At 40.7% G+C, this 115,343-nt stretch carries 123 protein-coding genes, 2 pseudogenes and 1 riboswitch (2 of these 126 cut by a window edge); of the genes and pseudogenes, 36 read left to right on the forward strand and 89 right to left on the reverse strand.

The features are described from left to right. Positions 1-253 carry the end of a hypothetical protein gene (locus G6R08_RS06420; RefSeq protein WP_163527221.1) on the forward strand. The gene continues 596 nt to the left of window position 1, outside the view, so only the last 253 of its 849 coding nucleotides appear in the window; its start codon lies beyond the left edge, outside the window; its stop codon occupies positions 251-253. 198 nt (positions 254-451) lie between these two features. Here the strand turns inward: G6R08_RS06420 and G6R08_RS06425 are convergent, their stop codons facing one another. From G6R08_RS06425 to G6R08_RS06440, 4 genes are all read right to left on the reverse strand, one after another. Further along, positions 452-880 carry a RidA family protein gene (locus G6R08_RS06425; RefSeq protein ID WP_163527222.1) on the reverse strand — a complete coding sequence of 143 codons (429 nt, stop codon included), beginning with the start codon at positions 878-880 and terminating at the stop codon, positions 452-454. Positions 881-938: 58 nt separating this feature from the next. Further along, positions 939-1,163: a hypothetical protein gene (locus G6R08_RS06430; protein WP_079529241.1), complete on the reverse strand. Its 225-nt coding sequence runs from the start codon at positions 1,161-1,163 to the stop codon at positions 939-941. 302 nt (positions 1,164-1,465) lie between these two features. Beyond that, the gene (locus G6R08_RS06435) at positions 1,466-1,879 is read right to left on the reverse strand and encodes a hypothetical protein (protein WP_163527223.1); all 414 of its coding nucleotides are present in this window, start codon (positions 1,877-1,879) and stop codon (positions 1,466-1,468) included. Between the two features lie 760 nt (positions 1,880-2,639). Then, positions 2,640-2,912, reverse strand: coding sequence for a hypothetical protein (locus G6R08_RS06440; RefSeq protein WP_163527224.1), 273 nt, complete (start codon positions 2,910-2,912; stop codon positions 2,640-2,642). A 212-nt stretch (positions 2,913-3,124) separates the two neighbouring features. Here G6R08_RS06440 and G6R08_RS06445 point away from each other — a divergent pair, with 212 nt between their 5' ends. Beyond that, positions 3,125-3,337 (forward strand): helix-turn-helix transcriptional regulator, encoded by a 213-nt coding sequence (locus tag G6R08_RS06445; protein ID WP_163527225.1) that lies wholly within the window; start codon positions 3,125-3,127, stop codon positions 3,335-3,337. A gap of 2 nt (positions 3,338-3,339) precedes the next feature. Then, the gene (locus G6R08_RS06450) at positions 3,340-3,741 is read left to right on the forward strand and encodes a hypothetical protein (RefSeq protein ID WP_163527226.1); all 402 of its coding nucleotides are present in this window, start codon (positions 3,340-3,342) and stop codon (positions 3,739-3,741) included. 73 nt (positions 3,742-3,814) lie between these two features. Here G6R08_RS06450 and G6R08_RS06455 read toward each other — a convergent pair whose 3' ends face one another. The 9 genes from G6R08_RS06455 to G6R08_RS06495 form a co-directional block, all read right to left on the reverse strand. Then, complete coding sequence (locus G6R08_RS06455; RefSeq protein WP_163527227.1) at positions 3,815-4,945, reverse strand: MFS transporter; 1,131 nt, start codon at positions 4,943-4,945, stop codon at positions 3,815-3,817. 58 nt (positions 4,946-5,003) lie between these two features. Beyond that, entirely contained in the window at positions 5,004-5,558 is a 555-nt protein-coding gene (locus tag G6R08_RS06460) for a TetR/AcrR family transcriptional regulator (RefSeq protein ID WP_163527228.1), read from the reverse strand. A gap of 259 nt (positions 5,559-5,817) precedes the next feature. Next, positions 5,818-6,669, reverse strand: a complete 852-nt coding sequence (locus tag G6R08_RS06465; RefSeq protein WP_476702769.1) for a GNAT family N-acetyltransferase — start codon at positions 6,667-6,669, stop codon at positions 5,818-5,820. Between the two features lie 49 nt (positions 6,670-6,718). Beyond that, positions 6,719-7,189, reverse strand: coding sequence for a peptide-methionine (S)-S-oxide reductase (locus G6R08_RS06470; protein WP_163527230.1), 471 nt, complete (start codon positions 7,187-7,189; stop codon positions 6,719-6,721). Between the two features lie 265 nt (positions 7,190-7,454). Next, positions 7,455-9,008 (reverse strand): BCCT family transporter, encoded by a 1,554-nt coding sequence (locus G6R08_RS06475; RefSeq protein WP_420810380.1) that lies wholly within the window; start codon positions 9,006-9,008, stop codon positions 7,455-7,457. 297 nt (positions 9,009-9,305) lie between these two features. Further along, positions 9,306-10,643, reverse strand: a complete 1,338-nt coding sequence (locus G6R08_RS06480) for an alpha/beta hydrolase family protein (protein ID WP_240339656.1) — start codon at positions 10,641-10,643, stop codon at positions 9,306-9,308. A gap of 84 nt (positions 10,644-10,727) precedes the next feature. Continuing rightward, the gene (locus G6R08_RS06485) at positions 10,728-11,804 is read right to left on the reverse strand and encodes a DUF4179 domain-containing protein (protein WP_163527231.1); all 1,077 of its coding nucleotides are present in this window, start codon (positions 11,802-11,804) and stop codon (positions 10,728-10,730) included. After that, on the reverse strand, positions 11,801-12,319 hold the full coding sequence (locus tag G6R08_RS06490) for a sigma-70 family RNA polymerase sigma factor (protein WP_163527232.1): 519 nt from the start codon (positions 12,317-12,319) through the stop codon (positions 11,801-11,803). The genes G6R08_RS06485 and G6R08_RS06490 overlap by 4 nt, the downstream gene beginning before the upstream one ends. Positions 12,320-12,728: 409 nt before the next feature. Continuing rightward, the gene (locus G6R08_RS06495) at positions 12,729-12,938 is read right to left on the reverse strand and encodes a hypothetical protein (RefSeq protein WP_163527233.1); all 210 of its coding nucleotides are present in this window, start codon (positions 12,936-12,938) and stop codon (positions 12,729-12,731) included. Positions 12,939-13,212: 274 nt separating this feature from the next. On the opposite strand from G6R08_RS06495, the gene G6R08_RS06500 reads away from it, so the two are divergent. Continuing rightward, positions 13,213-15,030, forward strand: a complete 1,818-nt coding sequence (locus tag G6R08_RS06500) for a cation:proton antiporter (protein WP_163527234.1) — start codon at positions 13,213-13,215, stop codon at positions 15,028-15,030. 57 nt (positions 15,031-15,087) lie between these two features. On the opposite strand, the gene G6R08_RS06505 is transcribed toward G6R08_RS06500, so the two are convergent. The 7 genes from G6R08_RS06505 to G6R08_RS06535 all read right to left on the reverse strand — a co-directional run bounded on the left by G6R08_RS06505 (position 15,088) and on the right by G6R08_RS06535 (position 19,830). Then, on the reverse strand, positions 15,088-15,645 hold the full coding sequence (locus G6R08_RS06505) for a DUF4256 domain-containing protein (protein WP_163527235.1): 558 nt from the start codon (positions 15,643-15,645) through the stop codon (positions 15,088-15,090). Between the two features lie 167 nt (positions 15,646-15,812). Further along, positions 15,813-16,472: a lysozyme inhibitor LprI family protein gene (locus tag G6R08_RS06510; RefSeq protein WP_163527236.1), complete on the reverse strand. Its 660-nt coding sequence runs from the start codon at positions 16,470-16,472 to the stop codon at positions 15,813-15,815. 450 nt (positions 16,473-16,922) lie between these two features. Continuing rightward, positions 16,923-17,117 carry a hypothetical protein gene (locus G6R08_RS06515; RefSeq protein WP_163527237.1) on the reverse strand — a complete coding sequence of 65 codons (195 nt, stop codon included), beginning with the start codon at positions 17,115-17,117 and terminating at the stop codon, positions 16,923-16,925. A 1,261-nt stretch (positions 17,118-18,378) separates the two neighbouring features. Beyond that, positions 18,379-18,891: a hypothetical protein gene (locus G6R08_RS06520; RefSeq protein WP_163527238.1), complete on the reverse strand. Its 513-nt coding sequence runs from the start codon at positions 18,889-18,891 to the stop codon at positions 18,379-18,381. Positions 18,892-18,947: 56 nt separating this feature from the next. Beyond that, the gene (locus tag G6R08_RS06525; protein ID WP_163527239.1) at positions 18,948-19,145 is read right to left on the reverse strand and encodes a hypothetical protein; all 198 of its coding nucleotides are present in this window, start codon (positions 19,143-19,145) and stop codon (positions 18,948-18,950) included. A gap of 114 nt (positions 19,146-19,259) precedes the next feature. Beyond that, entirely contained in the window at positions 19,260-19,469 is a 210-nt protein-coding gene (locus G6R08_RS06530) for a hypothetical protein (RefSeq protein WP_163527240.1), read from the reverse strand. A 175-nt stretch (positions 19,470-19,644) separates the two neighbouring features. Next, positions 19,645-19,830, reverse strand: coding sequence for a PspC domain-containing protein (locus G6R08_RS06535; protein ID WP_163527241.1), 186 nt, complete (start codon positions 19,828-19,830; stop codon positions 19,645-19,647). Between the two features lie 398 nt (positions 19,831-20,228). Here G6R08_RS06535 and istA point away from each other — a divergent pair, with 398 nt between their 5' ends. Beyond that, entirely contained in the window at positions 20,229-21,782 is a 1,554-nt protein-coding gene (gene istA, locus G6R08_RS06540) for an IS21 family transposase (RefSeq protein WP_163527242.1), read from the forward strand. 1 nt (position 21,783) lies between these two features. Further along, positions 21,784-22,551 carry an IS21-like element helper ATPase IstB gene (gene istB, locus G6R08_RS06545; RefSeq protein ID WP_163527243.1) on the forward strand — a complete coding sequence of 256 codons (768 nt, stop codon included), beginning with the start codon at positions 21,784-21,786 and terminating at the stop codon, positions 22,549-22,551. A gap of 41 nt (positions 22,552-22,592) precedes the next feature. Here istB and G6R08_RS06550 read toward each other — a convergent pair whose 3' ends face one another. The 9 genes and pseudogenes from G6R08_RS06550 to G6R08_RS06590 form a co-directional block, all read right to left on the reverse strand. Further along, positions 22,593-24,125 carry a BCCT family transporter gene (locus tag G6R08_RS06550; RefSeq protein ID WP_163527244.1) on the reverse strand — a complete coding sequence of 511 codons (1,533 nt, stop codon included), beginning with the start codon at positions 24,123-24,125 and terminating at the stop codon, positions 22,593-22,595. A 375-nt stretch (positions 24,126-24,500) separates the two neighbouring features. Further along, positions 24,501-24,851 (reverse strand): DUF2200 domain-containing protein, encoded by a 351-nt coding sequence (locus G6R08_RS06555; protein WP_163527245.1) that lies wholly within the window; start codon positions 24,849-24,851, stop codon positions 24,501-24,503. Positions 24,852-24,979: 128 nt separating this feature from the next. Continuing rightward, positions 24,980-25,576, reverse strand: a complete 597-nt coding sequence (locus G6R08_RS06560; RefSeq protein WP_163527246.1) for a class I SAM-dependent methyltransferase — start codon at positions 25,574-25,576, stop codon at positions 24,980-24,982. Positions 25,577-25,652: 76 nt separating this feature from the next. Beyond that, positions 25,653-26,111, reverse strand: a complete 459-nt coding sequence (locus G6R08_RS06565) for a GNAT family N-acetyltransferase (RefSeq protein ID WP_163527247.1) — start codon at positions 26,109-26,111, stop codon at positions 25,653-25,655. A 3-nt stretch (positions 26,112-26,114) separates the two neighbouring features. Further along, on the reverse strand, positions 26,115-26,480 hold the full coding sequence (locus G6R08_RS06570) for a DUF3784 domain-containing protein (RefSeq protein ID WP_205439399.1): 366 nt from the start codon (positions 26,478-26,480) through the stop codon (positions 26,115-26,117). Positions 26,481-26,515: 35 nt separating this feature from the next. Then, complete coding sequence (locus G6R08_RS06575; RefSeq protein ID WP_163527248.1) at positions 26,516-27,493, reverse strand: DUF2268 domain-containing putative Zn-dependent protease; 978 nt, start codon at positions 27,491-27,493, stop codon at positions 26,516-26,518. 524 nt (positions 27,494-28,017) lie between these two features. Next, positions 28,018-28,538 (reverse strand): annotated as a pseudogene (locus tag G6R08_RS06580) (GNAT family N-acetyltransferase). A 192-nt stretch (positions 28,539-28,730) separates the two neighbouring features. After that, a complete protein-coding gene (locus G6R08_RS06585; protein ID WP_163527249.1) occupies positions 28,731-29,186 on the reverse strand; it encodes a GNAT family N-acetyltransferase in 456 nt (151 codons plus the stop codon). A 203-nt stretch (positions 29,187-29,389) separates the two neighbouring features. Then, positions 29,390-30,271 carry a MerR family transcriptional regulator gene (locus G6R08_RS06590; RefSeq protein ID WP_163527250.1) on the reverse strand — a complete coding sequence of 294 codons (882 nt, stop codon included), beginning with the start codon at positions 30,269-30,271 and terminating at the stop codon, positions 29,390-29,392. Positions 30,272-30,543: 272 nt separating this feature from the next. Here G6R08_RS06590 and G6R08_RS06595 point away from each other — a divergent pair, with 272 nt between their 5' ends. From G6R08_RS06595 to G6R08_RS06630, 8 genes are all read left to right on the forward strand, one after another. Next, positions 30,544-31,440: a phytoene/squalene synthase family protein gene (locus G6R08_RS06595; protein WP_240339657.1), complete on the forward strand. Its 897-nt coding sequence runs from the start codon at positions 30,544-30,546 to the stop codon at positions 31,438-31,440. Continuing rightward, positions 31,427-32,923 (forward strand): phytoene desaturase family protein, encoded by a 1,497-nt coding sequence (locus tag G6R08_RS06600; protein WP_205439400.1) that lies wholly within the window; start codon positions 31,427-31,429, stop codon positions 32,921-32,923. Before G6R08_RS06595 ends, G6R08_RS06600 begins: the two co-directional genes overlap by 14 nt. Continuing rightward, entirely contained in the window at positions 32,916-34,313 is a 1,398-nt protein-coding gene (locus G6R08_RS06605; RefSeq protein WP_163527251.1) for an aldehyde dehydrogenase family protein, read from the forward strand. The genes G6R08_RS06600 and G6R08_RS06605 overlap by 8 nt, the downstream gene beginning before the upstream one ends. A 57-nt stretch (positions 34,314-34,370) precedes the next feature. Continuing rightward, positions 34,371-34,844: a glycosyl-4,4'-diaponeurosporenoate acyltransferase CrtO family protein gene (locus G6R08_RS06610; protein WP_163527252.1), complete on the forward strand. Its 474-nt coding sequence runs from the start codon at positions 34,371-34,373 to the stop codon at positions 34,842-34,844. Positions 34,845-34,950: 106 nt separating this feature from the next. Further along, positions 34,951-36,465, forward strand: a complete 1,515-nt coding sequence (locus tag G6R08_RS06615; protein WP_163527253.1) for a phytoene desaturase family protein — start codon at positions 34,951-34,953, stop codon at positions 36,463-36,465. A gap of 68 nt (positions 36,466-36,533) precedes the next feature. Continuing rightward, a complete protein-coding gene (locus tag G6R08_RS06620; RefSeq protein ID WP_163527254.1) occupies positions 36,534-37,658 on the forward strand; it encodes a glycosyltransferase family 2 protein in 1,125 nt (374 codons plus the stop codon). Positions 37,659-37,691: 33 nt separating this feature from the next. Next, positions 37,692-38,345: a hypothetical protein gene (locus G6R08_RS06625; protein ID WP_163527255.1), complete on the forward strand. Its 654-nt coding sequence runs from the start codon at positions 37,692-37,694 to the stop codon at positions 38,343-38,345. Positions 38,346-38,368: 23 nt separating this feature from the next. Next, positions 38,369-38,782 carry a TIGR02328 family protein gene (locus G6R08_RS06630; protein ID WP_163527256.1) on the forward strand — a complete coding sequence of 138 codons (414 nt, stop codon included), beginning with the start codon at positions 38,369-38,371 and terminating at the stop codon, positions 38,780-38,782. 67 nt (positions 38,783-38,849) lie between these two features. On the opposite strand, the gene G6R08_RS06635 is transcribed toward G6R08_RS06630, so the two are convergent. The 6 genes from G6R08_RS06635 to G6R08_RS06660 form a co-directional block, all read right to left on the reverse strand. Continuing rightward, entirely contained in the window at positions 38,850-39,308 is a 459-nt protein-coding gene (locus G6R08_RS06635) for an SRPBCC family protein (RefSeq protein ID WP_163527257.1), read from the reverse strand. A gap of 188 nt (positions 39,309-39,496) precedes the next feature. Then, entirely contained in the window at positions 39,497-39,643 is a 147-nt protein-coding gene (locus G6R08_RS06640) for a hypothetical protein (protein ID WP_163527258.1), read from the reverse strand. Positions 39,644-39,689: 46 nt separating this feature from the next. Beyond that, the gene (gene splB, locus G6R08_RS06645; RefSeq protein WP_163527259.1) at positions 39,690-40,718 is read right to left on the reverse strand and encodes a spore photoproduct lyase; all 1,029 of its coding nucleotides are present in this window, start codon (positions 40,716-40,718) and stop codon (positions 39,690-39,692) included. Then, positions 40,711-40,965, reverse strand: coding sequence for a transcriptional regulator SplA domain-containing protein (locus G6R08_RS06650; protein ID WP_163527260.1), 255 nt, complete (start codon positions 40,963-40,965; stop codon positions 40,711-40,713). Before G6R08_RS06650 ends, splB begins: the two co-directional genes overlap by 8 nt. 102 nt (positions 40,966-41,067) lie before the next feature. Beyond that, entirely contained in the window at positions 41,068-41,340 is a 273-nt protein-coding gene (locus G6R08_RS06655; RefSeq protein ID WP_163527261.1) for a hypothetical protein, read from the reverse strand. Positions 41,341-41,658: 318 nt separating this feature from the next. Then, positions 41,659-42,918, reverse strand: a complete 1,260-nt coding sequence (locus tag G6R08_RS06660) for an MFS transporter (protein ID WP_163527262.1) — start codon at positions 42,916-42,918, stop codon at positions 41,659-41,661. A 414-nt stretch (positions 42,919-43,332) separates the two neighbouring features. On the opposite strand from G6R08_RS06660, the gene G6R08_RS06665 reads away from it, so the two are divergent. Next, on the forward strand, positions 43,333-44,214 hold the full coding sequence (locus tag G6R08_RS06665) for an alpha/beta hydrolase (protein WP_163527263.1): 882 nt from the start codon (positions 43,333-43,335) through the stop codon (positions 44,212-44,214). 374 nt (positions 44,215-44,588) lie between these two features. Here the strand turns inward: G6R08_RS06665 and glpX are convergent, their stop codons facing one another. From glpX to G6R08_RS06695, 6 genes are all read right to left on the reverse strand, one after another. Further along, complete coding sequence (gene glpX, locus G6R08_RS06670) at positions 44,589-45,548, reverse strand: class II fructose-bisphosphatase (protein ID WP_163527264.1); 960 nt, start codon at positions 45,546-45,548, stop codon at positions 44,589-44,591. Positions 45,549-45,571: 23 nt separating this feature from the next. Beyond that, positions 45,572-46,060 carry a ribose 5-phosphate isomerase B gene (gene rpiB, locus G6R08_RS06675; protein WP_163527265.1) on the reverse strand — a complete coding sequence of 163 codons (489 nt, stop codon included), beginning with the start codon at positions 46,058-46,060 and terminating at the stop codon, positions 45,572-45,574. A 219-nt stretch (positions 46,061-46,279) separates the two neighbouring features. Continuing rightward, entirely contained in the window at positions 46,280-46,936 is a 657-nt protein-coding gene (gene dhaL, locus G6R08_RS06680) for a dihydroxyacetone kinase subunit DhaL (protein ID WP_163527266.1), read from the reverse strand. An 18-nt stretch (positions 46,937-46,954) separates the two neighbouring features. After that, positions 46,955-47,959, reverse strand: a complete 1,005-nt coding sequence (locus tag G6R08_RS06685; RefSeq protein ID WP_163527267.1) for a dihydroxyacetone kinase subunit DhaK — start codon at positions 47,957-47,959, stop codon at positions 46,955-46,957. 97 nt (positions 47,960-48,056) lie between these two features. Further along, positions 48,057-49,337 (reverse strand): MFS transporter, encoded by a 1,281-nt coding sequence (locus G6R08_RS06690; protein ID WP_163527268.1) that lies wholly within the window; start codon positions 49,335-49,337, stop codon positions 48,057-48,059. Between the two features lie 29 nt (positions 49,338-49,366). Beyond that, positions 49,367-50,476 carry an MDR/zinc-dependent alcohol dehydrogenase-like family protein gene (locus G6R08_RS06695; RefSeq protein ID WP_163527269.1) on the reverse strand — a complete coding sequence of 370 codons (1,110 nt, stop codon included), beginning with the start codon at positions 50,474-50,476 and terminating at the stop codon, positions 49,367-49,369. A gap of 257 nt (positions 50,477-50,733) precedes the next feature. Between G6R08_RS06695 and G6R08_RS06700 the strand changes: the two genes are divergently transcribed. The 3 genes from G6R08_RS06700 to G6R08_RS06710 all read left to right on the forward strand — a co-directional run bounded on the left by G6R08_RS06700 (position 50,734) and on the right by G6R08_RS06710 (position 53,325). Continuing rightward, entirely contained in the window at positions 50,734-51,522 is a 789-nt protein-coding gene (locus tag G6R08_RS06700; RefSeq protein WP_163527270.1) for a DeoR/GlpR family DNA-binding transcription regulator, read from the forward strand. Positions 51,523-51,891: 369 nt separating this feature from the next. Next, positions 51,892-52,866 (forward strand): NAD(P)H-dependent flavin oxidoreductase, encoded by a 975-nt coding sequence (locus G6R08_RS06705; RefSeq protein WP_163527271.1) that lies wholly within the window; start codon positions 51,892-51,894, stop codon positions 52,864-52,866. Positions 52,867-52,956: 90 nt separating this feature from the next. Beyond that, entirely contained in the window at positions 52,957-53,325 is a 369-nt protein-coding gene (locus tag G6R08_RS06710; protein WP_163527272.1) for an iron chaperone, read from the forward strand. A 407-nt stretch (positions 53,326-53,732) separates the two neighbouring features. Here G6R08_RS06710 and G6R08_RS06715 read toward each other — a convergent pair whose 3' ends face one another. Further along, positions 53,733-53,963, reverse strand: a complete 231-nt coding sequence (locus G6R08_RS06715; RefSeq protein WP_163527273.1) for a hypothetical protein — start codon at positions 53,961-53,963, stop codon at positions 53,733-53,735. A gap of 159 nt (positions 53,964-54,122) precedes the next feature. Further along, on the reverse strand, positions 54,123-54,473 hold the full coding sequence (locus tag G6R08_RS06720) for a VOC family protein (protein WP_163527274.1): 351 nt from the start codon (positions 54,471-54,473) through the stop codon (positions 54,123-54,125). Positions 54,474-54,662: 189 nt separating this feature from the next. Here G6R08_RS06720 and G6R08_RS06725 point away from each other — a divergent pair, with 189 nt between their 5' ends. Then, entirely contained in the window at positions 54,663-56,114 is a 1,452-nt protein-coding gene (locus G6R08_RS06725) for an MFS transporter (protein WP_163527275.1), read from the forward strand. A gap of 161 nt (positions 56,115-56,275) precedes the next feature. On the opposite strand, the gene G6R08_RS06730 is transcribed toward G6R08_RS06725, so the two are convergent. The 30 genes and pseudogenes from G6R08_RS06730 to G6R08_RS06880 form a co-directional block, all read right to left on the reverse strand. Then, a complete protein-coding gene (locus tag G6R08_RS06730; RefSeq protein ID WP_163527276.1) occupies positions 56,276-57,409 on the reverse strand; it encodes an NADH-dependent flavin oxidoreductase in 1,134 nt (377 codons plus the stop codon). A gap of 372 nt (positions 57,410-57,781) precedes the next feature. Continuing rightward, the gene (locus tag G6R08_RS06735) at positions 57,782-58,114 is read right to left on the reverse strand and encodes an ArsR/SmtB family transcription factor (RefSeq protein WP_163527277.1); all 333 of its coding nucleotides are present in this window, start codon (positions 58,112-58,114) and stop codon (positions 57,782-57,784) included. A gap of 84 nt (positions 58,115-58,198) precedes the next feature. Beyond that, positions 58,199-58,348: a hypothetical protein gene (locus G6R08_RS06740; protein WP_205439401.1), complete on the reverse strand. Its 150-nt coding sequence runs from the start codon at positions 58,346-58,348 to the stop codon at positions 58,199-58,201. 286 nt (positions 58,349-58,634) lie between these two features. Further along, positions 58,635-59,051 carry a cytidine deaminase gene (locus G6R08_RS06745; RefSeq protein WP_163527278.1) on the reverse strand — a complete coding sequence of 139 codons (417 nt, stop codon included), beginning with the start codon at positions 59,049-59,051 and terminating at the stop codon, positions 58,635-58,637. A 100-nt stretch (positions 59,052-59,151) separates the two neighbouring features. Continuing rightward, the gene (locus G6R08_RS06750; RefSeq protein ID WP_163527279.1) at positions 59,152-59,994 is read right to left on the reverse strand and encodes a nucleotidyltransferase family protein; all 843 of its coding nucleotides are present in this window, start codon (positions 59,992-59,994) and stop codon (positions 59,152-59,154) included. Between the two features lie 200 nt (positions 59,995-60,194). Continuing rightward, a pseudogene (locus tag G6R08_RS06755) lies at positions 60,195-61,025 on the reverse strand (GNAT family N-acetyltransferase). A gap of 497 nt (positions 61,026-61,522) precedes the next feature. Then, the gene (locus G6R08_RS06760; protein ID WP_163527280.1) at positions 61,523-62,047 is read right to left on the reverse strand and encodes a DinB family protein; all 525 of its coding nucleotides are present in this window, start codon (positions 62,045-62,047) and stop codon (positions 61,523-61,525) included. Positions 62,048-62,437: 390 nt separating this feature from the next. Further along, positions 62,438-63,064, reverse strand: a complete 627-nt coding sequence (locus G6R08_RS06765) for a type 1 glutamine amidotransferase family protein (RefSeq protein ID WP_163527281.1) — start codon at positions 63,062-63,064, stop codon at positions 62,438-62,440. Between the two features lie 458 nt (positions 63,065-63,522). Next, positions 63,523-64,095, reverse strand: a complete 573-nt coding sequence (locus tag G6R08_RS06775) for a DUF2812 domain-containing protein (RefSeq protein WP_163527283.1) — start codon at positions 64,093-64,095, stop codon at positions 63,523-63,525. Further along, positions 64,082-64,399: a PadR family transcriptional regulator gene (locus tag G6R08_RS06780; RefSeq protein WP_163527284.1), complete on the reverse strand. Its 318-nt coding sequence runs from the start codon at positions 64,397-64,399 to the stop codon at positions 64,082-64,084. Before G6R08_RS06780 ends, G6R08_RS06775 begins: the two co-directional genes overlap by 14 nt. 421 nt (positions 64,400-64,820) lie before the next feature. After that, positions 64,821-65,732: a DUF4367 domain-containing protein gene (locus G6R08_RS06785; protein WP_163527285.1), complete on the reverse strand. Its 912-nt coding sequence runs from the start codon at positions 65,730-65,732 to the stop codon at positions 64,821-64,823. A 347-nt stretch (positions 65,733-66,079) separates the two neighbouring features. Further along, positions 66,080-66,259: a hypothetical protein gene (locus G6R08_RS06790; protein ID WP_163527286.1), complete on the reverse strand. Its 180-nt coding sequence runs from the start codon at positions 66,257-66,259 to the stop codon at positions 66,080-66,082. A gap of 120 nt (positions 66,260-66,379) precedes the next feature. After that, the gene (locus G6R08_RS06795) at positions 66,380-66,634 is read right to left on the reverse strand and encodes a hypothetical protein (RefSeq protein WP_163527287.1); all 255 of its coding nucleotides are present in this window, start codon (positions 66,632-66,634) and stop codon (positions 66,380-66,382) included. 102 nt (positions 66,635-66,736) lie between these two features. After that, positions 66,737-68,083, reverse strand: a complete 1,347-nt coding sequence (locus G6R08_RS06800) for a TrkH family potassium uptake protein (protein ID WP_163531165.1) — start codon at positions 68,081-68,083, stop codon at positions 66,737-66,739. A gap of 45 nt (positions 68,084-68,128) precedes the next feature. After that, on the reverse strand, positions 68,129-68,794 hold the full coding sequence (locus tag G6R08_RS06805; protein ID WP_163527288.1) for a potassium channel family protein: 666 nt from the start codon (positions 68,792-68,794) through the stop codon (positions 68,129-68,131). Between the two features lie 126 nt (positions 68,795-68,920). After that, a riboswitch (cyclic di-AMP (ydaO/yuaA leader) is annotated at positions 68,921-69,085 on the reverse strand. A 619-nt stretch (positions 69,086-69,704) separates the two neighbouring features. Then, positions 69,705-70,298 (reverse strand): DUF1062 domain-containing protein, encoded by a 594-nt coding sequence (locus tag G6R08_RS06810; RefSeq protein ID WP_163527289.1) that lies wholly within the window; start codon positions 70,296-70,298, stop codon positions 69,705-69,707. 449 nt (positions 70,299-70,747) lie between these two features. Beyond that, positions 70,748-71,242 (reverse strand): DinB family protein, encoded by a 495-nt coding sequence (locus tag G6R08_RS06815; RefSeq protein ID WP_163527290.1) that lies wholly within the window; start codon positions 71,240-71,242, stop codon positions 70,748-70,750. Positions 71,243-71,550: 308 nt separating this feature from the next. Continuing rightward, a complete protein-coding gene (locus G6R08_RS06820; RefSeq protein ID WP_163527291.1) occupies positions 71,551-72,990 on the reverse strand; it encodes an aldehyde dehydrogenase family protein in 1,440 nt (479 codons plus the stop codon). Between the two features lie 7 nt (positions 72,991-72,997). After that, positions 72,998-74,050: a homoserine dehydrogenase gene (locus G6R08_RS06825; RefSeq protein ID WP_163527292.1), complete on the reverse strand. Its 1,053-nt coding sequence runs from the start codon at positions 74,048-74,050 to the stop codon at positions 72,998-73,000. After that, positions 74,040-75,281, reverse strand: a complete 1,242-nt coding sequence (locus tag G6R08_RS06830; RefSeq protein ID WP_163527293.1) for a M20 metallopeptidase family protein — start codon at positions 75,279-75,281, stop codon at positions 74,040-74,042. Before G6R08_RS06830 ends, G6R08_RS06825 begins: the two co-directional genes overlap by 11 nt. 14 nt (positions 75,282-75,295) lie before the next feature. After that, positions 75,296-76,504, reverse strand: a complete 1,209-nt coding sequence (locus G6R08_RS06835; protein ID WP_163531167.1) for a cystathionine gamma-synthase family protein — start codon at positions 76,502-76,504, stop codon at positions 75,296-75,298. Positions 76,505-76,537: 33 nt separating this feature from the next. Next, positions 76,538-77,734 (reverse strand): M24 family metallopeptidase, encoded by a 1,197-nt coding sequence (locus tag G6R08_RS06840; protein WP_163527294.1) that lies wholly within the window; start codon positions 77,732-77,734, stop codon positions 76,538-76,540. A 191-nt stretch (positions 77,735-77,925) separates the two neighbouring features. Next, a complete protein-coding gene (locus tag G6R08_RS06845; RefSeq protein WP_163531169.1) occupies positions 77,926-78,669 on the reverse strand; it encodes an SDR family oxidoreductase in 744 nt (247 codons plus the stop codon). A 350-nt stretch (positions 78,670-79,019) separates the two neighbouring features. Next, a complete protein-coding gene (locus G6R08_RS06850; RefSeq protein ID WP_163527295.1) occupies positions 79,020-79,466 on the reverse strand; it encodes a hypothetical protein in 447 nt (148 codons plus the stop codon). Positions 79,467-79,659: 193 nt separating this feature from the next. Further along, entirely contained in the window at positions 79,660-79,965 is a 306-nt protein-coding gene (locus tag G6R08_RS06855) for a hypothetical protein (RefSeq protein ID WP_163527296.1), read from the reverse strand. A 577-nt stretch (positions 79,966-80,542) separates the two neighbouring features. After that, positions 80,543-81,850: a replicative DNA helicase gene (gene dnaB / locus G6R08_RS06860; RefSeq protein WP_163527297.1), complete on the reverse strand. Its 1,308-nt coding sequence runs from the start codon at positions 81,848-81,850 to the stop codon at positions 80,543-80,545. Continuing rightward, positions 81,840-82,172, reverse strand: a complete 333-nt coding sequence (locus tag G6R08_RS06865; RefSeq protein WP_163527298.1) for a hypothetical protein — start codon at positions 82,170-82,172, stop codon at positions 81,840-81,842. The genes dnaB and G6R08_RS06865 overlap by 11 nt, the downstream gene beginning before the upstream one ends. Then, positions 82,151-82,837 (reverse strand): DnaD domain-containing protein, encoded by a 687-nt coding sequence (locus G6R08_RS06870; protein WP_163527299.1) that lies wholly within the window; start codon positions 82,835-82,837, stop codon positions 82,151-82,153. Before G6R08_RS06870 ends, G6R08_RS06865 begins: the two co-directional genes overlap by 22 nt. Then, entirely contained in the window at positions 82,838-83,134 is a 297-nt protein-coding gene (locus tag G6R08_RS06875) for a hypothetical protein (protein ID WP_163527300.1), read from the reverse strand. It lies immediately after the preceding gene. A gap of 216 nt (positions 83,135-83,350) precedes the next feature. After that, positions 83,351-83,815, reverse strand: a complete 465-nt coding sequence (locus tag G6R08_RS06880) for an RNA polymerase sigma factor (RefSeq protein WP_163527301.1) — start codon at positions 83,813-83,815, stop codon at positions 83,351-83,353. 197 nt (positions 83,816-84,012) lie between these two features. On the opposite strand from G6R08_RS06880, the gene G6R08_RS06885 reads away from it, so the two are divergent. The 4 genes from G6R08_RS06885 to G6R08_RS06895 all read left to right on the forward strand — a co-directional run bounded on the left by G6R08_RS06885 (position 84,013) and on the right by G6R08_RS06895 (position 87,411). Further along, a complete protein-coding gene (locus G6R08_RS06885) occupies positions 84,013-84,507 on the forward strand; it encodes a sigma-70 family RNA polymerase sigma factor (RefSeq protein ID WP_163527302.1) in 495 nt (164 codons plus the stop codon). A 229-nt stretch (positions 84,508-84,736) separates the two neighbouring features. Next, entirely contained in the window at positions 84,737-85,036 is a 300-nt protein-coding gene (locus G6R08_RS06890) for a hypothetical protein (protein WP_163527303.1), read from the forward strand. Positions 85,037-85,708: 672 nt separating this feature from the next. Continuing rightward, the gene (locus tag G6R08_RS22360) at positions 85,709-85,828 is read left to right on the forward strand and encodes a symporter small accessory protein (protein WP_338035424.1); all 120 of its coding nucleotides are present in this window, start codon (positions 85,709-85,711) and stop codon (positions 85,826-85,828) included. After that, positions 85,825-87,411 carry a sodium:solute symporter family protein gene (locus G6R08_RS06895; protein WP_163527304.1) on the forward strand — a complete coding sequence of 529 codons (1,587 nt, stop codon included), beginning with the start codon at positions 85,825-85,827 and terminating at the stop codon, positions 87,409-87,411. The genes G6R08_RS22360 and G6R08_RS06895 overlap by 4 nt, the downstream gene beginning before the upstream one ends. Before the next feature lie 452 nt (positions 87,412-87,863). On the opposite strand, the gene G6R08_RS06900 is transcribed toward G6R08_RS06895, so the two are convergent. From G6R08_RS06900 to paaA, 11 genes are all read right to left on the reverse strand, one after another. Beyond that, positions 87,864-88,103: a 4Fe-4S dicluster domain-containing protein gene (locus G6R08_RS06900; protein WP_163527305.1), complete on the reverse strand. Its 240-nt coding sequence runs from the start codon at positions 88,101-88,103 to the stop codon at positions 87,864-87,866. 47 nt (positions 88,104-88,150) lie between these two features. Then, positions 88,151-89,350: a thiolase family protein gene (locus G6R08_RS06905; RefSeq protein WP_163527306.1), complete on the reverse strand. Its 1,200-nt coding sequence runs from the start codon at positions 89,348-89,350 to the stop codon at positions 88,151-88,153. A 15-nt stretch (positions 89,351-89,365) separates the two neighbouring features. Beyond that, the gene (locus G6R08_RS06910; RefSeq protein WP_163527307.1) at positions 89,366-90,220 is read right to left on the reverse strand and encodes a 3-hydroxyacyl-CoA dehydrogenase; all 855 of its coding nucleotides are present in this window, start codon (positions 90,218-90,220) and stop codon (positions 89,366-89,368) included. Between the two features lie 21 nt (positions 90,221-90,241). Further along, positions 90,242-91,768, reverse strand: a complete 1,527-nt coding sequence (locus tag G6R08_RS06915; protein WP_163527308.1) for an aldehyde dehydrogenase family protein — start codon at positions 91,766-91,768, stop codon at positions 90,242-90,244. An 18-nt stretch (positions 91,769-91,786) separates the two neighbouring features. Next, on the reverse strand, positions 91,787-92,569 hold the full coding sequence (locus G6R08_RS06920; RefSeq protein ID WP_163527309.1) for an enoyl-CoA hydratase/isomerase family protein: 783 nt from the start codon (positions 92,567-92,569) through the stop codon (positions 91,787-91,789). A 3-nt stretch (positions 92,570-92,572) separates the two neighbouring features. Continuing rightward, positions 92,573-93,346: an enoyl-CoA hydratase-related protein gene (locus G6R08_RS06925; protein ID WP_163527310.1), complete on the reverse strand. Its 774-nt coding sequence runs from the start codon at positions 93,344-93,346 to the stop codon at positions 92,573-92,575. Then, positions 93,339-93,644: an EthD family reductase gene (locus G6R08_RS06930; RefSeq protein WP_163527311.1), complete on the reverse strand. Its 306-nt coding sequence runs from the start codon at positions 93,642-93,644 to the stop codon at positions 93,339-93,341. The genes G6R08_RS06925 and G6R08_RS06930 overlap by 8 nt, the downstream gene beginning before the upstream one ends. Positions 93,645-94,004: 360 nt before the next feature. Then, complete coding sequence (gene paaD / locus G6R08_RS06935) at positions 94,005-94,505, reverse strand: 1,2-phenylacetyl-CoA epoxidase subunit PaaD (RefSeq protein WP_240339658.1); 501 nt, start codon at positions 94,503-94,505, stop codon at positions 94,005-94,007. 23 nt (positions 94,506-94,528) lie between these two features. Continuing rightward, positions 94,529-95,344, reverse strand: a complete 816-nt coding sequence (gene paaC, locus G6R08_RS06940; RefSeq protein ID WP_163527313.1) for a 1,2-phenylacetyl-CoA epoxidase subunit PaaC — start codon at positions 95,342-95,344, stop codon at positions 94,529-94,531. Then, positions 95,341-95,700, reverse strand: coding sequence for a 1,2-phenylacetyl-CoA epoxidase subunit PaaB (gene paaB / locus G6R08_RS06945; RefSeq protein ID WP_163527314.1), 360 nt, complete (start codon positions 95,698-95,700; stop codon positions 95,341-95,343). Before paaB ends, paaC begins: the two co-directional genes overlap by 4 nt. A 23-nt stretch (positions 95,701-95,723) precedes the next feature. Continuing rightward, positions 95,724-96,635, reverse strand: coding sequence for a 1,2-phenylacetyl-CoA epoxidase subunit PaaA (gene paaA / locus G6R08_RS06950; protein ID WP_240339807.1), 912 nt, complete (start codon positions 96,633-96,635; stop codon positions 95,724-95,726). Positions 96,636-96,948: 313 nt separating this feature from the next. On the opposite strand from paaA, the gene paaK reads away from it, so the two are divergent. Together paaK and paaX are read left to right on the forward strand one after the other, a co-directional pair. Beyond that, complete coding sequence (gene paaK, locus G6R08_RS06955; protein ID WP_163527316.1) at positions 96,949-98,283, forward strand: phenylacetate--CoA ligase PaaK; 1,335 nt, start codon at positions 96,949-96,951, stop codon at positions 98,281-98,283. A gap of 259 nt (positions 98,284-98,542) precedes the next feature. Next, complete coding sequence (gene paaX / locus G6R08_RS06960) at positions 98,543-99,394, forward strand: phenylacetic acid degradation operon negative regulatory protein PaaX (RefSeq protein ID WP_163527317.1); 852 nt, start codon at positions 98,543-98,545, stop codon at positions 99,392-99,394. A 504-nt stretch (positions 99,395-99,898) separates the two neighbouring features. On the opposite strand, the gene G6R08_RS06965 is transcribed toward paaX, so the two are convergent. Further along, the gene (locus G6R08_RS06965; protein WP_163527318.1) at positions 99,899-100,429 is read right to left on the reverse strand and encodes a gamma carbonic anhydrase family protein; all 531 of its coding nucleotides are present in this window, start codon (positions 100,427-100,429) and stop codon (positions 99,899-99,901) included. Between the two features lie 68 nt (positions 100,430-100,497). Here G6R08_RS06965 and G6R08_RS06970 point away from each other — a divergent pair, with 68 nt between their 5' ends. From G6R08_RS06970 to G6R08_RS06990, 5 genes are all read left to right on the forward strand, one after another. Next, complete coding sequence (locus G6R08_RS06970) at positions 100,498-101,457, forward strand: NAD(P)H-dependent flavin oxidoreductase (protein ID WP_163527319.1); 960 nt, start codon at positions 100,498-100,500, stop codon at positions 101,455-101,457. Positions 101,458-101,906: 449 nt separating this feature from the next. Continuing rightward, on the forward strand, positions 101,907-102,914 hold the full coding sequence (locus tag G6R08_RS06975; RefSeq protein WP_163527320.1) for an NAD(P)/FAD-dependent oxidoreductase: 1,008 nt from the start codon (positions 101,907-101,909) through the stop codon (positions 102,912-102,914). 45 nt (positions 102,915-102,959) lie between these two features. Beyond that, the gene (locus G6R08_RS06980; protein ID WP_163527321.1) at positions 102,960-103,736 is read left to right on the forward strand and encodes an enoyl-CoA hydratase-related protein; all 777 of its coding nucleotides are present in this window, start codon (positions 102,960-102,962) and stop codon (positions 103,734-103,736) included. Positions 103,737-103,760: 24 nt separating this feature from the next. Further along, positions 103,761-104,153, forward strand: coding sequence for a thioesterase family protein (locus tag G6R08_RS06985; RefSeq protein ID WP_163527322.1), 393 nt, complete (start codon positions 103,761-103,763; stop codon positions 104,151-104,153). 25 nt (positions 104,154-104,178) lie between these two features. Then, on the forward strand, positions 104,179-104,628 hold the full coding sequence (locus tag G6R08_RS06990) for a PaaI family thioesterase (RefSeq protein WP_240339659.1): 450 nt from the start codon (positions 104,179-104,181) through the stop codon (positions 104,626-104,628). A 228-nt stretch (positions 104,629-104,856) separates the two neighbouring features. On the opposite strand, the gene G6R08_RS06995 is transcribed toward G6R08_RS06990, so the two are convergent. Beyond that, positions 104,857-104,925: a 2-hydroxycarboxylate transporter family protein gene (locus tag G6R08_RS06995; protein WP_275897951.1), complete on the reverse strand. Its 69-nt coding sequence runs from the start codon at positions 104,923-104,925 to the stop codon at positions 104,857-104,859. Positions 104,926-105,072: 147 nt separating this feature from the next. Here G6R08_RS06995 and G6R08_RS07000 point away from each other — a divergent pair, with 147 nt between their 5' ends. The 6 genes from G6R08_RS07000 to rbsB are packed head-to-tail and all read left to right on the forward strand — an operon-like array spanning position 105,073 to position 110,813. Next, on the forward strand, positions 105,073-106,068 hold the full coding sequence (locus G6R08_RS07000; protein WP_163527323.1) for a LacI family DNA-binding transcriptional regulator: 996 nt from the start codon (positions 105,073-105,075) through the stop codon (positions 106,066-106,068). Then, a complete protein-coding gene (gene rbsK, locus G6R08_RS07005; protein ID WP_163527324.1) occupies positions 106,065-106,961 on the forward strand; it encodes a ribokinase in 897 nt (298 codons plus the stop codon). Before G6R08_RS07000 ends, rbsK begins: the two co-directional genes overlap by 4 nt. Next, complete coding sequence (rbsD, locus tag G6R08_RS07010) at positions 106,958-107,347, forward strand: D-ribose pyranase (RefSeq protein WP_163527325.1); 390 nt, start codon at positions 106,958-106,960, stop codon at positions 107,345-107,347. Before rbsK ends, rbsD begins: the two co-directional genes overlap by 4 nt. A gap of 20 nt (positions 107,348-107,367) precedes the next feature. Next, positions 107,368-108,867 (forward strand): sugar ABC transporter ATP-binding protein, encoded by a 1,500-nt coding sequence (locus tag G6R08_RS07015; protein WP_163531173.1) that lies wholly within the window; start codon positions 107,368-107,370, stop codon positions 108,865-108,867. A 2-nt stretch (positions 108,868-108,869) separates the two neighbouring features. Beyond that, entirely contained in the window at positions 108,870-109,805 is a 936-nt protein-coding gene (locus G6R08_RS07020; RefSeq protein ID WP_163527326.1) for an ABC transporter permease subunit, read from the forward strand. Positions 109,806-109,865: 60 nt separating this feature from the next. Further along, positions 109,866-110,813, forward strand: a complete 948-nt coding sequence (gene rbsB / locus G6R08_RS07025; protein WP_163527327.1) for a ribose ABC transporter substrate-binding protein RbsB — start codon at positions 109,866-109,868, stop codon at positions 110,811-110,813. A 318-nt stretch (positions 110,814-111,131) separates the two neighbouring features. On the opposite strand, the gene G6R08_RS07030 is transcribed toward rbsB, so the two are convergent. The 3 genes from G6R08_RS07030 to dcuS form a co-directional block, all read right to left on the reverse strand. After that, positions 111,132-112,793 carry an SLC13 family permease gene (locus G6R08_RS07030; RefSeq protein ID WP_163527328.1) on the reverse strand — a complete coding sequence of 554 codons (1,662 nt, stop codon included), beginning with the start codon at positions 112,791-112,793 and terminating at the stop codon, positions 111,132-111,134. A 254-nt stretch (positions 112,794-113,047) separates the two neighbouring features. Then, the gene (locus G6R08_RS07035) at positions 113,048-113,761 is read right to left on the reverse strand and encodes a response regulator (protein ID WP_163527329.1); all 714 of its coding nucleotides are present in this window, start codon (positions 113,759-113,761) and stop codon (positions 113,048-113,050) included. A 2-nt stretch (positions 113,762-113,763) separates the two neighbouring features. After that, positions 113,764-115,343, reverse strand: partial view of a DcuS/MalK family sensor histidine kinase gene (dcuS, locus tag G6R08_RS07040; RefSeq protein ID WP_163527330.1) — the 3' portion only. 22 nt of this gene lie beyond the right edge of the window; 1,580 of the gene's 1,602 nt are visible here — the last part of the coding sequence; the start codon falls outside the window, past its right edge; its stop codon occupies positions 113,764-113,766.

Genomic DNA, 115,343 nt, shown 5'->3' on the forward strand with positions numbered 1-115,343 from the left:
ACAACTTCCTGAAAAAACAATAGTTCACGTTAAGGCAGATGGGAATAACCCTAACCATCAAGTTAATGAAGTTTGGATTGAAGATCAATCAGGTAAGGGATACATTAATACTTCTGATCCAAAATTAAATTATGATAAGAACGAATACACTTTGGAATTTCCTCCTGTTAATGGCCCAATTAAAGTTGTAACGGCTAGATTAGAGTCTCCAAACATTTATGAAGACCTAACAGTAAAAGTTCCCCTCAACTAATGAGAATTCAGAAAACTAAACCTTCCTAGGAACATAAGCATTCCATGAAAAAACTGGTTCCCTAGATCTGGAACCAGTTTTTTATATGCGACTATAGGTTAATTAACAGTATCTGGCCTGATACATAAAGATAGAGCTCAATTCATTATTTCGGAATCGCGCCCGTTTATTTAATAGAGGATCTCTACCTAAAGTGGATCATATTAATTCATTCGATTCTGAAGGTTTTTCAATTGCTGCTACAGATTCGATTTCCACCAGTTGATTTTTATAACCTAATACCGTAACTCCCGATAAGGTGCTTGGAACGTCATGGTCGCCAAATTCTTTCCTTATTGTCTCCCATGCAGTTACCAGATCTGAACGATCTTGTGATGCTACAAGCACCCTAGTGTACACAACATCATTCAGTGAAGCACCACACTCTTTTAATGCTTCTTTTAAATTCTCAACACAGGTTTTAGCTTGAAGTTCATAATCATTTAAATTTTGTACTTCTCCGTCTATATTAAGAGGACAAGCTCCTGCTAGGTATAGTAAATCCATTTCCGATGGTACTCGACTAGCATATGCGTAATCAGTTTGAGCTAAATTTTCTGAATGAATTAGTGATATTTTATTGTTCATTTTTTATCTTCCTTCCACCCTACTTATTCCGGATTTGCGCCCTATTCTTTAAGAAGATCTAATTATTTTGTGTTTTTTGTGAAAAGAAATAGGCAAGGCTAGCGATCAATATTATGACCAACAAATGAAAGCTTCTACGCCCAAAACTCACTTCTTGAGGAAAAGAACCTCCTAAAAAAGAAATGTCTGGAGTATAATTCATAGTCAAAATTAAACCTGATGCCATTTGATAAACTAAGTAAAGTAAAATGAAACTCCCTATAAAAATGAAATATTTCTTCATAGCTTCCCATCCTTCCCCTTATCTATATTTACGGTTGGGATCCAACATAGTTTCAAGCACAAAAAATTTTCTTACCATAATTGGGATTGAACAGGTGAAAAACTCTTAAAAGTGTATCAAATATCTCGAATTCAAGTCTTCCAGATAATGGCCCTTTAACAGAAGACTTGATTTCAAGATAACCTTAATAGAACATAATACCGATCTTTCATAACTGCCACTTTATCTGGGAGGTTCGATATCCAGACAAGGCTTCTCATTTTTGTTATTATAAGAAAACCAAATCCTCCACCACATTTTCTCTACCAAGTGATTTTATCAAAGCTATTTCCTTCGATACTTTTCACATACAGTTCACCTTCTATAGCACCCAATCCAACCATTATATACGGATTATCTTCGCCATTTTTCCTATTCATCTCAGATAGAGTAATTTTGGTATCACCCGAAACTACTTCTACATTATCTAACTCTAATGATTTATCTTTATTTCCAGATGATATGACAACCATTTTTTTATCTTCTGCTATTGTAAATACTTTAAATCCTCTTGTATCCGGGTTATTCTGCAATTTTGTTACATAAGTTTCAATTTCACCCACCTCATCCAACCTGCTTTTTTCCAACACCCAGTTATTTTCAGGTGAATAACCTCCACAAGCAACTAAAATCGAACTGATAAAAATAAACATAAATACAAAAAGAACCTTTTTCAATAGCCTCCCCCTTTCAGTTATACCTTCAATTAAAATTCTCACTATATACTACAAAATGGTTACCCTACGGTTTCAATATTTAAAGATAACTTCTCTAACCTTGAACAGATCTCTTTTTAATTAATAACTAAAGATACGATGGTAAAGCCAATCAAAAAGAAAGCAAAATCACGAAGGCTGCTCCCTCAAATCCTCTGATGTTTACGAAACCAATATAGAACAAAATGATTGCGGCAATTAGAATTAAAATGATTGGGATAAATCGAACAAATAAAGAAAGGTTTAATCTTTTAAACCACCAAGTAAGCTATATAACAAGTAACCCTGGTACAATAGCCACGAGAAATGGTCCTTCAATTACCTTCTTGTTTGAAGAATATGTAAATTCACCTTATTTTAATACAAAATGAAAACAGGTTTATTATCTCTCAGTGAGAAACCCTTTATGAATCTGGCTCTACACACAAAGAAGAGCGCAATTCACTACTTCAGAATCGCGCTCAGTTAGAATAAATATTAGGATTCTATAATCCCATACAAAATCTACTATCTTTTTGTACAAGTTTCTAATTGCAAAATAAGACAAGGTCCATACAATTAAAAGCTCGTTAGGTAGTACACGTTAAAAATATTTATCTCTCCTGATTGAATGATAGAAATCGAGAACAAAGCCGAATGGAATAGCTAGTACAGGAATCATTATCTTTCCTATTGTACGAAGAATATCCACACGCTTTTTCGTTAGTTTTCTATCGAAATATCAAAATAACACACTAATCCCTACTATAAACTGTAAGATGAATGGCAAGAGCAAGCCAACATTAAGGTCAGGTGAAATTATAGGTAAAGCCATTGTAGCAAAAGGAGCAATCACAGATACGAGTGTGACACCAAACCAATAATCAGCAGTTTCAAATTCTTTTCGTCTGCTTTCTTGTGCCTCTTGAAGGATCTCCTTGCTTAGATTTTCAGGCGAAATAAACGATTCCACAGTTTGTTTTACTAGTTGATTATCTTCCTCCGTTAATTCCAATAGATGTCCTTAATCTCATTAATGTAATGGCTCCGTTCATCAGCTGGTAAGATTTAATTGATTTAGAGGAACCCAACCCGTATAAAGTATCATAGATGATTTTGTTTCTTAAAATATGGAAAAATTTAAAATGTAATGTTTACATTACATTTATTTTAGAATATAATCAAGTTATGTAAGGTGCACATTACATTTCAGAAAGGTCGTAAACGATGAAACATGGAGTACGTAATTCCATAAAAGAGATGAGAAAAGAGAAGGGGTTCACCCAGGACCAATTAGCTGAAAAGATCCTGGTCACTAGACAAACGATTATTGCCATAGAAAAACAACGTTATGAACCATCCATTGGCACAGCTATTAAATTAGCTACTGTATTAGATTGCTCTATAGACAGTTTATTTTGGATCGAAGGAGAGGAATGAAAATGAATTTGACCTACAGAACAAACTTCCTATTGAAAATGGGGATTCCATTAATTTTATTTTATCTTTATTTTTTCCAATCCAGCTCCACAACGACCTTAGTTGCTGCGATTATAGCTACAATTCACTACGGGGCATATGGAATTGATATTCATAAAAAGGGAAATTGGCCCAAAGTTAACCTTGAGCATGATCAACGTACTCGTTCTAACGCTCACTTTGCCGGATATATAACCTGTTGGGCTATGATTTTTCTCTTATTCATAGGCAGTGTACTTATACTAAACACGGATATACCTCTGACTTTTCCTAATCTCATCGCCTATACGATTCTAGCTAGTTTCGTTTTAAGATGGATTATACGTGACTATCTTAATTTTCTCCCTTTAGCGGAGGAAGGATAAATGTCCTTTCACAAAAAGAGCGCAAGTCTTTTCCAGATTTGCGCCCTCTTCATGTAGACTCGATAATTAAGATCTATCTCTTTTTTGGGGCTATAAGGGCAGCCACAATGCCTACTACTCCGTAAAGTATAAAGGAAGTAACATATCCCCATGTCCCAATGAGCCATCCGGCGAGTACTGAACCGATTACCTGACCCATTGCCAAGGTTAAAAAGGGTACGCCGATACCTAATGATGCATTCGTAATAAATACACGGATTCCCCAGACAAGAAGGACGCCGGTTAAAAATATATAGGAGCTGCCAAAAATTCCAGCCGATAAATAAGACATCAACAAATTTCCTGGTGCAAAAGAAAGAATAATCGATGATGAGGCAATCGACAAACTCCCTACCTTATAAGCTAAAGACAGTCCCCATTTTTCAACATGTGAACCAGAAAATCCTCCTAGCACACCAAATAGTCCTATAATGACCCAAAATCCCGAAAGCTGCCATTCACTATAATCTCCAGCCACTTCTATAAAAGATCTGGAAAATGTCCAAAAGGCCGCTGTTGAAAACCCCAAGGTAAGAGATGCCAAAGTTAAAGGAATCGCTCCTTTTACTCCTCGTATAGAGAGGTTTCCTTTTTTAAACCTCACCCTCGAACTCATACCATTTTTCGGAATCGTTTGGAAATTCCATATCAATATCAGGAATGTCAAGATAGCATAGATCAAATACGTCAGTCTCCAATTCGGTGCTAATAAAATCGCTCCTGCTCCAGAAAGGGCTATGCCAAAACTGGTTCCTGAATTGACCCATGTATTTGCTTTACCTTGATTACTCTCTTTAATCCATAGCGATATCGCGGCGCCATAAGGAGGAGATACCAAACCTGTACTTCCTCCAGCCAATAACACCCCTAGCGCAAGCAACCATACATTAGGAGTGACACCTATCAACAGCAATCCAGCAAAAGCTGACATCCCAGCTGAGATAATCATCCTTCTCGGCCCTTCTTTTGTCGTAATCACAGTGGATAGGATGATTGTGAGGCAATAGGCTAAATAAAACAGCGAAGAAATCATCCCCGATACAAACTCGGACATTTCAAGTGATTCATTGATTGCGGGCAGAAGCAACCCAAAACTAAACCTCGCCAATCCATAGGTGGCAGCAATCATGGTAGCTCCAGGTAAAACTAATTTTGAAAATTTCATGGTATTCATCCTAACTTAAATTATATAGAACGACCTTTCTAATTTTCAGATAAAAAAATTACGATGTATGTTGGACAAGTGTCCTCGCCATCGCAATAGAATGTTCCGTTGCTTTCTCTGCACCAATCAATGTTGTCATAGAAGTGGTGCCTTCAAGCAGCAATGTAAATCGGTGAGCTAAATCCCGTTCGTTATCTTTCCCTTTCCTTTGAGCCAATTGCTGAAAGTATTTAAGTAATTTGGATTTGTGACCTCTTGCAATATTTTCAATTTCATTATCTGTTCCTGCATAATCTTCTATTGCTCTTAAGAACATGCATCCTCTGTAAGATTGTTCGTTTAACCAACGACCGTGAGCTTCAACAGCAAGAATAAAAGGCGAATCTGAATCCATTTCGACTTGTGAATCCAAATAAGACCAATAGCGTTCTTCCCGCTGTTTAAGTACTTCTTCAACTAAATTGTCCTTGGAGGAAAAATGATTATAAAGCGTCATCGTTGCTACATTCGCTTCACTGATGATTTGCTTCAATCCTACTCCATGAAATCCGTGCTCATAAAATAACCGTTCAGCTACGCTGAGTAGTGTATCTTTTTTTACAGATCGACCCATGTCATCCACTCCTCCTTCTTTTTAGATAGAATGACCTTTCTACAAACAGATTATCAAACACTCAATCTTACCGTCAACTATTTAATCAAAAACCATATTAGCCAGCACACTTTAACAGAAAATAAATAAAGAGATTCATCTATACCTGACCTTTTTCATGCAAAAAGACGCATATCCTTTATTCCGGAAGTGCGCCCAATCGTATTGCTGAGGATCATCATTCTCTTTTAATAACTCATACTTAAAAAATGATTTTCTCTTATGCTGAAGGAATTACAACTGCATTACACGCTCTTTCGTAAAACTCAATGGGGCCGGCGCCACCAATAATTGCGTACTCGTAACCAATATCTTTCATATCTTTTAGACAATGATGGAGTAACGAATAACCAATTCCATTCATTCTATTAGATTCAGAAACACCCATAGGACCAAAATAGCATTTTTTATTTTTATAGACGTCAAAAGCAGCGAATCCGACTATTTCTTCCTCATTATTCAAAGCTATGTATATTGATGGATTTCTTGATTTAAAACCACCTTTTAAAGTTTGTGACCATTCGTATGAAAAATTGTGTTCTACATACTTTACTAGTTTATCAGAATCGGTCTGCTTCACTTTTCGAACAAAATGAGAATCTATGTTTGGAAAAGTGTAATTACCAAGATGCGTAATCATATCACGGGATGTTGTACCGAGAGTTAGTATGATTTCTTTATTGTAATCATTTAGATATTTATCGATAAGATCAATGTTAATTAATGCTTTAAGGACATGACCTTCATTTAGATAAACTTGGTTATATTTTTTCATTATGCTAATGGCAACCTCAAAAACCTGTTTTATCTCCTCTGTTACATAAACGTTAAACAGGGGGGTTTTAGTCCTGTTTTGGTTTGCGGTATTTCCTACATCTTCAATCTGGGCCCTTAAAAATGCTGCATCCAAGGTACATTTTAAAGAAACCTCCCCAAGCGCGCCTTTTTTTTCACTAATACAAGCGATCAGTAAATGTATCGGTTCTAATACATTACTTTTTGAAATTTCAACCTCGCTTTCCGCATTCTTCATTATTCTTAACATCCTATTAGTGATCTTTAAATTATCCAGTTTTACTCCCCCTTCTGAAAACTATAGAGTTTATAAACCATCTTTCTCCTTACTTATATCTACTTAAAATTTCTTCTGGAATATGACAATAATCATTTGGACATCTAGCTAACCTATCTTGATGTTCTTCTGCACTTCTCACATAGTTTGTTAGAGGTAATACTTCAACAACTATAAGGTCATAATCATTTCTCTCCCCAAGAAATGCCTTCGCCTCTTTTAAGTGTTCTGCCTTTTCACTATATACTCCTGTTCTATATTTCTCGCCAACATCCTGCCCTTGTTTATTCAAACTGTATGGATCAATGATTTCAAATAAATATCCCATTAAGTCCCTGATTGTTACAACCGTCGGATCAAATCCTGTTTTTACACATTCGGCATACCCATCATAATCATCCTCAAGCGTATGACTTGTTCCATTAGCTCTTCCCGCTTCTGTAAACTTAACTCCAGGTAAAGTTTTTATAAAAGCTTGTACTCCCCATAAACATCCACCTGCAATATATACCATTTCCATATAGTTCTCTCCCTTATACAGTAAAATGACCCAAAAATCCAAGAATCGAGCCCAGTTCTTATTTCAGTTTCGTACCCGTTAGCGAAAGAGGAATATATATAAACCATTATGATGAAATAGTTAACCCAAAATATTTAATCCAATCTTCCAGTCATTATCTTCCTCTAATTTTATCACTTTTGTATCTTTACCCCTACAAATTACATACAAAAAAACTCCGACAACCTTTTCAAAAGGTGCCGGAGTGCTTAAACAATACTATGAATTATTTTTCTGCGTTTCTATCAATGATTCCTTGATCTTTCGCCATCTCTTTCGCAATCCGCGGTGCGTGCCACAATAACGGAAGCATTAAAATCGAGACAGGAACAGCGGCAATCACGACAAATGACTGTAAAGCCCCAATGCCTCCCCCGCCAATTTTTATTAAAATCGTAGCAATTACTGCCATGATCACTGCCCAGAACACACGAACCATTTTCGGTGGATTCCCGGCCCCTGTTACACTCATCGAAATTGAGTAGGCCATTGAGTCAACGGTCGTGACGACAAAGAGCATCGTTAAAATGAGAAAGACGAATGGCATTATAAATCCTAATGGCATTTTTTCAGCAATGGCGATGATCGCCGCCGGCAGTCCGCCTTCCATTAGAGGTCCACTGATCGATCCCGCATTCTTTAACTCCTGAAGAATGCCTGTCCCGCCTAAAATGGTAAACCAAAAGTTGGCGGCCAGCGGTGCGATAATAGCGACCACAAGGAATACTTCTCTAATCTTGCGCCCTCCAGCGATTCTCGCGACAAGCAGTGAAACTAATGGGCCAAAGCCGATAAACCAGCCGAAGAAGAAGAGCATCCAGCTCCCCAGCCATTCCTGATCAGCCCGAAACGTACTAATCGAAATAAATTCGCTCGTGTACATTCCAAAGGATGAAATAAAGGAATCTATAATAAACCCGCCAGGACCAAACAGCAATAAGAAGAAAGCTATGGCCACCGCCATCACGACGTTTGCCTTACTTAGCCATTGAATCCCTTTTTCAATACCAGTTAATGTAGAGAATAAAACAATTGTAATGAGAGCTAATATAATGAACACTTGTGTTGTAAAGGTATCAGGCCATCCAAACACCGCGTTGACACCATAACTTACTTGCAACCCAAGAAACCCAATCGGCCCGATGGTTCCAGCCGCTGCTCCAATGATACAAAAAACATCGGCCAGTGTTCCCCAAATGCTATCACGAATTTTTTCACCAAAGATAGGATACAAAAGGGTTCTCGGCTTTAGCGGCATGCCCTTATGATGATGGGCATACATAATCACGATCGTACTGATCGCACCATAGACTGACCAGGCCGTGAATCCCCATGACATATAACTTTGAGCAAGAGCGGGCGCCACCGCTTCTTTCGTCCCCGCAATAATCCCCGTGTGCATCGGTGGGACTTCCATAAAATAATACATCGGCTCAGCGGCTGCCCAGAACACTCCGCCAGCCCCAAGTCCTGAAGTCACGACAATCGCAATAAATTTGAACAAGCTCATCTCCGGCTGTTGGCCTGGATTGCCAAGCTTCACCCTTCCATATTTGGAAAAAGCAATCGCAGCTCCTACAATAAAAGTGGCTAACAAAAGCAACTGCCAATACGCTCCAAAATAACGAATCGATAAGGCAAAACCTATGTCTACGTAATGTTTAACCATATCTACTTTAACAATCGAAAGTAAAACAAATAGAAGAAGCAGGCCGCCGCTTAGTATAAAAACGGGCCAATTCACTTTCTCCTTTAACGAAATCTGATCACTCTTTGACATCCATTCACCCCTATAAATAATACCCTGATGTTCAGGTTTCGTCCCTGACTATCAAGTTTTCATTGCCTCTGCAAAAGAACTTCGACTCCCTGATCAATCTCGGATATCCCTTTCCTTCACTCCTAGTTGTTTAGTTTAGAAACTAAATTAAAGAAACGAGCCCAATTTGTTCGACAGCTTACCATTATACAGCAATGGCACCTCCAATCAAATGGCATGGAATAGATGTGAGAAAAACGGCCATACAAAAAGAGCACCATTCACTCCGATGAATGGCGCTCTCCTCCGTTTGTTCATCTATTCTATAAAACCAACATTCTTGAAAAAGCTTACGATCCCTTTGACCAGTCCATCTGCTAACGGCAAGTCCGGATCGGAGTAAGTCTGTAAATTTCCTGCTCTGTCCTCAGGAGCCTCTTTTAAGACATGATTCATTTTCTCAATCACTAACAATTCAGCCTCTGGTTTCGCTTCTTGGAGCATTTCGGCCTCTTGGACTGGTACTTGAAGATCCCGTTTTCCGTTGACAATCAGGATAGGAATATTTAACTTCTGAATTGCCTGGGCAGGGTTATACTGCATCCATGAAGACAAAAATGGCTGAACAGATAGACGAAATACGCTTTGTAATTCCTTGGGTACATCCTCTACTTGTTCGCCTGCCTTTAGCTGCTCTAGAATTTCCTTACTTTGCTTTTTCAGACCTTCAGGAAGATTAACTTTTAACTGATCATAAAGGACTTCATTTATCGGCCGGCCAGCCCCTGCTAACGATACAAAGGCATCAACGCCCACTTCTTCAGCTGCCATCATACCAACGAGAGATCCTTGGCTGTGCCCAATCACGCCTACTTTTGAAAATTGGTCCTCCCCATTTAACATGTCTACCCATGCCTGAGCATCCTGCGCAAATTGGTCAAAGCGAAGTTCTTTTTCCGGAATCGCCGCTTGTTGATTTTTCCCTACACCACGTTTATCGTACCGCACACTAGCTATACCCTGTTCGGCTAACGCCTCCGCCAAAAGCTTTAAACTGTTGTTTTTCCCTTGAACGGTGGCAGCATTACCGTTACGGTCAGTCGGTCCTGAACCAGGAATAATCAACACAACTGGGTACGGCCCCTCTTCAACAGGCGTCTCTAGCTCTCCAAACAGTTTGCCTTCGTTCGTGTCGACACTGAGAAATTGCCCCTTTTCCTCTTTGGCAACATCACCCGTTTCAGCTTTTCCCTTTTTCAGTTCAAAAGGAAACGATTGACCTTGCTGCGTAAAGGTTCCAGATATCGTATCTCCCTCTTTCTCCCCTTCGAAGCTGATCTTCTGACCTGCTAACTCCATGTGAAAAGAGACCGCTGATCCATCAACCTTTACTTCCGCAAACGGGTAGTCCTCTACACCTTGAACCGGAATACTGAGCGCTCCACTCCATCCGTCCCCTTTTTCAAAAGTAGTCATGATCGGTAATGGCTGGTTGGGCACATTAATACTTCCATTCCAACTGCCTGCTATACCTTCTGTGGACGATTTTCCATCTTCTGATTTACTCTGATCCGTTTGGTTTTGATCGGATTGGCTGCTGCAGCCTACTAACAAAAGCATGATAGCGAACAATAAACCAATACTTTTCCCCTTCATCGACTCATCCTTCCAGTGAATTTATTACTTTCTAAAGGTACGAGTGAAGGGCAAGAAGGTTTCATAGAAACTAACATTTACATTTCACTTGTACAGTATTTCATATATGGCTTCTTGTTCTTTATCTCTTATAATAATTTTATAAGGAATCTTTTCAATTGATAATTTATCTCTCTTTATTTCTACGACCTGCCTTGCATAGTTAGCAATTTGTTCAGCTGTCCTTTTACTTTGTCCCCCTTCTGACAGAGAAGTCTTTAAAATGATTTGAAGTGGTTTTGGATGGAAGGAAAAAGCAAATCCAGTCACTTTGTTGTATCTTTTATGTGTTTCCTCCCTGACCGATGATAATATCGGTTGCCACTTCTGCTCCTTTATTTCTGCTTCAGTTTGCCTGGTGACTTCAACTTCATATTTTAATTGCTCTTGAGAATAAATTGCATTGTGGACCAACTTTTCAATGTCATCCTTCACTTTATTATAATGTTGTTCGCTTCCTACAATTTCTACTTTTATAATATGTGGTGTCCGAGCATCGATCCCCAACGTAGTAAAACGATAACCTTCTTGTTGCAATACCTCTTGGGTGATTTGGAAAAGTTGATGATTCGTCCGTTCTTTTTCTCCATTCTTCCTATGAGCAAACTCTTTGTCCTGTACGTCTACGTTAATTTCAACTTCACCAATGTTGTAAGAATGGGCGAGGTCTTTAATAACCTGTACTATTTCATCTTCAAGTTCTTGTTTAGATGTTTTATCCCTTACAAAAACAGTGATATTAGGTGGTTCCGAGGAGAAAAACATAGACATTGCAACATCAACTACACCTTGATAATTATTAGTTAATGTTTCATGCGCCTTGCCAAAGAAATGATTTAACTTTTCTTCCCTATCCTCAGTTTGGGCTATACTCTGCAAAATTTCACTAACTAAAGGAACATTCGACATCACTTTTGCCATAGCCGGAGAAACGAATGCTGACCCTATTAACAAACAAAATACTATTACAGCAGCACCACTAAGATAAGTCACTTTCTTGCCAAAGCTCCACTTTTTCTTTTTTCCTCGCTTAATGGCAGACTTAATAGCAGTATTCAACTTTTCTTCAGGAACCTCTATTTTGTCTACATCCTTCTTAAAATTCGGAAAGTCATTGTTCATTTAATACTTTCCTCCTTTAAATCCATTTTTAACTGTTTAACGGCACGGTGTAAATGAGTCTTTACCGTTCCTTCAGGGCGATCCAGCGTTTCAGCAATTTGTTTTATCGTAAAATCTTTATAATACCTGAGGATGATTATTGATTTATATTGATCTTGTAACCGATTAATAGCATCGACTAAATCAATGCTGTCTTCTTCCCGATGAACTTCTCTTGTATGAAAATTTTCAATTTCATCAATAGGTATTACACGTTTGTTCTTCTTGATAAAATCCAATGCCTGATTAATTAAAATTCGTGTTAACCACGTAGAAAAATATTTATTCTCCTTTAATGTTTTCATCGATATGTACGCCTTGTATATGGCTTCCTGGACAATATCTAAAGCATCGCTTTCATTTTTTACATACACATATGCCATACGGTAAAGTTTGTTTTTCTCTTCTTGAATCAATTCCTGAAAAGCTTTATCGCTTCCCCTTTTTGCCTTTTTTACCTTCTTCTGATCCGCCATGTTTTCCTCCTTCCGCTCCAATTCTTAGACTCGAAACAAACCTAAAACGTTTCAATAAAAAAAGAACCTCACAAATCGAGATTCTCTAGCAAGAGAGCTATTTTTCTATACAGGATGCCCCAATTATTCACCTTATCAACTTTTTCTTAAAAGCCGTTATTATTAGAAAATGGTTTAGAACCGAGCCATTCTGTTTTTTTGAAAGGGACTTGATCTCTTTTTGTTAACATTTCATCGATTACAAAGTAGCATGTACTTACTGGCAAGGACATATAGAACAATACTTGAAAGTAGTGTTCCTTCAGAAAAGTAATAGTGATGATAACTGCAATCACTATATGAAGACCAAGACTAATTTCCATTTTACAACTTAAAATAAAGTCCGCTATCCAACTCTTATGTATTCCTATTAATTGAATACCCAACTTCCTAAAATTTGAACAACCACTATTACAACGGCGATGATCGGGCCGACAACAAAAACTCCTACAAACAAAGACTTTAAGATATCAAAAAGTATTGGAGGATTTTTCTTCTTATTATTTTCATTCATATCCTGTAAAGTCTGATTTATGCTTTCCAATTCTTCTAGGACTTGCTTTTCCACATCTTTTTCCACTTATATCACCACCAACTCTAGCTTAATTACAATTATTTCAAAATCCCATCATATTCTCAATAGATTACTTCACAATCTGACCCAAACGTAGAAATTAGCGCTATTCCACAGATTTAGCGAGTGGATTTAGATTAAATGTAACGAGTTGAATATTACTACAATAATGGCCAACAAAATAAGTAAACATATTTATCAAATCATTAAAAGTATAAATTGCTCAACACTCTATGGGACATACTAACAATTATACATAGATGAGTGAGGAGGTTCACCTATGGTTGATTCTTTATTATTTCAAGTAGTCATGATCGGGGTCCTCGGGATCGGCGCCCAATGGCTCGCCTGGCATTTTCGTTTTCCAGCCATTGTAGCGATGTCCCTTGCTGGCTTACTTGCTGGACCGCTTTTCGGCATCTTGACCCCAAAAGATGCATTTGGGGATACCTTTCAGATATTTATTTCCATTGCGGTAGCGATAATTCTGTTTGAAGGGAGCTTAAACCTCAACTTCAAGGAAATTCGCGGGATTGGGCGTCCCATAGTGCGAATCATAACAGTAGGTGCCTTTATTGCATGGATCTTGGGTTCATTTGCTGCACATTATGTAGCTGGGCTGTCTTGGGCTGTTGCTTTTGTCATTGGTGGTCTGTTCATCGTCACTGGCCCAACGGTTATTTTACCTCTTTTACGGCAGGCGAAATTGAAACAACGGCCTGCATCGATTTTAAAATGGGAAGGCATTATTGTTGACCCACTTGGAGCATTACTTGCTGTTTTTGCATTTGAAATCATTGTTTTTCTTACATCTGAGGAAATTTCAGCAGCCATACTGCTCTTTTTTTTCCTATCGTCTCTATTGGCCGCCTTTATAGGTTGGTTGACAGGAGTTATCGTAGGGTGGATCTTCGAAAAAGGTTATGTTCCTGAGTTTTTACGCTCCCCCGTTGTCCTATCCATGGTGACCGCTTGCTTTATGGTGACCGATGAGATTAAACATGAAACAGGCTTACTCGCAGTCACTGCGATGGGAATCAAATTGGCTAATATGAATATTTCATCGTTTAGTGATATGCGTCACTTTAAGGAAAATATGTCTGTACTGCTTATGTCAGTGGTCTATGTCATGATTACAGCAGGGGTAACAAGAGAAACATTGCTGGATATATTAAGTTGGAATATCATTGGCTATATCCTGTTAATGATCTTCCTTGTTCGTCCCTTATCCATTTGGCTTTCAACCATTAATACAGATATTACGAATCAGGAGAAAGCGCTGGTCGGGTGGATCGCCCCCCGAGGAATTGTCGCGTTAACCGTTTCCAGTTACTTTGCCCATGTCCTGTTAGATGCTGGGTATGCTGATGCAAATCTTGTCATCCCCATGACGCTCGGTCTCGTTTTTTCAACGGTGGTGGCACATGGATTTTCAATCCGATGGGTAGCGGAGAAACTTGGTCTCGCTGTCAACAGCCAGCCTGGTGTCCTGATTGTTGGCAGTAATCCATTTAGTGTCAGTATGGCAAAAGTGATGAGGGAGTTAGATATTCCAATACTATTGGCGGATTCATCAAAGCAGCGGCTAAAGGCTGCTCAAGGGACAGATATTGACACCTTTCATGGCGAAATATTGTCTGAACTATACGATCATGAGTTAGACATCACACCATATGAATACATGGTGGCAGCATCTAATCTGAACTCTTATAACGCTTTAGTTTGTAGATCCTTTGTTCAGGAAATGGGCCGAAATAACATCTTTAGTCTGCACAATGAGAATGGAGAAGGACTGACGGATCTCGTTGACAAATATGACAAACGCATTTTAACAAAGGAAAATATTTCGTGGGGCGATCTGAATGACCGTGTTGAACAAGGCTTCCAATTCAACACAACGGAGTTAACTAAAAAAAGCTTTTCCCAATGCGTGGAGGAACGCAGTGAACAAAGCTTGATCCTGTTTGTTTTAAAATCATCTGGAAAAATCGAGTTTTCAACACATGAAGGACAGGTCATAGGGAAACAAGGCGATACAGTTGTAAGCCTGGATCCGCCAGACACTCTAAGCAAGAACACTGAAGAAATAGAGGAATAGATAGAGGCGCTTATCTTACTAGAGATGAGCGCCCGTTAGTGAAGGAATTTGAAGCATTTAAACCCTTAGCGAGCCACGAAAACCCCTTGCAGCATAGTAAGATTCTGCTCCATTGTGGTACACAAATACAGTATCATAGCGACGATCACAAAAGATCGCTCCGCCAAGTTTTCGAATAGCAGCAGGTGTTTGAACCCAGCTTGACGTTTTCTTATCAAATTGATCCATTTCCTGGAGCTCCCGATATTGTTCTTCCGTTAAAAGTTCAATGCCCATAGCAGCTGCCAAATCTATAGCGGTGTTTTCTGGTTTGTGTTTTTTCCTAGACTCCAGGGCTTCACGATCGTAACAAACACTTCTGCGCCCTTTAGGGCTTTCCGCTGAACAATCATAAAAAATGTATTCGTCCGTCTTTTTATCATAACCCACAACATCCGGTTCACCGCTAGTTGTTTCCATTTCATTGAGCGACCACAGTTTTTCAGTATTAGCCTCGAGCTTTGCTTCAACTTCACCCCATTCAAGATCTTTATGGCGGTGCATGTTTTTCTCAAAACGGTCTTTCATTGCTCCGAGCAATTCTTCTCGTTGTTCCAGTGACAACTCTTTTGTCATGTTACTTCCTCCTTACTGTGTTTACTTATAATGGTCTAAGTATATCATCCACTCAACACTGACATATGAGCACTAGTGCTGTATAAATAATATCATAAAATTAATAGCGCATATCCTGATTTAACGGGAGGTACCAATTGTGTTTCCTATAAAAAAAGCATCCCAAATCACTCCATATATCTTGCAACTAACTCATAACATCTTTCCCTCGTAAGACTTGCTTGCGTAGCCACATATTCTAATTCTTCCGTTGATCCACCTTCATATTTTAATGATGCCTCTTTAGCGGCTTCATCTCTATGTTCTACCCAATTCCGTTGCTTTTCTCTTAGTTTATCCATCTGTTCTGGAGGAAGCTGCTCTTCCAACACACCATAAATTTTGTTCAATTCCTCATCCCATTTTTGATACCTTTCCTCCTCTTGTGCAACCATTTCTGACATTGTTTCTCTAACTTCTGCATACCTATCTGCTTCCTCCATTTTATTAAGTTTCTCGAGATATTCTCCTTTGCTGAGTACAGCAGCTTCACTGTTACTTTCATTGGATGTCGATGATTTTTCATCATTTAAATTTGTATTTTCAGAAGTGGCTTCCTGGTCATTTACCTGGGTGTCATCGGTATCTTCTGGAGGGTTATCCGTTTTATTTTCATCTGGATCTGTTGAGCTTTTATTGGTGGTGTCGTCATTTTCATTTTGAGTCGTACTGCTGTCTGGACTCTCATTGGTTGATTCAGCACTTGATTCATCTGAGTTGTCGCAAGCACCCAATAGAGCTATTACTACCGTTAACATGACCATGAATAATTTATGATTATTTTTCATTAAAAAGCTACCTTCCTTCTGTAATTATAGAAATGATGTGATGTTATTATTTATGACGCTACTATAGTTTATTTGATCTTTTAATAAAAGTCGTACAGCTACGCATCTCCCAAAGTTTTTCACATTAATTTTTGTATGCAGTATTCCTTCCGGCACGATGATCTCGTTTAATTTTCAAGAGTTCTTGATACAATACGGAATATGAAATAAGACATTAAACACAATCCCGAAATTCCTACTAAAGTAAGAAATGGAACTTGTCCTGAAAACCACACACCCACAACAAATAATATGAAAGATAATATAATACCCACAATACTCAATATGGTGTTTTTGCTCTTCATTTAATTCGCCCTTTATTACAATTTTTGATCAATATTGCTATTCTTCAAAAGTTAAGTGTCAATTATTTCTTAGACGAAGCAATAGCCGTCATTTCCTTCCCAAACCTTAAAAACTTCCTATACTATACACGATAAAAACGAGACCAGAAACAATGTAAATGTAAGACAATACTTTGTTAATATGTAAGTTATGTGTTCCGAGCATAAAAGTCCCCATTCCAAATAATAAACTTCCAAAATTCAGATTGAAAAACATCGTAATTAGCGAAATCAAAAGGAAGATGAGCCCAATACTTCTCATATAGTTCCCCCCTCGTTTGTAAAGAACACTCGAAATTGTCATCTACTTTGATTGTTAATAACCCGGAGTTTTTCAACTAAAGATCCTTTAATAGAATGACGTTTGAGCCTGCCCCTTTAAAGAAGGCTTTGTTAAGAAAATCTAAAAAAACTGGCTTCAGCCATAAAAATGAGGGAATTCAGTAGTGAAGTCAATTAAGCTTGATTCCAAAATAGCGACATAGCTACAAAAAACAGCACAACAATAGCTAGTAATACTACAATTGTGTATAATGAGAATCTTCCAAGATTACTTTTTTTGCTGAATAATGATAAAAGGAAAGAAAGCGCCAAAAAGATAAAACTGGACATCATTGTAATATTGTCATCAACAAATGAATCTCCAGTCAGATAAATAACAAAGGAAATAAGACCAATTATTAAACTTATAAAAGAGACTAATCCAATATTTTGCTGCTTGTTTTTCAGTTGAATCACCCTTTTGAACTTTTTACTGCTAACTGGCTTTTCAGAGAACAAAAAAGTGTTGGTACCAGTTTATTTTCTTAAACAATTTATGTCAGAGACCGCCTTACATTGATTTAGAATTAGCTTTGAATTATTGTTCTTGCTAGCCAAATCATACCTTTGAATAGCCATCTAAACGGTAAGAAAATCAATTCGGGTACCCAAAGGATCCAAGACAATACTTCTGATAAAAAATCTGATATACTACTCGACCGTATAATCCTCTTATCAGACCTATCTCTTCTTCTAGAGGTTTCGTTAAATCCCACTTTAACACCTCCAACTTCCATAGTTTCTGCCTTACGCTTTCAAGTATTGTATAAGATTTCCTTCTCTTTATACGACTGTAATTCAAGAAAGTTTCAATATTAAAACAAATTCCTTTAATGGAGGAGGATCCCTTGTTTTTAGAAAAAGTGTAATCCAGAATCTATAAATTTACCCTCTCCCTTTCTTTATTAATAAAAACCGTTGGAACTGCCATAACAATGTGCAGTTGATCGACAAGTCAACTTCCCAGCAAGGTGTGATAATAAAGAGGAGATATTTAAAGTGTCTGGAATGAATACTGAAGAAAACAAACTAAAAACATCTCTGTGTTAGAGCTGTTTTAGTTTGAGGAGCTTATTGTTGGTACTTGGCTTATTGAGTTCCATAATTTAACCCCTGCTTATCATTGGTAGAGAGCAATCTAACTCTATTAAACGACTGGATTATTCTCCTATTGTTGTGAGTTAGATTGCTTGTAGTTGCCTTTACTTTTCACTTATTTTCAATACAAAAGCTTTTGAAATGGATCCGATAAACTCATCCCCGTTGTACCAACTAGCTATCAGTAAATAATGTTTTTTTGCTCCTTCTTCGTAAAGTGGAATTTTACTATCTTCAAGACTATGGTCTTCTAAGCTTGCTCCTGTACCGTTAAATTCAACTTCTTGAACAAAATAACCCATTTTTGTCGGCTTTGGACCATCTACTTTTATTGAGATATCTTTACCTACTGTAACATTCGCGGGTTGGATATTATCTGTTATTTTAAGTAAATCAATTGTCTGAAACATTGCCGATGGTTCTGTACAATTTTCTGCCCAACATTCTTTAACCAATTTGGCGGTAATCTCTTTATTTCCTTGACTTAAGGTGATGGTAGGTTTTTTCTCATAATTTCCTTTCTCCCCATTGCCGGTGGAATTATTTGAAGCCTTGGAATCACCGGATTGACAAGCAGTTAAAAAGAGAATTAGAAATAAAAAAATCAGTTTTTTCAATATGTACTCCCCTTCAATCCCGATTTCAGATATTCTTTTGTACCTTGAATATGCCCTTAAGAACTTTCGTCGTTTTTGTCTAGCAGCTTATCAACTTTTTCTTCCAACTGCTTTGATTTCTTACTCTGTTTCCTGAAGCTTACGAATAGGAAAACTATAGATACAGGAACAGATAATAGCACTAAAGATAAAATTAATTGAACGATAGCATCTCCTGTATTAAAGCTGCTTTGTCCTGCCATTAATAAAAACAAAAATCATCCTCCTCTTAATTAATCTTGGTTGCCAGGAAAAATGGACTGCGCAAGTCCTTCGTTGTTCCTTCTTCCGTTTTGATTTAAGAAAATAGTTTGCGAGTGAAGGACATGTTATCTTTTTTCCACCTTCTCAACCCTTCGCCTATGATTTAGGTCTATCACAATATCTCCAACACCCATTGCCATAAATCCATTTAGTAACCCGAATAATGGAAGGGTTAAATCCCCGTAACTATTTGCAAAAGGAATCATAAAGAATACAAGGCTACTAAAGAAAACAAAAGCCATTCCTAATAAAAATAAAATTCTACCAACAAACAAAATTATCCACTCCTGTAAAAGCATCTAAAGAACGTCCGATCTTCCGCAACATACCATATTCTCGGCTCAACTTGAATGATTTTTCTGGTTCAATACCAAAAGACACTACTTCTGAATGTTTAGAAACTAGTTTGGAATCGTGCTCCGATTCAGTCCCTTCTATTTAATAACACAATTACAAAGAAGGAGATTCACTATCGAGGATGTTAGCTAGAAATATGTATAATAACAAAGATATCGGTAATGCAATGATAAATACTAACCTGACAGCTATAGGGTATAAACCTATATATTCAGCAATACCACCACAAACTCCATGTAAGGATCTATTTTTCAGAGATCTATTCAATTTCGATTTCATTGCTTCACTCCTTTTTAAAAAGCTTATCTTTCACTGAAGTTACATCAATTTTTTATGAAAACTGCACTTTATTGAAACATTCCCTCATCTAAATGTTTCTGCTTCCGTCTCAGTTAGCCATTTATCTATTGCATTTACGGGGAAATAAAATTTATAGCCGATTTTTATATATGGAATTTTACTTTTTATGACGTTATCTTCTTCTCGAGGTAAGATTTTTGATAATTCTTCACCGTTTATCCCTAAATATTCCTGAAGTTCTAAATGGCTGTAACTGCTAGATTAGACTTAACAGTTTTTGCTTGATAGAATTGAACACTTTTTCACCACTAATCCCCTCCAACCATGTAAACTTAACAAGTATGTTAACGACCTGGTTTGGAGGGAGTAAGGAGTAGATGAAGAAGTTGGAGAAAATCGTTTTAGCACATCAATTGAAGAGGGATGGTTTTAATGTATCAGCAATAGCACGAAAATGCGGGGTGTCCCGAAACACTGTATATACTTATCTGGGAAGAGACTTCGAAGCTGCAGTGGAATGGGTGGAAACGCTAAGAGCCAGAAAAAGAAAGCTGGATATTTATCAGGAGGTCATATTAGATTGGCTTCGGGAACACCCAGACCTTTCGGCCTCCCAGATATCAGACTGGCTGGAAGAACGATGTAATTTCCGAGAGATTGGGGAGAGTACCGTGAGAACTTACGTAAAGGAACTTCGGGAGAAATATCATATCCCCAAAGTCTTGAATAAACGTCACTTTGAGGCATTACAGGAGTTACCGAGAGGTAAACAGATGCAGGTGGATTTTGGAGAGTTAAAAGTAAAGACCACTGATGGGAAAACCATTAAAATTTATGTGATAGCCTTTGTCCTTTCACACTCCCGATATAAGTATGTGGAGTGGCAGGAGAAGCCTTTCACGACAAGGGACGTGTTACGGTGTCATGAAAATGCCTTTGAATTTTACGGAGGGATCACAGAAGAAATTGTCTATGACCAGGATAAATTGATGACGGTCAGTGAGAATGGAGGGGATCTCATATTTACAGAGGAATTTCAGGCCTATAAACAAAATAGGAATTTTCGTGTATTCCTATGCAGGAAAGCAGACCCTGAATCTAAAGGAAAGATAGAGAACGTTGTAAAGTTTGTAAAATACAACTTTGGAAAGAATCGTGTGTTCCATCAAATTGAAACATGGAATGAACAATGTCTGGCCTGGCTGGAAAGGAAGGGAAATTATCAAGTCCACAACACCATAAAAAAGAGACCTGTCGAAGTGTTCGCCCTGGAAAAGCCACACTTACGAAAAGTCTCCTTACCACTCTCTTTCGAGAGCAATCTTAGTTACAGTATAACAAGGATGGTTCATAAGGACAATGTCATCAAATACAAATCGAATCGTTATTCCGTCCCGTTGGGTACATATCAGCCAAACGGCGAGAACACGGTCTACATACAGGTGGAGGGAGAAAAGCTTTTCATTAAGGCTTCGCCCGACGGCATCCTTCTAGCTACCCATAGACTCTCTACTAACAAAGGGAAACTTATTAAAAATACCCACCATTCCAGAGACAGGTCAAAAGGAATAGCTGCTTACATGGATACCATCAGAACATCATTCCATGAAGAAGAAAAGATTCAGGTCTTCCTCGACGAGCTGCATCAGCGTTATCCCCGGTACATACGGGATCAGCTGCAGATTCTTCAGAAAGCCGTTAAACATTATAAGCCATTCATTCAGGAGGCCCTAGATACTTGTCTTCAGAAGGGATTGTGGAGTGCGAATGACTTTTACGATGTGGTAAAGCACTTCTCCAAGATTCAGGGGCTTCAGGAGCAAGTTCCTGAAGATGAACTTTCAGGAGTCGATGTTCCTACGGAACTATTGAAACAAAAGGCCGCATTACGCGATATAGATGGCTATATCAAAATCTTGGGAGGTGTGTAAGTTGGTTGGAACAGTAGAAAATTTACAGGCTCAATTCCATCAGTTTAGAATGTCAGAGACGTCTAAGGAGCTGCCCTCTTTTTTAAGGAAGGCAGAGGTTAGCTCTTGGACATACCAGGAATTTCTGCATGAACTCCTCACGTACGAAGAGAAGCGCCGCGAGGAGAAGATGATAGAAAAGCACCTGAAATGGGCCAAGTTCCCATATGAGAAGCACCTTGATGAGTTTGATTTGGGAGAGCAACCATCTCTAAGTACACGGCAGCTCAAACAGCTGCGGGAACTCTCTTGGCTAGATCACGCATTTAATTTAATATTCCTTGGTCCGCCAGGGGTAGGGAAAACGCATCTGGCGATAGGCCTTGGATTGGAGGCCATCCAACAAGGCCAACGTGTGGTCTTCATCTCCATGGGAGAGCTGGTGCCTCTTTTAAAGACTGAGGAGTACATCCGAAAAGCACAGTTGCGCCTTAAACGTATTAGGGACGCCGATCTGGTCATCATCGATGACCTCATGTATATGGCAATGGACCAACAAGAGGCCAACCTGTTTTTCCAGTTAGTGAATCATTTGTATGAACGAAGTTCTATAATACTGACGTCCAACAAAGGCCCAGAGGAGTGGGGAGAATTAATGGGCGATCAGGGAATTACCACAGCGATCCTAGATAGGCTCCTTCACCGGGCTGAAGTCATTCATTTAAATGGGTCTAGTCATCGAATCAAGTACAGAAAGTCTGTATTCCAATCGAAAAGTGTTCAAAATTAATGAGCAAAAAGTGTTCAAAACTACTTGACGGTTACATTTGTCTACTTGGATGGTTTATCATCTGTTTTGTTTATGTTTTTAATCTGCCCAATTCCCAGCTCCTTTGCTTCCTGTTTCAAAGCTTTCATCAAACTAATGACCATGAAGCCCATAATAATTGAAAAGGGAAGAGCTGCAATAATCATTGTGTTTTGAAGAGCTAGCAATCCGCCCGAATAAAGTAGTGCGAGAGCAGTAATGGACAGATATATTCCCCAAATCACCTTGATTCCCCTGCCTGGATCCAGAGATCCGTTTGTGGTCATCATACCTAAAACAAACGTACCAGAGTCCGCGGATGTCACAAAGAACGTAACAATAATAAGAATTGCTAAGATGGAGGACACCATACTAAGCGGGTATGTTTCTAAAACTCCAAAAAGGGATTCTTCAGGTGATAGGGAAGATATTGACACAAGCCCCGATAACTCTGTTGTGATAGCCGCACCTCCAAATGTTGTAAACCATATGAAACTGATAAGTGATGGAGCTAGGAGAACATACACAACAAACTCACGAATTGTCCTTCCCCTCGATACTCTGGCGATAAAAACACCTACAAATGGTGCCCAAGCAATCCACCATGCCCAATAGAAAATTGTCCATGTGTTAATCCAGCTTCGGGCCTCTTCGTTACGCGGAGCCATTCGAAAGCTCATATTGATTAGATTTTGCAAGTAAGACCCTAGAGTATCCATAAATAAATTTAACGTAAAAAGTGTCGCCCCGAAAGCAAATACGAATAAGAAAAGGAAGAAGGAAAGTCCCATATTAAGATTACTCAAGATCTTAATCCCTTTGCCTATACCAGTTAACGCAGATACCATAAACAGGACTGTAACAACAAAAACGATCACCGTTTGAGTCGTTATGTTACTTGGTGTTCCAAATAGATAAGATAGCCCCCCATTTATTTGTACGGCGCCAAATCCCAGTGATGTAGAAACCCCCATAATCGTTGAAATAACAGCTATGATATCAATAGCCTTACCAATTGATCCATCTGCATGTTTGCCGATCAGTGGTCGTAATGTCTTGCTAATTAAGGTTAGTTCTCCTTTTCTATAGCTAAAATAAGCAAGAGCTAAGGCAAGAGACCCGTAAACTGCCCATGGATGTATTCCATAGTGAAAGAATGTAAATCTCATTGCATCCTGGATACCTTGATTCGTGCCAAGTTCCCCTGTAGGTGAATTTATTGCGTAGTGACTAAGCGGCTCAAATGTACCATAAAAGATTAAACCAATTCCAATGCCCGCACTAAAAAGCATAGCGACCCAGGTTGGGCGTGAAAACTCGGGCTTGTCCTCCTGTTTCCCAAGTTTAATCTTACCAATTGGGCTTACCAATAAATAAATACAAACGACTACAAACACCGATACTATCGCTAAGTAATACCAGCCAAATGAACTGATAATAAAACTTTGAGTGCTGCTAGTGATACTCTCTAACGATGCAGGCATCAATACTCCCATAAGTACGAGAATTGACATGATTGCTAATGATGTGTAAAAAACAACTGAAGCATTTTTCATATTTAACAAATAACTCCTTTTTTACATTTATTTTGACTATAATTCAAAAAATGTAACAACAACCTATAAACTAACTTGTAAAAATGACATACAAAACACATTTGAAACTCATGCTGTAGAACTATTTTCTGCTTCTTAGATGGTTTGATTCCTGTAATTAGTAAAAATTCTTGAGATTTAGTCATATTTTGCAGAGATACGCAAAAAATGAATCGATTGGAGAGGGTGTAAGATTCTCTTAATAAAAAAAGAAGGCATAGCTTCTCTTCTGAGCTATGCCTTCTTATTAAATTCGTAATACTTAGTACTCAACAAAAAAACACTGCCTTCTTTTATATTTTATAAAAGGAGGCAGTGTTTCTTCGTTTATAATGATTACTTCCGCAAAATTTTCTCCATCGCTTTTCCCTTTGCTAACTCATCGATCAACTTATCCAAATAGCGAATTTCCTGCATAGTCGGTTCTTCGATGTCTTCCACTCGGACACCGCAGATCACACCTTTAATCAAAGTCCGGGAAGGATTCAATTGGGGAGCTTCCGCAAAGAAGGTCTCAAAGTCTGTCTTGTTTTCCAATTGCGTCTCTAACTCTTCCTGGCTATACCCTGTCAGCCAACGGGTGATTTCATCAACTTCCGCTTTCGTACGTCCTTTTTTCTCCGCCTTCGTAATATAATGGGGATAGACACTTGCGACACTCATTGTATAGATCTTATGTTTAGGCATGATATACCTTCCCTTTCATGTATTTTCGCTAGCTTGTCTCCCAATTATATCATGAAATATAGTTCGTTTTCTGGTTGTTCAATTCTGAAGGATTTCCATACAATTATCGAATATATACCCTTTAGAAATCACTTTACACTACTGGATATAAACATGGAGGCATCTTGATTCATAAATATTTGTTTCCCATGATAGAATGTCTTGATTTCACTGGATTTAAATCCAACTTCGGACAATATCCTTTTCAGGTCTTCATGTGAAAAACCATTATGAACTTTTGGATGATTTATTTTATCGTTTTTGTCAAAATCAACAATAATTAACTTGCCGCCATGATTTAAAACGTTGAACAATCTTTGTAAGATTATCTTAGTATCCGGAATATGAAGAAGAACTAATGACATTAAGACGATGTCTGCCTTAAGTTCCGGGGGTTCTTGAGTGAAATCTGAATAGAGCACTTTGGAGTTGGTGATTCCCTTTTGAGAAACTTTAGCTTTTGCTACCTCTAACATTTGCTCTGATGAATCCACCAACACTATAGAGTCTACTAAGTCCGATAATTCTAAACTAACTAAACCTGTACCGCTCCCATAGTCTAGTAAAGATTTTGATTGACTGTCTCGTAATTCTGGTCTTACCTCGTCAACTATAACTTTAGCTAATTGCATTCGTTCTTCTGTATCATATTTTTTTGCCAATTGCTCAAAAACGTTATCTTCCATATTCATACTCCTTTTTATTTGTTTTACTACAAAACTGCAATCTCTGGGTCATTTTTAGTTGAAAAAGCTTTACGCCTTATAAAGCTTTTTCCATTTTAATATTTTTCTCTATGTATCCAAACTTGTCATATAAACTTCGTGCTGTCTTGTTGTGAGCAAAAACGTGAAGTCCTATACTTTTTAATTCCATTTTCTTAGCTAGCAATTCAATTTCTTGCATAGCTTGTTTTCCATAACCTCTACCTTGATTTTCTTCCCAAATGTTAAAGCCATAAATAAACCCTTTTTCATTGGTTATTTGAGCAAGCCAAATCATACCAACTTCTTTGCTTTCATCACGAATTGTAAATAGATGATTGTCTTCCGTCTTATGTCCATTGGGCAACAACTTTTCATATTCTTGTGCAGCCTTGCTAATTGCCTCTTGGGGCTCCCAATTACCAGACTTCATTTGTTCGTCTGCAAAGTGATTAATTGCAAAATTTAAATATTGTTGGAACTCCTCTGAATTCATTTGCTCTAATCTCACCGTCATTTTTCATTCCCCTTCTATGTTTTTAAACCTGTTACCTGTATTCGAATAAACCAGTGCAAAAACAATAAGACTTATACATAAAACAAGACCAATGATAAACAGAATTTGAATTTCAAATATTCCACTCAATGCCCATAATAATATACTGAAGCAAATACCATACATCACTTTGCCCATAAATTTGCACAACGCTACTTCATCATATTGAGCCTTTTCATGGTCCGACATTGTATTATAACCCGTTAATAAATACGCGCCTTTACCCTTTGAAAGTAATGTAGCGAAAATCAAAAAGGGGATTAGGATTATAAAATGGACAATCGCTCCGTTCACATAGTTACCTCCATCAAAATCATTCTTAACCTCCATATTTTATTCTACCTTGGTTAGCACATTCCTCCGTGTCACTTTAAAGACTCTTCATACCCACTTTGTTCATAGAGTTCCTCGGGTGATAACTTCGTCCATTTTTCAATTGTTGCTTGAGGATGGTTCTTAGCATATTCATGGACAATGTGATATCCGGCAATATACCCGAAGTTGTATGGAAACTCTTTTCCATCACCGTAAAGAACAGATCCCACATGATTTTTGTCTGTGGTGTCGAGAGAATCCTTCACTCGGTTCCACAGATTCCTTTCCTTCTTACTCCCCATGTTTGAAAAGGTTTCTATGTAAGGCGGCCCGTATAAAAGGGAAGAAAAGTATTCAGCTTTACCTTCAAAGTTGATGCTGCCGAGCATATCCCACTCATAATTCTGGGAAAATTTTGCTGTCCATGTGCTATGGTGATATTCATGAGCAACGGTTTGTTTTAATCTGTCCTCACTAAAATAAGGGAAGGAAAACACCGAGATCTTCCCTTCGCCAACATTCACACCCGCGTAATCCACATTCCCGTTTGGAAGAAGGCAAACCGTTGTGTCAGTCCCAGGTAATGCATAAGCAGACTTTTTCAAGGCTTGAAGTGCCGCTTCCTCCGATTCTGAAGCCCTTAGCATGGCGATATCATTCTTTACTTTCTCCAGTTCTTTCGGAGGCGTGTTCACATACTCCTTCACAAGATGAGAGTAAACACCACTCAAACAGGATTCTTGGATATGATCAATAACAATGTCCTGCCATAACTTATATCGCTCACTCACGTCCTCTGTTTCCTCAGCCTTTTTCACATACTGATCAACGTATTCATAGACAGAAAAAACACGTAAAGCTTGTCCACTTTTAGTTGTTGCTTCAATGATGTATTCTTCATTGGCAGAATAGTTCTTAGCTTGTTCACTGGCGTCAACTTGGTTATTGTTTTCTATTTTCTGATTCGCTTCCTCGTAGCCTATTAAAATACTAAGCAATGCCAAGCCACTAATGACTAAATATCGCATTATTACTCCTTTACAGTTTTTTACCAGAAATACGTTCACGTCTCAAACACTTCACGTACTTTAAAAGCAATTTCAACACTTTATACGTTTGGGTATGAGAACGGTTTCAAAAAAACTATCATCCTTCCCTTGAAGAAGTGGCGTTAACTAGTTTCAAAATTCTTTATTAATCTAATTATCCAATATAAGACAATCCAAGGAAGTACAAATTTTGTTAACCATTCTATTGCCTCAATTATTGCACCAATAAACACGATCATTATAGAAAAAGTATCAATACCGAAATATGGTAATGTATAAAAAAGGATAATAACAAATAAAGCACTAAGTATAATATCCTTCCACGGTAATTTACTCAATCTCTTTTTCATCCTTTAACACCTCACAAACACTCATCTTTAGTTAATGACCTAAGCCTGACAGAATAGCAAGCGCCGTACGAGCCTCTATCTATTCTCCTTTTATATTCAATGAAGGTTCCCCGTTAATTCAACAAGAGAATTATATTCGCCTTCATTAATTCTTTATTCTAAAAAATCCTCTTGTAATAATGAGTACATGTATAAGTCATCAAATTTGCCTGCTGTTCGTTCATATTTTCTTAGTAGACCTTCAAGAACAAAATTATGTTTTTCCAAAAGTTTCCGTAAGATCGACCAACGCTTCAATTCTGTTTAGGTTCATTTTCGTAAAACCGAAATCAATGATCGCAGATAACGTTTCAGTGGCAATTCCCTTGTTCCAGAAACCCTGATCTTATATTTAGAAACCCACAACTGCCAATAACATTTTCTGAACCCTTTAAGGTTATTCCCCATCTTATACCTGTATTATCACTGAAGATCTTCTCATACCATTGAAATTCTTCACGGGTCTCTTTCTTAGATTTGAAAGGAGCCAATCCCATGTATTTTACTACCTCTGGATCCGATAAGTATGTATACATATCATCAACATCCGTTGATTGTACCTGTTTTAAAACCAAACTATCTGTCTTTATAAATGGAAAACTTTTAGGAAAGTAAAATGATTGCTTTGCAAGGATTCTCCCCCTAAAAACATTTTTTTGATCTTCAACAAACTGCCACTTTTATGTAAGGGCGTAGATCTTTATTTCAATTGTAACTTATTCTTGTATAGTCTTTTGAATGAGTTTTTGTTGCGGTTTAAAAGAATAAGGCAGCCATTCAATACAATAGGGAGAACCAAAGACTGGCCTCCCTAATTACGTTAATCTTTAATTATTTAAATATTTAATAACAGCCATTTCTTTACCAAACCTATCACCATTATCAATAAATCCTAAACTGGCATATAAATGATGAGCTTCTTTATTTTCTGAATGATAGCCCACAACAATTTTCTTCGCTTCCGGTAATTTACTCATTTCTGAAAGCATTAACTTGGTTGCGGCTTTTCCAATACCTTTTCCTTGAAAGTTCTTATCAATCATTATTCTAAATACCCAATAACCATTCAGTTCTTCCTTCACAGTATTATACATTAGAAAACCTACTACTTTGTCTTTATAGTAGATTGCAAAAGGTTTTAATGATGATTCGAACTTTGATTGGGCTATTGAAACAGCGTTTGTTTCTATATACTCCGCTTGTTTCTCTGATAATTGTAATTGACAGCATTCATACCAGTTTTCTTCATTCAGTTCTTCAATTTTCACGCGGTCTATCCCCATACATTTTCCCCTTTCATAGTTCGGGGAAACGCTAAGCAACCTTGTTAATTAGGCATTATCCCCTTTGAATTGTTATTGGAAAAAGTTCTATTGTTTGTCATAATGAACGCCCCCTTAACAAATAACTTTCTATAAATCACAAGACTTTGTAATTATACCATATGCCCCACTCAACCTGGGCAATTTTGTAAATGGATAATGGATTAAGAAATAATGTCGTCAATTGTAAAGGAAATATCCATGTGTTTTGGGTTCATTATTGACTTATAATTATATACACCTCTTCCGCCAATATAAAAAGAAGTGTACGGATATCTCTCTGCCAGTTGATCAAGCTGTTCCAACAGGTTTTCATTCTGTTGAAAAGGAATCCCGGTTGAGGCTGAAAACAATACCTTCTGAGGCCGCATATGTTCAATAAGTCTTTCAATCGATGAGAACTTAGGGGAGGCTCCAACTCTTGTTGTTCGCCATCCCTTCACCTGCAATTGAAGTAATAATATTTGCAGAGGGATTTCGTGTAATTCTCCTGGCAGGCAAAAACCAAGAGCGTGTGGTGCTTTCAAGTTATGTTTGAAGTTTCGGCTTACCTGCGTGAGGAAATCTTTAACGACCAGGCTGGATACTGTTTCCTGGCTTTCATCCCACTCGCCTTTTTCCCACAGACCACCAATCTCTTCCAGAAAAGGTTGTACAGTGTTTTGTAAAAATAAATCAAGACCATATTGATGATGGGATTGCTGCAACAAAAATTCCAATCCTTTTTCATCGTATATAGTTCCTTTCTCAATCATCTTCCCAACATTAGAGCTCTTCTCCACTGATCTCAATGTATAGGTTGAGCTTTTTTCAGCTACGACACTATGAATAGCTTGTTTCATGGATTTCCCCTGGTCCCTCAACGCTTTTAATTCTTTTAAAGTTGAAAGATCATCAAGTGTATACAGACGATACCCGTTGTCTAACCTTTGCGGTTGTATAATGTGATATCGATTTTCCCATTTACGAATAAGCTGCTCGGAAAGACCCGTTAATCCAGCAACTTCTTTAATATAGTAATATCTATCTTGTAATTCCTCCATCATATCCGCCCTCTAAAAATATAGTCTACCTATATTATAACATTGTACAATAATAAACAGTATTGTATAATGTTTCTTAATAACAAAATTTCTACCAACGAAGGGGTAATATTACCACAATGATGTTGGTTGAATTCATCATATCAATAGCAGCCAAACGTTTTAAGGTTTATGGCTCAGCATCCATGGATAAAATAGGTGCTAAACAAGCAGCGGAAAAATGAAGGCATGCCAAGCCATTCGACTATGTATAAATCGTTCAGGAGGAGATCGTTATGGACACCAAGCAAAGGCGAGCGGACTTTTATTATTGTGAAAAGATAATAAAAAGACATTCCAAAAGCTTTTATTATGCTTTTTCAAAACTCCCCACTGAAAAAGCAAATGCCGTATATGCAATCTATGCCTTTTGCAGAACCGCAGACGATTGTGTAGATGGCAATCAGTCACCCATGGAAAAGCGTCAGGCACTAAAACAATTAAAAAAAGAGCTGGATTTATTCGAGGATTATGCAGAATTGGACAAACCACTATGGCGCGCGCTCAGACATGTATTTAATAAGTATGATATGGATATCAAGCCTTTTTACGACCAGTTAATAGGACAATCCATGGATGTAGATTTTAATATCCCGAAAACCATGCAAGAACTGGAAAGTTACAGTTATTATGTAGCTGGTTCTGTCGGTTTGATGCTTCTGCCTGTCATTGCTTCGAAATCTTCTGCTGATTTGCATTCCCCAGCAACAGATCTTGGCATCGCCATGCAAATAACGAATATCCTGCGTGATATTGGAGAAGATTTTCATGAGAAAAACCGCATCTACCTTCCAAAGGATGAATTAAGTCATTTTCAATATACACAGAATGATTTACATAAGGGTGTCATCAATGTAAACTTCATCAACCTGTGGGAAAAAATGGCCATGCGTGCTGAATCTTTATATAGCAATTTCTTATTCAACATTAGCCATTTCGACGCTGACAGCCGTCTACCCGTTTACTTATCTGCCCAAGTATACAGAGGAATACTAGATGCTGTGCGAAAAAATGAATACCAGTGTTTATCCAAACGGAACTTTGTTAGCAAAGATAAAATGGCAGAATTAAAGCTGCTATCAGCTGCTGCCCTAGATTTGCAGAAAGGTAGTGTGTTAAATGTTGAAAAATAAAAGTGTACTGATCATCGGAGGCGGACTCGGAGGCCTTTCTGCTGCCATATCACTAGCCCAAAGCGGATATGATGTCTCTTTATATGAAAAAAACCATCACATAGGAGGTAAATTAAACCGTCTGGAGCAGGATGGTTTCGGTTTTGACCTTGGCCCATCCATTCTTACGATGCCCAAGGTCTTTGAAAAGTTATTTTCCGCCAGCGGAAAAAATATGGAGGACTATGTCCCGCTTGTAAAGCTGGACCATCAATGGCGCTCCTTTTTCCCTAATGGCAATGTCATTGATTTATATCAAGATTTAAAAGAAATGCAGGCAAAGAACCCAACCCTGAAAAAAAAGGATATGCGTCAGTATCAAAAACTGCTTACATATTCAAAGAAGCTTTATGATATGACGGAGAAAACTTACTTTCAGCATGGCGTTGATGACACGAAAGGAATCATACAATATTCAGGCGCGCTAAGTGCTTTGAGGAACTTTGATTTGTTCTCAACAGTGCATCAGGCCATTGATAAACGAATAAGCAATAAGCAACTAAGAGATATGCTCTCTTATTTTATCAAATACGTTGGGTCTTCCCCTTACGATGCACCGGCTGTATTGAACATGATGATTTATATGCAGCATGCTCAGGGGGTGTGGTATGTGCCCGGAGGGATGCATCTGCTCGCCAAAGGTCTGGTACAGTTGGCTGAAGAAATCGGGGTTACAATTCATACAGGAACGAAAATTGCCCGACTTGAAAAAAAGAAAGGCGAAATTACCGGTGCTCGTTTGGATGATGGGACAGTACGAACCGCAGATTATTATATTGCTAATATGGAAGTCATTCCGACTTATGAGCAATTACTCCAGGAAAACAAACGTTATGTAAAAAAATTAAAAAAGAAATTCGAACCATCCAGTTCTGGTCTTGTTATGCATTTGGGTGTGAAAAAAAGCTATCCACAGCTGAGTCATCACAATTTCTTCTTCGCAAAAAATATGAAGAAGCAAATGGATAAAATATTCCATCGTCACCAGCTGCCGGATGACCCCGTTATTTATTTGGTGAATGTCAATAAAACAGATCCGGCACAGGCGCCTGCAGGATATGAAAATTTAAAAGTACTCCCCCACATCCCCTATATCAAGGATAAACCTTTAACCCAACAAGACTATGATCAATTCGCAGAGCGGGTTCTCATCAAGTTGGAAAAAATGGGGCTGGAAGATTTACGGGATAACATTGTGACAAAGGATATATGGACACCGGAAGATATTAAACGTGTCTATGGTTCTGACCATGGTTCCATTTACGGGACATTGTCAGATCGCAAGAAAAATAAAGGCTTTAAACATCCGAAGCAGAGTGAACGTTATAACAATCTATATTTTGTCGGTGGAACTGTAAACCCTGGTGGAGGAATGCCAATGGTTACATTAAGCGGTCAGCAGGTAGGAGATAAAATTGCTCAAAGGGATACGCACCATGGCTGACAATGAAGGTTCTTATTTAAAGGGATTACTAGAAAGGCAGCGAGAGAATTTTCTCACCAACTCCATCCCTTCAGTAGAAATTCGAAAGAAAAAGCTTTTGCAGCTAAAAACCATTCTTATAGAACATGAAGAAGCACTTATTCAAGCTCTTTATTCAGATATGCGCAGACCGGCATTCGAAGCTTTTTCTTTTGAAATCGCAGTCTTATTAAATGAAATCGATTATGTATGTAAGCATTTAGAAAAATGGGTACGCCCTGCCCGCTCCCGACATTTAAAATTCGGATATGTGGAAACGATCCAAAAAATGAGGAACCCCTATGGCAGTGTATTGATCATCAGCTCGTGGAATTATCCGCTCCAACTCGCACTCATGCCTGCTATCAGTGCAATAGCGGGTGGAAACCGCTGTGTGATCAAACCATCAGAACATGCACCGGCAACAAGTGAACTGCTGGAAAAGACCATCAATCAAGTGTTTTCTCCCGAACAGCTGGTGGTTGTTACTGGGGGTGTACAAACTGCCAAGTTATTAACCTCCTCACCTTTTGATCTGATTTTTTTTACAGGCAGCCAGCAGACCGGAAAGGCCGTGGCACAGCAGGCCGCCGAACAACTTACACCAGTGATACTGGAACTAGGCGGGAAGAATCCCTGTATCCTAGATGAGACTGGATTTTCAAAAGCAGCAATCCAGGAAATTGTCTGGGGTAAGTTCCTTAACGCAGGACAAACCTGCATTGCGCCTGACACAATTTTTGTCCATGAATCCTTTTATGAACAAACGCTATCTGAGATTTCTACGACGCTTTCAGCCTTCTATGGAGATCGAGCTGAGGACAGTCATGATTATGGGGGAATTTGTAACGATGCGCATTTTCAAAAAGTGGTTCAGTTCATCGGGCAAGGCGATGTATGGCATGGTGGTGGATATGATGCAAGTGATTTGTTCATTGAACCAACAGTGGTTACGGACATGAAGCCAGGAAGTTCCATACTCCAGGAAGAGATCTTTGGGCCGGTCCTTCCTGTCATCCCATATACAGACTTTACTACATTATTATCGAAACAGATAATCCAACGTGATGCTCTGACGGCCTATATTTTTAGTAAAAACAAGAATCATATCCGTTTGTTCAAGCGACACATGCAGTCACCAACGGTCAGTGTCAATCAAGTGATTCATCACGCCGCAAATCCTCATGTCGCTTTCGGAGGTGTGGGGCGAAGCGGATATGGCGCCTATCATGGCAGAGCGGGTTTTTTAGCCTTCAGTTATGACAAGACAGATTATAAAGCACATCATTACATGAATGTTCAAGACAAATTCCCGCCGTATTCTGACAGAAATATGAATATAGTAAAGAAGTTTAGAAAGTGGCTGTTATAAACACTGCACTCGTTGTGACATGGATAGGAAATAAAGAATTATTTTAGGAGAATTGCCATGCCGATTGTTTCATTACCCGTCATGTGGATCATTTTCATTGATGTTATTGCATGGACGTTTTTTCATTTGTTCATTTCTGCGGTTTGTATGCGGCTGCCCTTGGAATTCTTTCTGAAAGATCGTCTCTTGTTTCAAATATTCTCTTGGGAAAAATCAGGAGAATTGTGGCAACGATTAATTCGCGTCAAAACATGGAAAGGGTCTCTAATAGATGGCACGATTTTCCTTAAAAAGGGGTACAGTAAGAAGGGATTGCATGGCACCCGATTAGATGACTTGAAGATCTTTGCTGCGGAAACAAAACGCGCGGAGTTGACCCATTGGCTCTCCATTCTGCCCGCTCCGTTGTTCTTCTTATGGAACCCGTTATGGGCGGGCTGGGTGATGATCTTGTATGCTTTTGTTTTCAACCTCCCCATTATTGTTGTTCAGCGCTACAATCGCGGACGTATTGATGCAATCACATCATGAACTTTTCCTAAACAATGGGGTTATTTTTAGATTAAAGAGCAGTATTTTTGTCCGGAGCCATATTCACTGCAAATGAATAAATAGGAATGGAAATGAGGGAAGTTACATGGGAAAGAAGGTCATAGTTGTTGGTGCGGGTGTTGCAGGTCTTGCCAGTGCCATTAGACTGCAGCATGCCGGCTACCAGGTAGAACTATATGAAAAAGAGTCAAAGCCTGGAGGAAAGATGAATCAGATTGAAATAGATGGCTATAAATTTGATTTGGGACCAAGTATCGTCATGATGCCAGAATTGTACCGGGAAATTTTTGAGCTTTGCGGACGCAATCCTGATGATTATATTCCAATGGAAAAATTGGATCCGATTTACAGAGCTTACTTCAGTGATATTCCTGACAGTCCTTTTGATATCTCCTCGGACCTTACCGAATTGACTAAAACGATTGAATCAATCAGCGAAGAAGATACCGAGGGATTTTTTAAATATCTGCATGAAATTTACAAACGCTTTATCGTTGCCAAGCATGACATCCTACAAAGACCGTTTCGCAAACAGACTGACTTTTATAACCTGCCCATGTTGAAAAAGGCCATGAAACTGAAAATATTCGACACTGCAGATCAATTTATTGGTAAATATATAAAAAGCGAGCGGCTGAAACAGTTAATCAGTTTTCAAACGTTGTACATAGGAATTTCTCCCATTAAAAGCCCATCTTTTTATACCATGATTCCCATGATTCAATTTTTATATGGTGTATGGTTTATCAAAGGCGGTATGTACACAATGGCATCGGCTATGGAGAAACTCTTTAAAGAACTTGGAGGATCCATTTACTATAACAAGGATGTTCAGGAAATATGTGTTCAAAATCGCAAAACGACCGGAATTGTTGTGGATGACCAGAAAATCGCTGCGGATTTTGTAGTCTGCAATGCAGATTTCCCGTATGCTATGAAAAATCTTGTCAAGGAACCGTCTGCCAAAGGGAAATATACCGACCGAAAAATCGACCGCATGAAATATTCCTGTTCTTGTTTTCTATTATACCTCGGCATGGATAGGAAATATGAAGAAGTTGAGCAGGTTCATAATTTTATTTTCAATGAAAAGCTGGATCAAAATTTACAGGATATTTTTGAGGGTAAAAAACTAACGAATGCCTCTTTTTATGTGTATATAGCATCGAAAATGGATCCCTCTCTGGCACCCGAGGGGAAAGACGGACTATATATCCTTATGCCTGTCTCAAATGTAGCTTCTGCGAATTATGAATGGAACGAGGAAACGATTCAATATTACCGCAGCTACGTTTTAAACGAACTTAAAAAAATAAAGGGTTTTGAAAATATTGATCATGAGATTGTCACCGAAACTTGTATAACACCAGTGGATTTTGAATCAAAATTCAATGCATATAATGGGGCCACTTTTGGTTTGCAGCCAATTCTTTCCCAAAGTAACCACATGCGCCCGCAAAGTAAAGCGACGCATTGTGAAAACCTGTATTTCACCGGGAGTAGTACACATCCGGGTGCCGGCATCCCAATTGTGCTATTATCCGCCAAGATCACCACACAGGAACTCATAAAAGACGACCAAGGTATTTTATTTGGCTAAAGGAATGCCAACAAGGATGGGAAATTATTATTCAGCGTATCGCGGCTATGATGAAGGAGGTATATTAAATGACAGCTGTAGAGGTAGTTAATCTTGTTATCGGTTTCCTTGCCATTTTGATTGCCATTCTGATGTTCTGGTCTTTGCCAGTTCCGGGTTTCTCTTCCAGTGATCATGGCAGTCTTCCGTTTCTATCCATCATTATTCCTGCCAGAAATGAAAGTCGCCGGATTGCACCATTATTGCAATCATTGCAGGAACAAAATTTCCAGTCATTTGAGGTTTTGGTTGTGGACGACAATTCATCAGACAACACAGCCGCTGTCGCGAAAGCTTATGGTACAAAGGTTATACAGAATAAAATAAATGATTTGGAATCCGGAGCCGGAAAGTCATTGGCATGCTGGTATGGGGCTAAGCACGCAAAAGGGAAATGGCTCTTGTTTTTAGATGCAGACACTTATTTCACCAATGCGGACAGCATGAAACATTTGTTGCTTTACTACCAGCGAAAAGGAGCCAAGGGCATTGTATCATTACAGCCATTTCACACAGTTCGTTGCATGTATGAAAATTTCTCCGCAGTATTTAACATTATTGTGATTGTGGGAATGAATACATTTACAGTTTGGAGATCCCGGTTTAAAACCGCCGGTTCGTTCGGTCCGTGCATTTTATGCAACAGTGACGATTACTTTTTGTCAGGCGGTCATAAAAAGATTCAAGGAGCAATTATGGATGACCTGGCATTGGGACAGGCATTTCTTGACAAAAACCTTCCAGTTTATTGCTTAGGCGGCAAAGGGGTTATATCTTTCCGCATGTACCCGGAAGGATTAAAAAGCCTTGTCGAAGGCTGGTGCAAAAGTTTTGCTGTGGGTTCAAAGTCTACACATCCAGTCGTTATGCTAATGACCATCATCTGGATTTCCGGCAGTTTTATCATTACAGGAGCACTGTTCTCTTCCATTACTGCCCTGAACCCTGCTGCCATGACTTTCAGCGGCATATTGTATATTCTTTATACTTTACAAACTGCGTGGTTTGCCCGCAGGTGCGGTGATTTCAGATGGTTTATCTTCCCTTTTCATCCGGTTTTATTTTTATTTTTCACAGGAATCTATTTATATTCCTTATTCCGGGTAAATATCTTACATTCTGTAAAATGGAAGGATCGCAAAATAAATGTCTAAAAGGACCCGATAGTTGCTTAGGAGGGAAGAAATATGGATACTATTCTTTTCACCTTTTTTACACTTGCTTATACGATCCTTTTAATGCTAGCGATAAGGATATTTAGAAATCATAATGTTTTCAGTATATTACTATTACTGCCTGTCATCGTTGGTCTTATCTATGACAACGGGGTTATTTCAGCCGGCCGCTTTATAGGAGAAGGTCCTTTCTTAGAAAGTTTAAACCTCGCTAGGTATTGGATACATGCCTTTTTTACACCACTTTTAGTCCTGTATGCTTGGAAAACCCTTGAACAGGCAGAGGTTCAGTGGGCGAGTAAAAACTGGGCAAGGATCTCTGCTTTTCTTTTAACAGCTGTGCTTATATTAATGGAGTTATTTACTGTAGTAATTGGCCTCAACATAGAAGCAAGGTTGGAATACGGGGTTTTAAGTTACAGTAGCACCGAACCTTCAAGTGGTCCGCCCATCATGGTACTGGTTGTTTCAGTGGTGCTGCTAGCTTCTTCCCTGATCATTTGGCGCCGACAAAAATGGATATGGTTTTTCATTGGTTCGTTTATAATGATCGTAGGAAGTGCTATCCAACTGCCGGTGGATAGTGGTGCCATTACCAATTTCTTTGAACTAGTACTAATAGGCTCTTTGCTCAGCACGGCTTACTTTCAAGGGAAAAGTTCATGAAACCTTTAAAAGGAGGGGAACGTATGCGATTATGGCATGAGACTCTCATCCCCTATTTACCTAGACAGCAGCTGCTCGGGCAACATCGCGAGTGTTGTGCGCTCAGAGGAAAAGGATGGGGCAAAGAACATTCAACGGTTAATTACGTTTTCAAATACAGTCCCTATTACCTATATTTGTATCATATGAAAATCATGGAAGAAATGAGTCACAGAGGGTACAATTGTGATCCCCTTTGGCATGACAAGTTTTATCGCGGCAAGCAATGTAACCCCTATCGCCATGATCAACTTGGTGATTTTAATTCATCTGCATCTGCTTCCGAACTAACGATTTACCCGGAGCATGACCAAACTTATTTGGACGAATGCCTTTCAAACCTCGAAGACAAAGGAATACAACTGAATCTAAATAAAACAAAAACAAAACACCCTTAATGAGTCAATCCAACATCGTTTGCGATACCGCGATGTTGGATTGATTATTTTCCAGAAGAGTTTATTATCACTGTTTAAACATTTCCTCAAGCTTCTTATACCTATACCTAAAAATTTCATTCAGCTTCTTCTCGACATTTATCCTGTGTACTAATCGACCAAGCATAGCATAAGGGAGCGCATAATGAACAATATCCGTCATTTCTACGCCATCTTCAAGTTCTTTAAAATGATGTTGATGATGCCAAAACCGGTATGGACCAAAACGTTGTTCATCAATAAAGTACTTGTTCTCCACCATGTGAGTGATTTCCGTCACCCAACTTAATGAAACCCCAAGTAAGGGCTTTAAACGATAAGTCGCAAGCATTCCAGGATACATGTTCTCAGGAAGGTGTCCAGTAACTTCAAATTTCATCCAAGGGGGTGTAATACTTGATAGATTTCCCGCACTTGAAAAAAACGACCATGCCTCACTTACCGAAATAGGAAGCTGCTGTGTTGTCTTCATCTTATATATTCTCAATCGCTCTCACCTCTTATAAGGTTTTCCACTTCGAAGTAAAAGTTAATCATAAGTTAGGCTTTTAGCTGAGGAGACATATTCTTCTTAAATCCTGTTGTATGGAAAGCACTACTAAAGTATCTTTTTCTTATGTCGCCATATAAAAAAAGCCAACCATTTTCAGGTTGACTTCTTATAACAAATACTGGTTACTTTTTATTGTTAAAACTTTCTCTCCTACCTTTACTTTCAGTGGGATTTACCCTTTGCTGCTCTTCTTTCTCATAATATTTAGCAGAAGGCTGATACAGTTCATTTACATTCGTCTCAAGATTTTTTTGTCTGTCCTTGGCCATATAAACCCTCCAATCTTTGGGTCGGATTCTTCTTCCCTGCTTAAACTTAGGTGAAATACTCTAACCTTGCATAAGGAAAATACTTATCAATATATCCACCGAGTGTATCTTTCATATCTTCCTGCTCCTCGTTCTGATAGACGTATTTTCCAATCCCATATCGGCCCCATTTCCACTTTCTTTTAGACTCCTCAAGTTCGAGCTTACTCATGGGATAATTTTTCTCAATTACACGCTTAGCTGGTTTAGTAAAACGATGCTGAATGAGCTCAAAAGTTAAATCCCTTGTGGCGTGAGAAGGGAGTGCTTTTTTTAAATGTTTAAACATTTCCTCATATCCGTCCTTCCACCCTTCATGCAGATAAATGGGCGCGACGATAAATCCTAGAGGGTAACCTGCTTCAGCTACCTTAACAGCAGCTTTTATTCTATCCTTGAGCTTTGACGTTCCAGGTTCAAAATACTTGATAACATAATCATCATTAATGCTGAATCGAAACCTCGTTCGACCATTGTGCTTCGCATCAAGTAAATGGTCAACATGTTCGAATTTGGTCACGAATCGAAGCTTTCCATGTTCAGACTTTCCGAAATACTCGATCGCATCTTTCAATGTATGGGTTAGATGATCTACTCCTACAATATCTGATGTACATGAAGCTTCAAAACGCGTAGGTTCCGGCGCCCGTTCTTTCATGTATGCCTCTGCTGCAGCAAAAATCTCATCCGTGTTTACATATGTCCGTATATACGGTTTGCTCCCCATCGTCGTTTGCAAATAACAATAATGACAGTGACCCATACATCCTGTTGCAAAAGGGATCGCATATTCTGCAGAAGGCTTAGAGGTATCAAACTTTAACGTTTTACGCACCCCAACGACGAGGGTAGATTTGGCCACACGATATTTCTGAAAATCGTTTTCCCCAGGTAAATTCCTAATCTGATTGTGAGAAGTGGTATGCCTAATTTCGATGCCCATATCTTCAAATTTTTCAATAAGCTCTCTGCCCTTCGAATACTCTAGTGCTCGAGGTTCTACGTAGACAAGCTGAGGTACGAAAGGTTTAACCATAAAGCCCCTCCCCATCAGCTCCAAAAGCTTCTCTGTAGGCTTGCTCAGCTTGATCTTCCGTCTTATAAACGGCCACTTCATCTGTTAAAGGATAATATGTTTCGTATACAAATAAGGATAGCTCCCCAGGGTTTTCTGGGTCTTGAACAACTGCTGCTTCTTGTACATTCGCCACGTCTTGGGCATGAGGATTTCGAATAATGACATAAACAATTTCTCCAGCGTTAAACGTTTCGTGTATATCCATAATTCCACCTAACCTTTTTCAGTTTTTTCCATCATTAAAATCAGTTATTAGAGGTGATAAAAAGCCTCCCCTTCCGAAGTAAAGAAAAAGAGGCTTCTGTATTTATTGATAATTTTTATGGTATTCTGCAGTTGAGTGGACTACATTAATGATCATCATGACCCAAGCCACTTCTGAAAGGATAAGCCCTAGGTAGAACGTTACCGATGGGAATGAGAGTACTGCAGGTGCCTCCACGAATAACGCCTGAAAATAGTAAACCCACATGCCTACAAGCAGAATTGTTTGAATAACAGAAAGTGTCATCCTCTTCAGATTCATAAACATAAATGGAGCAACTGTTGCCAATAACAGAAAAATAAGCACGATATCCATTGAAACCACCTCCTCTTTAAAAGTGTCCCCTTGCAGCTTATTTTTATGATAAAACGGACACATGAGGTTTAGCTTATAAAAAAAGAACGTATTTTTATCTCGGCCGGCAGAATGATCTTGATTTAAAGAATACTACGAACTATGCGCTTTAGTTGATAGATATAAGGGATCCTACATGTTAATCAGGACTGACATGTAGGATCCCCCTGCTTTTTCATGCAAAATAAATATTAAATCCTAAATTAATTACCAGCGTCTAACCTAATAATTTTGACATGAATAAAACCTATTTTTTTATATAAGGAGTTGAACACAACATTATGTTTGCTTTTCTTCAGCTTTCCGTTTCTCTTGTTCTGCTTCTAGCTTCTCTTCTGCTGCCTCTTCTTTCTCTTCCTTGGCCTCCTTCTTCTCTTCTTCAGATTTCTTAATCTTTTCATAACGCTGACGCTGACGGTAGCCATAAGTGGAAGCTAGAACAACCTCTTCATTTTCAAGAGCAGACCCCAGTGCACCAATGATGGTGGAGACGCTTGTTGCAGTCCAAGCAATGTAGAAATAGTTGATATATCCTATACTTCCGGTTAACTGAGATTCCAACATACCCATTGGAATCAGTACGATGACGGCTACAGAAAACAGGATGAATAATATAAAGTAATACATGATTACCGTGAATAATAGTGTGAAAAAAGTAGCAGCATTGTACAACTTCCTTATATAGTCGTTTCCTCCACCGTTCTTTTTTTCCCATAACTGGTGTGCCAGAATAATCCAAATGACCATGGCCAATATGCAAATGATCGAAAGCATGAACATACGCCATGTGCTGTAACTATTACTGAGCTTCCATAAAGTCGGAAAAACAAGAGCGTATGAACCAGTCGTGAAGGCAAAAATGATAACCTTCATAAAAGCCGGAAACATAGACCACGGGCGGTTGGCACGCACCATTCCCGTCAAAATTCTTAAAGCACCGCTCATACGTGACTTTATCGTAAATCGAACATCGATCTTCGATTCATTCTCTTCGGGGGTTTCCCGTTGAATAGGAGACAGCACCTCAAAGACACGTTTTCCGACTAGTCTCGTGGATTTTTTATTTTTCAACTCTTCGTGTGCGTCATCGTCTTTAGCCTGGATCCGCTGTTCTGCCTGCTCTCGATCCTCATCTGAAACTCCATAGTACATCTCATTCACTAATTGTAAAATCGATTCACGTATTCGCTTGTACATGGCAGCAGACCCAAGACTTGGAAGGCTGATTAAGGCGACATTCTCCTCTTCAAACGCTTCAGCGACAATTGGCTTCTTTCCTTTTAATAACGGTAAATCGGTAAGGCTGATCGCAAAATCCCATTCTTCATTGTTCTTTTTATCTAAGGTGGCTCTTATTACTTCCGATGAATTACCTGTTCCTCCAGTAAGAGCGTCCTCTATATATTCCAAATTCCACTCGTAATTTTCATTTACATAGTATTTAAGTAAATCGGGCAGTTCATTTTTAAAACTTTTCACTAATGAATTCGGATACCCTGGAGCTGTAATTAATCCTAGTGTTTTAGTTGATTTGCTCATCTCCCTTTACCTCTCTCCTCGTATAACTTTCAATTTATTCATTACTATATAACCATCATTTATTTTGCCTAAACGTGGAGAGGAACAAGGTTGTACTATATACGGGCGAAAAGAGCTGGCCCTCTAGGATGAAGATTTGTATGGTCAAAACGCAAAGGGAATAGGAGACTACGGAGTGCAGGCTTAATCCATACAAGACGTGGTTTTATTGCGCCTAAATAATAGTAGAGTTTTACAAAAAGTACTCTTTGATTTTACGATACCATCGCCTAAAGAAATTCATTTATCATTCAATTCCCCTAGTATTTTGCTGCTGTTATACATTTTTCAAATTAAGACCAGTATCTATATTCTTAAAAGTCGATTATCCATCGCTTCCTAAGGGTACAATGACTAAAAAAAGTGAGGTCACCTATGTTCACTACTCCTATTGCAAAATTACTGCGACTTGTTCCTAATCAAGCAAAAAAGAACCCTATGATCCCCTTACAACAAATAAAAATGAAAAAAGAAGTCATAGTTGAAACATCCGTTCAACTTACCTATATATCGTTTTACTATCCTTTAGGAGTCGCAAAGGAGAAGCTGCCTGTCTACATCAACTTCCATGGCGGAGCATTCATAATGAATGAAAAAGAGATGGATGATCCTTATTGTCGCTTCCTGGCCAACCAGACAGAGTGTGTAGTTCTTAATGTCAATTATGCGAAAGCACCGGAGTACCCTTTTCCAAAACCGATAGAACAGTGCTATGAAATTCTCCAATGGTTGAAGAATAATGCGAACGATTTGAATATCAACCCGGAAAAAGTCATGGTAGGCGGACAAAGTTCAGGTGCAAATATCGCAGCAGCCCTATGTCTTTACCTTGAAGAGAAAGGGGAAAATCAGCCACTCCTCCAAGTGTTATCTTGCCCTATGCTCGATTTTGTAACCCCGCATGCAGATAAACCAGAACCAGATCATTGGCGTTCTAGATACCCTCAGGCCGCAAGTTTTTTAAACACGTGCTATGTACCTGAAAAAGAACAGGCAGAACATCCTCTTGCTTCCCCTGTACGTGCTGATGTAAGTGACCGTCTAGCTCCTGCCCTTATTGTCACTGCCGAGTATGACGCTTTTAGACCAGAAGCCGAATTTTATGCTGAGAAATTAAAGGCAGCAGGTGGAAAAGTTCAAGAAAAGCTATTTAAAGACTGTTTCCATGCTTTTACCCATCTTGGTCCAAAAGAAGAAGCCGAGGAGGCTTGGAACTTGATAGCAGATAAAATCACAGAAGCGGCTGAATCCCTATAAAACTGAAACAAGGAAGGAAAGAAAGTAATTGATGAGAAAAAATGAGGGAGCCAGCAGGAGAATGAGGGTGGATAGAGTGAGGATGTCGGGACTTTCTCACCCATTCAGGGAGACTGAGGGGGGAGGTCATCACAAATTCTAAAACCTTCCTCAAAAACTTTATAACAAAGATAATTCTAATAACCATCTTCCGGTTTTGCACTCACTTTTTTAAAAAGCAGGGAACTTCTATTAGCTGGTATTATGGAAAATCCTATTTAAATAAAAATAAGCAGTACTTCTCTAGGGAAGTAGCTGCTTATTTTAAGAGGGGTTAAATGGTTTATACGTACGATGGGGTATTATCTAATAATTCTTTGACTCCATTCCCAACCTTAAACCCGACTTCCTTCACGCTCATGTTTCTTGTGTTTGCTTTCAATTAATCTGAACTGACGTTCTGTTCCGTCAATTAAAATAGAATGCGTTACATGACAGTCCGAGTAAGACTGAATGCCTTTTAAAAACATATTTTCTGTAATACCTGTAGCAGCAAAAATGCATTTATCTGTACTGACAAGTTGATGATGAGTTAGCTTAGCCTCTGGATGATGAAGTCCCATTTCCATACAGCGCGCATATTCTGCATCACTTCTTGGCAATAATTTTCCTTGCATTTCTCCTCCTAATCCCTTGATCGCCACGGCCCCTAGAACTCCTTCAGGTGCTCCGCCAATTCCTAAGAATAGATCAACTTCTAAATGGTCTAAACAAGTAGCTGTTTCGTAAATAACATCTCCATCTTTAAACAAATGTACTTTAGCTCCCATTTGTCTGATCTCATCGACATATCTTTGATGTCTGGGTCTATCTTGTATAAGTACATGTAATTCGTTCATTTCTTTACCTTTCGCGCCAGCCACTTTTTTTATATTCTCGGATAAAGGAGCATCAATATCGATGTGCCCTTTCGCTGCCGGTCCTACGGCTAGCTTCATCATATACATGTCAGGTGCATGAAGAAGTGCCCCTTTTGGTGCAGCTGCAATAACTGTAATAGCATTACTTTGACCATTTACTGTTGGAGTAGTTCCCTCTATAGGGTCTACAGCAATATCGATTTCCGGGAGGTCACCCGTCCCTAGTTTCTCACCAATAAACAACATCGGTGCTTCATCTATTTCTCCTTCTCCAATGACAATTTTTCCATCCATGCACATCTCATTTAATTTCTTTCGCATAGCATATGTCGCTGCTCCATCAGCTTTTATTTTGTCTCCACTTCCTATCCAGGGAATCGCAGCCATAGCAGCCGATTCAGTGACTTTTAAAAAATCCAGCATAAGTGATTTCATGAAATGTTTCCTCCTAGGGGTGTCTAACCGCATTGGTTTCCAGAAACGGGTTGAGGAGCATGGTCTTTTTTAAATTGCTTTTCTTTTTCATTAATTTTTTCTACTTTTCTTTTCGAGCCGTCCGCCCATTCAGACTTCAGGTAAGCTTCTACTACTTTTTTTCCGACCTCTATACCAATGATTTGCGCGCCCATCGTAATAATTTGCGCATTATTACTTAATTGAGCTCTTTCAGCAGCATACGTATCGTGTGCTAACGCTGCACGAATGCCAGGGTACTTATTGGCTGCAATTGAAACTCCAATACCTGTTCCGCATATTAAGACTGCACGATCTAACTTACCGTCATGGATATCTTTGGATACCTCAAATGCCACATCAGGGTAATCCACTGCTGAGCAGGAATGGCATCCATAATCCACTACTTCATGGTTTGTTGTTTCCTCTACAAACTTTTTAATGACCTCTTTAAGTTCAAAACCATTGTGATCACTGCCAACACCTAATTTCATGACCTTCCCCTCTTTCGTTTTATTTTATTTATTTTCATTTTAGTTCATTGTAAAAATAATTTCAATTGTTTAATTTTATTTTTTTCATTTATTTTCACTTTTCCCTTTCACTTACGATCAAACGAGGAAAAAGGCTAAAAAAAGAATCAGAAACTATCGATACAGCTCTGATTCTATCATTTATTCTGTTTTTCACTACGCTCCAGCCGTCTCCTTAGGTCACACTGTTTTTGCAGAATTGTTTTTAATAAATTGCAAAAACGTAGATAGAATGAAATAAGCTGAGGTCGCCCCTGGATCTTGAGCACCGATAGACCTTTCCCCCAAACGACTGGAGCGACCTTTCTTGGAGATAATGTCTTTCGTTGAGTTCATTCCTTCTTCTGCAGCGTTTACAGCTTCTGAAAATGCCAATTCAAAATCCTGGGAGTTAGTAAAACTGGTTTCCAGCTTACAGGCAAATGGTTCAAGTGTATCAACCATTGTTTTATCACCAACTTCAGCTTGACCTCTGTCCTTTACTCCTTTTGCGAAAGCAATCCAATACTCTGTTAAGTCACGATCAGTCAAAACTGTTTTATTTTTTGAAGTTTTCGCTCCCCTCATAAAGCCTGTGGCATATAGGGGACCTACAGAAGAACCCACCGCATTTAGAAACGTTTTCCCCACGGCAACACTTAACTTTCCACAGTCTTCTATCTCGATAAGTTCATTGTTTAATTTGTCCTCAACAGCTTGCCATCCGATAGACATGGTTACTCCATGATCTCCGTCTCCTAATTTACGATCTAGGTCACAAAGATAGTCCTTCTCTTTTTCGATCATTTCTACAACTTCCTTAAAAAAATCTTTTAAACCTTTAGATGTAAGTTCCATGCTGAACACTACCTTTCCTTATTTTTGAACAAACATAGGACAATCTACTGGATGATCAATCATGTCGGTCAACTCTTCGTCTAACTTCATGAGAGTCACAGAGCACCCTCCCATTTCTAAAGAAGTAATATAATCTCCAACATAAGAGCGGTAAATCTTAACTCCTCGTTCACTTAAAATTTGTTCGACCCGCCGATAAACAATGTATAAATCCATTTTAGGCGTAGAACCAAGCCCATTGACCAGCACGGCAACTTCATCGTCTTTCACAATTTCAATATCTGCTAAAATATCATGAACAAGTCGGTCAGCTATTTTATCCGCCGTTTCTAATGGACCTTTCTCAAGACCAGGTTCTCCGTGATGGCCTAACCCAATCTCCATCTCGTCTTCACCAATTTCAAAGCTGGGTTCTCCCGTCTGAGGAAGGTAGCAAGGACTAGTTCCCACTCCCATTGAACGTGTATGATCATTAGCTTTATTAGCAACTCGAACTACATCTTCTAAATTATACCCAAAGTCAGCAGCAGCTCCCGCGGCTTTATAAATAAAAAGCTCTCCTGCTATGCCGCGGCGTTTATCCTTTTCCGCTTTTGGTGCCGAAGCAACATCGTCTGTTGCTAGAGCCGTACCTACTTCAATATCTTCTTCTAAACCTGCCATTTCAGCCGCCATCCCAAAATTCATGACGTCCCCGGCATAATTACCGTATAAATAAACTACACCAGCCCCTTTATCGATGGCTTTTGTTACGTCTAAAATAGGATCTGGTGATGGGGACGCGAAAATATTTCCTACTGCAACGCCGTCTGCCATTCCTTTGCCAACATACCCCATAAATGCCGGCTCATGACCTGATCCTCCTCCGATTAGCACTCCAACTTTACCTTCTTTTGTTTCACGAGCCGTTACTAATGCACGGTCGCTACTTGGCAGCTGCCTTATGTAGTCAGGATGAGCACGAACATACCCCTCGACCATTTCTTCTACTACGTTAACTGGATTATTAACAAGTTTTTTCACCGTTATTCACTCCTATTACTTCTTCAAAATTAATAAAATTCCTATAGAAAATAAGTAGAGTTTTATGAAGCCCACCCTTAACAGGAGGGCTTCACTACTAAACAACTGAATGACTGCCCTCTTCGATAGATTCCTTTTCCTCAGCAGCAGGTACTTTTAAGAGCCTCGTTAAAATGGCTGCTCCGAAGTAAAGTCCTCCTAATATCCACATCATACCTTGTGTACCTACTAAACCATAGAATAAAGCTACTAACGCCGGACCAACGAACACACATAAACCGGCTCCAAGATTTAAAATAGACATGGCCGCTCCTTTATCTCCATCACCAACGAGCGAAGGAGTCAAAGCGGATAGAGGGACGAAACCTGCTAAACACGCTCCCCATAACATTCCGATTAATCCGACCACAAACACGTTGCCTGTAAATACTTGCGGCAAATAAAACAACATGATCGTAAAAACCCCACAACCAACTGCGCCAAACCAGGTTATCGTATTCCTCCAGCCAAATTTATCCCCTACGAAACCAAATATTAAATTAAAAGCAATATTGGAAATGAAAATCGTTCCCCATATATTTAACCATACAGTTGTACTGACACCTTGGCTAGCTAAATAGATTGGCAAAAACAGAGGAAACGCATACTGAGCTGCTTGGTTAACAACCCTTACAATACCAGCCATTCCAACTTTAGGTTCCCTTTTCACAATCGTAATCCCATTCATCAATTCCTTCGGCCCTGATGATTGACCAGGTTTCTTTTCCAGTTCGAATTGATCACGATTAACCACAATAGCCAAAAATGCACCAATAAATACCCAAATCAATGCGCTCCAAAGTGTTGGGATATGCCCAAACATTTGGATTGACCAGCTGGAATAATAAGCGCCTAATACGCTTAACCCTCCAGTAAAAACAAACCAGAACCACCCTACAGCCTTACCAAGTTGATGTTGAGGAGTTCGATAAGTAATCCAAACTAGAAATGCATACGCAAATAATGGATAACCAAACCCTCTAATCGCATAAGTAGGAATCATTAATGTATAATTGAACGCTGGTATGGCAAGCCCGACAAACAAACTATGTCCGAGCACATACATAAATACTCCCAAAAGCATTGTTCTCCTCGGTCCTATCGCTTCCACCAATACTCCGGAGAACCATGCACCGATAGCAATCGTTACACCATAGGCTGTTGTTAGAAAGGCTGCCTGCTGTACAGATAAACCTTCATCGACTAAGTAAGGACTTATCCAGGCAAGTTCCAAACCATCTCCCATCATAAAGATTAAAACTCCAAGATATCCCCAGATTAAATGAGATGGGAGACCAATTTTATCTAGAAACGTATCTTTGCCAGCTACATTTTCCATCCAATCCCTCCCTTATACTTATTCAAATGTTACGGCTGTAAAATTATTTTCAGAGACCTTTCACCCTTCTTCATTAATTCAAACCCTTCTTCGAAATCCTTTAAATCAAGTTGATGGGTGACAACATTATCTGTAGGGAAGTCTCCGTTGGATATCCCATCTATTACGAGCGGGTAACAATACGGTCCTAAATGAGAACCGAGTAAATCAAGTTCTTTTCTGTCGCTGATAATACTCCAGTCAACTGTCACAGGCTCTCCAAACACACTAAACTCTACAAATCGTCCTAACTTCCTGATCATATGAAGCCCTTGTTCTACCGATTTCGGATGGCCGGTTGCTTCAATATACACATCACAACCGTAGCCTTCGGTCATATTTTTAATTTCTTGAACAACGTCAACTTCACTCGGGTTTAAAACAATGTCCGCGCCAAATTGCTTTGCTAATTCCAAGCGATCTTCTTTTAAGTCCAGCACAACTAATTTTTCAGCTCCTGATTTTTTAAGGGCGCCAACCATTCCTAGTCCAAGAGTTCCAGCCCCAGACAACACGACTACATCCCCCAGTTGAACCTGAGCCCTTTGAACAGCGTGAAGACTACAAGCATAAGGCTCTATTAAAATCGCTTCCTCAATTGGTAAGTCCTCGGGAACTTTATAGTTAATGGCTTCTTTTGTAAATTTCATATATTCAGCCATCCCGCCGTTTACGTTATTTTGAAACCCATATAAATCATGCTTTTCACACATCCAATATTGACCTCTATTGCAGAATCGGCATTCCCAGCATGGAACGATCTGTTCAGAAATAACCCGGTCTCCAATTTCAAAATCTTTCACGGCTTCTCCTCTTTGAACGACTCTAGCGATGAATTCATGCCCAGGAATCATTGGAGCCTTAATATAAGACGGCTGTTGTTCATCTCCCCAGAAACTCGGGGCCCCATCATACGCCTTAATATCACCGGCACAAATGCCGCAAGCTTCTACTTTTACAATAATTTCTTCTTCATTTTCTAATTTAGGAGTTTCTACTTCCTCATATCGATAATCTTTCGGACCGTATGCAACAATTGCCTTCATGGTTCCCGGAATCGTTTTAGCTACTTCCTGTTTACCAGTCACTGTCTCGTTCATCTTATCTCTCCCTCTCCTAAATAGTTATTGAAAATCATGCAACCGATCCTCAAACAAACCTTTTGTAATCGGTTTCATTAATTGAGTCAAGTTTATCATTATTTTTTGTTTTGTCAAATTATTTTTCGAATACTTTCGTTTATTGATCTTTATCGAGTCCCAAACCGTATATCGAAAAAGGGAGTCGGTGAAACTGTTGATAAATCATGAAAAATAACATAATATAAAACTATAATAGACCAAGAGGATGAAATGTAATGAAAATGTTTGTAAGTGAAAGAAGAAATAAAATTATGCAACTTTTAAATGAAAAAAAACGAGTAACTGTTAAGGAACTGTCCTCATATATAGGGGTATCAGAAGCAACTCTTCGTGCAGATCTCAATAAGATGGAGGCGGATGGTCTTCTGACTCGAACCCACGGGGGAGCTACACTAAAAGAGGAGTCAGATAATGAAACGAGCTTTACCGCTCGTGAAAAGAAAAACAAAGAACAAAAAACAGTCATTGCTGAAAAGGCCTTTGAATTAATTGAAGAAAAGCAATGTATTTTGTTAGATGCAAGTTCAACCGCGTTAGAATTGGCTCGGTACTTAAAAACCCAACCGATGCGACTCACAATTGTAACGAGTGGAGTCCTAACGGCATTAGAATTAAAAGAAAATCCGGATCTAACAGTCATTATGATCGGTGGAGTTGTAACGAACCGCTCCTCTTCGATCGAGGGGACATTGGGGTTAGATATTTTAGACCACGTAAATATTGATATGATGTTTACATCAGGGAATGGTTTCTCAGTGGATAAAGGGCTGACAGACTTTAACTTGTATGAAGTTGAATTAAAGAAACAACTTGTACAAAGGTCTAATAAACTAGTTGCCATCGTGGATAGTTCGAAAATAGGAACGACTTCAAGTGCAGTTTTTGCAACACCGGATAACATCGATACGTTGGTCACTGATAATCCGTTGGATGATAACTTGTCTGCACAACTATCAGAAAGACATATTAATGTACTAGCTCCAGCCCTAAGCACACAAAAATAAAGTCCCGCATTACGGATGACGGAACACTATTAAATAAAGCTATAAAGATTCTCCTATTGCATGAATAGGAGAATCTTTTATGTTGTGGCAATGAATTTCTGCTTTATAGGATTCTCACAAAGCAACAACCTCATCCTCATCACCATTGTTGCACAATTAACATCTGAATGTTCAAATATCTATTCTTATTTACAAAAAAATCCTTTATAATGAGTAGCGAAGGGGTGCCACAGGACCAATACATGGACAAGCATATCGCAAACATCTGCTAGACTTATCGCCAACTGTTTCCCTATGCCCATTTCCGGAAAAATTTTTGCTAAATACATAAGGCTCGTATGCCTATAAGTTGAATGGAGGAATAACAATATGTCAGAAAATCCGTCAATTCTTCAGAATTTGCGTCTCCCTGTAATTGGGGCGCCATTATTTATTATTAGTAATCCTAAGCTAGTGATCGAGCAATGTAAGGCAGGGATCGTTGGATCGATGCCTGCGTTGAATGCCAGACCTGGATCCTTACTTGATGAATGGCTGGCAGAAATTACAGAAGAGCTTGCAGCTTATAACGCCAAAAATCCAGATCGTCCTGCTGCCCCATTTGCGATTAATCAGATTGTTCACAAGTCTAATAAACGGTTAGAACACGACATGGAATTGTGTGAGAAATACAAAGTTCCGATTATCATAACTTCTTTAGGTGCGCGGGAGAAGGTATATGATCATGCACACAGCTACGGAGGAATTGTGCTGCACGACATCATCAATAACACTTTCGCGCACAAGGCCATCGACAAAGGTGCAGATGGATTAATCGCCGTTTCGGCAGGAGCTGGCGGTCATGCCGGTGTAAAGAGCCCTTTTGCGCTAGTTCAAGAAATCCGCCAATGGTTCGACGGGCCGCTTGCTTTGTCCGGTTCGATTGCTACGGGGAATTCAGTACTGGCTGCCCAAGCTATGGGGGCTGATTATTCTTATATTGGCTCTCCCTTCATTGCCACGCATGAAGCCCGTGCTTCTGAAGAGTATAAGCAAGCCATCGTTAACTCTACATCTGATGATATTGTCTACAGTAATCTTTTCACGGGTGTACATGGAAATTACCTGAAACCATCCATTCAAGCAGCTGGACTGGATCCTGATAACCTCCCTGAAAGTGACCCATCCAAGATGAATTTTGGAGGAGAAGACGCTAAGCCGTGGAAAGATATTTGGGGAAGCGGCCAAGGCATTGGTGCTGTTCAAGACATTACGAGTACAGCAGATTATGTTGACAAACTTTATAATGAGTATAGTGAAGCAAGAAACAATCTGATAAGTGGCAGTGTAGTTAGAAAAAGTTGATTAGAGGATCTGAGTGCTTCTAAAGGGTGTTTGAAAGAGGAGTGAACAGGATAAGCTTCTTTGAATGAGACAGTTTTTAAGGAGGAAAATATGGAAGTTTTTGCAGAATATTTAGCCGGTATCGATAATTCCGAGCACCGAGAACGAATGGAGGAAATTTTGGCGTGGATTACTGATACATCCCCTGATTTAGAGCCACACATCAAATGGAATACGCCAATGTTTTCCGATCACGGTACGTTTATTATTGGCCTTTCCACGGCGAAGCATCATATGAGCATTTCTCCTGAAGAAGCAGGCATTACGCACTTTGCTGATGACATTGAACAAGCTGGCTACAGTGCTACCAAAGGATTGTTTCGAATTCCGTGGAATAAACCGGTCGATTACGAATTGCTTGAGAAAGTAATTGAATTTAATATTCGGGATAAAGCCGATTATACTAATTTTTGGAGGTAATGAGGAAAGTAGATATTCCTTAAAGGCTGGGCAGTAATTACCATATGGGGACGTGAAAGGTCTTTTTAATAAGGTCATTTAATTTTGATGTTCTAAATCCGCATTTCTGACCAAAAAATCGTAGTTTATGGTCCAGTTCATCTACCTTCAGTGACAGAATGGATTAAAAAGTTGCAAGACAAATGCAACCGTTGATAATAATCACAAAAAATAACCCCTCATGCGTGTGACTGGCGCCGAGGGATTATTTTGCCTTAAACTGCCTAGCCCCCCCTTGATGGGGTTCGGTCTATAAAGGTTTAGCATCAATAAAGCAGAACCAATGTAACAGAGGAGTGGATAATAAACTAATGGAAAAATATCGAATATAAATCCATTCACACCAAGGTATTTTGTTGCTGGTAAACTTAACAGGATAGCCAAACCATTAGATGTGTTTTATGAAAAAGTGAAGCGACCAAAGCAATAGAACTTGGAATATAAAGAAAAATTACGTTCTCTATTCTTAATATGCGTCTCCAGTCTTCAATTGTGTCACCATGAAATGCTGGAAGATATTCTTTCCATATATAAAACCCCATTAACGAACCTATAATTCCTATTGCACTAGCAATTAGCTTTCTCTTACTGTAACTCATTATGACTCCCCCCTGATGGCAATATATGTGTAAGCCATAGAGTCATATACACTTTATTGGAGATTCTCTTGGCCAGTTGGGTAAGGGGATCGTCATAACCTCATTCAGCACTCTCCCGATAACACAAGCCCCCGAAACGCACCTAATAAACTCATTCATTTACATGTGGATTAGAATATTGAGGAGCTTTCCGAATGGATCCCTTACAAAGAACCGCCGAACTCCCCATGATTCCTCAGCTGGTCCATACTCAATCGAAATCCCTGCTTCTTGCATACGGGTTAGTGCCTCCTCAAGATCATCGACCTCAATCGATAGGTCTGGCACAGGTGTCCCAGATCCTCCCTCTGAAAGGAAGCTAACTTGAGTGTCCATTTTCTCATGTGAACCGTATGTTGCAATAAATCCCATATCCATCAGTTTTTCAAGTCCGAGTACCTCCCCGTAAAAGTGCTTTGCTTTAGAAATTTCTTGCGTCTCAATATTGGCAACAATTCGTTTAACCTTCACTTTATATCCTCCTAAAATTGTGTTGTCCAAATTTTCATCTCACAGAAGGCTCAATTAAACTTTTCATAAAAAGGAATCGAAAGTACATAATAAAACGGGAATTATGATGAAGAGGTTCAACCTGACTAATAGACCGTTTGTCTTTATTTTGTATAAGTATATACCATGTTGAGGAGTTGACATGACAAAGTGAAATTTAAAAAGGAAAAGATCAACGTTGTAGATTTTCAACAAACTAAGAAAAGCGTGTATGCTACTGGGATAGGAAACGCTGTGGAATGGTTTGATTTCGGTTTATATTCATATTTGGCTGTTATTATTAGTCAAAACTTTTTTACCGGTGTTGAGAATGATCAGCTCAAATTGGTGTTCACATTCGCAACATTTGCGATTGCCTTTTTAATGCGCCCGCTAGGCGGTGTTATTTTTGGTAAAATCGGTGATAAATCAGGAAGAAAAGTTGTGTTAACGACCACAATTATTTTAATGGCTGCTTCCACATTACTAATTGGTTTATTACCCACCTATGATCAAATAGGTATATGGGCGCCTATACTGTTATTAATAGCTAGAATTATTCAGGGCTTTTCAACTGGCGGTGAGTACGCTGGTGCAATGGTCTATATTGCAGAATCTTCCCCAGACAATAAACGCAACATGCTTGGAAGCGGACTGGAAATTGGCACGCTCGCTGGTTTTATATTAGCTTCAATACTTGCCAGTGCACTCTTTATGATTTTATCAAACGAACAGATGGCCTCATGGGGCTGGAGAATACCATTTCTACTCGGCTTACCTTTAGGGTTTGTTGGATTGTACTTAAGAAGAAGTTTAGAAGAAACACCGATTTTTGAAAATGAACTTGCCGATGATGAAGCCGAAGAGGAGAGCTTCCTGTCTATTTTAAAAAATCATAAAAAAGATGTTCTTGTATGTTTTGTAGCTGTCGCATTCTTTAATATTACAAACTACATGTTACTATCATACATGCCTTCTTATTTAAGTGCAGTTATTGGATTATCCAGTACAACAGGGACATTAATCATTACGATTATTATGGTTATTATGGTGCCGCTGGCTCTAATGTTTGGAAGGCTCAGTGATAATATTGGGAACAAAACTGTTTTCCTGATTGGTTTAGGCGGATTAACGCTATTATCTGCCCTAGCTTTTTATCTAATGAACTTGGATTCTTTAGTGTTTATTTCTTTAGGAATCCTCATTTTGGGTGTTCTGCTTTCAACTTATGAAGGTACAATGCCTGGATCATTACCCACGATGTTCACAACAGATATTCGCTATAGAACACTAGCCGTGACCTTTAATGTCTCCGTTTCATTATTTGGCGGAACTACCCCATTAGTTGCTACATGGTTAGTTTACCAAACAGGAAATAGCTTAGCACCTGGGTTCTATCTGACAATCGTTAGTATCATAGGGTTTTTAGTGATCGCATTCTTTTTCAGTAACACGTCTGGAAAATCCCTGAAAGGTTCATACCCGACAGTAGCTTCAAAATCCGAGTATAAAGAAGCTGTTGAAAATCCAAAAGTTGCATTATGGTGGAAAGAAGAAATGGAAGCTGCTGAGGAAATAGGCACAGTTGAAGAAAAAAGGGACGATTCGGATTCAGATAAATAAAGAAAAACATCAGGGAAGGGGCGATGACACAAGGTTACGCTCCTTCCCTGTTTAATTGGTCATAATGTTGTTTTCGCTACATTCACTACAATAAATCCTTATATACAATATTATGGTAAAGGTTCATAGTCCATTTCCTGATCACTGACAGTTGTAAAGACCTACTTACCATCAGTTCTTGGCAATGGATAGAAACCGCCATTAAATTGCTCCCATAAATTAGGTGGTAAATCATGTTTATCTTCTCTATTAGGATCGAATTTTGAAATGATTTCCTCTTCTTTACCATTTTGAATTTTATTAATGAAATTATGATCTAATAGAATTTCTCTACCTAATGCTAACAATTCAACATTTTTTGATTCTACAGCTTCTAATGCTTGTTCAGCAGTAAATATTGATCCAATACCAACTAATGGCATACGACCGTCCATCCATTGATGAAGTAATTTTATTCTTTCTTCTCCTTGATACTTACCTTCACGAGTTTTAGAGTGTACATTCATTAATGAAACATGTAAAAAATCTAACGGCTTTTCAATTAAAGTTTTCACCAATTCTTCTGTAATTTCCATACTTATACCTGGAGTTTCTGCTTCTTCTGGTGAAAATCTATAACCAACGATAAATTTTTCATCTGCATGGACCTTAACAGTATTAACAACCTCATCTACAACTTTAATTGGGAATTTCAATCTGTTTTCTCCCCACTCATCATCACGACGATTATAATATGGTGAAACAAATTGATGTATTAGATAATGGTTTGCACCATGGATTTCTACACCATCAAACCCTGCTTCGATAACTCTTCGTGTTGCCTCACCAAATCCTTTAATTGTGTGTTCAATTTCTTCTTGAGTAATTTCTCGAGCATGATGTTCCTCTTTTTCATCGAAACTCTGTAAAGTTATAGGGCTTGGAGCAGCTACATCTCCATTTGGTGTTAAATATGGTAGTGACTGTGCCCCACCATGATGTATTTGTACAATAGCTTTTGCTCCATTTTTCTTCATGGCTTTAGCTAACCGTTTTAAACCACCAAGGTCTGAATCATGTGCAACTGAAGGTTGTCCAGGAAATGCTTTTCCTAAATCAGTCACATTACTAGCCGCAGAAATAGCTAATCCTACATCTTTAGAACGTTGTTCCACATAATTAATTTCCACATCAGAAATTGTACCATCATCGTTAGAAGATACATGAGTGAGTGGCGCTAAGACGAATCTATTTCTTAATTCTACTTTGTTGGGTAATGTTACTTTTTCAAATAATGGTTCAAACTTTTTATCCATTTCTACACTCCTATAAATTTTAGTTTAAAAACTATTACAATGTTTTTGTGAATACACTAATTCAAACAGCCATGATGGCTCATCATCAAAAATAATGTGCAAACGCCAAATGGTTTACACCCATTGTTTGAAATATGAATAACAACTCCAGTAAATGGTTACGACCTAAACGATAACCCAATGGACTTCGACCAGGTCTAGAATCGGGGTTTTCCGATAAGTCGATATACAAGGTTTGCGTAAATGGTTTAAATACCCCCGGGCTATTTTTCTCTGTTAGTTCACGATAATCTTTAATTAATGCGACCTGTTCCCTAATACTCCGTGAATATTTAGATCCAGCTTCAAGACTCCTTTTATTCTTCCTTTTTACTACAGTCTTCTACATATAAAACTTTCTAATTCTTTAATCACATCTTCATTTCTACGGTAATAGGTCCACTGGCCAATTCTTCTCGTCTCTAAAAGGCCACTTTTCTGTAACAATGCTAAATATTGAGAGATCGTCGACTGGCCTAAACCTATTTTATCGCGAATATCCCCTACACACACCCCTCCTGGAAAGTCATCACCCTTATGGATATGGGCTTGAGTAGGGAAGTTTTCTTCAGGTTGTTTTAGCATTTGTAATATTTTTAACCTGGTGTTATTGGACAATGCTTTAAACATATCTACAAATTTCTCATCTTGTTGACCTTCAATCATTTATTGATCTCCTTTCTATAGAAAGAAAGACACTCCCGCTTAAGTCAGCTGTCAGAACAAAAGATCAGCCAAAGAAGAGGATCCTTATTCACTAACAGCTTCTTTTAACAATTCAAAGGAACGTTTTCGTTTTTCAAAGTCGTAAATAGGCGAAATTGCCATTAGTTCGTCAATGGGTAATTCATTCGTTAAATTCTTTATTTCTTGAGCTACCGTTTCTTTGGAGCCATTCATATAAGTTTCTTTGACGTTTTCTATTTCTCGTTTTTCAGATGGGATTACAATTCGTCTCCCTTCAGAAAGAACTTGGACAATACTTTAATCGGTATATTCCGATATATAGATACTATAACTTTGTCTTTATATTGTCAATCATTCACTTTCATATTTAAATTACTTATTATAAATTCTTACTCAATTATCTAACCTTTTACGCAAGAGAGGCGCTAGTTCCTTATTCAAGGAAAGCGACTGTTTAATAAAAACCAGATAGTTGTTAAATAAACTCTATCTTTATCATTTATTCATATAATTCTTCTGGTTCATAAGCTTCCGACCAATGGTACGGTTGTACTTCTGATAAAGTCTTAAAAACCAGACTTTTTTCTGGTACAGTAACTGCTACTTTAACGTCTGAGCCCCAATAGAAAAGTCTTTCTTGGCATATTCCACATGGTGATAAAACCTTAAATTCCGAGTTCTCATCATCACGAACTACACATATTGAATGCGTTACTTTCTTTGACAATTTATGAGCCTCTAATATGGATCCAGTTTCCATGCACAGTTCCGTAGATGCGTTTATTACTTCAGGTGCTATACTCGTCAAGATTGTACCGTCTTCTAAACTCATTGCTGCAGCTCCGCCCCAACCAGTTGGGTATTTTCTTTCAATAAGTTCAATTGCTGCCTTATATAGTTTCTTTTCTATATCCATCTCAATGCCTCCGTTTATGTGATCCTTTATTACGTTACAACATTTTTATGATCGTCTTTGTTTCCAGAAAACACCCTTAAAATGAACAGTGAGTACATTATCAAAGCGGTAGATGCATTTCTTTTTTGGGGTTATAAACTTTAAGCCAATTCTCTGCTTCTTCCTTCATCCAATTTCCAAAATGATTCAAGAATTTCAATACTTCTTCTGAATTCAATAAAGGATTAATTGCGTACCAAAGCGCTGTTCTCATCTCTTGCTCTTTTTCAGGATAATGCTTCGAAAATAGTTTATGGGCTGGATATAGATCTCTCGTGTAAGATCGCTCCTGAACAATGACAAGCGCAAGACCAGCCCTCACAATAATTCTCATGATCCATGAACAGCAATCCTTAATGTCCTCAATGTCGTTATTTCCCGTTAAATCATGCTTGGCTTTATCAATCAGAGATGTTAAGTGAATGAGGTGTTCATTCGCTAAGGAGCTATCGGGTTTATAATCAGGGAGCTTACTTATTAGGTTTTCACCATAAACACAAACACCATAGGTTTTTAGGATAAACGGAATCATGGAGCAATAGTTTGACTCCTCAACCTCACTTAAAGGGCAGAATCCTAATTCTACACCGTTTATAAAAGAGAATTCTTGATCAATAAATTGTTCAGTCTCCTCCACCCAATCAAGGTCAATATCTTGAGGATCAGAATAGGTTACTATTATTGCGTCAACATCAGATACACCTTCAATGTCTAACCCTCTTGGAACAGATCCTCTTATATAAATGCTGTGAATCTCTTTTGGTAATACGGAAAGACAGCTTTCATTTATTCGTTGGATTACTTCTCGAAATTTATTATTGATTTTTTTTGGATCAGACTGGTTTATTATATTGCCTTTGTCGTCTACAGAACATAAAGATCCTATTTCTTTAATTTCAGTCATGATATAATCCCCATTTCTTTACTGCATATCGTTTAAGTATATTTCTTCACAACGATTTCAACATAAATATCCAATTAAAAAAAGGTAATTTCATTCACAATCTGTCCTTTAGAAGAAAAAGGAGCGCCAACCCATATCACGGAAAAGCGCTCCTTTTCTTGAACAAATATTGATTTTTTCCTTTTAGCTTCATATGTATTTCACTCAAACGGGAACAGATAAACTGCATAGTTGAAGACATTGGTAAAACCTATATTTTGAGCGATTGCATTAGAGGCCTTGTTTGCCTCCTCACAATCCCAGTATGGAATTATATTATTGCTCATACCATCTTTTACAACATCATGGGCAATCTTTTGAGCTAACTTATTCCCTTGATGAGCCTTTAACGTTTCTATATCTATACTGTGCATATTTTCAAATACAAATCCCGACAAACATACACTCACAATCTTATGATTGTAGGCAATACAATAGCCAATTCCCCTGTTATAAAAACTTTCGGGGGAAGACCAAAACTCTAATATTTTTGATCGTACAAATTCAATGTTATCAAATGAATGATCGTTGTTTTCATACAGAGCTTTATTTATTTTTAAAACTTTATATTCTGATCCAATTGAAGGATTATTCTTTTCCCTATAATTACTTTGTTGCAAATCGTATACTCTTTGATTCGACATTTTCAATGGACGATGTTCAAAAATTTTTTCTATAGTCTTATTCCATCTTTGATGATTACCAATTCCTATAAAATAATTTGCTTAAAGTTTCTTTGCTTCAGGAGTTATTATTTTATCAATAAAATCGTTTATACAATTATTAAATAAATTATTGTCTTCATCGCCAATAAAGAAAAAACCGTCATTATTATCTAACCAAATAAGTCCAGTTTTAGGAGAATCGCTATTATCTACAAATATACGCCCAGGATTTACTCCTTTAATTACTGCTTTAACTTCTAAATTACCTTTTTCATTTATTAAACTTTTACATTTATAAAAATCGCTCGTGTTAAGTTCAGTAATCAATAGTGAACATCCTTCCCCAAGTCTTAATTCAGCTTTTCACAATAAGAAATTCTCTTTGTTAGACTAAACTCCCCATATTAGTTCTGCAAGCAAACATTCTTGTTGGCTTTTTAAAGAATTCAAGATAAGCTCCCGATTGCTGATTAAAATTTCCTGACATAGTTCCACCATTTTATAACAGGGAGTTTTGAAAAAGGGAAATGGTGGTAACTAATGTTGATAAAGTACCACAAAATGTTAAAGTGATGATTTTTCGTTTATTTTGCTCTTTTGAAGGTTTAATCAGTTCATAAACCGCTGCGATCCATATAAATATGGATACTAGGATTACAAAACTCATAGTCATATTTAATACACCCATTCTTAATTTACTTAATTATTTGTTCTACAATCTGACTACTATGTATGAATCTGGCACGATATTTTATTTCGGAAATGCTCACGATTGCTGAACAGTCGAAATTAAAGATGTATTTCTTATTGGATTTGCACGACAATCATTCTTTTTTATTCTCTATTTGTTTCAAATATAAATAAAGACCATAATCTGTCGGAACAGAAGCATAGCCTATCTGTCTTAACATAGCAGTGATATTACCACGGTGATAGGTTCCATGGTTCACAACATGGGGCACTTGCTCAAACACACTTGTTTCCATCAAGTCACCATTCGGGTTTTCAATCACGAGCGGTTTGTCTGTGTTTTCAATTTCACTTAGGAACATCTTGTATCGTTCTGACAGCTTAAGAAACATCGCTTCCATTTCTTCTATTCCCTTTGACACTGTTTCCCCTTTTAGTTGCTCTTGCAGCCTTAATGAATAATCCATACTTTTACCAGAAAACACCTCTATCCACCCAAGATCAGAAAGATAAACATGGGCTAGAACATGAGATATGGATGGAAATACACTATGAACTTCTTGACGATAAACATCTTTGGGCAACTCCTTTAGTCGATTGAAAATTTGTCTATTTGCCCATTCGTTATAATCATACAGTTGTAATTCAAGATGCGCCATTTAAACTTCTTCCTTTCATGTTTGATATAACACCCTCGATCCATTTTAACGAATTTCCGAGAAAGGTCTCCCTCCCTCAAAGAATGTGAAGGGCAATAGCCCAATCAGTAGATGGGAGATGAATTTCGGTTGGCGTTAGCCAAAACTTGTGCTAAAATACAAACAAACGTTCTTTCATAACTAGATAGATGAGGTTGAGTAGAGTAATTAGAGCGAAAACCAAGCCCCTTCTACTCGTAAAATATCTAAGGTACGTTAGTAACATTTCGTATCAATAGGGTCGGAATGCCCCGAATTCACACTCGTTGGGAACGTATAAGACTTGCTTACAAGCGATGTTGGCGGAAACGAGAAGCTCCCACTTCAAGCGTTAGCTAAGTGGTGAGTAGTTCACTTGTCTAAAGTCTGCATTAGAGTGTGAAAATATTTCGTGTCACCCGTATTAAAGTAGTTATACCACGCCTCAAGGGTATCATCAGAAAATACATCTAATTTCTCTAATACAATTTTAGCGAAAAGCAAACCGCTTGCTGAACTTCCCGTAATTAACTCACTATCTGCAATTGCTTTCACATCTTTATAATAGTGCTCCCCTTTATAATTTGGACATACCATTTTAAGAAATTCAAGACTATTGCTAGTGTGAATGCGTCCATCCAACATCCCGGCTTCGGCAAGAGTAGTTGTTGCTCCACATATTGCAGCGACTGTTGCCCCACATTCTAATAATTCGCTCGCCTTTTCAATAATCGGAGTATGCTTCTGCTCATCCCAAGTATCTGCGCCAGGTAACAATAAAACTGATGAAGACTCAGCAATAATTTCATCAACAGTGATATCAGGCGTAACTGTTATACCACCCATCGTTGTTATGGCTTCCTTTGTAGGAGCCACAGTTTTCACAGAAACATGGGGACTCTGCTTTTTAAAGTATCGTCTGGAATGAAGTTCTGCCGTCACATATCCAAGTTCCCAATCTGATAGTGTATCCAACACGTAATAATAAACGTTAATCACTATATCCATCTCCTTGCCAGCCATAGCTTTCGATCTTTGTCTATAATCGGTATTCCAGAACTTACAGGTTCTATTATTCAAGCGTTTTTATGACTGGTGTTCTATGAAATGCTACAATATACCAAATTACATTGACGACTATCGCGGTGATACAAAGAATAATCACCCCTATTAAATCAGAAGCACCTCACAACCCTGATAATTTTGTATTTTCTAACAATGTGACCCTCTTTTAGTTATACGTAGTCAATATGAATTAGTTTCACGTATTTGGTAATTTAGTAAAACAAAATATACCTCTTCATTTATATGGATCTTTTCATAAAGAAAGAGCGCTGATTCCTGATGAAGAATCGCGCCCTTGTGGAGTAGTTACTTATTTTCGCAAAATATTTATTAAACCGACGTCCTATTTGTTTAATAGAATTTCGATATCCTCCCCAGCCTCAAAAAGCATATTACTTTTCTTTTAACATTGAATACTTTCGATTGGCTTTATAGAAACTTCTACCAAAGAAAACAACCAGAATTGCGGGGGACAACTTTAAAAGGACAAATGGAGTTTCAAATATAAGTGCCTTCCAAAATAATGCACCTTTCATACTCCAAAGACCATCAAAATATAATCCCGCATCAGAATCCATGTAAAGCATATAAGAAAATGCCAAGCACAGCATACCCAACATAAATGAATAGCCCATTAATCTTTTATAATAATTACCCTTTGATTGGCGGTCCGAGAAGATTTCACTTTGACCATCATCTTCTTTTTGCCAGTACCGTATTCCACCCAGCCAGTACCCCTTCATATAGATCCAACCAAAATCTTCATATATCCCTTTGTATTCCATGAACTTTTTCTTTGGTAAAAAGTCTTGATAATCCAGTCGCATAACATATCTTTTGTCAGTTTTTTTGAAAGTGTAAATTCCTAATCCACTAATATTTGTACAACGATAGCCTTTTTGTAATTGCTCGTTCAGCCATTGCTCTTCTTTTTCAATATTAAAAAACACGTTAAACTTCTTCATTTAATTCACTCCCTTCGTACAAAGATAAAATATGCGATAGCCTTTCTTGTTCCATTTTTAAAATGGCGCTTCCTTCTGTAGTTATCATATAAATTTTTCTCCGCCCCGAATTTCCAACAGCTTCAATCCAACCATGTTTATTCAAGTTTTCAATTGCACCGTATAATGTACCGGCCGCTAAATTAACAGTACCATTACTTAATTTCTCTATCTTCTGCATTACGGCATAGCCGTGGAGTGGCTCGCGCAGAGCTAATAAAATATAATGCATGGTTTCAGACAACGGCAATAATTTATGTTTCATACTTTCACCCTCTATCCAGTTCAACTATATAGTTTGACTTTATAATAATGTAATACAGTTCAACTGAATAGTCAACAGGACTTTTTGATTCGTATAAAGAACTTTAAAATTAAATCTAAAAAAGTCGATTCCTTTATGTTGGGAAATCGACTTTTTGTGTAATCTAATTCAATTAAATAGCTCTTATGAGCAAGACGAGCGCGCACCCTTATTCGATAACTTAGCCAGATTGCTTAACAAACCTTTTTATAAACGAAACTCATACATTTACCTACATGAGAGTTATTTTACGCTACAAAACAGATTTGATGTGTAATAATAAAACGTTCAAAGCGATGACGGCATTGAGCGTTGATTGAAGGTTTCGACTCTCTCTATCACGTATTGTGTCTTAAATTTAAGCTCCTTCTAGTAGTATCACTTATTCAAAAGACTCCGCCACTGTAAGCAGATCATCTTTTGATAAGTCCTCTACATTCCCTTTCAACTCATACGTGATCGATCCGTGCTTCCAAATCAATCGTTGAGTCTCGCCTTCGTTTCCAGCATATTGTCCCGTTTGATCCCCGATCGAAACCTCTTCCGTCTCTAAGTCCTGATAGGAGATTTCGCCATCCTTAATGGTTTTCAATTCCAACGTTTCATTCGTTTCAGAATGAAAAATGAATGTTAATAAGGTATCTTTTTGCTCCATAATTCCGGGTTCTATTTCTACACCATCAACTTCAAAAGGCATGACAGTCGGATACTTAGGCTGATAGGCTTCATCTCCGGTCCGACTTACCAACCTAGAACGATCGTATTCAAATAGTCCCTCTTCTATTTCAACGGCCGTATCGAAAGCGTTCGATAATGATTTAATATCAATGTAGCGGATTTGAGTAATTTTACCCTCTTCGTTTGTGTTCACTCTCCCACTAACATCCGCTGATTGACCATTGCTTACATCGACTTGAATCTCAAAATCATAAGCGTTTTTTGTATCTTCGCTCTGCTCGATGCTCATATTACCAATATCCATGTTAACATCATTTCCATACGCCTTTTGGTGAAAGCTGTTAAGTAGATTGGTCTTCACCGCATGATCCATATACTCTTCCGTAAAGTAAGGTTCGAATTGGGTCATGTAATAGTTTATAATCTCTTCATAATTATCCTTTTCATAAAGCTGTGTTAACTCTTCATCAGGTCCTGAAAACATTTGCTCCAATACCTTTGTCACATCATCCTTTGTAGTATTTTCCTTTTTCGTATCCTCACCAGAAGACTGTGTAGATGTGCAACCGGCGGTTATAAAGATCGTGATAGCAATAAATATAATTTTTTTGATCATAAGACAACCTCCGTTTAACTTCTTTACTACGTGTACGATTACGTACTGTCTTCCGTTTCAAAAATTGGCAATTTTCAATGAAATCCCCCATGTCCAGAAGACTTGAAAATGAGGCTCTCAGGTCCTATAATCCGTTATGCCTGACAGGAAGCGAGGGTTATTAAAAGAAGATATCATATCTAATGAAGTAGCGAAAAAACTAAATGAGATCACCAATAAGCTTGTGGATATAGTTACATTTCTTTAAAAGAATCCCCCCCTTTTCATCTGGCAGTAGGAGTAGGTTATTCCATTTTAGCGCTCTATTCAAGAATAAGCGCTTTGGCTTATAGCCGAAACGCTACACTTTATTTTGTCATTTTAGATACTCTATTCACAGCAAAAAACAATAGCAACATCGAAAATACACCAAATAGTAACCAGTAACTATTATTGACAACCGCTAATGTTATTCCAATGGCTGCTGACAAAATTGATGTTAGTTGAAACACCAACCATTTGGTGTCTTTTATTACCAGCCAGTTCATTACTATACCCCCCTAAGAATTCTAAACACTATTTTGCTAAGAATAAGCGCCAGTTACTTCAACATTAATACTTCTTTTCAACAACCACTCAGCGACATTTTTTCAAACAGCAATAAAAAGTTATAAATCGCTTAAATTCCATACCAATAAAACCAAAGATATTATTGCCATCAATGTAATGGAAATAAAGGAAACAATTTTAAAATTTCTCTTTGAATTCGGTATTACTAACCCCATAGAAAACGCCCCACCTACAATCACTACAATAAAGGCAAATTGCGATATTTCACTTGGAAAGTAAAAAAGACCGATTATCAATGCTGCAGTAACTACCAAGAGGTTTAATATTATACGCATTTTTATTTTATCTTCCATTTGAATCTCCCAAAATAAATAATTATATCATTAAAAGTTTCCATCATAGAAAGCTGTTACTGTGCATGCTTGGCACAAATGCTAAATATAATCTTTACCTAATTATCCCGTAAAGACATCCTCGTCAGGATAACGGATTTTCTGTTTTTCAACCCGGGCAAGTGATAATACAACAGATAAAGGCCCTACAAGACCTATATACATCATAAACATGATGACTAATTTACCGACCGTACTTAAGCTTGGTGTAATCCCTGTTGATAAGCCAACTGTTCCAAAAGCAGACATTACTTCGAATAATAATGTAATAAAGGGTTTATTTTCTGTAATAGACAGGGTGAATATCGCTACAAATATGAAAAAAAGACTGGTCACTACAATGGCTTGGGCCCGATATACAACCCTAACCTTAATGTTCCTATTTAATAGAATAGGGCTAGTTTTTTTATGCTTTAAATAAGTTCCAACAGCAAACAAAATGATAATAAAAGTAGTCAATTTTATACCGCCAGCAGTCGAGATACTGCCTGCTCCGATAAACATTAACATGGAGATAAACAAAAGTGTAGCTTCTTCCAACTCCCCTATTGGGACTGTGTTGAATCCTGCCGTCCTTGGAGCGATTCCTTGAAAATACGATGCCCATAACCGTTCACTGTCAGATAAGTTTCCCAATGTTTCAGGGTTGTCTACTTCTAGGATAAAGAAAGTTATAATTGCAATGATATTGATCACTACTGTCCCAATCACCATAAGCTTTGTGTGAAGGGTTAGTGCACGAAATGTTTTTTTAGACCACAGATCAGTTAACACTGTAAAGCCTAATCCGCCTAATACAAACATTAAAGTAATGATGATATTAACTCCAGGGTCTCCAACGTAGTCACTAAGACTATCCGGCCAAAGGGCGAATCCAGCATTATTAAATGAAGATACAATATGAAAAAGACTATAATATACTCCTTTCCAAAAACCCATCTCTGGAACCCATCGTAAGGATAGCAGCATGACACCAACTGCCTCAATGGTTAAAGAGACAACTGTTATTCGCTTCACTAGTCGAATTATTCCACCAAGGGAAGTTTGCAATCGTTCTTGTATTAAAACACGTTGTGTCAAACCAATCTTCTTTCCAAAGAAAATGAAAATAAGGATAGAGAACGTCAAAAAACCAAGACCGCCAATTTGAATCAAGGCTAAAATAACAAGTTCACCAAACAATGTATATGCTGTCCCTGTATCCACTACCCATAGGCCTGTCACGGTTACAGCAGAGGCCGAGGTGAAAAACGCGTCAACCCAACTGACAGTCATCGTTGTAGCAATGGGCAGCTTTAATAATACCCCACCCAATAAAATTAAAAGTAAAAACCCTAGTGCGATAAAAAGTGGTGGGTTTAATTGTAGATTTCTAAACTGTTTTTTAACTGTTTCTCTTAAACCATTCAGTTTCCCTCTCTCCTTTCCTCTTTACCACCTCCAAGTTTTAAAATCTTAGTCATTGTCTAACATGTTATTTCGAAATCGTTTAATGTCAGCATCTGCACCCATGATAATGATAAGGTCCCCTTTATATAAAAGTTTATCTGGTTCCGGGGAAACATCGATTTCTTTATTTCTCTTAATAGCTAAAATATTTATGCCATAGTTTGCACGCACATCTAAGTCGGCAAGGGATTTACCTATCATTTTTTCACCTATGACGACCTCTACCACACTGTACTCATCCGATAATTCGATATAATCCAACACGCTAGAGGAAATAATATGATTAGCCACACGTCTTCCCATATCTCTTTCAGGATGAACCACATTGTCGGCCCCAATTTTTTGCAGTATTCTCCCGTGGTAGTCAGTAATAGCCTTTGCCGTTACTTTTGGAACACCCAACTCTTTAAGAATAAGTGTTGTTAATAGGCTAGCCTGAATGTCGTCCCCAATGGCAACAATGGCATGATCAATGTTTCTAACGCCTATACTTCGTAACATATTTTGCTCTGTTGTGTTAGCGATGACGGCGTATGTTACGATGTCTGCATATTCATTTACAACTTCCTCATTCTTATCAATAGCTAAGACCTCTTGACCTTGCTCATTTAATGTACGACAAATACTCCCTCCGAATCGGCCAAGACCGATGACTGCATATTGTTTTGCCATGATGACTTCTCCTTTTGTTAAATTTCGTAAAGGCTAATTATCCAAAGTAAGGAAAATAAAAAGCCGTGAAAGAATGCCTTTTCACGGCTTTTGGAGATAGTATATAAAGACATACGAATCCAATTTCATTCTTCCCTTTACACGCTTATGAGGTTAGCTGTCGGATTCGGATGCAAAGAGTCACCCTACTGACGAGAAGATACCTCGTCAGATTCACCCCAAGTAGCCTGTTATGGCTACGTGAATTGGGTCCCCCACCTTCCTTAATAGGAAGTTAAGCGATCATGCATTATTTAATTAGCTTGAATGTATTTTACTCCTAGAGGTTATGAAAGTAAATAGCTGATAGAAAACTTAAATAAACTAAAAATGTGTTTGGTACACCTAGAGTATCTCGGCAATTTTATTTACTTCCCCACTCTTTGAATAAATTTAAGTATTATGATATTACGGTTACTGAGTGTATAGGCATCAAAGAGGTTTTCCTCTACAGGATATTAGGGAGGTAATGTAAATGACCACTAGGACTCAAATCCGGAAAAACCTCAATCCATCCTTGATCGGCATTCTTATCATATCTTGATTTCAAATCATAAATAAGCACACCTTTTTCACCTTCATCCTTTACTAATCTGATTTCACTTTTATTGTTTTCCCCGTTCTCTCCAGCAACTTTCATAACCCATGGGAAAGCAAATACAAGCAGGCTTTGGCCTCTATGGGGTCTCACCAGTATTTTTAAAAAATCATACGCTAAGAAACTAAAAAGCCTAATTTTTCAATGTTGCAATCGAAAAATTAGGCTTTTATTCTTCACAATCGCGTCCGTTTGTTAACTGTTAAGGGTTAAACCCCTCTTAGAGACCACCTTAAAATTACTATTTAAAGCTTCTTCTAATAACAATGTTAATTATGTCAAAGAATCAACTTTGCACCAATCACCTATGACGGTAATTTGTAAATTATTTATAACTTTGCTCTTCATATTAATGTTTGGATTTAGCAACATAGTTCCATTTTGAGACAATTTATTTACTTTTGACCTTGAAATGCCAAATATTTCTGCTATTAGTTTATCTATTCTAAGACCAAAATTATATTTACAGCAAATTCTAATAGTAACCTCGTTAGATAGTGAATTGAGCTTTTCTTTTCTTAACTCGTATCGTATATCTGTATTTACATCATTACATAGTTTTCTTAATTTGGTGATTTGAAAAGCATAGTACCAAATTGTCTCTTTATCATTATTCATAAACTTTTGAATTAGCATAGAATCAATTTTATTAATATTTACTCTCGATAAAATAGGGTAATTCCAAGTCCCCTCACAATGTGTACAGTTATAAATAAGCCAAATATCGACTATTTTCTGATTCGCATTAACCCTGAATTTCTCACTACAATAAAATTCTGTGTTCGTTTTACATTTACTACAATTTCGTTTTATATAAGGTGTTTCCTGAGCAATGATCTCATAAGTGAATAAATTATTAATACTCATACACCAGTTCCTCCTATTTATTCAGAGGAACGCAAAACACGATTGAATGGAGAAAGTTTTCCCATTAAAAAACGGAATACCTTACAGGTATCCCGCTGGAATTAAATAACTATCCTGCGTTCCCTGTAATGGCTAAAAATAGACACACTTCTCCCGTCATTGAACAATAATGTTCAAAAAAAGAGATGCACCATTTAGTTGCTAAACCATTACAAGTATGTTGGCAAATTCAATTCCACCTTCCGTGTTTCTCCTATATATTAGTATACCATTATTATGCTTTAGATCAATAATTACCACTGTTTTTAAAATAATTCAGGAGTATTACTGTTGGCTTGCTCTTCCCATTCTGCATACTCCCGGGGTTTTTTACCCCTCCCCTCGAAAAGGTGAAGTAAGAGGACTTTCGATAAATAAATCCTTATCAATATAAAGCTTTTGAAACTTTTTTAAAAGCTGCGTTTCCCTGCCCAAGCTCCTTGCATTTTACTTAGGAATACAATTTGCCCAATATGATATGCGTTGTGCAATGCTAAACTCTTCAGTTCAAGCACTAACGAATTATCTTCTCCTGGGACCTGTCTATACAAATCTTCATGTTCTGATTCTGCTAGTATTTTTCCAAGTTCACGATGAACATAAAAGTATTCTTGTTTTGTTTTCTTCCAATTTTCTAACGTCTCAGTTGGTAATCGAAATGTATCTTCATTAACTTCTGCCTGGGGTTCATTCGCTGTTTCACCAAGAAATCGCATCAGGTATCTCTTTTCATAGAAAAGTAAATGACAAACTAATTCCCAAATGGAATTCATTGTCCTATCAGCTGGTTTCCAAATTGCCTGTTCAAAAGTGATATCCTCTAGCGCTTTTTCAAGTGGTGGAAACCAGTCTTGTTCATCTAAGCAACTTGCCCATTGTTGTAACAAAAGTGTCTTTACATCCATTTTTTTCCCTCCAATTTAATCCTTAGGTAATCCCTTTGGTCAAAATTCATTTGCGGCGTTTTGTTCTTGGATAACTTACAATTTCAAGATGAACCATCTAATTACCTTCTTTACTCCACAATCTGGCGTAATATGTAAGATCGGGCGCTTACCTTTTTCAAGATAAGCGCCCGATCATTTAACAATTTTGCTTTACTTACTTTCGTTAATCACATAATAGCAATTTGCAAAAAAGAAATCCCAAACCCGCAATACTTGCAGGTTTGGGATTTTATTTTGAAGAATTTTGAAATTAGTAAACACCGTTGTTACTTGGCCAAGTTAAAACAAGCCACTTTCTTTTCCGTCATCGATTCAATCGCAAACCTAACCCCTTCACGACCGATACCTGAACCTTTCATACCGCCAAACGGCATCGCATCGACGCGGTAGTCACTGCTGTCATTGACGATCACACCGCCGACATCCAACTTTTCAATAGCTTCGTGAGCTTTGTCGATGTTCGGGGTGAAAATACCTGCTTGCAGGCCAAAGTTCACTGAATTAGACTGCTGGATGGCTTCTTCTAAGTCCTCTACGGGAAAGAGGGAAACGACAGGGGCGAATGCTTCTTCATAGGCGATCTTAGCGTGTTTAGGAACATTGGTTAAGACCGTCGGGGTGTAATAAGCGCCCTGGCGCTCGCCCCCGCACAGAATTTCTGCTCCATCTTCAACGGCTTCATTCACCCACTGTTCGATTCGTTTTGCTTCTTCTTCGCTGATCATCGGCCCCATGTCGGTGGATTCAGAACGTTTATCGCCCATATTCAGCTGATTTGTTTGGTGAACGAACTGTTCAGTAAACCTATCGAACACGTCTTTTTCAATAAAAACGCGCTGAACTCCGATACAGTTTTGCCCGGCAGCTGCGAATGAGCCGCTGACTGTATTCTCTACGGCGCTTTCGAGATCAGCATCGTTCAACACAATGACGGGGCAGTTTGAGCCTAGTTCCATTCGCAGCTTTTTCACGCCCGTTTTTTCGGTGATTTGTTCACCGGTTTCAAGACCTCCGGTAAAGGAGATCATTCCTACGTCAGGATGCTTGACGAGCGGATCGCCAAGTTCGCTTCCTTTTCCCGTCACAACGGAGAGCAATGGCGATGGCAGACCTGCCTCAAGCAAGGCTTCTCCTAAATAAAGCGCGCTCAACGGGGTGACTTTTGTCGGCTTGACGACCACGGCGTTTCCAGAGGCAAGTGCCGGACCAACCTTATGAGCTACCAGGTTTAATGGATCATTAAAGGCCGTAATCGCACCCACGACGCCGACTGGAAAATGAGTATAATAGCCAACACGGTTCTCACTTCCAGGCACCTGGTCGAAGGAAATCGTTTCGCCCTGAATTCTGCGCGCTTCTTCTGCGCTGATTTTCAGGATTTGAATCGTTCTGTCTACTTCATCCCGTGCTTCGTTGATCGTCTTGCTTCCTTCGCGGGCTATGATGGTCGCGAACGTTTCTTTTTGTTCGTTGACGTTATCCGCTGCTCGGTTTAAGATCTCAATGCGTTTATGAACGGGAAGTCTCCTCTTTTGATCTATTTCCTGTTTGGCCCGTTCAATCGCTTCTTCCATATCACTCGCTGAAGCAGCCGGGACGGTATCAATCAGGCTGTTATCGCCTGGATCACGAACTTCAATGGTCTCATCTTTCTCTTTCCATTCTCCGGCAATTAACATCTTTTGACCTGTTACACCTGTTGTCATACTGTGTTCACCTCATTTCATAGATTCGTGTTTGGTTGATATTGATTAAATCAGTTAACAGAGAAAAGCCAGTTTCAATCCGTCCGGCACCTGCACCTGTGACCGTAACCGGACCGGACAAATCGCATTCGTAGGTAATCGCATTAGCGGCTCCCATCACGGAAGCGAGCGATTCATCCAAGGAAAGCTTTTCCGGTTTAACGGATGCCTGGACCTTACCATCTTGCTGGGTAATTCTTGCAAGCAGCTTCCACCGCTTCCCTTCTGACTTCGCTTCTTCAATATCTTCCGCTGTAAGATCCGTCATTCCCTGGCATTCCACCTCATCTTTTACCAGAGGTACATCCATCACAACATTGGCTAAAATAACCACCTTATACAAAATGTCATGACCTTCCACATCACTTGTTGGATCAGCTTCTGCATAACCATGGTCCTGTGCCTGTGCTAATGCGTCGTCATACGTCATGTCTTCTTCCATTTTTGATAAAATGAAATTGGTTGTCCCGTTGAGGATCCCGCGGATTTCACGGATGTTATTTCCTGAAAGCGAAACAGCGGGCATCCGCAGTGTCGGCGTTCCGCTCATTACCGTGCCTTCAAATCCCCATCCGACGCCATTTTCCTCTGCCAGGGATGACAATTCTTTGTATTGAAGGGCAACTGGACCTTTATTTGTGGTGATGAGATTCTTCTTATTTTTAAAAGCTTCCCGGCAATGATCGATCGCGGGCTGGCCCGTTTCCACATCCGTAGGGGTCACTTCCACAATCGTATCCGCGTTTGTCTCCCTAATCGTTTGCAGACTGTCCCACCCTCTGATTAAGCCAGGATGTTCAGGATAATTCTCTAGACTGTTATCCTCATTGACTACATCAAGCAACGTCTGAAGATTTAATCCTTCTGGGTGATAGATCGAACCCAAGTTCAAATCTGAAATCGCCACAATCTCTGCATCTAAGCCAACTTGATTCGCCAGCATGTCTTGCTTATCAAGCAGAATTTCCGCTAATCCACTACCGACAACACCGAATCCGACAAACGCCAGCTTATGCGTCACTTGTCGTCACCTCCTGATTTTGATCTTCCAACTCATAGTCACCTGACAAATACCTGAGGGCCGTTTCCGCTAAAATCGCTGCACCATAAGGCAGGCATGCTTCGTCGATATCAAACTCCGGGGTGTGTAAATTACGCTGCTTGTCATCAGAATTTTTGCAGCCAAGGAAAAACATCGCCCCAGGCATCTCCTCGGTTACTATGCTAAAGTCCTCGCCGCCAAGCCCAAACGGCCCTTCATACACTTGAAACGATGGATAAAGATCTTGCATCGTCTGCTTCAGCCATGTATTCACCTGCGGGTCATTTTGAAGAGCAGGCTCACCATGAGTAATCTCCACGTCCGCTTCCCCGCCGAGCGGTTCCACGACGGAAAAAGCTTTCTCCACCTCGTCGACAAGAAATTTTCTTACCTCAGGACTGTAACTTCGCAGTGTCCCTTCTACTTCCACTTCAGTTGGAATCACATTGGTTGAGGTTCCTCCTTGGACTTTGCCAATGGTTACAACGCCTGACTCGAGCGGAGATATTTTTCGTGAAACAATGCCGTATAAGGCTTGCATGGCTGGACCGAGCATCCAGATCGGATCCTGACATTGCTGCGGGTATGCTCCATGCCCGCCGCTTCCACGAATCTTTCCTTTGAACATATCGATATTCGCCATGCTGTGCCCATCACTCACTTGTGCTTCGCCTACTTCTCGCCACGGGCACATATGAAGGGCAAAAGCAGCGTCCGCCTCACTTAGCACGTCGTCCTTGACCACGTAACTGGACCCGGTACGCCCGTCCTCATCAGGTACTTCTTCTGCTGGCTGGAACAGGAGCTTCACTGTCCCTTTGTATTCATTATTGTTAAAAGTTTCGCCTAACAGTTGAGCTACACCGAGTAAAATCGCTGTATGTGCATCGTGGCCGCAGGCATGCATGACACCATCATTCTCAGAACGATAATCCTGTGAACTCTGTTCCTCAATTGGCAGAGCATCCATGTCAGCTCGTACCGCAATCGTCGGCCCGTCTCCGTTAGAAAATGTCGCCAGCACTCCGGTTCCGGCAATTCCTGTTTCAATGTCAATTCCGTCGATTTGTTTCAATTTTTCTTCCACAAAGGATGATGTCTCCTGTTCTTGAAAACTGAGTTCAGGATTCTGATGGATGTGTCGTCTCCATTCTATGAGTTCATCCGAAAGCTCGTCGGCACGTTCAGTGATAGAAGTACTACCAGCCAATTGGATCACCTTCCTTACGAGTTCGTATATTCCGGTTGTTTTTCAGAAAGCTTCTTAAAGGCTTGATCGAGATCAGCGATTAAGTCTTCAGTGTTTTCCACTCCTGTGGAATAACGAATCAACCCTTCAGGAATTCCCATGGCTTTACGCTCTTCAGCCGAACTTTCCACATGACTTGATGTTCTCGGTATGCTCGCAATGGTTTCGACGGCACCTAAATTGGCCGCCAAGTGTGCATGGTTAAGGGTTGGCAGAAATTCACGGACCGCATCAAGTCCGCCTTTTAGTGAAAAGCTGAGCATGCTGCCGAAGCCATCCATTTGCTGAGTTGCGATGTCATGGCCCTGATGGGAAGGGAGTCCTGGATAAAAGACATCCTCAACAAGCGGCTGCTTCTCTAAATAATGGGCAATTTTTTGGGCGCTCCATTCTTGCTGTTTAAGGCGGATATCAAGTGTTTTCATGCCGCGAAGCAGCAAGTACGCGGACATAGGTTCAAGTGTTGAACCGTTAATTTCGCGAAAGTGATACACTTTATCGACGAGTTCTTTAGGTCCGCACACGACCCCGCCAAGCGCATCGGCATGGCCTCCGAGAAATTTTGTGGCACTGTGAATCACAAGATCAGCTCCGAGAGCCAATGGATGCTGATTGATCGGCGTGGCAAATGTGTTGTCAACGATTACTAATGCATCGACACGCTTGGCCGCTGCGATCAGCCTGTTCAGATCAACAATTTTTAACGTTGGATTCGTCGGGGACTCTAAATAGAGGATGTTACAACCTTTTTCAACCTCCCGCTCTATGGCTTCAAAGTCAGTTGTATCGCAAAGCTCCACATCCACATTAAATTTTGGCAAAAACTCCGAGAAAATTTTATTGGTGCCGCCGTACGTATCTTTGATGGACACGACACGATCACCTGAGGAGAGCAAAGCAAAGAGTGTATTACTGATAGCTGACATGCCCGTTGAAGAGGAGGTCGCGGCCTCTGCATCTTCCAGCTGACGAATTTTTTCCTCAAACGCATCAACCGTTGGATTTGTATTTCTCGCATAAATATGCCCTTCTCGTTTATTTAAGGCCACGTCATACCAATCATCAATGTCGCTATAACCAAAGGAAACACTGTGAACAACAGGAACTTGTGTTGCGCCTTGCAGTAAATAGCGGTCTTCACCAGCCCAAACAGACTCTGTTCCATAATCCCATTGATTAGTCATCATTTATTCCTCCCTTGATTCTTTATTTATCTCTTAAGAAGAAGTCGCCTTTTTGCCTTCCTTAATAATCAGTTCACGCGGGTAATTGGCAAGGGTTTCACAGCCATCCTCCGTAACGACGAACGTTTCACTGAATTCAACTCCGCAGTCCTGTTCCCAGAGCCCTGGGATCAGATGAAACGTCATATTCGGCTGCAGGACGGTTTCATTTCCCTGACGGATACTCGCTGTATGCTCGCTCCAGTTCGGCGGATAACTTAAGCCGATGGAATAGCCGAGTCTGTCATATTTTTCAAACCCATGCTTCTTGATTGTCTCACTCCATACCATGGCTATATCTCCGCACGTTTTACCAGGTTTGACGGCAGCGAGCGCCTCGTTAATCCCTTCATGGACAGCGTCTGCCAGGCGCTTCTCCCTTGAAGTTGGCTGTCCGAGCTTGATCGTTCTTGCAAGCGGGGAATGATAACGTTTATGAACTCCAGCCAGTTCAAGTGTGACAATCTCATCTCCTTGAAAAGCTGTTCCATCCCACGTCAAATGAGGGCTCGACGTTTTAACCCCTGACAGCAATAACGGCACAATCGATGGATAATCTCCGTCAACCCCTTCTGCCCCATTAATTTGGGCATGGTAGATGTCAGCCGCGACTTCATTTTCACTTACCCCTTCACGAATTGCGTTGATGCCGATTTCCATCGCATGTTCAGCATTCGCCGCAGCATTTCTCATGTATTGTAATTCTTGCTGCGATTTAATCATCCGCACGTTGGGGACTAGTGTTGTGGCATCTATGAAACTAGCATCTGGCAACGAACCTTTAAAGTTTTCATAAATCATGGCTGAAAAATAATAACTGCCCAACTCTACCCCGATGCGCCGCTGATCCTGGTTTAGTTTTTTAAACACGTTGGTAATCACATCCATCGGGTGTTTCGTGTTCGAATGAAGATAGTCGTCCGTATAATGATAGATGCGATCATCATCCAGCCATGTCGTTAGTTTGGCACCATTCGCATCCTCCCTTCTGCCAATCCAAATTGGCTGATCATGCTCTGTAATGACAATTAAGGCTTGCACAACGTAGAAAGAATACGCATTATAACCAGATAGGTAATTGATATTGGATGGATTGGAGACCAACAGAACATCCACCCCTTGTTCGTCCATTCGGGTTTTCACCTGACTAAGTCTTTGGTGATATTCTTCTAAGTTAAATAATTGTTGCACAGTGAACCCCCTCCTTCCTTTAACAATTTATGGTTCTGTTCCCACAATGGCGGGGGAATAAAACGTGGCCCTTTTGATAATTCTTTTGTAAAAATGGTCCCATAGAGATTGTGAACAGTGCTCACGCAAAAGCCCCCTGCCTCTTTTCATGAGAAGCAGGGGGCTTAAAAAGTCGATTTAAACTTTTTAGTTTATAGCTCTTGCGAAGTAGGTCGAACGATCAATTCATTGACAGATACATCGCCTGGTTCTGCCACGGCATAACGAATTGCCCGAGCCATGGAATCAGGATGAATCGCTTGTTTGTAAAGCTCGTCCACACCCTGTTTGACCTCGTTGTCAGTTATAGTTTCGGTTAATTCGGTATCGATCGCACCAGGAGAAAGAATCGTCGTGCGAATATTGTTCGCCGCTTCCTCTTTTCTCAGTCCTTCGGTAATGGCACGGACAGCAAACTTACTTCCGCTGTAGACCGCACTCCCTGGAAAGACCTCATGACCCGCGACAGATGAGATATTAATGATATGGCCGGTTTTTCGTTCACGCATGTGCGGCAGTACCGCAGCGATGCCATACAGCACGCCTTTAATATTGACGTCAATCATACGATCCCACTCGTCGGTCTTCAGCTTATGCAGCAGCGACTGTGGCATTAACCCGGCGTTATTCACCATCACATCAATTTTTCCGTACGTATCCAGCGCAAAACGCCCCAGTTCCTGCATTTGTTCCTCAGAAACGACGTCCGTCACTTTGTATTGAGCCTCTCCACCTTCGTTTTCGATGGCCTTTTGTAATTCCTGAAGCCGTTCTTCACGCCGTGCGGCCAGGACAAGTTTGGCACCATGACTAGCCAGTTCCTTCGCAGTTGATTCTCCAATGCCGCTGGACGCACCCGTTAAGACGACAACTTTTCCTTCGATATGGTTAGGCATTTTCAAAAACACACCTTTCTCTAATAATACTGACCGGGAAGTGTTGCGATCACCCGGCATGCAATGTACTAATTTTGAAGTGAAACAGGGCATACGATCTTTTTCCAGCCCCACATGTTTCGTTTTTCCACAACGGTCGACATCTAAAACATACCCTGTGCTGTATATTTCAGAAAAACTTCCCGTGGGAATAAGAACATTATGACCTTTCGTTTTGGACCATGGAACAATAAAACGCCATTGTGAGCAGCCAATGTATAAAACAAGCAACCCGGAAAGCCCTTATGGTAAAGGGTTTTCCGGGCTGCTTAAATTAAACTGTATGAAGACGTGCTCCTCTGGAGGTCCACTTACTTTCTAGCCAGGCACATAATGCCACTGACAAAGAACGGTAATATGGCCAGTAGTCCTAAGAATGTTGAAAAAACCGTACTACCCAAGGCTGAGAAAAACACGAAACCTATGGCAGCTACCCCGAGGAATAATGTTAGCACAACAGATAGGATAGCAGCCGATAGAAAGAGAGCACCAGCTGCTTTAGGACTTTTCTTTTTTACTAAAAAACTTGTACCCGTAATTCCCAAAATCAAGCCAGCTGCAGGCAAAACCGTGACAAGAATAACAAGCAGAGAAATCAATACGACCATGAAAATAACGGGAAATGAGACTCCTGGTTGTAGGGTGGATTCATACATACTGGGGAATATAGAAAATAATGATGGAAAAATACCGATTAAAGCGGACGCATATAACACACTGCCTAAAATACCCAGTACAATTTCAGTCGTCCTATCCATCCACGACTCCCCCTTTCCTTGATCACTTCTATTTTTCTATGAAAAAGCATACCAATATTTTCATTATATTGAAACTAAAAATTAAACATAAATTCATTAAGAGCGACTCCTAACTCTCGAATCGAGACGGCAACATAAAAAGCATCCTGCCCTTCTTAGAAAAACAGGATGCTTAAATCTCATCATCTTAATCTTACTTGCCAGAAAGATTCTTAAATTGCGGGGCATGCTCCCTGGCAAACGCAATGATTTGTTGATAGGTTTCTGGCGCAAAATCCTTTTTCGCCGGTGTGTACAGCTGAGCTGTGTCTTCATCTATTAACTTAATTATCGAACCACCGCGAACATACAAAGTCACATATAGAAAAGGATTTTCCAAGCTATTTTCAAAAAGGAAGTCCTGAGGAAAGTCTGCTGTAATCAAAAGGCGGTCCTCTACTTGATTTAAGGAAAGTTGACTATTAAATTCTAGATTTTTTACTTCGTTGAGAAACAACATACTGCACTCCTTTATTTTCGACTTTTTCTCCGTGTGACTATCCTTATTTCACGTACACCGATGATATTCTTTTTTTCAAAAGAAAATCGTCGTGTACTAACTCCGAGTGTACCATCAAACTTTTAAGATAATGTAAATTTTCCGGTGACGAGTTTGTGACACCAGTGAAATTGACCAGAACCTATATAGATGAACCAACACTTTTTACACTAGGGAACAATCCCGGGGAGTTAGAGGACAATCTTCTCCGCTAGGGTACAATCCCGAGGAGTTAAAGGACAATCTTCTCCGTTAGGGAGCAATCCAGGAGTTAGAGGACAATCCTTTCCGCTAAGGAACAATTCCGAGGAGTTAGAGGACAATCTTTTCCGCTAGGGTACAATCCCGAGGAGTTAGAGGACAATCTTCTCCGTTAGGGAGCAATCCCGAGGAGTTAGAGGACAATCTTCTCCGTTAAGGAACAATTCCGAGGAGTTAGAGGACAATCTTTTCCGCTAGGGAACAATCCCGAGGAGTTAGAGGACAATCTTCTCCGTTAGGGAGCAATCCCCTCGAGTTAGAGGACAATCCTCAACCATTAAGGAACAATTAATTCAGATCCTCGAAAATCAGACAGCCCTTCTTCTAAACATTCAAACCTCCCGTACTCCTTCAAGAACTTCAACCCGACACTTCCAACCGGACCATTCCGCTGCTTCATGAGCAAAACCTCCACACGATTCTTGAGCTGCGAATCTCTGTTATAGTAATCATCCCGATACAGAAAGCTGACTACATCTGCGTCTTGCTCAATGTTGCCGGACTCCCTCAAGTCAGACAGCATCGGGCGTTTATCCTGGCGCTGTTCCACATTTCTGGACAACTGTGACAGCAGCACGATCGGTACGTTCAGTTCGCGGGCGAGCAGCTTCAGTTCTCGTGTGATCGCTCCAACTTCCAAATCGCGGCGTTCGAAGCGGCCTTTTGCCGTCAATAGTTGCAAGTAATCGATGATCACCATATGGTTACGGCCGGCTTTATCGTCCTGCATAGCTTGACGAACGCTTGCCCGGATATCATGAACAGTTCGCGCCTGTTCATGAATGTTGAGCGACCAGCGGGCGATCTCCCCAATCGATTTCAGCGCTTGTGCATAATCTTTATTGGAAAAACTCATCGAGCGCCACTTTTGCCCATCGACCGCGGCTTCCATCGAGATAATCCGCTGCAGCAGTGATTTGACGCCCATCTCTAAGCTGAACAGGTGAACCGCTCCTCCTGCTCGACAATGGTGGGTGGCCAGATTCAAGGCGAAGGCCGTTTTTCCCATGGATGGGCGGGCGGCGACGATGATTAAATCGCCTCGCTGCGCCCCGCCTGTCATCTGGTCGAGTTGTATGTAGCCAGTGGAAAAACCGGTTTGCCCGCCTTCGGGTGGAAGGGCCATCCCTTGAGCGATTTCGATCAAGTGCTCATACACAGTTGTCCGGCCCTGTTCGAATCCAATCTGACGCAGTTCATCCAGGCGCCCCATCAGCTGATCAAGAGATTGATCTGTAGGATTGCCGGCGTACTTTAATGCCAAATCCTTCGTCTTTCGATTTCGATAAGCATCTAGCACCAGCCGCTGGTCATGCTTAAATGTGGCAGTGGTCGGAACCGATTCAGCCAGGGACAGCAAGTACTGAACGCCGCCGAGACGCCCTACCCGCTCTCCTAATTCAGTCGTGACCGTTACAATCGTGACTGGCTGCTCTGCCGCATCTACCTTTTTAATCGCTTGAAAAATTTCCTGATGATTACGGTTCTCAAAATGTACAGCCAGCAGAAACACATCTTTAACGAGAGTCCCTTCTTGCAGGATCGCTCCAAGTACCGCCTGTTCCGCTTCATGATTACGAATCATGTGACATCTCCTCCACCAGTTGCTGCAGCTGCTTTTGAAAACGCTGCTTCGTTTCCGGCGTTACGTTCGCCGCTTCCTGCTCCCATTGCCGCATTTTATCCAGGTACGTGTTTTCCTCCGGCGGATACACCGCGATTTCCGCAAGGGTCGGTGGAAAAACGTTTCGCGCTGCAAAGGCTGACAATTTTTTCATCACACCAGGAAAGTCCATTTCCATCAACTCGGGAATCAGCATGTCCGCTACCCTTTCTGTAATCTCGATTTTATTTGGGTACAGTTCACTCATCGTTTCCAGCACTTCTAACGCTTCTCTGTGATCCATTTGTCACCCTCCGCTCTCAGCTTGTCAAAAATACTCTGGTTCGCTGCTTTTTTCGACCGGCGGGTTGATCCTTTTTCCGATTCCAACATGTTAGCCGCCTCCACCGTCTTCACGCCGCGCTTTTCCCATTGCTTCAAAATCCCCTCGCAATACTGAAACAGCAGTTTATTCTGCTTGACGGCAATTTTCATAGATTCAAGCACCAGCTCATCCGACATTTCCTCACACCACTTCGTAATCGACTCCGCAATGAACGGCGTCAGCATGCCCATATTTTGTTCATAAAAAGAATGCGGTCCCCCTTCCGCCACTACTATTTGTTTCTGTTTCTTTTTCTGTTTAACTAATGGGCTCGTTTTATCGTATACATTGAGGTCCATTATGGCTTGCAAAGAGACCATTTGATAAGCCGCACTCAACCGCGATCCCCGCGGCCTGTGAATCAGGTAACCATGTTCCTTCAATTCATTTCGCGCCCGTTTGAAAGTTCCTTCGCTTAACCCCGCTTTAGCACGAACCACCCACGAGGCAACCGTAAATTCTTCCTTCCAATCGCATTGATTGTTCACGCTCATTAACGCATGCCACAACGATATGGCGGAGCCCGATAACGGCGTTTGTTCTAATTTTTTATAAAAAGCATTGATTTCTTTGATGTAGTTCATTTAATAGCTCTCCTCTTTCTGCAATGAAATCATTTGATACGTCGGGATCTCTTTCGGCTCACCCGCAATATGGATAATGTAACCTTTCTCCCTTAACTCCCGCCGTGCCTTCTTGAACGTGCTCTCTCCTAACCCGGATTTGATACATAACACCAATGCTCCTACTTTGAACTCCTTACGCGCACCCGATTTATGGTGGAAGTACAACATCGCGTGCCACAAGCTCGCGGCAGATGCCGAAATTGGTTTAAGCTCCACCTGCTCATAGAATGCCTGAATTTCTTTTACATAGTTCATCTTGGTTTCCTCCTTGATTTTTCTTGTGGAAGGGTTTTTTGCCTCACAAAAATTCCCCCTTCATGATCTATAATCGGATGTGCTCCGCGTGTGGTGTCAAAAACTCACCATTATTTTTTCCTCCAAGAAAATACTTGCCACACACGGTGAGAAATGTGAGCCAAGCTAGTTTGAAAAGGAAAATGGTATGCAGCGAAGGGCAGATGTAAGAATCGATTATGGACACAGATGGGGCTTCGTTTTCTCCTTAATCGCCTTTCTCGCACGCTTCACTGTAGCAGGACTGACCGATTCAGACAGCGCTATCTGTCCAACCGTACAGCCTTGAAGTGATAAGCGGAGAACACTTTTTTCAAAAGTAGTTAAAGCAGCATAATGGAAAATATCGTGGAAGGAAATCAAATCCATAATCGGATCTGGTGAAAAAGAACTGTCATATCGGCTCAGCATAGACAGCCGTGACAATTGAAACTTTTGCTTGCGAAACAGGGACTTGAAGTAGAAAGTGAGCTGGTTTGTAAAATACGTAGAAAAATTGGCCCGGGAAGGATCGAAGCTTTCCTTGCATGCCTCATAAATGAAAAAAGCTTCCTGGAGATAATCCTCATGAGGTTTCCTCACGTTTAGTTTGTGGAGGACTAAGTAGACAAGACGGTGGTAGTGTTCGTAGGGTTCGTTCAATTCTAGTTTCCATTTCTATTGGATATCCAATCACTGAATTTGTGCACCCCTTTATTATTACCTAAGAACTACAAAAATGGAATATTTATTTATAATTTTCTTCAATTTTTTAAAAATTAACCCAATTTATGACACCAAAACCCCTTTTCGACACGATAATAATTATGAAAAATCAAACCGAAAAGGTGGCTGGCCGTATGTCCATAGACTTCGAAGAGATTGTTGCACAACATAAACAGTTGATTTATTTCCATATCCACAAACTGCACATCAAAGATCGCAACGGAGATTTTTTTGCTGAAGGATTAGAAGCACTCTGGAAAGCATGTGAAAGCTACAATCCCGACATGGGAAAATTATCAACCTACATAAGCTGGAAAATCCGCAACGCCCTCATTGACGCCATCCGCAGAGAAGCAACCGCCTCAAAGTATGATCAACTCTATATCCAGGACCAGATCACCACCCCGCTGCACACAGAAGATCTCATCGAAGACCACTACCTGTGGGAGCAAGTCAAAGGAATATTGACGACAAATCAATGGAAATGGGTCTACTATTTTATCATCCAGGATTTGTCGGTGGAGCAGATTGCCAAGGTTGAAGGGGTGACGAGGGATGCTGTGAAGAATTGGGGACGTCATGCGAAGAAAAAGCTGCGCGGGTTATTGGAGGAAATCGGGGAGTTTTAAATCTACCATAATGAACTAAACATATTCATTTTGGTGGTAAATGAATATGTTTCCTTGCAAATGAGATAGTTAAAGAGAGTATAATTCAGGCAGATTGCTTCTGTCTCACCATGCGTTCGAAGTGTTCACCTCCAAATGAACGATATCAAAGAACAAATTAAATATGTGTGGAATAGATACGAACAAATTGGAAATAATGGTAACAACATGTTTGAATGAGGTGATCACTATGAAATGGAAAAAACTAATGTTTGGTTTACTCACAGCCATTCTATCCGCTGGGTTATTGACAGGGTGTGGCACTGCTAACGAAGAACAAGAGCCAACCCAAAATGAACAGCAGCCTACTGACCAAAACTACGAAGGCGGAAATAATGACGAACAAGAGCCGGATCCAACTGAAGAACCTTCCGAACAACAAAACCAAAACAATGATGAGCAAGAACCTGATCCGAGCGAAGAGCCTTCAGAGCAAAAAGACCAAGGTGACGATGAATTAGACGAAGAACAACATAACAATAACGAATAATGGCAAACTCAATCTATTGAAAAAAGGATGGTTTTCTTGAACAGAAGACCATCCTTTTTTGTGCTATATTTTTTGCTGATACCTTAACCCCACCAGCAACTATCTACCTCCATTTATTAAGCATTCACCAATCAATCTCCTTAGAGTACTCCAGTTCCAGGCTTATCTCTTTCGGAGAACAATTACACCGCTTGACTGACTTATAATCTTGCCCAGTCAATGAATACTGGCTATGTCGGTAGGCCAACTAAAAAATTATCTGAAAGTTATTGCAATTCATTCCACTTATGTTAATATAACGTATATATAACGTTAATATGATAAAACATCATATAAAAGTGGGGAGGTGATCCAAAAATTAAACAAACCAGATTTACACACACAATGAAACTTCAAATTATTAACTGTATTAAACTTGTGAAGAAAAATCAGGCTTATCCCTTTTCCTTCTCACCTTAGTTAACTCACTCCAGTACACAACCTAAAATGATTAGAAGCTCAGCCAACGACATCATCAACGTCAAACACACCTTCCGATCACTCCTATTATGCCATTATTATAACCTACGTAAAATTAACGAACTATAATTTAATATTTTGAAAGGGCTTACAAATTGGTTGTTTATTAAAGGTTGAATGAAGAGAATCTATCAATAACAAGGAGAGATAATTATGCTGGGAATGGACGGTTTAATCATTGTATTCGCTTGGGTCGGCACAGCTTTATCGGCACTCGGCTGCGTCGTTTATGGGTTAATTAACTGGAACAAAGGAGGAGATGATTCGAAATGAATCTATCAGTGCTTATCCCGCTATTAACCGTTTACATAGCCATTATGTCTGGGCTGGCTTATTACGGTTATCGGAAAACGAATACAGAAGCAGATTACCTTGTGGCCGGACGTAATATCAATCCGATTGTTATGGCCTTGTCCTATGGGGCGACATTCATCAGTACTTCCGCGCTCGTCGGTTTTGGAGGCGTTTCGGCTGTCTACGGCTTCGGCTTGCTATGGTTGGCTTTTCTGAATATTGTATTAGGGATTTTTATAGCTTTCGCCTTATTTGGGAAGAGGATCCGAAAACTGTCAGCTGAAATGAATGTGTTTACGTTCCCATCATTTTTAGGGGAGCGATATAATTCGAAATTTATCACTGTGTTTTCGGGGATAATGATCTTTGTGTTTATGCCGGCCTACACAAGTATTGTCTTAATAGGCGGCGGCCGGTTTTTAGAGGAAACACTAGCGATTGATTACAATATCGCTCTGTTAGTACTGGCATTTATCGTAGGAGCTTATGTGATCAGCGGCGGTCTAAAAGCCGTGATGTACACGGACGCCTTTGCTGCAGTAGTTATGCTCGTTATGATGGCGATCTTTTTGTTCGCGACGTATCAGGCAGTCGGAGGATTAACCGCAGGACATAGTGGGTTAACAGCGTTGAAGGATCTTGTCCCCGACGCTCTCGCGGAACAAGGACATCGTGGTTGGACATCCATGCCGGCCTTCGGTTCCCCCATCTGGTGGACGCTGGTCAGTACACTGATCATGGGTGTCGGTATCGGCGTATTAGCTCAGCCGCAGCTTACCATGCGGTGCATGACCGTGAAGGACAACCGAGCTTTAAATCGCTCCGTGCTAGTCGGCGGTATCTTTATATTTTTTATGACAGGCGCCGTTTTCATGATCGGTCCGCTTACCAACCTTTATTTTTACAATACGACGGGTGAGCTTGCTATGACGGTTGCAGGCGGAAACGTTGACCTCGTCATCCCAACATTTATCAATGAGATGATGCCAGATTGGTTCGTCTATTTGTTTACCTTAACAGCATTATCAGCCGTTATTTCAACAGTCAGCTCGTTAATTCACGTACAGTCCGCTTCCTTTAGTGAAGACATCTTGAAGAACATCGGGGTCAACTCCGTATTCGGCAACAAAATCAGCTTGTCCCGCATTGGTGTCATCATTGGTATGGCTGCTGCCGTCATATTAGCCTATATCTTACCAGGCGGCGTCATAGCACAAGCCACATCGTTTTGGTTCGGTATTTGCGCTGCTGGGTTTTTGCCAGTACTCATCGGCAGTCTGTATTGGAAAAGTTCAACAAGGTCCGGCGCCATTTCAAGTATCGTTGTCGGTTTTGCCGTAAGTATTATCGGTTTTCTATTTTTCCATCAAAAAGAAGCGGCAGCCATCGGATTAGCCAACGCCTTATTCGGAGTGGATAGTCTATTAGGCTTCCCGATGACTCATATTAACCCATTGTTCTACGCGCTCCCGCTTTCAAGCCTTGTATTTATTCTCGTTAGTTTGAAAACGGGCGAGCAAGTTGACGTAGAAGTAACAGAGGACTCTGTCGCTTCGAAGTAAATGAGAGGTAAGATGGATGAGGGTTTATTGTTCAAGGAAGGGCTTCAATAAGCATTAAAGTTGCTATTCACAGGTTAAGCGGACCTTATCCGTCAATAGTGCACGATTGTTTAACATTGATCTAATGAAAGAAGCGGCTACCTCAAGTGGGCAGCCGCTTTCTGTTACTCTATTAATTATCTTGATAATTAGCGCAGTCAAAATACGAAGACTCCTGTAGGAACTGCGCAAGCCGAAGATCCCACAGGAAAGCACCCTTTGCTTTCCGAGGAAGCTGAGGCAGTGCCCGCGGAAAGCGAAGTGTTTTGTTATTGCCCCCTAACGTGAAGCGATAACGCCCGGTCTCAAAAAGATAACGACCTATCTCAAACCTATACCTCCCTAACTCACAGTCATTACGACTTAACGACCAGCCATAACGCCCTAATGAAGAATTTCTTCGCCGACGCAGCCTACCCCGCTTCGAAAAACTTGCGATTCAATTGAATATAGTCATTTTCTTCCTCAGGAACTTCGTCTTCCATATAGATTGCTTCTACGGGACACGCTGCCTCACAGGCACCACATTCAATACAAACTTCCGGATCAATATGAAACATGTCTTCGCCTTCTTCAATACAATCCACTGGACAGACTTCGATGCATTCGCCTGCCTTTTCATCTTTACAAGGTGATGTAATTACAAAAGCCACGGTGAAGCCCTCCTTTTTATAAAATCAAAAACAGCACAGAATGCGTTTCAATCTCTTTTTACAATCATCGAAATGCCTTGGCCTACGCCAATACACATTGTAGCTAAGCCGCTCTTACTGTCCCTCTTTTTCATTTCGTGCAGCAGTGTCGTTAGAATTCTAGCTCCGCTGGCTCCTAACGGATGACCGTAAGCAATCGAACCTCCATTGACATTGACAATCTCCTGATTCAAGTTCAACTCACGGATACACGAAAGAGATTGGGAGGCAAATGCTTCATTTAATTCGATCAAGTCAAGATCATCCACGTTCATGTCAGCTCGTTTGAGCGCTTTTTGCGTGGCATGAATCGGACCGATCCCCATAATTCTAGGTTCTACTCCTGCTGTAGCTGAGGTAACATAAGCAGCAAGAGGTTCTAACCCAAGGGCCTCCGCCTTTTTCCGGCTCATTAATAAAACAGCCGAAGCTCCATCATTGACCCCTGATGCATTGCCAGCGGTAATACTGCCATTGGAAAATAACGATGGAAGTTTATTTAATTTTTCCAGTGTAGTGGACGGTCTCGGGTGTTCATCTTCAGCCACCTCATATGTACCCATCTTCCGGTCATGGATCGATATGGGTGTGATTTCATCCTTCAATCGGCCACTTTCCATCGCTTCTTTGGCACGCAGTTGACTTTGATGAGCAAACTCATCTTGATCAGATCGTGAAATGTTATAGGCTTCAGCCACATTTTGAGCTGTTTCAGGCATTGAATCTGTGCCATACATTTCATCCATGGACGGGTGAGTAAAACGCCAGCCGATCGTCGTGTCCTGGAGCTGTTGATCGCCGCGTTTAAATCCTTTGTCGGGTTTGCCCATCACATAAGGGGCCCGCGTCATACTTTCTGTGCCCCCTGCAATCATCACGTCTCCCTGCCCAACCGCAATCGCCCGGGCAGCATAGGTCACCGCATCCAATCCTGATCCGCACAATCTGTTAATCGTTGTGCCTGCTACGGTAGTCGGATAGCCAGCGAGTAATGCAGCCATCCGGGCAACATTTCGGTTGTCTTCTCCAGCCCCATTGGCGTTGCCAAGGATGACCTCCTCGATTTCGTCAAGGGGAAGATTCGGATTGCGCTCTCGTAAGGAACGCAGAACATGGGCACCTAAATCATCCGGGCGGACACTTTTTAAAGCACCATTATACCGTCCAATCGGTGTTCTCACTGCATCTACAATCACAACTTCTTCCATGAACGTTAACCTCCCTTACTCATTGTAGTTATATATGCCGCGGCCGCTTTTTCTCCCTAACCTGCCTGCTTGAACAAGTTGTTCCAGCAGCGGGGCAGGGCGGTATTTTTCGCCTAACGTTTCGTGTAAGTACTTTAAGTTATTCAGGCGTGCGTCTAATCCGACTAAATCCCCTAACTCAAGGGGCCCCATTGGATAGTTCAGGCCCAGTCGAACTGCTTTATCAATATCTTCTGCAGTGGCCACGCCTTCCTGCAGCATCTGAAAGGCTTCGTTTCCGACAAGGGCACTAATTCTGCTCGTCACAAACCCGGGGAACTCATTGACTTCAACGGTTTCTTTCCCCATTTTTTCTGAAGAAACACGAATAAGATCAACTGTCTCATCGCTCGTTTCTAACCCTTTCACAATCTCGACAAGCGGCATACGATGGACGGGGTTGAAAAAATGCATAACCGCTACTTGTGGTGCTCGGTTTGTGTAGGAACCGAGCTCTGTAGGACTGATCGTTGACGTATTTGAAGCAAAAATTGTATGCTCTGGTGCATGTTTATCTGCCGTCTCCAAAATTTGTTTCTTCAAATCGCGTTTCTCTGGCACTGCTTCTATCAGTAAATCAGCCGTACTTACGGTTGATTCAAGCTGCGAAGACGTGTGAAGATGTTCCAGTAGTTCGCCCGCCTGCCGTTCTGTGATTTTTTCCTTTTCAATCCCTTTTCGTGTCGTTTTTTCAGCAAACGCATACGCATCCTGCAGCTGATGATCTGACACATCGACTAATGTGGTATGAAAGCCGGCAAGGGCCGAGACATACGCAATGCCTCGCCCCATCACACCAGCTCCCGCCACCGTCACGTTTTGTACAGCCATGGTCTAAGCCCTTCCTTTCTTTTACACCCCGAACGGATTTAGCGGTTTTGGTCCATAGTAGGAAAGAACACTTTTATCTTCCATATAAAGATCGAGTGTTTCTACACAAAGTTCTCTGCCGAATCCAGATTGTTTATATCCTCCAAATGGAGTGCCAGGGAATGCTGAGAATGGCGTATTGACCATCACGATTCCGGCTTCAATCTGATGGGAGACGCGAGTAGCTCTGCCCTGATCTTTCGTCCATATCGCCGATCCTAATCCGTACTCAGTATCGTTGGCGCGCTTGATGACATCTTTCTCATCCGTGAATTTCTCGACCACAACGACAGGGCCGAAGATCTCCTCTTTCACAGCTTTCATATCAGGGGTAACGTCGGTAATCACAGTCGGCTCATACCAATGACCATTTTCAAATCCTTCAATCTCCATGACTTTACCGCCTGTCGCGATGGTCGCTCCTTCTTCTTTAGCAGACTGAACGTAGCCATCGATGACTTCAAGCTGATTGCGGCTGATGATCGAACCAAGGTGCGTTCCTTTATCAAATGGATCTCCTGACTGCAGCTTCTCAGTTTTTGCAATAAATTGTTCCATAAATTCATCATAAATCGATTCATGGACAAACATGCGTGAACGCGCTTCACAAGATTGACCCGTGTTAAAGAAAATCCCAAACAAAGAACCTGGAACAGCCGCATCTAAATCTGCATCTTCAAACACGATATTAGGTGATTTTCCGCCCAGCTCGAGGGTAAGGCGTTTTAGCGTCTCTGAAGATTTACTCATAATATCTCTTCCTGTCGGCGTTGAACCTGTAAAGGCCACTTTGTTGATATCTTTGTGTTCAACAAGATAGTCGCCAACAACTTTACCTGAACCTGGGAGCGTGTTCACGACACCTTCTGGCACACCTGCTTCATGACAAATTTCATTCAAAATAATCGCTGTAATCGGCGTCAAACTGGCCGGTTTAATAATCACGGAGCAGCCAGCAGCAATGGCCGGGGCGATTTTCCAAGCTGCCATCATCATCGGATAATTCCACGGAATGATTTGCGCACACACTCCAACCGATTCCTTGTGTGTATAGTTGAAAAAGCCATTCGGCATATTATTGACGGCACCGCGGTGGCCGACAATCGCACCCGCATAAAATTCAAAGTCCTCAATTGACTGATTAATTTGAACCTGTGCCGCACCGACAGACTTCCCGCTGTTTAACACTTCCGCTTCCACGAGTTCATTAAATCGTTCCCGCATGATGGCTGCAATTTTATTGAGGACACGGGAGCGTTTTCCGACCGGATATTTATTCTTCCATTTTCCTTTGTCAAAAGCGTTCCGCGCCGCTTGTACGGCCTTCTCTGCATCTTCCTGATTGGCTTTCGCAACTGTAGCAAGGACCTCACCTTTTGCCGGGTTATACACCTGAAACGTCTCGCCGGAAGCACTTTCTACGCGCTCGCCATTAATAACCATTCCATAATGTTCACGCTTCATCGCTCCTACCTCTGTTACCGCTTCTGCTGTTACTGTGCTTGTCATATCTCACCACTCCTTTAATTAGTTTCCAATAAATGTTGGTTTACGTTTTTCCTTGAATGCCTGCAGCCCTTCTCGATGATCGTGAGACTGCCCCGCGATCCGCTGGGCCTGCGCTTCTTTTTCTAATAAATCTTCAAAGGTAGAATTCATGCCGTCGATCATGTATCGTTTTACTAGAGATATAGATTGAGTAGGCATGGCTGCTAGTTTTTCGGAAAATTGAGCTACCCCATCCTCCCATTCCGACGATTGTATAACCTCTGTTGCGAGTCCCAGTTCCTTCGCCTCTTCTCCCGTAATCGGCTTGCCGAGCACGGCTATCTCTAGTGCTTTCGCATAGCCTATGAGACGAGGCAGCGTATAAAGGAAACCCGAATCTGGAATAAGCCCGATGCTCATAAATGCGCTTACAAATTTGGTCTCTGGCTGCACTAAACGAAAATCGGCCGCTAAGGCTAAACTCATCCCCGCGCCTGCTGCTGTCCCATTGACTGCAGCCACGATCGGCTTTTCCGTTTGTTTGATAGCCTTCATCATCGGATGGTAGCGGTTACGAAGGAAGTCAGCATGATTGGTATCTTCATCGACTCCAGCCAAGTCCTCTCCGGCACAAAACGCTTTTCCCTCACCTGTAATCACGATACTTCTTACTTCATCATCTTTGCTTGCTGCCTTTAAAGCTTTGATGATCTCTTTGTTCATGTTTTCTGTAAAAGCATTGAAGGCAGACGGTCGATTTAAGACAATCCTCGCGACACCTTTGCTTTGTTCATAAGTAATTGTTTCGAATTCAGTTTCCATTCATCACACCCCCTTAAAAGAAGGAGACCGTTTTTCGGTAAAAGCTTTCATCCCTTCTTTTTGATCCTGAGAAGCAAAGGCCAGGTAGAAATTCTTCCGTTCCAGCTTCAACCCAACTTCGAGCGGCGTGTCCACAGCCTCATCAACTGCTTCCTTGATAAGACGGACCGCTACAGGCGCCTGCTCGGCAAGCTGGTGAGTCAATCTCATCGTTTCTTCCACTACCATTTCGGGTGCCACTACCCGGTTAATCACACCGTACTGCAAGGCTTCCCGTGCGCTCATCGGCTGCCCGAGCCAAATCCATTCCAATGCTTTCGCCCGCCCCATCGCTTTTGTTAAAAGTTGTGTACCGCCAGCTCCGGGCATGACTCCGAGGGTCACTTCCGGAAAACCGAAGCTTGCGTTCTCAGCCGCAACAATGAGGTCGCAATGAAGCGCCAGTTCAAATCCGCCGCCTAAAGCAAAACCGTTGACGGCTGCGATCACGGGCTTTTTTATCAGCATCATCCGATCCCAAACCGCGAAAGGATTGGTAAGCTCCAGCGACAGCGGGGAATCATCCATCATTTCATCAATATCAGCTCCCGCAGCAAATGCTTTCTCGTTTCCCTTTACGACAATCGCACGAATCGAATTATCACGGTCGAAGCGCTCCATTTGTTCAACGATTTCATCGACCATTTGCCGATTCAGTGCATTGGCTGCCTGGGGCCGATCAAGCTGAATGATTCCGGCTTTTTCCTCGACAAATGTTTGAATAAATTCATTAGCCATCTATTTCTTCACCGATCATCAACGTCACAAGATCGCCCGCAAACTTCATTAGATCTTTTCCAGAAGCTTTTCCTTCATCTGACTTCATCCCCTTTTGCAAGGAATCGTGATCATCATAGAACATTTCACAAAGCAGGTAATACTCGCTTTCCCCCATCGGAGAACCGACGATTTTGGTGACTTTCATTTCCCGCAAGCCCGGAATCTCCTTTGTAATCGGGGTATGTGTGTTAAAGTAGTGCTCATCAAACGCCTCTTTATCCTCGGGTTGTTTGTACAGAGCAATTAGCTTGACCATCTATAAAAACTCCTTTCTTGAGTAAAACGGATTTATAAATACTAAGGTTTAAATATTTCAATAGGTTGTCGCCTGTATCCCGCAGTCGACATCCACTTCGTTTTCCAAGAGGCTGGGACAAAAGTGTTTTTCAAATGGAAATCCGAACTATATAATTATGATTGGTGCATGTAAACCGCTACGAAAATATACTTCGCTTTCCACGGGCGGCTGTTGAGCCTTCTTGTGCTGACGCACTGCGAAGTCTCACCTAGGCCTTTCCTCCCGTAGGAGTCTGCGTATATTTTCTCCGCTAAAACAGCACATCGTTCGTCTTTAACTCGTTTCGACCTTCGCCTCACAAAGGATAAAAATATAGACTTACACAACTGAACAATCTACGACGGGTTTCATGGCTTCAAATGGATTTTTACAGGAACCACAATAGAGAATACTGCGGCATGCGGTAGGACCGAACACGTTATCCATCGAGGTAAACGATGACCCGCAATACGGACAATCGACGGACCATTCCTCCCCAGGTTGATAGTTTTCAGGGGGCGGCGACACGCCATGCTTTCTCAGTTGTTCTTTTCCTTCATCCGTAATCGCATCCGTTGACCATCTAATCTGGAAGGAAAATTCAACGTGACACCTCTCGACCCATTCCAGGCTTTCTACCGCCAGCTTCACATTTTTTTCAATAAAATCGAGGGCAGGGCAGCCTGCAAAGGTGGGTACCATGGTAATCGATATGTTGTAGTGATCGACCATTACGTCGTGAACCATTCCGAGATCCCGTACACTGACCGAAGGAAGCTCAGGGTCATCCACTGTTTTTAAGATAGTTAGAATTTCCTGTCGCTTTTGTTCATCATTCACGTGTATCCCCTCCTTAAAATCTCTTACCATACCGCAAGCCGATCGCTGTCATAAACCTCTGCCAGCGTTTGTAAAGCTTGCTCTAAGTCGGTGGTATGTTCTCCTGATCGGCCACTGCCAAACTTGTTACCCAGTGAATCGGCCGGTAAGCCTTTGATCGTCGCCTGCACCTCTTTCAGCCACCGCTGCTTCAAATCATTCTCACCAGCGATTAATTGATGGTGCAGGATATCCTGAGCTTTTAGCCCTAAATCGTAAATATCCTTGCCTTCTTCCCACGCTTCCTCTAAACGGGCCTGAATTTTTTCACGAGCTTCTTCTGTTGAACCTAGAAGCTGCTGCATCCACATTTTCCAGTGCGCCAAATGATAAGGCTGTTCCATCAATACTTTCTGCGCCGTGTTCGCCAGCGGTTCATAGGAACTTTTCACAGCCGCTTCAAGTTTGACCTTTTTCATAGTTTCATATAAAAATTGACGAACAACGGTCAGCGCCCAGTCATACCACGGCTCTCCACAGTAGGATCCTTCTCCATTTCTCTTTTCAAAATAATTGGCATTCCGCCTTTGCTCAGGAGCGCGTTCGTGAGCAAGTACATCGACTTCTCCTTCCCCTAAATCTTCTAATAATTGATAGTAGAGAAAGGCATGCCCCATCGTATTTTGCGTAATCGATGAAAAGGCAACATCTTCTTCAATATGAGGGGCTAACCCGAGCCATTCAGACCCTCGGAAAGAAATGATAAAGTCATCATCGGCTAACTGATACAATAATTCAGTTAAGGCCTTGTAATAGGCAGGATTTTGTTTCGCCTGTTCGATGGTTTCAATCGATTTCATGATTTTTTCACCTCTTTCCAGGACATAATTTCTTTTTCATCTAACATCCCTTGTTCTTTTTCACTCCATTTTTTCCTCAAATACCCGTAACCTTTCGTACTGCGATAATCTTTGTTGTCTAAACGATTCGTCCACTGCTGGCGCTCTTCACTATTCATGGAGCGAATATGATTGCGCGGCACCACCCAGACGTCGATTACTTTTTCCCGGCGCATAAAATTTTCCTGTGCCATGTTCAGCGCCATGTCGTCATTGGGGGCGAGCAGGCTGAACTGGTGCTGGATGGGCGACTTTTCATTTTTTTTACTAAACACTTCATATTCTTGATAAAAGTTTGACTCATTCTGTTTTTCCATCATCATCTCTCCCTTCCGAACCCTTATGAAGTAACAACCTGCGGAGCCAATGCCTGCCTCACCCAGCGATTGTTTTCATAAGCAATTTCTCTTAAACGCAAGCGTTCTTTTGATCGTGGTCCATTATTGCTGATAATTTGTTTGAATTCATTCCAATCAGGCTGTTGGTAGACCCAATGCTGTTTCTCTTCATCATAATGAACCGTTTCATCCGGAACCGTTAACCCTAGTGAGAAAACACGCGGCAAATATTTATCGAGAAAAGCCTGACGCAATTCCTCATTGGAACTTTTACGAATGCGATATTTCGTCGTCACCTCTTGCTTGGAAGAACCTGTCGTGGATGCGGATTCAGGTCCGAAAAACATTAACAGGGAAGGCCACCAATTATTCAGTGATTCTTGCAGGATTCTCCTCTGTTCCTCAGTTCCTTCGGCTAACGCCATAATAATCGCTTCCCCATGTTGCGCGTGGAAGACTTCTTCCTGACAGATGCGCTTGAGTGCCCGCTGATAAGGTCCATAGGAGGCATCTAACATATTGGTTTGTGAAATAATCGCGGCCCCATCAACGAGCCAGCCTACCATCCCTGCATCTGCCCACGTTCTCGTTGGCATGTGAAAAACGTTATGGAATTTTAAGTCGCCATTTAATAGATCCTCCATTAAACTTTCTCTGTTTTTCCCGTAGGGCTTCATTAAATCCTCCGCTACTCTTAACAGCAGCTGGCCGTGACCCATTTCATCCTGCACTTTTGCCATAATCCCAAGTTTTCTTTTTACAGTCGGCGCTTTCGGGACCCACTCCTTCTCAGGAAGTGCTCCCATAATTTCACTGATTCCATGCATGGAAATGAGTTTGATTAAGGTTTGGCGATACTCATCCGGCATCCAGTCGTCAGCTTCAATTTTTTCACCGGCTTCAATGCGCTCCATAAATCGCTCATATTTTTCTTTATTTTCATCAACGTTGTCTGCAGCTAATGTGCCACCGTAGTTATACACTATACCACTCCCTTGTTACGTTTGTTTAACGTCATTATAAATAAACGTTATATAATAATCAACACCAAAATGTTTTTATTGTTGTTATACAATGCGCGAAACATTATAAAATCAGCCTTATTGGCGGTTATAAAAAAAATTTAAATTTTTCCAATATATTGACAGCGTTTTCACTAACCGATATCTTGTATGTGACGGTTATTAAATATCCCGTATATTTTATATCATAGGAGGAGATCATATCATGTCCACTTTTTCGGAAAGAGAACATTGGAGTCGCTCAACAATGAAAGACTTTCAATGGGAAGGTTTGAAAAAGACAGTTGAACGCGTGTATAACCATGTCCCGTTTTATCGAGAATCTTTTCACCAATCCAATATCACCCCTGACGATATTCAGTCATGGGAGGATGTCCAGCAGCTTCCCTTTACGAAGAAACACCACTTGCGTGAGAATTATCCTTTTAACTTATTGGCCACTCCTATGGAGGAAGTTGTCCGAATCCATGCCTCATCTGGTACAAGCGGGAAGCCTACGGTCGTGGCCTACTCAAGAAATGATATGGATCATTGGGGAGAAATTGTAGCCCGCGCTATTTACATGGCGGGAGGGCGTAAGGGAGACGTGCTTCACAACGCTTACGGGTATGGTTTATTTACGGGCGGATTAGGGTTGCATGTGGGCTCCGAGCATTTAGGCTGCGCTACTGTGCCGATTTCAGGCGGAAATACATCAAAGCAAATCACACTTATTCAAGACTTTAAACCTCGTGTCATTTGTTCGACTCCTTCTTATTTGTTGAACATAGGAGAAACGATGAAGAATATGGGCATTGACCCAGCATCCACCTCTTTAAAATATGCTATACTTGGCGCCGAACCCTGGTCAGAACAAATGAGAAAGACGATTGAGAACATGTTTGATTTAAAAGCATCAGACATATACGGCTTAAGCGAAGTGATGGGGCCAGGAGTAGCAATGGAATGCGTGGAATGTCAAGATGGTCTTCATATTGCGGACGATCACTTCCTCGTTGAAGTGATTAACCCTGATACACTCGAACCTGTACCCGACGGCGAGGACGGAGAACTCGTTTTCACAAGTCTTACTAAGGAAGCACTGCCGATTATTCGTTATCGAACAGGTGATATATCTTCGATTACTCGGGAAAAATGCGCGTGTGGACGAACGACGACGAAGATGAGCCGGATCAAGGGGCGAATAGATGACATGCTCATTATCCGCGGCGTCAATGTCTTTCCTTCCGAAATCGAGCGTTACATTTGCGGCATGGATGAATTGGTCCCACATTATCAAATACACCTTCACAAAAAAGGCGTCATGGACCACGTTGAATTACACGTGGAAGTTTGCGAAGAATTCTTTGCATCGTTGCCGGCACAGGACTTAAACGAAGCAAGCGCCCGCGAACTCGTCAAAAAGATCCAGAAGATCTTGAAGATGGAAGCTCTCGTCTCCATGGAAGTGACGTTAAAAGAACCCAAAACCATTCCGCGATCTGAAGGAAAAGCCAAACGCATTTTCGATTCTCGCTCTTCCCTGTCTGCTTCCCTATAAAATGGCTATAACTACTATGTTATACAAAGCGAAAGGACCCTTCGCTTTGTATTTTTTTGTATCCAGAAAAAATAGTATGACGCTTTTTCATTTTGTAGTAGAATACCTATTAGAGGATTTATCACGATAACGTAACGTTTCATTGCTTTTATTAAAATGGAAAAGCAAATTAGGTTCTTACGATTATTTAAAGTGATAAGCGAGCATGATAGCATAATATACAAGCTATAAACCACGGAGGAAAAGGAAAGGACAGCTGATGGAAAAACTATTTAACACACGTTCAATGATTTTTACATTATACGGAGATTACATTAGTCAATACGGAAATGTCATATGGATTGGCAGTTTAATTCGATTACTGAAAGAGTTCGGTCACAACGAACAGTCCGTCCGGGCAGCGATATCCCGTATGAGCAAACAAGGCTGGGTACAGTCTGAAAAGCAAGGAAACAAAAGCTATTATTACTTAACAGACCGCGGAAAAAAACGAATGGATGAAGCCGCGAATCGAATTTATCAAATCAACCCTCCTTCCTGGGACGGAGAGTGGCGGTTATTGCTCTATACGATCCCTGAAGACAAACGCCACTTAAGAGATGAATTAAGAAGGGAATTAGTTTGGAGCGGTTTCGGCCTTTTATCAAACAGCTGCTGGATCACGCCAAACCCGCTAGAAGAGCAAGTTAACAACTTAATTGCCAAATACGAAATCGATTCCTATGTCAATTTCTTTCGTGCGAAATATGAGGGAATGAACGAGAACAAAGACCTGGTCGATCAATGCTGGGACTTGGAAGAAGTGAATGAGCGTTACTCGGAGTTTATCCAAACATATAGCCAGAAATATATAATCGATAAGAATAAGATTGAAAAAGGAGATTTAAGCGACGGAAGCTGTTTCGTAGAGAGAACGATGTTAGTCCATCAATACAGGAAGTTTTTGTTCATCGACCCCAGCCTTCCTCAAGAGCTATTACCTGAGGATTGGTTAGGAGATTCAGCGGCTTCTCTTTTTAGGGATTATTATCAAATGTTAAGGGAACCTGCGACGCGCTTTTTTGAATCTGTATTTGAACCGGGTGAACCGCTTGATATAAAAGAATCCTGACTATGCATTAATCTAAGTAGTTCGGTTTTGGAGTACACTCACTCTAGAACCGAACTGCTTTTTTGTTATAGGCTCCCGGAAATATTACATCTACCGGCTCTATGAACTCGCAGTTAACATACACTCCGCTTTCCACGGGCACGGCCTCAGATTCCTCAGAAAGCAAAGACCGCTTTCCTGCGGGATCTTCGACTCGCGCTGTTCCCGTAGGAGTCTTCGTGTATGTCAACTGCTGGTATGAGTGATTTAAGATCATTTTTTCGAAATCAATCAATATCACTCCCCTTCTGATTTTTGCTATGTGTCTATTAAAAACTTTAGTTTATACGCAGTTGCTATCAAGTGTATCCCGTCAGAACTAAGAAGAGAAGGTTGCTCTCTAGCTAACATCAGCTGCAAAGAATAATCTCTTTCGATTACCCGGTTTACCGTGGAGTAAATATACGAGAGAGTAAAATAGCTTGTAGACAAACCCCGGGTTTGTCTACAAGCTAGAAACAAAACTTATCCAAACACTTTCTCAAGCACCTCTACCTTTTGAAATTCCTGCCCTTTCTGAACATATGTCTGGATCGTCTCCTCAATCATTTCCATGTCTTTATCCGTCAGTTCCCTCACTACTTTTCCAGGCGACCCCAGCACAAGAGAACGAGGAGGAATCACTTTTCCTGAAGGAACAAGACTATTTGCACCTACAATCGAATACTCTCCGATCTCAGCCCCATCTAATACAGTCGCCCCCATGCCTACCAATGATCCTTTTCTCAATGTGCAGCCATGGACTATCGCATTATGTCCAACCGACACTTCATCTTCAAGTGTTAATGGAAAATCCTCGTAAAGATGACACATCGAATTTTCCTGAATATTGCAGCGCTCGCCAATTCGAATCGGCCCTTCATCCCCTCTTAAGACAACATGAAACCAAATACTTGATTGAGCTCCAATCTCGACATCCCCAATCACTTTAGACCCATCTGCAACAAAAGCGGTCTCGTGAATTTGCGGAGAAAAGTCCTTATAACGATAAATCATGTGTACTCCTCCTATCCCTTCATGTTATACTTTTTAATATAACACATTTTTAACGGAGGTGCATTATTATGAATGATATAACGAAAATACTGAACGTGGACCTTCCTTTTATTCAGGGAGGAATGGGGAATATTAGTCATGCCTCTCTGGCCGTCGCTGTCTCTGAAGCCGGCGGGTTAGGCACGATTGGTGCTGGCACATTAGCTCCTGAAAAAGTTGAGCAGATGATCTTGGACATCCGCCGCGAAACGTCAAAGCCATTTGCCGTCAACATCCCTCTCGCCGTCCAGCCTTACGTCAAAGACATTCTCTCTCTGATCAAAAAACATCAAGTACCTGTAGTCGCTTTATCCGCAGGCAACCCTGCCCCCTATATTGAGCCGTTGAGGGCTGAAAACGTTGTCGTCATGTGTGTCGTCGCGAATGAAAAGCAAGCCCGAAAAGCCGAAGCGGCAGGAGCCGACATCGTGATAGCGGAAGGGTATGAAGCAGCAGGTATTAATGCAAAAGAAGAACTCACCACGTTCACATTACTCCCGAAAGTCACTGCATCCGTTAATATTCCCGTCGTAGCCGCCGGCGGCATCGGTGATGGACGCGGAGTGCTGGCCGCACTGAGTTTAGGCGCACAAGGCGTCCAATTAGGCACACGGCTCATCGCAACCAAAGATGCCCAGGTACATCCAGCTTATAAGGAAGCCTTATGCTCGGCCGGGTCTGATGGAACCATGATCGTCGGGCGACCTTATCAGCAAGTACGAAGAATATTAAAAACACCTTATGGCCAGCACTTACTTGATTCCGAAAAAGAAAAAATACCTCTTGAATCTTACTTAGAAAAGACCGACGAGTCCCGTCATATCCTGGGCGCAATCGAAGGCAAACTAAACGAAGGTCACGTCAATGCAGGACAAATATCTGCGATGATTGAGGACATCCCAACTGTCCAGGAACTTTTCACAAGAATGATCCAGGAAGCACAAAGCAAATTAAAAGATATTTCATTACCTGCCCACAGCCAGAAATAAAGTAAAGCGGATACCGAAAAGGTATTCGCTTCTTTTTTTGCCACCTTTCTTCCACCTCAGGTCATCCATTCATTTCCATTTTCATAGGGAGAGGCGGTTTGTATTGCTCCCTAATGCGGACTGATAACGCCCTAACTCCCAATAATAGCGCCCTATCTCAAAATATAACTCCCTAATGCAATGGCATAACGACTTAACGAACAAGTATACCGCCCTAACTAAAAACCTCACTGTTTACGGTCTGTCTGGAGTAGTATTGGCAGCTGCTCCCCTGCTCATCGGCGAGACTTCAATATTTCGCTAAAAACTTCCACCCCCTCCACCTTACTTTTTTCAAAAATGATGATGCTTCATGTTGACAGCTTAACAGAAATTACGTATCCTTCTATATAACAAAATATAAATAAACGTTTAAATAACGTTATATTAATTTATAAGGAGAGATGAGAATGACGTCTGAAGAAAAGACTTACGATATTACCATTATTGGAGCAGGTCCGGTTGGTCTTTTTACAGCTTTTTATGCAGGCATGAGAAAAGCATCCGTCAACGTGATTGATAGTTTACCTGGAGTCGGCGGCCAGCTGTCCGCTTTGTATCCTGACAAATATATTTACGATGTGGGCGGCTTTCCGAAAATTAAAGCACAGGAACTGGTCGATCAATTACATGAGCAAGCACAAACTTTTTCACCAACTTGGAGCCTGGAACAATCGGTTGAAAACGTGATCCGTTTAGAAGACGGCACGTTTAAACTAGAGACTTCAACGGACACCCACTACTCACGAAGTATTATCATTACGGCAGGAGCCGGTGCTTTTCAGCCTAGAAAACTAAAGGTAGAACGAGCAGACAGCTACGAAAACAACTGTCTTCATTACGCGGTCAAAGACTTGCATCAATTCAAGGATCGGCGGGTTGTCGTCTGCGGTGGCGGGGATTCAGCAGTAGATTGGTCGCTAGCTCTGGAACCAATCGCCAAGGAAGTCACCCTGATTCACCGACGTCCCTCCTTCCGTGCTCATGAACACAGCCTCTCTCTGCTTGAACAGTCGAAGGTTGACATGAAGACCCCTTTTGAAGTGAGCAGATTAATCGGAAGAGATGACAAACTCGAACAAGTGTTAATTCAAGAGGTAAAAGGAGATACAACTCATTTACTTGATGTGGAGGACCTTATCGTAAACTTTGGCTTCGTCACGTCCCTCGGTCCTGTAAAAACGTGGGGACTGGATGTCCAAAAAAACGCCATCCAAGTCAACTCAAGAATGGAGACGAATATCCCAGGTATATTTGCAGCCGGAGATGTTTGCACATACGAAGGCAAAGCAAAGTTAATCGCAACTGGATTTGGCGAAGCCCCGATTGCGGTCAATCACGCAAAATTATTAGTCGATCCGAAAGCAAGACTTCATGCAGGACACAGCACAAGTATTTTTGCAGCTTCCGCCAAATAATTTTTATCAAAAACGACTGAAACCTATTCACAGGAGGACAAACAGATGAGCAAAGTTGATACAGAGTTGACAGGATCTATTGCCACCATCATGTTAAACCGCCCAGAACGATTGAATTGCTTTGATTTTGACACACTCCAACAATTAGAGGACACCCTGCAGAATCTTCAATCAGATCGCGAAATCCGGGCGATTATGTTTACCGGCGCAGGTGAAAAAGCCTTTAGCGCAGGGGCTGATTTGAAGGAACGACAAACCTTGAATGAGAAGGAAGTAAGACGAAATGTTAATAAAATTAGATATGTGTTCAACCTCATTGAAGAAATGCCTCAACCGACGATCGCCGCTATTAATGGCTATGCTTTAGGCGGCGGCTTCGAACTCGCTTTAGCTTGTGACTTTCGTTTAGCCATTCCTGAAGCAAAAATGGGGTTAACTGAAGTGAGCTGGGCGATTATTCCGGGTGCCGGCGGAACGCAGCGACTTACGAATTTAATTGGTCCCTCCTATACTAAGGAGTTGATTCTGACTGCCCGGAAAATCGAGGCGAATGCAGCTAAGGAGTTAGGAATCCTTAATGCGGTCGTGTCAAAAGAGGAATTGCTTATCGAAGCCGCTTCCCTGGCCAATGAAATATCTGCGAATGGACCACTGGCTGTGACTCAGGCTAAATACGCGATTAACCAGGCAGCTAATGTTGATATTCATACAGGGTTAGCGATCGAAGCTAAAGCTTATGAAGTGATTATTCCTACTGAAGACCGAGTGGAAGCCTTACATGCTTTTAATGAAAAACGGCCAGCCAATTTTAAAGGGAAATAATTTAATTTGGAAGGAGAATGAGTCATGAAGACTGGACTTCAGGTCGGTGATACGGCGGTCATCCAGACAGAAGTAACCCCTGACATGTTTGCACAATTTGATGGAGAAGTCGTCCACCCCGCCTACTCTACCGCAACAATGGTCTATCACATGGAATGGGCATCCAGAAAACTTATCCTTCCCTATCTGACTTCTGAAGAAGAAGGGATGGGAGCTTCCGTCCAAGTCAAGCATCTGGCTCCTTCTTGCGAGGGCGAGCAAATCACAGTGACCGCGACCATAACTGAGATCCGCCCGAAATCTATTTTGACTCACGTCAGCGTAACTAATGAACAGCGGCAAGTTGGAGAAGGCCACGTCAAACAAGCCATTTTGTTAAAAGAATACATTAGCAAGCAACTCACCGCCAAACAGTAAGCTCACTAACGAGGGAGGAACTGTCTTGAAATCTGTAATCAATGAAAGCGAGCTACACCATCGCTACAAAACCGAAATCGTTGCAACAATGGAGAACGAACCTTACGCTCAATTTCTAGGAATTAGATTAGTAGATATCGAGGAAGGAACGGCTCTGGCCGAACTGGATATCCAGGACCACATGCTAAACGCACACGAAACCGTTCATGGAGCCATTACATTCGCTATTGCGGATTATGTCTTTGCAGCAGCCTCCAACTCTTACGGAAAAACGGCTGTCGGCATATCTACTACCATGAACTATATGGCCGCCGGAGAAAAAGGAGCACAACTCCGCGCAACAGCTATTGAGGAAAAGAAAAATCATAGAATGGCCTGGTATAAAGTAAACGTCGAAAGTGACGGTGTGTTAATCGCTACAATGGAAGCGGTAGCTTACCGTAAAAATCATTATTTTGTTCCTGTAGAAGAATAAGAGCATGCAGATGGGCGCCATCTATTGGAAGTAGATGAGTGCCCTTCTGCATTGGTGTACAACGCTCCAATTTAGGCTATTTTCGCTCATGATTTTTATAAAAAGCTCATCTTTCGTTCAGTTCGCTCACCTTCTAATCCGTTTCGCTCACTTTCAACCCAATTACGCTCGCGACCGATGACCATAAAGTGGCACCTCTCCTCCACTAGTTAAAAACGAGTTAATTAATCAGGCTAACAATAAAATGAGTGCTCCGCCTAAGCGAGAGGAAATCTGAGCAAAAGACATCAGTATCATTCTTTCGAGACAAAAAAAACATTTTGTATTTGCAGTCTTGACATTCTTTTGTAAGCGCTTTACGATATGTGTAACGGGTTACACACCCCTTTTTATTTTATCCGATATGTAACCGGTTACACATTGAAGCGTAAAGGTGATTCATACATGACAACCATAAAAGATGTCGCTAAACTAGCTGGAGTTTCCGTTGCCACTGTTTCCAGGGCTTTAAACAAGAATGGCTATGTCCACTCTGAGACAGAAAAGCGTGTTGCTTATGCGATTAAACAATTAAACTATAAACCTAATGACGTAGCACGAAGCCTTTTTAAAGGACGCTCGAAGATGATTGCTCTTCTTGTGCCAGATATCATGAACCCCTTCTTCCCTGAACTTGCCCGGGCTGTAGAAGATATGACAAAACAACATAGTTTCACCTTTGTTCTATGTAATACGGATGATGATATCAATAAGGAAATGGCCTATTTAGATGCCTTAAAACAAAAATCCGTAGACGGAATTATTATTGTGTCGAGTACTATTTCTGCTGATAACATCAATGGGATGGGTACTCCAATCGTGGCACTCGACAGAATTCTTAGTTCAAGTTTATCTTCTGTTACTGTAAATAATTATGATGGTGCGAGAGAAGCAGTCCAACATCTGAAAGCGATTGGCTGTAAGCGAATCGCTCATATTTCGGGACCAGAAGATGTGAGCAATGCCAAGCAGCGTTTGGATGGATACCTCGAAGAAGTACAAGATGAAGAATGGTTTCATCCGAGTTTTATAGAACAAGGTGAATATCGTTTTGAGAATGCCAAGGAAGCGGCTAAAAAGCTACTCACCACACATAGTGATATCGATGGTCTTTTTGTAGCGAATGACCTAATGGGTGTTGGAGCATTAAAGGCAGCCGAATCACTTGGGATCAAAGTTCCTGAGGAGCTATCGATCATTGCTTTTGACGGAATCAGCCTTGGTGAAACCACTTCCCCTGCTTTAACCACTATGGCACAGCCGATCTATCAGGCGGGTGCTAGAGCTGCGGAAATACTGATTGAACAAATTGAGAATCAGGAGCTTACTACAACGAACGAAGAGTTTTCTGTAAAACTTATTGAACGGCAATCTACTAAATCCAGGAGGTGTTCACCATGAGTCATCAGCCGACGGTAACGGTTATCGGGAGTATCAATATGGATTTGGCAGTATCGACAGATGTGATGCCGCTCCAAGGCGAAACTGTCCTCGGAAACAACTTTGCCACGTATCCTGGCGGTAAGGGAGCCAATCAAGCTGTAGCTGCCGCGAGATTGGAAGCCAATGTGAATATGATTGGAGCAGTCGGCGAAGATATTTTCGGAAAAAAATTACTTCAGCACCTCAACAACGAGAATATTAATACATCAGCTGTTCACGTATTCGACGGTATTCCTTCAGGTACTGCGACGATTATATTATCGGAGCAAGATAATCGAATTATCGTTGCCCCCGGCGCAAATGGCTTGGTCTCGCCTGAATTGGTGCAAAATCATAAATCTATGATTCAAAATAGCGATTTGATTCTATTACAATTAGAAATTCCGATAGAAACGATCAGTTACGTAGCATCGTTGGCTTACGACATGGGAGTGCCCGTCATACTAAATCCCGCTCCCTATCAAAAGCTCCCGGCCGCCTTGCTATCTCAGGTTGAATTTCTTACGCCTAATGAATCCGAAGCAAGATCTTTAATAAGAGATCCAGTACTTGATATTCTTCGTGAAAAAATGATTATCACACAAGGTGAGCAGGGTGTTGTGATTCATCAAAATGATTCAGATATTACCATTCCTAGTTACAAGGTCCTCCCTCAAGATACAACTGGCGCTGGGGACACCTTCAACGGAGCTTTTGCAACACAGTTAGCCAAAGGAAAAGGTTTAAAGGAAGCTATAATTTTTGCTAACGCAGCGGCAGCCATGTCTGTTATGAAACTAGGAGCTCAAAGTGGTATGCCAACGAAGGATGAGGTCGAACAGTTTTTGCAAGAAAGGTCTGAGCAGCTATGAAAAAAACAGGCATATTAAACCGTGAACTAGCTTCAATTCTAGCAAGACTTGGACATACAGATACGATCATCATTGCAGATTGCGGCCTGCCCATTCCAGATAACACAAAATGCGTAGATCTTTCCATAAAACTCGGCACTCCCTCCTTTGAATCGGTATTACAGGCCATAGCAGAGGATATGGAAATAGAATCAATTACTCTAGCAGAAGAAATGAAGCAGCATAACGCCTCTTTACATGAAAAGGTTTCAGGCTATTCAAAGTCCATAAAGTATACAAGTCATGAAAATATAAAGGCACAAATCAAACATGCTAAGGCAGTGATTCGTACTGGGGAAAATACTCCTTATGCGAATGCCACCCTGCAGTCAGGAGTTATTTTTTAAACAAAAAGGGGTGAGAGATGATGGTGGATACACCTTTTATTGAGATGAGAAAGATAAATAAATCGTTCGCTGGCAACCAAGTGTTAAAGGATGTTGATTTCACAGTGTATACAGGGGAAGTGCATGCTCTCATGGGGGAAAATGGTGCTGGAAAATCAACACTAATCAAAGTGTTAACAGGAATTCATCCAAAGGACAGTGGGACTATCCAGTTAAAAGGTGAGGACGTTACGTTTACTAATCCGAAGCAAGCCGAACATAAAGGAATTGTTGTCATTCACCAGGAGCTGAACATTATTCCACACTTAACGGTTACTCAGAATATGTTTCTTGGAAAAGAACTGACCTATGGGAAGTCTGGCATTCTAAAAATGAAAGAAATGCGTCAACAAACGCTTGAGAATTTGGAACGCCTCGGTGTAACAAATATTAATCCTGATGAAGAAGCTGGCCATCTTTCCGTTGGGAAACAGCAGATGGTAGAGATTGCCCGGGCCGTTTCCACAAATGCTGAAATGATTATTATGGACGAGCCAACGGCGGCATTGACTGAACGTGAAATCGAACGTCTATTTGATGTCGTTAATTCTTTACGAGAACAGAACGTCAGCATCGTTTATATTTCTCATAGGATGGAGGAGATTTTCCAAATATGTGATCGAATCACGGTGCTTCGTGACGGCTCCTACGTCGGAACAGAACATATTTCTGAAACCTCCTTTAAAGCAATTGTAAAAATGATGGTGGGCCGCGAGCTCGGTGAACGTTTTCCGGAGCGAACGAGCGTAGTTGGAGATGTAGTCCTTGAAGTGACTAATCTGGCTAGAACAGGACTTTTCACTGATGTCAGCTTCACCGTACATCAAGGGGAAATCCTCGGTGTAGCCGGACTGATGGGGGCTGGTCGAACGGAAATTATGGAAGCTATCTTCGGGTCCCGTAAGAAAAGTCATGGCAGTATTTCCTTAAACGGCCAACCGCTAACGATTAAACACCCACAGGATGCCATTCGATCAGGTATTGGTTATATAACCGAAGATCGAAAAGATGAAGGACTCGTGCTTAACTTGTCGATTCGGGAAAATATGGCATTAACAAATTTGAAAGCGATTTCCAAAAATGGCGTCATTTCTTCTTCTAATGAGATGAAATTAATTGATGAGTTGATTGATAAGCTTCACGTAAGAACGACAGGGCGTGAACAGGAGGTTCGATCATTAAGCGGCGGAAACCAGCAAAAGGTTGTGATCGCAAAGTGGCTTGGTATTAAACCTAAGCTTCTTATCCTGGATGAACCTACCCGTGGCGTAGATGTCGGTGCTAAAAAAGAGATTTACCATATCATGAATGAACTTACTGAACAAGGTGTCGCTATTATTATGGTTTCATCTGAACTCCCAGAGGTGCTAGGAGTAAGTGACCGAATTATGGTGATTCATGAAGGAAAAGTTGCGCGTATCATCGACAGAGATGAAGCGGACCAAGAAAAAGTCATGGCAGCAGCTACAGGAGGGGAGTAACGATGAAGCAAACATTAACAAGCAATTTTTCTAAGCTTGGCCCACTAATTGGTCTCCTATTAATTATGATTATTTTATCTATTTTAAGTGATAACTTTTTAACCGTTGATAACTTACTCAACCTTCTAAGACAAATTTCGATTAATGCTCTGATTGCTTTCGGAATGACTTTCGTTATATTAACTGGTGGAATTGATCTATCTGTTGGATCCATATTAGCATTCGGCAGTGCTTTAACAGCTGGCATGCTTACTAGCGGTATGGATCCGCTGCTCGCTGTGTTAATAGGGTTGTTAGCAGGCTTTGCTATGGGAGCCTTTAACGGACTTGTCATTACAAAAGGAAAAGTCGCTCCTTTTATTGCAACATTAGCCACGATGACGGTCTTCCGAGGCGCTACACTAGTCTATACAGAGGGGCGCCCCATCACGGGATTATCTAACAGCTTCACATTTGAAATGATCGGAGGAGGTTATGTATTCGGCATTCCATTTCCAGCGATCTTAATGCTTGTAGTTTTCGTTATTTTATTCTTTATCCTGCGTAACACTGTTTTTGGCAGGCAAGTATATTCTGTTGGTGGTAATGAAGAAGCCTCCATCCTATCAGGAATTAAAGCGGACCGCGTCAAAATATGGGTGTATTCTTTGACAGGGATGTTGTCCGTTTTGGGTGGAATCATTTTGACAAGCCGGTTAAATTCAGCGCAGCCGACAGCTGGAACCATGTACGAACTTGATGCAATTGCTGCTGTTGTACTCGGTGGAACGAGCCTGGCAGGCGGCCGAGGTCGAATCGCTGGTACATTGGTCGGTGCTCTTATTATTGGAGTCCTTGACAATGGACTAAATTTATTAAACGTATCATCCTTCTATCAACAAATTGTCAAAGGTGGCGTCATCCTGCTCGCTGTCTTGCTTGATCGTAAATCCAGTTAACAAACATGATGTTCTTCAATGGACATGATGATAAAAAAATATTTCAAGGAGGAAATACACATGAGTAAATGGATCAAATCACTTGGGCTCTTAGCATTATTGTTGATTGTTGCTACAGCCTGTTCGACCGAAGCACCGGGATCTTCTTCAGATGATTCAAGCGGGGAAAGCGAAGGATCTGATGATGGCACGATTAAAATCGGACTCTCCATTTCAACTTTGAACAATCCATTCTTCGTTTCATTGCGTGATGGTGCGGAAGCTGCTGCAAAAGAAGCCGGTTTCGAACTTCTAACGTCAGACGCACAAAATGATGCAGCAACACAAGTTAGTGATATTGAAGACTTATTACAGCAAAATATTGATGTTCTGCTTGTGAACCCAACAGATTCCGCAGCAATTGTCTCTGCCATAGAGTCAGCGAATAACGCTGGTGTACCGGTCATTACAGTGGACCGTAGTGCTGATGGCGGTGAAGTCGTGTCTCACATTGCTTCTGATAACGTAGCCGGCGGGGAAATGGCAGGCGAATTTATTGCAGAACAGTTAGGTGGAGAAGGTAATGTAGTTGAACTTGAAGGTATCCCTGGGGCGTCAGCTACTCGTGAACGCGGGAAAGGCTTTCACAACGTTATTGATAGCATCGAGGGTATCGAGATTGTTGCCAAGCAATCAGCAAACTTCGATCGAGCTGAAGGATTAACAGTTATGGAAAACATTTTACAGAGTACAGACAAAATTGACGCTGTCTTTGCCCACAATGATGAAATGGCATTGGGTGCTGTACAGGCTTTAGAAGCAAACAATTTGCTTGAGGATGTTACGGTTGTAGGGTTCGATGGCACAGATGATGCAAGGGCAGCCATTTCTGAGGGACGCATGGATGCAACGATTGCCCAGCAGCCGGAACTTATCGGTGAAAAAGCGATTGAGACAGCTGGAAAGGTAGCTAACGGCGAAAGTGTGGAAGATTTTATCCCTGTGGAGCTAGAGCTTATAACAGAATAACTAGAAAAACAACTGAGCTGTCATGACCTTATATTTCTATTACGGCATTATCAAAGCAGTTTCCTTTACGGGACATGCTATGATAATGCCTTTTTCATTTAGCAGCTTCTTGGAAAGCGTAAGTTGTGAAGTGTACAACGCTCCAATATAGGCTATTTTCGCTCATAATTTTTATAAAAAGCTCATCTTTCGTTAAGTTCGCTCACCTACTAATCCGTTTCGCTCACTTTCAAGTCATTTACGCTCCACCTCCCCCACTTCTTCTAAGGAAACAACAGCATCTTTCATTGAAAAATTACCAGCGGCCATCCTCCTGTTTTATTGAAATTTAGACGGTATTTCTTGTAAATTAATTCCCCACATAACCGGCAAGATGAAATACACCGCGAGTACAATTAAAATTAGTGCGATGATATTCAACCAGAACCCATTTTTAACCATCTCGATGATCTTAACCTTTCCTGTTCCAAACATGATAGCGTTTGGCGGTGTCCCTACCGGCAGCATGAATGCGCAATTGGCTGCCATGGCACACGGAACCATTAATGCATAGGGGTGAACGTTCAAGGCAATCGCAAGCGCAGCCACAACTGGCAAAATCATGGTTCCTGTTGCTGTATTGGATGTAATTTCAGTCAAGAAAAGAACGACAGCCGTTGAAACTAGAAGGATGATAATGAAGTTCATTCCCTGAAGAACAGTCAACTGTTCACCCACCCAATCGGAAAGGCCTGTCTCAGTGAAACCAGCAGCGATCGCAAGTCCACCACCAAACAGCAGCAAGATACCCCAGGGAATATCTTTAGAGTCCCTCCACTCCATGATCCTTGTCCCATCTTCTCTCTTTGTAGGAATCGTGAAAAGAAGAGCAGTGGCTACCATTGCAATCATTCCGTCACTAATTCCGGGTACATGGACAATATTTTCCCAAATGAATGTACGCGTAATCCACATGAATGCAGCGAAGAGAAAGACAGCTAAAACAGCTTTTTCTTCGAATGATGTTAAACCTAGAGCCTTTCTTTCTGAATGAATCTTTTCTTTTCCCCCTGGAAGCTCGCTCAAGTTCACTTTATAAATCACTTTTGTAAGATAAAGCCACGCAATAGCAATCAAAACAGCGGCAATTGGTATCCCAAAGACCATCCAGCCAGCAAAGGAAATCTCTGTGTCATACAATTCCCCGGCAGTAGCTGCCAGAATACTGAGTGGCGGTGTTCCAATCAATGTACCAAGCCCGCCAATTGTTCCAGCATAGCCAATACCAAAAATAACGGCTTTTTCAAATTTAGGTAATTCAGAGGCATGTTTCCCTTTTTTCAATGAATCAGATGCCTGATGGACAATCGCCAGCCCGATCGGAATCATCATCATCGTAGCTGCAGTATTAGAAACCCACATCGATAGAAACCCTGTAGCCACCATGAATCCCAATATAATCCGCTGTGGACTCGTTCCAATTAAGGAGATGATCGCCAACGCAATCCGCTTATGGAGATTCCACTTCTCCATTGCCATTGCAATAACAAACCCACCTAGAAATAAGAAAATAATATCATTTCCATAAGCTGAAACAACCGAGTCCCCGTCCATAGCTCCGGTAATCGGAAGTAAGATAATCGGCAAGACCGATGTGACGGGAATAGGAATGGCCTCGGTAATCCACCAGGTGGCAATCCATAACGTGGAAGCAAGCACAGCTTGTGCTTCCGGATTTAACCCCGGTGGATTTAAAAATAGTAACGTGATCAGGAATAAGGAAGGTCCCAGGATCAATCCGACCAGCTGTGCCGTTGTATAGGCAGACTTTTTCTTATTGCCTGAAGGCCCCCCGGCAGCTGCAGGCTGTCTTTCTTCATGATTTTTCAAAGCTTCCGTCTTTCTTGCACTATTGTCATGTGAAAAAGTTAGCAAATTCTTCGTTTGCTTATGGGAGGTCCAGAGTCCTCTCCATAATGTTGTAATGGTTCCACGTTCCATAAGTCCTTTCACCCTTTCTTTTTGCCTTGCATGTCTGAAACTTATCCGTCCGTTTGGTTGTCATAGTCCAGCACTTGAGCTGTTTTGACATCTTGATCCACTCCTTTTCGTTTGTACTATCATGACGAATGAATGCCTGAAGCGTCAGTAAACGCTTTCAATAAACTCACCTTAATGTAATTAACAAAACATTCACATATTTCGAAATTAATGATAGTAATGTAATTAAAAAAAGCAGCCGAAGTTGGCTGCTTTTACAGATAACGATCAATATGATCACGGTTAGAATCATTCAGTTTATATTGGTAAATCGGCCTCCCGACACCGTAGACCAGCGTTTCCTCCAAATACTCGATGTCACTCAGAAATTTCAAGTACTTCCTTACAGACACCCTGGAGATTTGGGTCGCCTCCGCCATCTCATCCGTGGAAAAAGAATCCGGTTCCTTAGAGAGAATCACCTGGTTGATCGTAGCTAATGTGTTCTTCGTAAGGCCCTTCGGTAATTCATATGTCTTCGATCCCACTGCTTGCGGACTCGACTTCTGGAGCACTCGGTCGATTTCGCGCTGGTTAACTTGATCGATATCCGTTAATGTATAATGATTTCGCTTGTACTGAGTGAGCGCCTCCTTAAAGCGCTCGTATTCAAAAGGTTTGATTAAATAATCCACAGCCCCGAGCCTTAATGATTGCTGAATCAGATGAATATCCGAGGCGGCGGTGATCAAGATGACGTCGATATCCTGATTCTGTTCACGGATCAATTTTAAAAAATCAATTCCATTTAATCCGGGCATATAGACATCCAGCAGCAGCAAGTCCACTTTCGTCTGGGACAAATGCTCAATGGCCTCCTCTGTATGTGCAGCGATGCCGCTAAGTGTGAAATCGTCCATTTGCTCGATATAACTTTTGTTTAATTGAGCCACCATCGGGTCATCCTCTACGATAAGAACGTTGATCACTTTCATTCACCTCCTGATTCGTAAGGAATAATTAACGTAAAGGTTGTCCCGATCTCTGGAATGGAATCCACATCAATGGAGCCGCCCATTTTCTCCACACTCTGTTTCGAAAGATAGAGGCCGAACCCACGATGATTTCCTTCCTTAGTAGACACTCCTTTTTGAAAAATTTCCTCGTGTTGGTCTTCTGACATGCCGCTTCCCGTGTCCGACACGATAATCGTCAACAGGTCATCTATGTACGACAAACTCACATCGACTTGCTTCTGCGTACGTTCCCAAACACTATCAACGGCATTATCAATAAGATTCCCGAGAATCGTAATCAATTCATGGGTAATGGCAGGATCCCTGGGCTGCGGGATCACGGTTTCGCATTCAACAGTCAAATGCACATGCGATTCTCTGGCAGAGCTCATTTTGCCAATGACGAAACCAGCAAGCGCCGGATCTTTGATATCCCGCGTGACATTGCCCACTTCATGAGCCTGGTGATTCACCAATGTACTAATAAAATGGTTCACTTCCTTATAATCTTCCATTTTAATTAACCCTAGCAGCACATGCAGTTGATTCATAAACTCATGTGATTGAGCCCTTAGCGTATCGGCATACATCTGCACCCCCGTCAGCTGTTCCGCTAACTGATTGACCTCAGTTTTATCACGAAATGTGGCAATCGCCCCAACGACTTGATCCTGAACTACTAAGGGAACACGGTTCGTGATGATCGAAACACCATTAATCGTTTGCTGCTCATCTAATTCCGTTACGTTTTCTTCGAGTACATGATCAAGCATCGTCCCTGGTAAAAAATCGTTAATTTTCATCCCGACCGGCTCCTGGTCCATCAACCCTGCCTTCTGGAAAATTTGACGGGCCGACTTATTTACGAGAACAATCGTTGCCCCTTTATCAATCGCGATAATGCCTTCGCGCACTGAATGCAGCATCCGATTTCGCTCTTCATGAATCCGTGCAATCGCATGCGGCTCAAGACCAAACAAGCTTTTCTTAATATAATCAGCTAAAAGTAGAGCCCCAATGATCCCCACGAAAACCCCCACAATCGAACCGATGATCACCCGCTGGTGGCTTTGTTGAATCGATTCCTGAACGGCTTGTAATGAAATCCCGACAGCTACAGCACCAATTTGATCCTGATTCTGATCATAAATCGGTGTGAAAGCCCGCAAAGACTTTCCTAACGTGCCTTTTGACGAAGAAATATACTCCTCCCCCTGAAGAACGCGTCCCTCATCACCACCTACAAAGTGTTTACCAATTCGCTCAGGAACAGGATGTGACTGGCGGATCCCATTCATATCCATCACCACAACGAATAAGACACCGGTTTCATCCTGAATCGTCATCGCATACTCCTGAATTTTATCTTGATCCACCTCACCCTGTAACCCTTTTTTAACAATTTGAGATTGCGCAACTGTACGGGAGACGATTGTCGCTTTCTCCTCTAATTGATTACGGATATTTTCACTTGTGGAGTCAGTAATGAGGAGGTCCGTAATGATCAAAGACACGAGCACAACGAGGCAGACCAATAGCATGATAATGGTACTTA

The sequence above is a fragment of the Halobacillus ihumii genome (assembly GCF_902726645.1).
In the GTDB taxonomy this organism is placed as follows: Bacteria; Bacillota; Bacilli; order Bacillales; family Halobacillaceae; genus Halobacillus_A; species Halobacillus_A ihumii.

What these genes read in the sequence shown, in the direction of transcription:
- G6R08_RS06925 (WP_163527310.1), bottom strand. Translation starts at nt 93,346, where the DNA reads ATGGCTAATGAATTTATTCAAACATTTGTCGAGGAAAAAGCCGGAATC.
- G6R08_RS06535 (WP_163527241.1), bottom strand. Translation starts at nt 19,830, where the DNA reads ATGAAATCGAAATTGAATAGATCTCTGAAAAATAGATCCTTACATGGA.
- G6R08_RS06975 (WP_163527320.1), top strand. Translation starts at nt 101,907, where the DNA reads ATGACGTCTGAAGAAAAGACTTACGATATTACCATTATTGGAGCAGGT.
- G6R08_RS06560 (WP_163527246.1), bottom strand. Translation starts at nt 25,576, where the DNA reads ATGGAAGATAACGTTTTTGAGCAATTGGCAAAAAAATATGATACAGAA.
- G6R08_RS06740 (WP_205439401.1), bottom strand. Translation starts at nt 58,348, where the DNA reads ATGAATGGCTCCAAAGAAACGGTAGCTCAAGAAATAAAGAATTTAACG.
- G6R08_RS06450 (WP_163527226.1), top strand. Translation starts at nt 3,340, where the DNA reads ATGAATTTGACCTACAGAACAAACTTCCTATTGAAAATGGGGATTCCA.
- G6R08_RS06665 (WP_163527263.1), top strand. Translation starts at nt 43,333, where the DNA reads ATGTTCACTACTCCTATTGCAAAATTACTGCGACTTGTTCCTAATCAA.
- G6R08_RS06630 (WP_163527256.1), top strand. Translation starts at nt 38,369, where the DNA reads ATGCGATTATGGCATGAGACTCTCATCCCCTATTTACCTAGACAGCAG.
- G6R08_RS07030 (WP_163527328.1), bottom strand. Translation starts at nt 112,793, where the DNA reads ATGGAACGTGGAACCATTACAACATTATGGAGAGGACTCTGGACCTCC.
- G6R08_RS06425 (WP_163527222.1), bottom strand. Translation starts at nt 880, where the DNA reads ATGAACAATAAAATATCACTAATTCATTCAGAAAATTTAGCTCAAACT.
- G6R08_RS06970 (WP_163527319.1), top strand. Translation starts at nt 100,498, where the DNA reads ATGAATGATATAACGAAAATACTGAACGTGGACCTTCCTTTTATTCAG.
- G6R08_RS06745 (WP_163527278.1), bottom strand. Translation starts at nt 59,051, where the DNA reads ATGGATATAGAAAAGAAACTATATAAGGCAGCAATTGAACTTATTGAA.
- G6R08_RS07000 (WP_163527323.1), top strand. Translation starts at nt 105,073, where the DNA reads ATGACAACCATAAAAGATGTCGCTAAACTAGCTGGAGTTTCCGTTGCC.
- G6R08_RS06775 (WP_163527283.1), bottom strand. Translation starts at nt 64,095, where the DNA reads ATGAAGAAGTTTAACGTGTTTTTTAATATTGAAAAAGAAGAGCAATGG.
- splB (WP_163527259.1), bottom strand. Translation starts at nt 40,718, where the DNA reads ATGGTTAAACCTTTCGTACCTCAGCTTGTCTACGTAGAACCTCGAGCA.
- G6R08_RS06605 (WP_163527251.1), top strand. Translation starts at nt 32,916, where the DNA reads ATGGCTGACAATGAAGGTTCTTATTTAAAGGGATTACTAGAAAGGCAG.
- dnaB (WP_163527297.1), bottom strand. Translation starts at nt 81,850, where the DNA reads ATGATTCGTAATCATGAAGCGGAACAGGCGGTACTTGGAGCGATCCTG.
- paaC (WP_163527313.1), bottom strand. Translation starts at nt 95,344, where the DNA reads ATGAAATCGATTGAAACCATCGAACAGGCGAAACAAAATCCTGCCTAT.
- G6R08_RS06785 (WP_163527285.1), bottom strand. Translation starts at nt 65,732, where the DNA reads ATGATCAAAAAAATTATATTTATTGCTATCACGATCTTTATAACCGCC.
- G6R08_RS06930 (WP_163527311.1), bottom strand. Translation starts at nt 93,644, where the DNA reads ATGGTCAAGCTAATTGCTCTGTACAAACAACCCGAGGATAAAGAGGCG.
- G6R08_RS06780 (WP_163527284.1), bottom strand. Translation starts at nt 64,399, where the DNA reads ATGAAACATAAATTATTGCCGTTGTCTGAAACCATGCATTATATTTTA.
- paaX (WP_163527317.1), top strand. Translation starts at nt 98,543, where the DNA reads ATGGAAAAACTATTTAACACACGTTCAATGATTTTTACATTATACGGA.
- G6R08_RS06615 (WP_163527253.1), top strand. Translation starts at nt 34,951, where the DNA reads ATGGGAAAGAAGGTCATAGTTGTTGGTGCGGGTGTTGCAGGTCTTGCC.
- G6R08_RS06980 (WP_163527321.1), top strand. Translation starts at nt 102,960, where the DNA reads ATGAGCAAAGTTGATACAGAGTTGACAGGATCTATTGCCACCATCATG.
- G6R08_RS06790 (WP_163527286.1), bottom strand. Translation starts at nt 66,259, where the DNA reads ATGAACTGGCTGGTAATAAAAGACACCAAATGGTTGGTGTTTCAACTA.
- G6R08_RS06875 (WP_163527300.1), bottom strand. Translation starts at nt 83,134, where the DNA reads ATGAACTATGTAAAAGAAATTCAGGCATTCTATGAGCAGGTGGAGCTT.
- G6R08_RS06690 (WP_163527268.1), bottom strand. Translation starts at nt 49,337, where the DNA reads ATGGAAAATGTAGCTGGCAAAGATACGTTTCTAGATAAAATTGGTCTC.
- G6R08_RS06555 (WP_163527245.1), bottom strand. Translation starts at nt 24,851, where the DNA reads ATGCCTAAACATAAGATCTATACAATGAGTGTCGCAAGTGTCTATCCC.
- rbsK (WP_163527324.1), top strand. Translation starts at nt 106,065, where the DNA reads ATGAGTCATCAGCCGACGGTAACGGTTATCGGGAGTATCAATATGGAT.
- G6R08_RS06515 (WP_163527237.1), bottom strand. Translation starts at nt 17,117, where the DNA reads ATGAGAAGTATTGGGCTCATCTTCCTTTTGATTTCGCTAATTACGATG.
- G6R08_RS06595 (WP_240339657.1), top strand. Translation starts at nt 30,544, where the DNA reads ATGGACACCAAGCAAAGGCGAGCGGACTTTTATTATTGTGAAAAGATA.
- G6R08_RS06470 (WP_163527230.1), bottom strand. Translation starts at nt 7,189, where the DNA reads ATGGAAATGGTATATATTGCAGGTGGATGTTTATGGGGAGTACAAGCT.
- G6R08_RS06620 (WP_163527254.1), top strand. Translation starts at nt 36,534, where the DNA reads ATGACAGCTGTAGAGGTAGTTAATCTTGTTATCGGTTTCCTTGCCATT.
- G6R08_RS06905 (WP_163527306.1), bottom strand. Translation starts at nt 89,350, where the DNA reads ATGGAAGAAGTTGTGATTGTAGATGCAGTGAGAACACCGATTGGACGG.
- G6R08_RS06870 (WP_163527299.1), bottom strand. Translation starts at nt 82,837, where the DNA reads ATGAACTACATCAAAGAAATCAATGCTTTTTATAAAAAATTAGAACAA.
- paaB (WP_163527314.1), bottom strand. Translation starts at nt 95,700, where the DNA reads ATGGAAAAACAGAATGAGTCAAACTTTTATCAAGAATATGAAGTGTTT.
- G6R08_RS06810 (WP_163527289.1), bottom strand. Translation starts at nt 70,298, where the DNA reads ATGAGTATTAATAATTTATTCACTTATGAGATCATTGCTCAGGAAACA.
- rbsB (WP_163527327.1), top strand. Translation starts at nt 109,866, where the DNA reads ATGAGTAAATGGATCAAATCACTTGGGCTCTTAGCATTATTGTTGATT.
- G6R08_RS06590 (WP_163527250.1), bottom strand. Translation starts at nt 30,271, where the DNA reads ATGATGGAGGAATTACAAGATAGATATTACTATATTAAAGAAGTTGCT.
- G6R08_RS06795 (WP_163527287.1), bottom strand. Translation starts at nt 66,634, where the DNA reads ATGGAAGATAAAATAAAAATGCGTATAATATTAAACCTCTTGGTAGTT.
- istA (WP_163527242.1), top strand. Translation starts at nt 20,229, where the DNA reads ATGAAGAAGTTGGAGAAAATCGTTTTAGCACATCAATTGAAGAGGGAT.
- G6R08_RS06920 (WP_163527309.1), bottom strand. Translation starts at nt 92,569, where the DNA reads ATGGAAACTGAATTCGAAACAATTACTTATGAACAAAGCAAAGGTGTC.
- G6R08_RS06715 (WP_163527273.1), bottom strand. Translation starts at nt 53,963, where the DNA reads ATGAGTTACAGTAAGAGAAAGCTAATTGCTAGTGCAATAGGAATTATA.
- G6R08_RS06475 (WP_420810380.1), bottom strand. Translation starts at nt 9,008, where the DNA reads ATGTCAAAGAGTGATCAGATTTCGTTAAAGGAGAAAGTGAATTGGCCC.
- G6R08_RS06650 (WP_163527260.1), bottom strand. Translation starts at nt 40,965, where the DNA reads ATGGATATACACGAAACGTTTAACGCTGGAGAAATTGTTTATGTCATT.
- G6R08_RS06600 (WP_205439400.1), top strand. Translation starts at nt 31,427, where the DNA reads ATGTTGAAAAATAAAAGTGTACTGATCATCGGAGGCGGACTCGGAGGC.
- G6R08_RS06855 (WP_163527296.1), bottom strand. Translation starts at nt 79,965, where the DNA reads ATGTTGTTTCTCAACGAAGTAAAAAATCTAGAATTTAATAGTCAACTT.
- G6R08_RS06710 (WP_163527272.1), top strand. Translation starts at nt 52,957, where the DNA reads ATGGAAGTTTTTGCAGAATATTTAGCCGGTATCGATAATTCCGAGCAC.
- dhaL (WP_163527266.1), bottom strand. Translation starts at nt 46,936, where the DNA reads ATGGAACTTACATCTAAAGGTTTAAAAGATTTTTTTAAGGAAGTTGTA.
- G6R08_RS06490 (WP_163527232.1), bottom strand. Translation starts at nt 12,319, where the DNA reads ATGGCGGATCAGAAGAAGGTAAAAAAGGCAAAAAGGGGAAGCGATAAA.
- G6R08_RS06890 (WP_163527303.1), top strand. Translation starts at nt 84,737, where the DNA reads ATGAAATGGAAAAAACTAATGTTTGGTTTACTCACAGCCATTCTATCC.
- G6R08_RS06915 (WP_163527308.1), bottom strand. Translation starts at nt 91,768, where the DNA reads ATGACAAGCACAGTAACAGCAGAAGCGGTAACAGAGGTAGGAGCGATG.
- paaK (WP_163527316.1), top strand. Translation starts at nt 96,949, where the DNA reads ATGTCCACTTTTTCGGAAAGAGAACATTGGAGTCGCTCAACAATGAAA.
- G6R08_RS22360 (WP_338035424.1), top strand. Translation starts at nt 85,709, where the DNA reads ATGCTGGGAATGGACGGTTTAATCATTGTATTCGCTTGGGTCGGCACA.
- G6R08_RS06460 (WP_163527228.1), bottom strand. Translation starts at nt 5,558, where the DNA reads ATGGGTCGATCTGTAAAAAAAGATACACTACTCAGCGTAGCTGAACGG.
- G6R08_RS06430 (WP_079529241.1), bottom strand. Translation starts at nt 1,163, where the DNA reads ATGAAGAAATATTTCATTTTTATAGGGAGTTTCATTTTACTTTACTTA.
- G6R08_RS06510 (WP_163527236.1), bottom strand. Translation starts at nt 16,472, where the DNA reads ATGAAAAATAATCATAAATTATTCATGGTCATGTTAACGGTAGTAATA.
- G6R08_RS06570 (WP_205439399.1), bottom strand. Translation starts at nt 26,480, where the DNA reads ATGGAGGTTAAGAATGATTTTGATGGAGGTAACTATGTGAACGGAGCG.
- G6R08_RS06660 (WP_163527262.1), bottom strand. Translation starts at nt 42,918, where the DNA reads ATGAGCAAATCAACTAAAACACTAGGATTAATTACAGCTCCAGGGTAT.
- G6R08_RS07020 (WP_163527326.1), top strand. Translation starts at nt 108,870, where the DNA reads ATGAAGCAAACATTAACAAGCAATTTTTCTAAGCTTGGCCCACTAATT.
- G6R08_RS06625 (WP_163527255.1), top strand. Translation starts at nt 37,692, where the DNA reads ATGGATACTATTCTTTTCACCTTTTTTACACTTGCTTATACGATCCTT.
- G6R08_RS06695 (WP_163527269.1), bottom strand. Translation starts at nt 50,476, where the DNA reads ATGAACGAGACAGTGACTGGTAAACAGGAAGTAGCTAAAACGATTCCG.
- G6R08_RS06565 (WP_163527247.1), bottom strand. Translation starts at nt 26,111, where the DNA reads ATGACGGTGAGATTAGAGCAAATGAATTCAGAGGAGTTCCAACAATAT.
- G6R08_RS06845 (WP_163531169.1), bottom strand. Translation starts at nt 78,669, where the DNA reads ATGCCTAACCATATCGAAGGAAAAGTTGTCGTCTTAACGGGTGCGTCC.
- G6R08_RS06610 (WP_163527252.1), top strand. Translation starts at nt 34,371, where the DNA reads ATGCCGATTGTTTCATTACCCGTCATGTGGATCATTTTCATTGATGTT.
- rbsD (WP_163527325.1), top strand. Translation starts at nt 106,958, where the DNA reads ATGAAAAAAACAGGCATATTAAACCGTGAACTAGCTTCAATTCTAGCA.
- G6R08_RS06910 (WP_163527307.1), bottom strand. Translation starts at nt 90,220, where the DNA reads ATGGCTGTACAAAACGTGACGGTGGCGGGAGCTGGTGTGATGGGGCGA.
- G6R08_RS06835 (WP_163531167.1), bottom strand. Translation starts at nt 76,504, where the DNA reads ATGACTAATCAATGGGATTATGGAACAGAGTCTGTTTGGGCTGGTGAA.
- glpX (WP_163527264.1), bottom strand. Translation starts at nt 45,548, where the DNA reads ATGAAATCACTTATGCTGGATTTTTTAAAAGTCACTGAATCGGCTGCT.
- G6R08_RS06705 (WP_163527271.1), top strand. Translation starts at nt 51,892, where the DNA reads ATGTCAGAAAATCCGTCAATTCTTCAGAATTTGCGTCTCCCTGTAATT.
- G6R08_RS07015 (WP_163531173.1), top strand. Translation starts at nt 107,368, where the DNA reads ATGGTGGATACACCTTTTATTGAGATGAGAAAGATAAATAAATCGTTC.
- G6R08_RS06750 (WP_163527279.1), bottom strand. Translation starts at nt 59,994, where the DNA reads ATGACTGAAATTAAAGAAATAGGATCTTTATGTTCTGTAGACGACAAA.
- G6R08_RS06815 (WP_163527290.1), bottom strand. Translation starts at nt 71,242, where the DNA reads ATGGATGTAAAGACACTTTTGTTACAACAATGGGCAAGTTGCTTAGAT.
- G6R08_RS06700 (WP_163527270.1), top strand. Translation starts at nt 50,734, where the DNA reads ATGAAAATGTTTGTAAGTGAAAGAAGAAATAAAATTATGCAACTTTTA.
- rpiB (WP_163527265.1), bottom strand. Translation starts at nt 46,060, where the DNA reads ATGAAATTAGGTGTTGGCAGTGATCACAATGGTTTTGAACTTAAAGAG.
- G6R08_RS06480 (WP_240339656.1), bottom strand. Translation starts at nt 10,643, where the DNA reads ATGAAGGGGAAAAGTATTGGTTTATTGTTCGCTATCATGCTTTTGTTA.
- G6R08_RS06865 (WP_163527298.1), bottom strand. Translation starts at nt 82,172, where the DNA reads ATGGATCACAGAGAAGCGTTAGAAGTGCTGGAAACGATGAGTGAACTG.
- G6R08_RS06575 (WP_163527248.1), bottom strand. Translation starts at nt 27,493, where the DNA reads ATGCGATATTTAGTCATTAGTGGCTTGGCATTGCTTAGTATTTTAATA.
- G6R08_RS06485 (WP_163527231.1), bottom strand. Translation starts at nt 11,804, where the DNA reads ATGAACAATGACTTTCCGAATTTTAAGAAGGATGTAGACAAAATAGAG.
- G6R08_RS06730 (WP_163527276.1), bottom strand. Translation starts at nt 57,409, where the DNA reads ATGGATAAAAAGTTTGAACCATTATTTGAAAAAGTAACATTACCCAAC.
- paaA (WP_240339807.1), bottom strand. Translation starts at nt 96,635, where the DNA reads ATGGAGCGCATTGAAGCCGGTGAAAAAATTGAAGCTGACGACTGGATG.
- G6R08_RS06550 (WP_163527244.1), bottom strand. Translation starts at nt 24,125, where the DNA reads ATGAAAAATGCTTCAGTTGTTTTTTACACATCATTAGCAATCATGTCA.
- G6R08_RS06805 (WP_163527288.1), bottom strand. Translation starts at nt 68,794, where the DNA reads ATGGCAAAACAATATGCAGTCATCGGTCTTGGCCGATTCGGAGGGAGT.
- G6R08_RS06640 (WP_163527258.1), bottom strand. Translation starts at nt 39,643, where the DNA reads ATGGCCAAGGACAGACAAAAAAATCTTGAGACGAATGTAAATGAACTG.
- G6R08_RS06820 (WP_163527291.1), bottom strand. Translation starts at nt 72,990, where the DNA reads ATGACAACAGGTGTAACAGGTCAAAAGATGTTAATTGCCGGAGAATGG.
- G6R08_RS06965 (WP_163527318.1), bottom strand. Translation starts at nt 100,429, where the DNA reads ATGATTTATCGTTATAAGGACTTTTCTCCGCAAATTCACGAGACCGCT.
- G6R08_RS06500 (WP_163527234.1), top strand. Translation starts at nt 13,213, where the DNA reads ATGGTTGATTCTTTATTATTTCAAGTAGTCATGATCGGGGTCCTCGGG.
- G6R08_RS06760 (WP_163527280.1), bottom strand. Translation starts at nt 62,047, where the DNA reads ATGGCGCATCTTGAATTACAACTGTATGATTATAACGAATGGGCAAAT.
- G6R08_RS06850 (WP_163527295.1), bottom strand. Translation starts at nt 79,466, where the DNA reads ATGGATAGGACGACTGAAATTGTACTGGGTATTTTAGGCAGTGTGTTA.
- G6R08_RS06445 (WP_163527225.1), top strand. Translation starts at nt 3,125, where the DNA reads ATGAAACATGGAGTACGTAATTCCATAAAAGAGATGAGAAAAGAGAAG.
- G6R08_RS06455 (WP_163527227.1), bottom strand. Translation starts at nt 4,945, where the DNA reads ATGAAATTTTCAAAATTAGTTTTACCTGGAGCTACCATGATTGCTGCC.
- G6R08_RS06585 (WP_163527249.1), bottom strand. Translation starts at nt 29,186, where the DNA reads ATGGGGATAGACCGCGTGAAAATTGAAGAACTGAATGAAGAAAACTGG.
- G6R08_RS06985 (WP_163527322.1), top strand. Translation starts at nt 103,761, where the DNA reads ATGAAGACTGGACTTCAGGTCGGTGATACGGCGGTCATCCAGACAGAA.
- G6R08_RS06735 (WP_163527277.1), bottom strand. Translation starts at nt 58,114, where the DNA reads ATGATTGAAGGTCAACAAGATGAGAAATTTGTAGATATGTTTAAAGCA.
- G6R08_RS06895 (WP_163527304.1), top strand. Translation starts at nt 85,825, where the DNA reads ATGAATCTATCAGTGCTTATCCCGCTATTAACCGTTTACATAGCCATT.
- G6R08_RS06885 (WP_163527302.1), top strand. Translation starts at nt 84,013, where the DNA reads ATGTCCATAGACTTCGAAGAGATTGTTGCACAACATAAACAGTTGATT.
- G6R08_RS06655 (WP_163527261.1), bottom strand. Translation starts at nt 41,340, where the DNA reads ATGGATATCGTGCTTATTTTTCTGTTATTGGCAACAGTTGCTCCATTT.
- G6R08_RS06505 (WP_163527235.1), bottom strand. Translation starts at nt 15,645, where the DNA reads ATGACAAAAGAGTTGTCACTGGAACAACGAGAAGAATTGCTCGGAGCA.